The organism is Microbacterium meiriae (genome assembly GCF_032364335.1).
In the GTDB taxonomy this organism is placed as follows: domain Bacteria; phylum Actinomycetota; class Actinomycetes; order Actinomycetales; family Microbacteriaceae; genus Microbacterium; species Microbacterium meiriae.
Map to the genome: position 1 here is coordinate 1,864,923 of NZ_CP133984.1, position 113,181 is coordinate 1,978,103.

Annotated in this window: 105 protein-coding genes, 5 tRNA genes and 1 other RNA gene (1 of these 111 cut by a window edge); 52 read left to right on the forward strand and 59 right to left on the reverse strand. The window is 69.4% G+C overall.

What is annotated here, in order from left to right:
• Positions 1-147 precede the first annotated feature (147 nt).
• Entirely contained in the window at positions 148-738 is a 591-nt protein-coding gene (gene pdxT / locus RI211_RS08945) for a pyridoxal 5'-phosphate synthase glutaminase subunit PdxT (RefSeq protein WP_315637753.1), read from the reverse strand.
• Entirely contained in the window at positions 728-1,621 is an 894-nt protein-coding gene (gene pdxS, locus RI211_RS08950) for a pyridoxal 5'-phosphate synthase lyase subunit PdxS (protein WP_025103530.1), read from the reverse strand. The genes pdxT and pdxS overlap by 11 nt, the downstream gene beginning before the upstream one ends.
• Positions 1,622-1,710: 89 nt before the next feature.
• Here pdxS and RI211_RS08955 point away from each other — a divergent pair, with 89 nt between their 5' ends.
• Positions 1,711-3,018, forward strand: coding sequence for an aminotransferase class I/II-fold pyridoxal phosphate-dependent enzyme (locus RI211_RS08955; protein WP_315637752.1), 1,308 nt, complete (start codon positions 1,711-1,713; stop codon positions 3,016-3,018).
• A gap of 46 nt (positions 3,019-3,064) precedes the next feature.
• Positions 3,065-3,916: a pyridoxal kinase PdxY gene (gene pdxY / locus RI211_RS08960; RefSeq protein ID WP_315637751.1), complete on the forward strand. Its 852-nt coding sequence runs from the start codon at positions 3,065-3,067 to the stop codon at positions 3,914-3,916.
• Between the two features lie 144 nt (positions 3,917-4,060).
• On the opposite strand, the gene RI211_RS08965 is transcribed toward pdxY, so the two are convergent.
• From RI211_RS08965 to RI211_RS08975, 3 genes are all read right to left on the reverse strand, one after another.
• Complete coding sequence (locus tag RI211_RS08965) at positions 4,061-4,615, reverse strand: HIT family protein (RefSeq protein ID WP_187661532.1); 555 nt, start codon at positions 4,613-4,615, stop codon at positions 4,061-4,063.
• Positions 4,612-6,552, reverse strand: a complete 1,941-nt coding sequence (gene thrS / locus RI211_RS08970) for a threonine--tRNA ligase (RefSeq protein ID WP_315637772.1) — start codon at positions 6,550-6,552, stop codon at positions 4,612-4,614. Before thrS ends, RI211_RS08965 begins: the two co-directional genes overlap by 4 nt.
• A gap of 121 nt (positions 6,553-6,673) precedes the next feature.
• Positions 6,674-7,033, reverse strand: a complete 360-nt coding sequence (locus RI211_RS08975; protein ID WP_315637750.1) for a YnfA family protein — start codon at positions 7,031-7,033, stop codon at positions 6,674-6,676.
• Positions 7,034-7,083: 50 nt separating this feature from the next.
• On the opposite strand from RI211_RS08975, the gene RI211_RS08980 reads away from it, so the two are divergent.
• The 6 genes from RI211_RS08980 (at position 7,084) to RI211_RS09005 (ending at position 11,964) form a co-directional block, all read left to right on the forward strand.
• Complete coding sequence (locus RI211_RS08980; RefSeq protein ID WP_315637749.1) at positions 7,084-7,461, forward strand: DoxX family protein; 378 nt, start codon at positions 7,084-7,086, stop codon at positions 7,459-7,461.
• Complete coding sequence (locus RI211_RS08985) at positions 7,458-8,807, forward strand: cryptochrome/photolyase family protein (RefSeq protein WP_315637748.1); 1,350 nt, start codon at positions 7,458-7,460, stop codon at positions 8,805-8,807. Before RI211_RS08980 ends, RI211_RS08985 begins: the two co-directional genes overlap by 4 nt.
• Positions 8,808-8,856: 49 nt before the next feature.
• Positions 8,857-9,462, forward strand: a complete 606-nt coding sequence (locus RI211_RS08990) for a hypothetical protein (protein WP_315637747.1) — start codon at positions 8,857-8,859, stop codon at positions 9,460-9,462.
• Positions 9,463-9,572: 110 nt separating this feature from the next.
• Complete coding sequence (locus tag RI211_RS08995; RefSeq protein ID WP_315637746.1) at positions 9,573-10,193, forward strand: copper resistance CopC family protein; 621 nt, start codon at positions 9,573-9,575, stop codon at positions 10,191-10,193.
• A gap of 11 nt (positions 10,194-10,204) precedes the next feature.
• Entirely contained in the window at positions 10,205-10,738 is a 534-nt protein-coding gene (locus tag RI211_RS09000; RefSeq protein WP_315637745.1) for a copper chaperone PCu(A)C, read from the forward strand.
• On the forward strand, positions 10,738-11,964 hold the full coding sequence (locus RI211_RS09005) for a Dyp-type peroxidase (RefSeq protein WP_315637744.1): 1,227 nt from the start codon (positions 10,738-10,740) through the stop codon (positions 11,962-11,964). Before RI211_RS09000 ends, RI211_RS09005 begins: the two co-directional genes overlap by 1 nt.
• Before the next feature lie 5 nt (positions 11,965-11,969).
• On the opposite strand, the gene RI211_RS09010 is transcribed toward RI211_RS09005, so the two are convergent.
• Positions 11,970-12,722: an MBL fold metallo-hydrolase gene (locus RI211_RS09010; protein ID WP_315637743.1), complete on the reverse strand. Its 753-nt coding sequence runs from the start codon at positions 12,720-12,722 to the stop codon at positions 11,970-11,972.
• The gene (locus RI211_RS09015; protein WP_315637742.1) at positions 12,719-13,219 is read right to left on the reverse strand and encodes a DUF6098 family protein; all 501 of its coding nucleotides are present in this window, start codon (positions 13,217-13,219) and stop codon (positions 12,719-12,721) included. Before RI211_RS09015 ends, RI211_RS09010 begins: the two co-directional genes overlap by 4 nt.
• A 190-nt stretch (positions 13,220-13,409) precedes the next feature.
• On the opposite strand from RI211_RS09015, the gene RI211_RS09020 reads away from it, so the two are divergent.
• Positions 13,410-13,883, forward strand: a complete 474-nt coding sequence (locus tag RI211_RS09020; protein ID WP_259963067.1) for a DUF4383 domain-containing protein — start codon at positions 13,410-13,412, stop codon at positions 13,881-13,883.
• A 106-nt stretch (positions 13,884-13,989) separates the two neighbouring features.
• Here RI211_RS09020 and RI211_RS09025 read toward each other — a convergent pair whose 3' ends face one another.
• The 4 genes from RI211_RS09025 to RI211_RS09040 form a co-directional block, all read right to left on the reverse strand.
• Positions 13,990-14,310, reverse strand: a complete 321-nt coding sequence (locus RI211_RS09025; RefSeq protein ID WP_232089025.1) for a hypothetical protein — start codon at positions 14,308-14,310, stop codon at positions 13,990-13,992.
• 204 nt (positions 14,311-14,514) lie between these two features.
• Positions 14,515-14,589, reverse strand: a tRNA-Val gene (locus tag RI211_RS09030).
• Positions 14,590-14,616: 27 nt separating this feature from the next.
• Positions 14,617-14,687, reverse strand: a tRNA-Cys gene (locus tag RI211_RS09035).
• Between the two features lie 52 nt (positions 14,688-14,739).
• Positions 14,740-14,812 (reverse strand) — tRNA-Gly (locus tag RI211_RS09040).
• A 151-nt stretch (positions 14,813-14,963) separates the two neighbouring features.
• Between RI211_RS09040 and RI211_RS09045 the strand changes: the two genes are divergently transcribed.
• Positions 14,964-15,036, forward strand: a tRNA-Val gene (locus RI211_RS09045).
• Between the two features lie 53 nt (positions 15,037-15,089).
• Here the strand turns inward: RI211_RS09045 and RI211_RS09050 are convergent.
• Positions 15,090-16,754 carry an alpha-amylase family protein gene (locus RI211_RS09050; RefSeq protein ID WP_315637741.1) on the reverse strand — a complete coding sequence of 555 codons (1,665 nt, stop codon included), beginning with the start codon at positions 16,752-16,754 and terminating at the stop codon, positions 15,090-15,092.
• Positions 16,751-17,716 carry a TIGR03885 family FMN-dependent LLM class oxidoreductase gene (locus RI211_RS09055; protein ID WP_315637740.1) on the reverse strand — a complete coding sequence of 322 codons (966 nt, stop codon included), beginning with the start codon at positions 17,714-17,716 and terminating at the stop codon, positions 16,751-16,753. Before RI211_RS09055 ends, RI211_RS09050 begins: the two co-directional genes overlap by 4 nt.
• A 104-nt stretch (positions 17,717-17,820) precedes the next feature.
• On the opposite strand from RI211_RS09055, the gene RI211_RS09060 reads away from it, so the two are divergent.
• The gene (locus RI211_RS09060) at positions 17,821-18,246 is read left to right on the forward strand and encodes a GIY-YIG nuclease family protein (RefSeq protein ID WP_315637739.1); all 426 of its coding nucleotides are present in this window, start codon (positions 17,821-17,823) and stop codon (positions 18,244-18,246) included.
• A gap of 112 nt (positions 18,247-18,358) precedes the next feature.
• Positions 18,359-18,532, forward strand: a complete 174-nt coding sequence (locus tag RI211_RS09065) for a hypothetical protein (protein WP_268776275.1) — start codon at positions 18,359-18,361, stop codon at positions 18,530-18,532.
• A 60-nt stretch (positions 18,533-18,592) separates the two neighbouring features.
• Here RI211_RS09065 and RI211_RS09070 read toward each other — a convergent pair whose 3' ends face one another.
• The 4 genes from RI211_RS09070 to zapE form a co-directional block, all read right to left on the reverse strand.
• Positions 18,593-18,979 (reverse strand): SPW repeat domain-containing protein, encoded by a 387-nt coding sequence (locus RI211_RS09070; protein ID WP_315637738.1) that lies wholly within the window; start codon positions 18,977-18,979, stop codon positions 18,593-18,595.
• Positions 18,980-19,062: 83 nt separating this feature from the next.
• Positions 19,063-19,662 carry a type II toxin-antitoxin system PemK/MazF family toxin gene (locus RI211_RS09075; RefSeq protein WP_187661547.1) on the reverse strand — a complete coding sequence of 200 codons (600 nt, stop codon included), beginning with the start codon at positions 19,660-19,662 and terminating at the stop codon, positions 19,063-19,065.
• Between the two features lie 19 nt (positions 19,663-19,681).
• Complete coding sequence (locus tag RI211_RS09080; protein ID WP_025103552.1) at positions 19,682-20,920, reverse strand: ammonium transporter; 1,239 nt, start codon at positions 20,918-20,920, stop codon at positions 19,682-19,684.
• A gap of 134 nt (positions 20,921-21,054) precedes the next feature.
• Positions 21,055-22,092 (reverse strand): cell division protein ZapE, encoded by a 1,038-nt coding sequence (gene zapE, locus RI211_RS09085; protein ID WP_315637737.1) that lies wholly within the window; start codon positions 22,090-22,092, stop codon positions 21,055-21,057.
• A gap of 144 nt (positions 22,093-22,236) precedes the next feature.
• Between zapE and RI211_RS09090 the strand changes: the two genes are divergently transcribed.
• Together RI211_RS09090 and RI211_RS09095 are read left to right on the forward strand one after the other, a co-directional pair.
• Positions 22,237-23,130, forward strand: a complete 894-nt coding sequence (locus RI211_RS09090) for a sulfurtransferase (protein ID WP_315637736.1) — start codon at positions 22,237-22,239, stop codon at positions 23,128-23,130.
• An 18-nt stretch (positions 23,131-23,148) separates the two neighbouring features.
• The gene (locus tag RI211_RS09095) at positions 23,149-23,580 is read left to right on the forward strand and encodes a SufE family protein (protein WP_187661550.1); all 432 of its coding nucleotides are present in this window, start codon (positions 23,149-23,151) and stop codon (positions 23,578-23,580) included.
• On the opposite strand, the gene RI211_RS09100 is transcribed toward RI211_RS09095, so the two are convergent.
• The gene (locus RI211_RS09100; RefSeq protein ID WP_315637735.1) at positions 23,564-24,721 is read right to left on the reverse strand and encodes an alpha/beta hydrolase family protein; all 1,158 of its coding nucleotides are present in this window, start codon (positions 24,719-24,721) and stop codon (positions 23,564-23,566) included. The two genes, RI211_RS09095 and RI211_RS09100, sit on opposite strands and share 17 nt — an antisense overlap.
• A gap of 25 nt (positions 24,722-24,746) precedes the next feature.
• Here RI211_RS09100 and RI211_RS09105 point away from each other — a divergent pair, with 25 nt between their 5' ends.
• The 4 genes from RI211_RS09105 (at position 24,747) to RI211_RS09120 (ending at position 29,931) form a co-directional block, all read left to right on the forward strand.
• Positions 24,747-25,328 (forward strand): DUF3000 domain-containing protein, encoded by a 582-nt coding sequence (locus RI211_RS09105; RefSeq protein ID WP_315637734.1) that lies wholly within the window; start codon positions 24,747-24,749, stop codon positions 25,326-25,328.
• Positions 25,321-26,514, forward strand: coding sequence for a ribonuclease D (locus tag RI211_RS09110; RefSeq protein WP_268776272.1), 1,194 nt, complete (start codon positions 25,321-25,323; stop codon positions 26,512-26,514). Before RI211_RS09105 ends, RI211_RS09110 begins: the two co-directional genes overlap by 8 nt.
• A 73-nt stretch (positions 26,515-26,587) precedes the next feature.
• Positions 26,588-27,793, forward strand: a complete 1,206-nt coding sequence (locus RI211_RS09115) for a thiolase family protein (protein ID WP_315637733.1) — start codon at positions 26,588-26,590, stop codon at positions 27,791-27,793.
• Complete coding sequence (locus RI211_RS09120; RefSeq protein ID WP_259954894.1) at positions 27,790-29,931, forward strand: 3-hydroxyacyl-CoA dehydrogenase NAD-binding domain-containing protein; 2,142 nt, start codon at positions 27,790-27,792, stop codon at positions 29,929-29,931. Before RI211_RS09115 ends, RI211_RS09120 begins: the two co-directional genes overlap by 4 nt.
• On the opposite strand, the gene RI211_RS09125 is transcribed toward RI211_RS09120, so the two are convergent.
• Genes RI211_RS09125 through RI211_RS09135 form a run of 3 tightly spaced genes read right to left on the reverse strand, consistent with a single transcriptional unit; the run spans position 29,932 to position 34,133 of the window.
• Positions 29,932-31,596: a GMC oxidoreductase gene (locus RI211_RS09125; RefSeq protein WP_315637732.1), complete on the reverse strand. Its 1,665-nt coding sequence runs from the start codon at positions 31,594-31,596 to the stop codon at positions 29,932-29,934. It abuts the gene before it with no gap.
• Positions 31,586-32,500 carry a YegS/Rv2252/BmrU family lipid kinase gene (locus tag RI211_RS09130; protein ID WP_315637731.1) on the reverse strand — a complete coding sequence of 305 codons (915 nt, stop codon included), beginning with the start codon at positions 32,498-32,500 and terminating at the stop codon, positions 31,586-31,588. Before RI211_RS09130 ends, RI211_RS09125 begins: the two co-directional genes overlap by 11 nt.
• A 1-nt stretch (position 32,501) precedes the next feature.
• The gene (locus RI211_RS09135) at positions 32,502-34,133 is read right to left on the reverse strand and encodes an FAD-binding oxidoreductase (RefSeq protein ID WP_315637730.1); all 1,632 of its coding nucleotides are present in this window, start codon (positions 34,131-34,133) and stop codon (positions 32,502-32,504) included.
• A 20-nt stretch (positions 34,134-34,153) separates the two neighbouring features.
• Here RI211_RS09135 and RI211_RS09140 point away from each other — a divergent pair, with 20 nt between their 5' ends.
• Both RI211_RS09140 and RI211_RS09145 read left to right on the forward strand, forming a co-directional pair.
• Complete coding sequence (locus RI211_RS09140; protein ID WP_315637729.1) at positions 34,154-34,762, forward strand: TetR/AcrR family transcriptional regulator; 609 nt, start codon at positions 34,154-34,156, stop codon at positions 34,760-34,762.
• On the forward strand, positions 34,759-36,216 hold the full coding sequence (locus RI211_RS09145) for a glycerol-3-phosphate dehydrogenase/oxidase (protein WP_315637728.1): 1,458 nt from the start codon (positions 34,759-34,761) through the stop codon (positions 36,214-36,216). Before RI211_RS09140 ends, RI211_RS09145 begins: the two co-directional genes overlap by 4 nt.
• 30 nt (positions 36,217-36,246) lie before the next feature.
• Here the strand turns inward: RI211_RS09145 and dxs are convergent, their stop codons facing one another.
• The 8 genes from dxs to dut form a co-directional block, all read right to left on the reverse strand.
• A complete protein-coding gene (gene dxs, locus RI211_RS09150; protein ID WP_315637727.1) occupies positions 36,247-38,187 on the reverse strand; it encodes a 1-deoxy-D-xylulose-5-phosphate synthase in 1,941 nt (646 codons plus the stop codon).
• Between the two features lie 708 nt (positions 38,188-38,895).
• A complete protein-coding gene (locus RI211_RS09155) occupies positions 38,896-39,588 on the reverse strand; it encodes a hypothetical protein (protein WP_315647685.1) in 693 nt (230 codons plus the stop codon).
• A gap of 301 nt (positions 39,589-39,889) precedes the next feature.
• Positions 39,890-40,099 carry a nucleotide-binding domain-containing protein gene (locus RI211_RS17000; protein ID WP_396654912.1) on the reverse strand — a complete coding sequence of 70 codons (210 nt, stop codon included), beginning with the start codon at positions 40,097-40,099 and terminating at the stop codon, positions 39,890-39,892.
• A 20-nt stretch (positions 40,100-40,119) separates the two neighbouring features.
• Positions 40,120-42,864, reverse strand: a complete 2,745-nt coding sequence (locus RI211_RS09160; protein ID WP_315637725.1) for a TrlF family AAA-like ATPase — start codon at positions 42,862-42,864, stop codon at positions 40,120-40,122.
• 479 nt (positions 42,865-43,343) lie between these two features.
• Positions 43,344-46,229 carry an aconitate hydratase gene (locus tag RI211_RS09165; RefSeq protein WP_315637724.1) on the reverse strand — a complete coding sequence of 962 codons (2,886 nt, stop codon included), beginning with the start codon at positions 46,227-46,229 and terminating at the stop codon, positions 43,344-43,346.
• A gap of 108 nt (positions 46,230-46,337) precedes the next feature.
• On the reverse strand, positions 46,338-47,072 hold the full coding sequence (locus RI211_RS09170; RefSeq protein ID WP_315637723.1) for a DUF3159 domain-containing protein: 735 nt from the start codon (positions 47,070-47,072) through the stop codon (positions 46,338-46,340).
• The gene (locus RI211_RS09175) at positions 47,069-47,656 is read right to left on the reverse strand and encodes a DUF3710 domain-containing protein (protein WP_060921813.1); all 588 of its coding nucleotides are present in this window, start codon (positions 47,654-47,656) and stop codon (positions 47,069-47,071) included. Before RI211_RS09175 ends, RI211_RS09170 begins: the two co-directional genes overlap by 4 nt.
• On the reverse strand, positions 47,653-48,123 hold the full coding sequence (gene dut, locus RI211_RS09180) for a dUTP diphosphatase (protein ID WP_060921812.1): 471 nt from the start codon (positions 48,121-48,123) through the stop codon (positions 47,653-47,655). Before dut ends, RI211_RS09175 begins: the two co-directional genes overlap by 4 nt.
• 12 nt (positions 48,124-48,135) lie before the next feature.
• On the opposite strand from dut, the gene RI211_RS09185 reads away from it, so the two are divergent.
• A complete protein-coding gene (locus RI211_RS09185; protein WP_315637722.1) occupies positions 48,136-48,600 on the forward strand; it encodes a DUF3093 family protein in 465 nt (154 codons plus the stop codon).
• Between the two features lie 73 nt (positions 48,601-48,673).
• On the opposite strand, the gene RI211_RS09190 is transcribed toward RI211_RS09185, so the two are convergent.
• Positions 48,674-48,967, reverse strand: a complete 294-nt coding sequence (locus RI211_RS09190) for a DUF4193 domain-containing protein (RefSeq protein ID WP_060921810.1) — start codon at positions 48,965-48,967, stop codon at positions 48,674-48,676.
• A gap of 199 nt (positions 48,968-49,166) precedes the next feature.
• Here RI211_RS09190 and sepH point away from each other — a divergent pair, with 199 nt between their 5' ends.
• Positions 49,167-50,213, forward strand: coding sequence for a septation protein SepH (gene sepH, locus RI211_RS09195; protein ID WP_315637721.1), 1,047 nt, complete (start codon positions 49,167-49,169; stop codon positions 50,211-50,213).
• Between the two features lie 16 nt (positions 50,214-50,229).
• Here the strand turns inward: sepH and RI211_RS09200 are convergent, their stop codons facing one another.
• Positions 50,230-51,351, reverse strand: coding sequence for an alkaline phosphatase family protein (locus RI211_RS09200; RefSeq protein WP_315637720.1), 1,122 nt, complete (start codon positions 51,349-51,351; stop codon positions 50,230-50,232).
• Positions 51,352-51,395: 44 nt separating this feature from the next.
• On the opposite strand from RI211_RS09200, the gene RI211_RS09205 reads away from it, so the two are divergent.
• Positions 51,396-53,837 (forward strand): DNA gyrase/topoisomerase IV subunit A, encoded by a 2,442-nt coding sequence (locus RI211_RS09205; protein WP_315637719.1) that lies wholly within the window; start codon positions 51,396-51,398, stop codon positions 53,835-53,837.
• 60 nt (positions 53,838-53,897) lie between these two features.
• On the opposite strand, the gene RI211_RS09210 is transcribed toward RI211_RS09205, so the two are convergent.
• Positions 53,898-56,009 (reverse strand): DNA gyrase/topoisomerase IV subunit B, encoded by a 2,112-nt coding sequence (locus RI211_RS09210; RefSeq protein ID WP_396654911.1) that lies wholly within the window; start codon positions 56,007-56,009, stop codon positions 53,898-53,900.
• Between the two features lie 181 nt (positions 56,010-56,190).
• Here RI211_RS09210 and RI211_RS09215 point away from each other — a divergent pair, with 181 nt between their 5' ends.
• On the forward strand, positions 56,191-56,409 hold the full coding sequence (locus RI211_RS09215) for a DUF7455 domain-containing protein (RefSeq protein ID WP_187661569.1): 219 nt from the start codon (positions 56,191-56,193) through the stop codon (positions 56,407-56,409).
• 26 nt (positions 56,410-56,435) lie between these two features.
• Here RI211_RS09215 and RI211_RS09220 read toward each other — a convergent pair whose 3' ends face one another.
• A complete protein-coding gene (locus tag RI211_RS09220; RefSeq protein WP_315637718.1) occupies positions 56,436-57,473 on the reverse strand; it encodes an alanine racemase in 1,038 nt (345 codons plus the stop codon).
• Between the two features lie 11 nt (positions 57,474-57,484).
• On the reverse strand, positions 57,485-58,189 hold the full coding sequence (locus tag RI211_RS09225; RefSeq protein WP_315637717.1) for an alanine racemase: 705 nt from the start codon (positions 58,187-58,189) through the stop codon (positions 57,485-57,487).
• Between the two features lie 84 nt (positions 58,190-58,273).
• On the opposite strand from RI211_RS09225, the gene RI211_RS09230 reads away from it, so the two are divergent.
• Positions 58,274-59,290, forward strand: a complete 1,017-nt coding sequence (locus RI211_RS09230; protein WP_025103580.1) for a sugar-transfer associated ATP-grasp domain-containing protein — start codon at positions 58,274-58,276, stop codon at positions 59,288-59,290.
• 151 nt (positions 59,291-59,441) lie between these two features.
• Here RI211_RS09230 and RI211_RS09235 read toward each other — a convergent pair whose 3' ends face one another.
• The 3 genes from RI211_RS09235 to RI211_RS09245 form a co-directional block, all read right to left on the reverse strand.
• On the reverse strand, positions 59,442-60,134 hold the full coding sequence (locus RI211_RS09235; RefSeq protein WP_315637716.1) for a coenzyme F420-0:L-glutamate ligase: 693 nt from the start codon (positions 60,132-60,134) through the stop codon (positions 59,442-59,444).
• Positions 60,134-61,375 (reverse strand): RNA polymerase sigma factor, encoded by a 1,242-nt coding sequence (locus tag RI211_RS09240; protein ID WP_187661572.1) that lies wholly within the window; start codon positions 61,373-61,375, stop codon positions 60,134-60,136. Before RI211_RS09240 ends, RI211_RS09235 begins: the two co-directional genes overlap by 1 nt.
• Positions 61,376-61,542: 167 nt before the next feature.
• Positions 61,543-62,484, reverse strand: a complete 942-nt coding sequence (locus RI211_RS09245) for a proteasome assembly chaperone family protein (protein ID WP_315637715.1) — start codon at positions 62,482-62,484, stop codon at positions 61,543-61,545.
• A 114-nt stretch (positions 62,485-62,598) separates the two neighbouring features.
• Between RI211_RS09245 and RI211_RS09250 the strand changes: the two genes are divergently transcribed.
• The 3 genes from RI211_RS09250 (at position 62,599) to sucB (ending at position 67,298) form a co-directional block, all read left to right on the forward strand.
• The gene (locus tag RI211_RS09250) at positions 62,599-64,077 is read left to right on the forward strand and encodes a leucyl aminopeptidase (protein ID WP_315637714.1); all 1,479 of its coding nucleotides are present in this window, start codon (positions 62,599-62,601) and stop codon (positions 64,075-64,077) included.
• A 5-nt stretch (positions 64,078-64,082) separates the two neighbouring features.
• Entirely contained in the window at positions 64,083-65,456 is a 1,374-nt protein-coding gene (gene lpdA / locus RI211_RS09255; RefSeq protein ID WP_315637713.1) for a dihydrolipoyl dehydrogenase, read from the forward strand.
• Positions 65,457-65,522: 66 nt separating this feature from the next.
• Positions 65,523-67,298, forward strand: coding sequence for a 2-oxoglutarate dehydrogenase, E2 component, dihydrolipoamide succinyltransferase (gene sucB, locus RI211_RS09260; RefSeq protein WP_315637712.1), 1,776 nt, complete (start codon positions 65,523-65,525; stop codon positions 67,296-67,298).
• Between the two features lie 13 nt (positions 67,299-67,311).
• Here the strand turns inward: sucB and RI211_RS09265 are convergent, their stop codons facing one another.
• Positions 67,312-68,733, reverse strand: a complete 1,422-nt coding sequence (locus RI211_RS09265; protein ID WP_315637711.1) for a hypothetical protein — start codon at positions 68,731-68,733, stop codon at positions 67,312-67,314.
• A 162-nt stretch (positions 68,734-68,895) separates the two neighbouring features.
• Here RI211_RS09265 and RI211_RS09270 point away from each other — a divergent pair, with 162 nt between their 5' ends.
• Entirely contained in the window at positions 68,896-69,606 is a 711-nt protein-coding gene (locus tag RI211_RS09270) for a DUF4191 family protein (protein ID WP_187661578.1), read from the forward strand.
• 57 nt (positions 69,607-69,663) lie between these two features.
• On the opposite strand, the gene RI211_RS09275 is transcribed toward RI211_RS09270, so the two are convergent.
• Positions 69,664-70,851: a RimK family alpha-L-glutamate ligase gene (locus tag RI211_RS09275; RefSeq protein ID WP_060923121.1), complete on the reverse strand. Its 1,188-nt coding sequence runs from the start codon at positions 70,849-70,851 to the stop codon at positions 69,664-69,666.
• Between the two features lie 18 nt (positions 70,852-70,869).
• Here RI211_RS09275 and RI211_RS09280 point away from each other — a divergent pair, with 18 nt between their 5' ends.
• Positions 70,870-71,358 (forward strand): ATP-dependent zinc protease family protein, encoded by a 489-nt coding sequence (locus RI211_RS09280; protein ID WP_187661579.1) that lies wholly within the window; start codon positions 70,870-70,872, stop codon positions 71,356-71,358.
• 3 nt (positions 71,359-71,361) lie between these two features.
• On the opposite strand, the gene RI211_RS09285 is transcribed toward RI211_RS09280, so the two are convergent.
• A complete protein-coding gene (locus tag RI211_RS09285; RefSeq protein ID WP_232089029.1) occupies positions 71,362-71,757 on the reverse strand; it encodes an RDD family protein in 396 nt (131 codons plus the stop codon).
• Between the two features lie 147 nt (positions 71,758-71,904).
• Here RI211_RS09285 and glnA (RI211_RS09290) point away from each other — a divergent pair, with 147 nt between their 5' ends.
• From glnA (RI211_RS09290) to RI211_RS09315, 6 genes are all read left to right on the forward strand, one after another.
• On the forward strand, positions 71,905-73,329 hold the full coding sequence (glnA, locus tag RI211_RS09290) for a type I glutamate--ammonia ligase (protein WP_187661580.1): 1,425 nt from the start codon (positions 71,905-71,907) through the stop codon (positions 73,327-73,329).
• A 199-nt stretch (positions 73,330-73,528) separates the two neighbouring features.
• On the forward strand, positions 73,529-73,819 hold the full coding sequence (locus RI211_RS09295) for a hypothetical protein (protein WP_315637710.1): 291 nt from the start codon (positions 73,529-73,531) through the stop codon (positions 73,817-73,819).
• Positions 73,819-75,027 carry a putative T7SS-secreted protein gene (locus RI211_RS09300; RefSeq protein ID WP_315637709.1) on the forward strand — a complete coding sequence of 403 codons (1,209 nt, stop codon included), beginning with the start codon at positions 73,819-73,821 and terminating at the stop codon, positions 75,025-75,027. The genes RI211_RS09295 and RI211_RS09300 overlap by 1 nt, the downstream gene beginning before the upstream one ends.
• Positions 75,028-75,103: 76 nt before the next feature.
• Positions 75,104-75,601: a hypothetical protein gene (locus tag RI211_RS09305; protein ID WP_315637708.1), complete on the forward strand. Its 498-nt coding sequence runs from the start codon at positions 75,104-75,106 to the stop codon at positions 75,599-75,601.
• Between the two features lie 77 nt (positions 75,602-75,678).
• Positions 75,679-76,164, forward strand: a complete 486-nt coding sequence (locus RI211_RS09310; protein ID WP_315637707.1) for a hypothetical protein — start codon at positions 75,679-75,681, stop codon at positions 76,162-76,164.
• A complete protein-coding gene (locus RI211_RS09315; RefSeq protein ID WP_315637706.1) occupies positions 76,161-76,445 on the forward strand; it encodes a WXG100 family type VII secretion target in 285 nt (94 codons plus the stop codon). Before RI211_RS09310 ends, RI211_RS09315 begins: the two co-directional genes overlap by 4 nt.
• Before the next feature lie 23 nt (positions 76,446-76,468).
• Here the strand turns inward: RI211_RS09315 and RI211_RS09320 are convergent, their stop codons facing one another.
• Positions 76,469-76,861 carry a VOC family protein gene (locus tag RI211_RS09320; RefSeq protein ID WP_315637705.1) on the reverse strand — a complete coding sequence of 131 codons (393 nt, stop codon included), beginning with the start codon at positions 76,859-76,861 and terminating at the stop codon, positions 76,469-76,471.
• Positions 76,862-76,997: 136 nt separating this feature from the next.
• On the opposite strand from RI211_RS09320, the gene RI211_RS09325 reads away from it, so the two are divergent.
• The gene (locus RI211_RS09325; RefSeq protein ID WP_315637704.1) at positions 76,998-78,353 is read left to right on the forward strand and encodes a serine/threonine-protein kinase; all 1,356 of its coding nucleotides are present in this window, start codon (positions 76,998-77,000) and stop codon (positions 78,351-78,353) included.
• Positions 78,354-78,561: 208 nt separating this feature from the next.
• On the forward strand, positions 78,562-79,605 hold the full coding sequence (locus tag RI211_RS09330) for an AI-2E family transporter (protein ID WP_315637770.1): 1,044 nt from the start codon (positions 78,562-78,564) through the stop codon (positions 79,603-79,605).
• Here RI211_RS09330 and RI211_RS09335 read toward each other — a convergent pair whose 3' ends face one another.
• From RI211_RS09335 to RI211_RS09350, 4 genes are read right to left on the reverse strand one after another with little or no spacing between them, the layout of a single operon-like run.
• The gene (locus tag RI211_RS09335; protein ID WP_187661590.1) at positions 79,606-80,526 is read right to left on the reverse strand and encodes a diacylglycerol/lipid kinase family protein; all 921 of its coding nucleotides are present in this window, start codon (positions 80,524-80,526) and stop codon (positions 79,606-79,608) included.
• Positions 80,527-80,574: 48 nt separating this feature from the next.
• On the reverse strand, positions 80,575-83,550 hold the full coding sequence (locus tag RI211_RS09340) for a bifunctional [glutamine synthetase] adenylyltransferase/[glutamine synthetase]-adenylyl-L-tyrosine phosphorylase (protein ID WP_315637703.1): 2,976 nt from the start codon (positions 83,548-83,550) through the stop codon (positions 80,575-80,577).
• A 7-nt stretch (positions 83,551-83,557) separates the two neighbouring features.
• On the reverse strand, positions 83,558-84,895 hold the full coding sequence (gene glnA / locus RI211_RS09345; protein WP_071329447.1) for a type I glutamate--ammonia ligase: 1,338 nt from the start codon (positions 84,893-84,895) through the stop codon (positions 83,558-83,560).
• Between the two features lie 2 nt (positions 84,896-84,897).
• Positions 84,898-85,137: a hypothetical protein gene (locus RI211_RS09350; protein WP_101845512.1), complete on the reverse strand. Its 240-nt coding sequence runs from the start codon at positions 85,135-85,137 to the stop codon at positions 84,898-84,900.
• Positions 85,138-85,218: 81 nt separating this feature from the next.
• On the opposite strand from RI211_RS09350, the gene ppgK reads away from it, so the two are divergent.
• Positions 85,219-85,965: a polyphosphate--glucose phosphotransferase gene (gene ppgK, locus RI211_RS09355; protein WP_136052455.1), complete on the forward strand. Its 747-nt coding sequence runs from the start codon at positions 85,219-85,221 to the stop codon at positions 85,963-85,965.
• 130 nt (positions 85,966-86,095) lie between these two features.
• On the opposite strand, the gene rnpB is transcribed toward ppgK, so the two are convergent.
• The 4 genes from rnpB to RI211_RS09375 form a co-directional block, all read right to left on the reverse strand.
• An RNA gene (gene rnpB / locus RI211_RS09360) (RNase P RNA component class A) lies at positions 86,096-86,452 on the reverse strand.
• Positions 86,453-86,476: 24 nt separating this feature from the next.
• Complete coding sequence (locus RI211_RS09365; RefSeq protein ID WP_315637702.1) at positions 86,477-88,177, reverse strand: bifunctional 3'-5' exonuclease/DNA polymerase; 1,701 nt, start codon at positions 88,175-88,177, stop codon at positions 86,477-86,479.
• A 22-nt stretch (positions 88,178-88,199) separates the two neighbouring features.
• Positions 88,200-88,937, reverse strand: a complete 738-nt coding sequence (locus RI211_RS09370) for a zinc ribbon domain-containing protein (protein ID WP_259952445.1) — start codon at positions 88,935-88,937, stop codon at positions 88,200-88,202.
• Positions 88,938-88,974: 37 nt separating this feature from the next.
• Positions 88,975-89,358, reverse strand: a complete 384-nt coding sequence (locus tag RI211_RS09375; protein WP_315637701.1) for a YchJ family protein — start codon at positions 89,356-89,358, stop codon at positions 88,975-88,977.
• A 99-nt stretch (positions 89,359-89,457) separates the two neighbouring features.
• Here RI211_RS09375 and RI211_RS09380 point away from each other — a divergent pair, with 99 nt between their 5' ends.
• Complete coding sequence (locus tag RI211_RS09380) at positions 89,458-90,297, forward strand: aldo/keto reductase (RefSeq protein WP_315637700.1); 840 nt, start codon at positions 89,458-89,460, stop codon at positions 90,295-90,297.
• 11 nt (positions 90,298-90,308) lie between these two features.
• Here the strand turns inward: RI211_RS09380 and RI211_RS09385 are convergent, their stop codons facing one another.
• Positions 90,309-91,145 carry a helix-turn-helix transcriptional regulator gene (locus RI211_RS09385; protein WP_187661597.1) on the reverse strand — a complete coding sequence of 279 codons (837 nt, stop codon included), beginning with the start codon at positions 91,143-91,145 and terminating at the stop codon, positions 90,309-90,311.
• Positions 91,146-91,245: 100 nt separating this feature from the next.
• Here RI211_RS09385 and RI211_RS09390 point away from each other — a divergent pair, with 100 nt between their 5' ends.
• Positions 91,246-92,010, forward strand: coding sequence for an SDR family oxidoreductase (locus RI211_RS09390; RefSeq protein WP_315637699.1), 765 nt, complete (start codon positions 91,246-91,248; stop codon positions 92,008-92,010).
• A gap of 31 nt (positions 92,011-92,041) precedes the next feature.
• Here RI211_RS09390 and RI211_RS09395 read toward each other — a convergent pair whose 3' ends face one another.
• The 3 genes from RI211_RS09395 to RI211_RS09405 form a co-directional block, all read right to left on the reverse strand.
• The gene (locus RI211_RS09395; protein WP_187661599.1) at positions 92,042-92,995 is read right to left on the reverse strand and encodes an L-lactate dehydrogenase; all 954 of its coding nucleotides are present in this window, start codon (positions 92,993-92,995) and stop codon (positions 92,042-92,044) included.
• A gap of 64 nt (positions 92,996-93,059) precedes the next feature.
• A complete protein-coding gene (locus RI211_RS09400; RefSeq protein ID WP_315637698.1) occupies positions 93,060-93,947 on the reverse strand; it encodes a TIGR01777 family oxidoreductase in 888 nt (295 codons plus the stop codon).
• A gap of 28 nt (positions 93,948-93,975) precedes the next feature.
• A tRNA-Val gene (locus RI211_RS09405) sits at positions 93,976-94,048 on the reverse strand.
• Between the two features lie 153 nt (positions 94,049-94,201).
• Between RI211_RS09405 and aceE the strand changes: the two genes are divergently transcribed.
• From aceE to RI211_RS09435, 6 genes are all read left to right on the forward strand, one after another.
• Positions 94,202-96,928 carry a pyruvate dehydrogenase (acetyl-transferring), homodimeric type gene (gene aceE / locus RI211_RS09410; RefSeq protein ID WP_315637697.1) on the forward strand — a complete coding sequence of 909 codons (2,727 nt, stop codon included), beginning with the start codon at positions 94,202-94,204 and terminating at the stop codon, positions 96,926-96,928.
• 31 nt (positions 96,929-96,959) lie between these two features.
• Positions 96,960-98,156, forward strand: coding sequence for a PucR family transcriptional regulator (locus RI211_RS09415; RefSeq protein WP_187664166.1), 1,197 nt, complete (start codon positions 96,960-96,962; stop codon positions 98,154-98,156).
• A gap of 96 nt (positions 98,157-98,252) precedes the next feature.
• Positions 98,253-99,173 (forward strand): ACP S-malonyltransferase, encoded by a 921-nt coding sequence (locus RI211_RS09420; protein WP_315637696.1) that lies wholly within the window; start codon positions 98,253-98,255, stop codon positions 99,171-99,173.
• Entirely contained in the window at positions 99,170-100,171 is a 1,002-nt protein-coding gene (locus RI211_RS09425) for a beta-ketoacyl-ACP synthase III (protein WP_315637695.1), read from the forward strand. Before RI211_RS09420 ends, RI211_RS09425 begins: the two co-directional genes overlap by 4 nt.
• Before the next feature lie 69 nt (positions 100,172-100,240).
• Complete coding sequence (locus tag RI211_RS09430; RefSeq protein ID WP_017202249.1) at positions 100,241-100,489, forward strand: acyl carrier protein; 249 nt, start codon at positions 100,241-100,243, stop codon at positions 100,487-100,489.
• A 97-nt stretch (positions 100,490-100,586) separates the two neighbouring features.
• Entirely contained in the window at positions 100,587-101,825 is a 1,239-nt protein-coding gene (locus tag RI211_RS09435; RefSeq protein ID WP_187661604.1) for a beta-ketoacyl-[acyl-carrier-protein] synthase family protein, read from the forward strand.
• Between the two features lie 85 nt (positions 101,826-101,910).
• On the opposite strand, the gene yczE is transcribed toward RI211_RS09435, so the two are convergent.
• On the reverse strand, positions 101,911-102,588 hold the full coding sequence (gene yczE, locus RI211_RS09440; protein WP_259952293.1) for a membrane protein YczE: 678 nt from the start codon (positions 102,586-102,588) through the stop codon (positions 101,911-101,913).
• A gap of 94 nt (positions 102,589-102,682) precedes the next feature.
• On the opposite strand from yczE, the gene yczR reads away from it, so the two are divergent.
• The gene (gene yczR, locus RI211_RS09445) at positions 102,683-104,086 is read left to right on the forward strand and encodes a MocR-like transcription factor YczR (RefSeq protein ID WP_315637694.1); all 1,404 of its coding nucleotides are present in this window, start codon (positions 102,683-102,685) and stop codon (positions 104,084-104,086) included.
• A 139-nt stretch (positions 104,087-104,225) separates the two neighbouring features.
• Here the strand turns inward: yczR and RI211_RS09450 are convergent, their stop codons facing one another.
• Together RI211_RS09450 and RI211_RS09455 are read right to left on the reverse strand one after the other, a co-directional pair.
• Positions 104,226-104,729, reverse strand: a complete 504-nt coding sequence (locus RI211_RS09450) for a DUF3145 domain-containing protein (protein ID WP_187661607.1) — start codon at positions 104,727-104,729, stop codon at positions 104,226-104,228.
• Positions 104,730-104,968: 239 nt separating this feature from the next.
• Positions 104,969-105,742, reverse strand: a complete 774-nt coding sequence (locus RI211_RS09455) for a hypothetical protein (RefSeq protein ID WP_025103622.1) — start codon at positions 105,740-105,742, stop codon at positions 104,969-104,971.
• 176 nt (positions 105,743-105,918) lie between these two features.
• Between RI211_RS09455 and RI211_RS09460 the strand changes: the two genes are divergently transcribed.
• From RI211_RS09460 to RI211_RS09470, 3 genes are read left to right on the forward strand one after another with little or no spacing between them, the layout of a single operon-like run.
• Positions 105,919-107,922, forward strand: a complete 2,004-nt coding sequence (locus RI211_RS09460) for a DUF262 domain-containing protein (protein WP_315637693.1) — start codon at positions 105,919-105,921, stop codon at positions 107,920-107,922.
• Positions 107,919-109,175 (forward strand): alpha/beta fold hydrolase, encoded by a 1,257-nt coding sequence (locus RI211_RS09465; RefSeq protein ID WP_396654910.1) that lies wholly within the window; start codon positions 107,919-107,921, stop codon positions 109,173-109,175. The genes RI211_RS09460 and RI211_RS09465 overlap by 4 nt, the downstream gene beginning before the upstream one ends.
• 53 nt (positions 109,176-109,228) lie before the next feature.
• Complete coding sequence (locus RI211_RS09470) at positions 109,229-109,513, forward strand: hypothetical protein (RefSeq protein WP_187661610.1); 285 nt, start codon at positions 109,229-109,231, stop codon at positions 109,511-109,513.
• A 66-nt stretch (positions 109,514-109,579) separates the two neighbouring features.
• Here RI211_RS09470 and RI211_RS09475 read toward each other — a convergent pair whose 3' ends face one another.
• The 3 genes from RI211_RS09475 to glgA form a co-directional block, all read right to left on the reverse strand.
• Positions 109,580-109,834, reverse strand: a complete 255-nt coding sequence (locus tag RI211_RS09475; RefSeq protein WP_187661611.1) for a type B 50S ribosomal protein L31 — start codon at positions 109,832-109,834, stop codon at positions 109,580-109,582.
• A gap of 166 nt (positions 109,835-110,000) precedes the next feature.
• Complete coding sequence (locus tag RI211_RS09480) at positions 110,001-110,786, reverse strand: ABC transporter ATP-binding protein (protein ID WP_187661612.1); 786 nt, start codon at positions 110,784-110,786, stop codon at positions 110,001-110,003.
• A gap of 17 nt (positions 110,787-110,803) precedes the next feature.
• A complete protein-coding gene (glgA, locus tag RI211_RS09485) occupies positions 110,804-111,988 on the reverse strand; it encodes a glycogen synthase (protein ID WP_315637691.1) in 1,185 nt (394 codons plus the stop codon).
• A gap of 69 nt (positions 111,989-112,057) precedes the next feature.
• Between glgA and RI211_RS09490 the strand changes: the two genes are divergently transcribed.
• On the forward strand, positions 112,058-113,181 hold the 5' portion of the coding sequence (locus tag RI211_RS09490) for a glucose-1-phosphate adenylyltransferase (protein WP_062634342.1). The gene runs 118 nt beyond the window's last position; 1,124 of the gene's 1,242 nt are visible here — the first part of the coding sequence; it begins with the start codon at positions 112,058-112,060; its stop codon lies off the right edge, out of view.

Consider the following 113,181-nt stretch of genomic DNA (forward strand, 5'->3'; position numbering starts at 1 on the left):
GGAACGCCGCCCAGGGCGTCGTCCAGTCTATCGAAACGTGCCGCGGCACCGCTCCGGTTCCGCTGGCACAGGCGTTCGCGCGAGTTCAGGCATCTGCGCGCGGAGGCGCCTGTTCGCGCGCGCACGCCTGAACTCGCAGTCGCGAAGTCAACGGCGGGAGACCCGATCCAGGAAGCGCCGGTGGAACCGCGTCTCGTTCGAGATCTCCGGGTGGAAGCTCAGGCCGAGCAGCCCGTCCTGCTCCACGGCGACCACACGGCCGTCCGGCAGCGTCGCGAGCACCGAGGCCCGCGGCCCCACCGCCTCCACGACGGGTCCGCGGATGAAGGCTGCGGTCACCGGCTCGTGGAACGCGGGCACCGTCAGCTCCGCCTCGAACGACTCGGCCTGCCGTCCGAACGCGTTGCGCCGCACGACCGCATCGAGTCCGCCGAAGCTCTGCTGCCCGTCGATCGCGTCGATGACCTCATCGGCCAGCAAGATCAGCCCCGCGCAGGTGCCGAGCACCGGCATCCCGCCAGCGATCGCGTCGCGGATCGGCTGCTGCAGCCCGAACAGCCGCGACAGCTTGTCGATCACGGTCGATTCGCCGCCAGGGATCACGAGGCCGTCGACCCGGGCGAGTTCCTCGGGCCGACGGACCAGAGCGACGTCGGCGCCGAGTGCCTCGAGGAGCGCGGCATGCTCCCGCACGTCCCCCTGGAGCGCGAGGACGCCGACGCGCGGACTACCAGCCACGCTCGGCGAGGCGGTGCGGCGCGGGCAGGTCGCTCACGTTGATGCCGACCATTGCCTCGCCCAGGCCGCGGGAGACCTCGGCGATCACCTTCGGGTCGTCGAAGAACGTGGTGGCCTTGACGATGGCCTTCGCCCGCTCGGCGGGATTGCCGGACTTGAAGATGCCGGAGCCGACGAACACGCCGTCGGCGCCGAGCTGCATCATCATCGCCGCGTCGGCCGGGGTCGCGACCCCGCCGGCGACGAACAGGACCACGGGGAGCTTCCCGGTCTCGGCGATCTCCGCGACCAGCTCGTACGGCGCCTGCAGCTCCTTCGCCGCGACGAACAGTTCGTCCTTCGGCAGCGCGGTCAGCGCGGCGATCTCTCCCCGAATCTTCCGGATGTGCTTCATCGCCTCGGACACGTCACCCGTGCCGGCCTCGCCCTTGGAGCGGATCATCGCCGCGCCCTCGTTGATGCGGCGCAGCGCCTCCCCCAGGTTCGTGGCCCCACAGACGAACGGCACGGTGAAGCCGAACTTGTCGATGTGGTTCACGTAGTCGGCGGGCGAGAGCACCTCGGACTCGTCAATGTAGTCGACGCCGAGCTCCTGCAGCACCTGCGCCTCGACGAAGTGCCCGATCCGCGCCTTCGCCATGACGGGGATGGACACCGCGTCGATGATGCTGTCGATCATGTCCGGGTCGCTCATCCGCGAGACGCCGCCCTGCGCGCGGATGTCCGCGGGGACCCGCTCCAGTGCCATCACGGCGACGGCGCCGGCGTCCTCGGCGATCTTCGCCTGCTCGGCGGTGACGACGTCCATGATGACGCCGCCCTTGAGCATCTCGGCGAGACCGCGCTTCACGCGTGCGGATCCGGTGGTGGGCTGCTCGGTCATGGGGGTCTCCTGTCGGATGATCCGAAATTGTTTTTGATCTAGATCAAAGGTAGCACTGTCCGCTCCGCCTAGAATCTCGGAGGAGGATCATGAGCGAGCAGATCAGGGGAACCACCGCGGCCGAGATCGCGGACAGCGTGCGCGCCCTCCGGGACCGCGGCACGCTCCGCCCCGGCGAGGTCCTTCCTCCGGTGCGCGAGCTCGCGGCGACACTCGGTGTCAACCGGAACACCGCCGTCGCCGCCTACCGCCAGCTCGCGCAGGCGGGACTCGTGCATTCGCGAGGGCGCGCGGGCACCGTGCTCGCCGGCGTCGACATCGTGCCGCAGGAGGGCTACGCGCCGGACACCGTGCTCCGCGACATCGGCACGGGCAACCCCGACCCTTCTCGGATCCCCGACCCGTCGCAGGCGCTCGGCACGATCGGCCGCCGCCCCGTGCTCTACGGCGAGCCGGTTATCGACCGCGGTCTCGAAGCGTGGGCACGGGAGTGGATGGGCGCCGACCTTCCAGGGCAGGACTTCCGCGTCACCGTCACCAGCGGGGCCGTGGATGCCGTCGAACGGCTGCTCGCCCAGGCCCTGATGCGGGACGACGCGGTGGCCCTCGAGGACCCCTGCTTCCTCGCGAGCATCCATACCGTGCGGCTCGGCGGGTACCGGGCCGTCACGGTGCCGGTGGACGAGGAGGGGATGACGGTCGACGGCCTCCGTGCCGCTCTGGACGCGGGTGTCCGCGCCGTCATCTGCACCCCGCGGGCACAGAACCCGACGGGCGTGAGCCTCTCCCCCGCCCGGGCGAAGGCGCTGCGGGCCGTGCTCGCCGACCACCCGTACGTGCTCGTGATCGAGGACGACCACTTCTCTCTGCTCTCGCAGCGCCCGTACGAGTCGCTGATCGGCCCGGAGCACCGACGGTTCGCCCTGGTGCGCTCGGTGTCGAAGTTCCTGGGCCCTGACATGTGCCTGGCCCTCGCGGCGACCGACCCGGAGACCGCGGAACGCCTGGCGATGCGGCTCAGCCCCGGCACCACCTGGGTGAGCCACCTGCTGCAGCGCCTCACGCTCGCCCAGCTCACCGACCCCGCCGTGCGCGAGGAGATCGCGGAGGCAGGTCGGCACTATGCCGCGCGGAACGCCGCCTTCGCGGAACGCCTGCGCGCGGAGGGGATCGACGCCCCGGACCCGGACGGCCTGAGCCTGTGGGTCGGCTTCGCCAAGCCGGCGCGCGCCATCGCCGACCACCTCATGCGCCGGGGCTGGCTCGCGCGCACCGGCGACGACTTCGCGCTGGACGAGCGCGCCGAGCCTTCGCGCCACCTCCGCCTGACCGTGCACGACCTCTCCGAGGACGACACGGAGACCCTCATCGCCGACCTCGTCGCCGCCGGACGATGACCACCCGACGCGGGCTCCGGCCCGCCCAGAATGAAAGGGACCGGGTATGAAGATCCTGTCCATCCAGTCCGCCGTCGCATACGGTCACGTCGGCAATTCCGCGGCTGTCTTCCCGCTCCAGCGCATCGGCGTCGAGGTGCTGCCGGTCTACACCGTCACCTTCTCGAACCACACCGGGTATGGCGCCTGGCGCGGCCCGCTGATCGACCCCGTCGATGTGGGCGAGGTCATCACCGGCATCGAGGAGCGCGGCGTGTTCGGTTCCATCGACGCCGTGCTCAGCGGCTACCAGGGCAGCGAGGGCATCGGCGACGTCATCATCGACGCGGTCGCCAGGGTGAAGGCCGCGAACCCCACGGCGCTGTACGCGTGCGACCCGGTCATGGGCAACGCGAAGTCCGGCTGCTTCGTGGCTCCGGCCATCCCGATCCTGCTCCGCGAACGCGTGGTGCCGGTGGCCGACATCATCACGCCGAACCAGTTCGAGCTCGGCTTCCTCACCGAGACCGAGCCCGACACGCTCGAGTCCACCCTCGCGTCGGTCGACCTCGCGCGGGCGATGGGACCGCGCACGGTGCTCGTCACGAGCGTCGAGCGGCCGGACCGCGAAGAGGGCACGATCGAGATGCTCGCCGTGGACGACGCGGGCGCGTGGCTCGTGCAGACCCCGCACCTGCCGATGAAGGCGAACGGCTCCGGCGACGTGACGGCGGCGCTGTTCACCGCGCACTACGTCGCCACCGGCAGCGCGCAGACCGCTCTGGAGCGCACCGCCTCGAGCGTCTACGACCTGCTGCAGGCCACGCTCGACTCGGGCGAGCGCGAGCTGCAGCTCGTCGAAGCGCAGGAGTTCTACGCGAACCCGCGGATGCAGTTCACCGCACGCCAGGTGCGCTGAGTCCGCCCGGGTCTGGGTCCCTGAGCCTGTCGAAGGGCCCACACTGGGTCCCTGAGCCTGTCGAAGGGCCCACGGGCCGCGCTTCGACAGGCTCAGCGACCCACTCCTGGGCTCAGCGACACACTGCGAGCCCGACGCGACGGCTCAGCGGTCGGCGGGGGGCCACGCCTCGGCGACGGCCTCCCGCACCTCGCCGAGGAGCTGCGGGAGCGCCTTCGTCTTGGCGATGATCGGGAAGAAGTTCGCGTCCGAGCGCCACCGCGGCACCACGTGCTGGTGCAGATGCGCGTCCACGCCCGCTCCGGCCACCGCTCCCTGGTTCATGCCGAGGTTGAAGCCGTCGCAGCCGGAGACCTCGCGGAGCACGCGCATCGCGGTCTGGGTGAGAGCGCCGATCTCGGCGACCTCCTCGGCCGTCGCCTGGTCGTAGGTGGCGATGTGCCGGTACGGGCAGACGAGCAGGTGACCAGAGTTGTACGGGAAGAGGTTCAGCAGCACGTACGCGGTCTCCCCGCGCGCCACGATGAGCCGCTCGGCGTCCGGGTACTTCGGTGCCTCGCAAAACGGGCATTCCTCGCGCAGCGGCTCCGGCCCGGCCTGGATGTACGCCATCCGGTGCGGGGTCCACAGCCGCTGGAACTCGTCGGGCACCCCGACGAGACGGGAGGCGTCCTCGAGGTCCGCCTCACCGTCCGTCATGCGAGGTCTCCCGCCTTCAACACCAGCGCGTGCGAGGCGATGGCGGCGCTGATCCGGCGCACCGCGTCGGCGACCGGCACGCCGTTCTCCTGCGTGCCGTCGCGGAAGCGGAACGACACCGTCCCCGCGGCACGATCCTGCTCCCCCACGATGAGGATCAGCGGCACCTTCGCGGTGGTGTGATTCCGGATCTTCTTCTGCATCCGGTCGTCGGAGTGGTCGACGTCGGCCCGCACGCCCGCCGCCCGGAGCTGCGCGATGACGTCGTCCAGGTAGTCGCCGTACTGCTCGGCCACCGGCACTCCCACGACCTGGCTGGGCGCGAGCCAGAGCGGGAAGTCGCCGGCGTAGTGCTCGAGGAGGATCGCGAAGAAGCGCTCGACGGAGCCGAGGAGCGCCCGGTGGATCATCACAGGCCGGTGCTTCTGCCCGTCGGGACCGGTGTACTCCAGTTCGAACCTGTCGGGCTGGTTGAAGTCGAGCTGGATGGTCGACATCTGCCAGGTGCGGCCGATGGCGTCGCGGGCCTGCACCGAGATCTTCGGGCCGTAGAAGGCGGCGCCGCCCGGGTCGGCCACGAGCTCGAGACCGGACTCGATCGCGACCTCGCGCAGCGTGTCGATCGCCGTCGACCACTGCTCGGGCTCGCCGAGGAACTTCGGGTTGCCCTCCTCGTTCGTCGAGAGCTCGAGGTAGAAGTCGTTGAGGCCGTAGTCGCGGAGCAGGTCGAGCACGAGGTTCAGGTTGGTGGTGAGCTCCTCCTTCACCTGGTCCTGGGCGACGTAGATGTGCGCGTCGTCCTGGGTCAGACCGCGCACGCGGGTGAGCCCCGACAGCGTGCCGGACTTCTCGTAGCGGTAGACCGTGCCGAACTCGGCCAGACGCAGCGGCAGCTCCCGGTAGGAGCGCCCGCGCGAACGGAAGATGAGGTTGTGGAACGGGCAGTTCATCGGCTTCAGGTAGTAGTCCTGGCCCTGGCGGGTGACGTTGCCCTCGTCGTCGACGACCTCGTCGAGGTGCATCGGGGGGAACATGCCGTCCGCATAGGTCTGCAGGTGCCCGGACGTCATGAAGAGATCCTTCTTCGTGATGTGCGGGCTGTTGACGAGGTCGTAGCCGTTGCGCAGCAGGTGCTTGCGCAGGTTCTCCTCGATCTCGTAGCGGATGATGCCGCCCTTGGGATGGAACACAGCCAGTCCCGAGCCGATCTCGTCCGGGAACGAGAACAGGTCCATCTCGGCGCCGAGCTTGCGGTGGTCGCGACGCTCGGCCTCGGCGATGCGCTCCTGGTAGGCGCGCAGCTCGTCCTTCGTCGGCCATGCGGTGCCGTAGATGCGCTGGAGCTGCGGGTTCTTCTCGCTCCCCCGCCAGTACGCGGCGGCGATGCGGGTGAGGTCCCAGCCATTGCCGATCATGCGCGTGTTGGGCAGGTGCGGACCGCGGCAGAGGTCCTTCCAGACGACCTCGCCATCGCGGGTTGTGTTGTCGTAGATCGTGAGCTCACCCTCGCCCACCTCGACGGATGCTCCCTCGGCGATCTCGCCCGCGGAGGCCGTCGACGGGCCCTTGAGCCCGATGAGCTCGAGCTTGAACGGCTCGTCCGCGAGCTCCGCACGAGCCTCCTCGTCGGTCACGACACGACGGACGAAGCGCTGTCCCTCGCGGACGATGCGCTGCATCTCCTTCGAGATCGCCTTCATGTCCTCCGGCGTGAACGGGGTGTCGACGCCGAAGTCGTAGTAGAAACCGTCGGTGATGGGCGGGCCGATGCCGAGGTTCGCCTGCGGGTTGATCCGCTGCACCGCCTGCGCGAGCACATGTGCGGTCGAGTGACGCAGGATGTTCAGGCCGTCGGGGCTGTCGATCGTGACGGGCTCGACGTCGTCGGTGTCGGTGACCGTCGCAGCGAGGTCCTTCAGGACGCCGCCGACGCGCATGGCGACGACGTTTCGGTCAGAGAACAGGGCGAAGCCGTCGGTCGGCTGGGCGTTTTCAGGCACTGATCACTCCATCTGGGTCTGGATCTAGGCTACTCGTCCGCTCGCCGGTCGCCGACCGTCACGCGGCGGTCTCCGACAGCGGATCCGCGGCCGTCGGCGCGAAGATGATGATCGCCGCCCCGGCCAGCGCCACCACGGAGCCGATGACGTCCCACGAGGTGGGGCGGAATCCGTCGACGATGATGCCCCAGGCGAGGGAGCCTGCGATGAAGATCCCGCCGTAGGCGGCCAGGACGCGGCCGAAGTTCGCGTCCGGCTGCAGCGCCGCGATGAACCCGTAGGCACCGAGGGCCATCACCCCGAGGACGGCGAACAGCCACCCCCTGTCCTCCTTCACCGCCTGCCAGATGAGCCAGGCACCGCCGATCTCGGCGATGGCGGCGAGGAGGAAGAGGACGGTGATGCGCAGCACGGTCATCGCCTCAGTGTGACAGCCGCGGCGTCCGACGGGGACGGTAGCGTGGGCGCATGACACGGACGATCGCCCGCTGGCTCCTCGCTCTCGCCCTCGGCGCGATGGGCGTGCTGCACTTCACTCAGACACGCGGGTTCCGGGTCGTCGTGCCCGACTGGGCGACCCGCTTCACCCGGATGGACAAGGACACGATCGTTCTGGTGTCGGGTGCGGCCGAGGTCGCGCTCGCCGCGGGACTGGTGGCACTGCCGCGGGAACGCCGCAAGATGGGGTGGGCGACGGCGGGATTCTTCGCCGCGGTGTTCCCCGGCAACTGGCACCAGTGGCGCACCGGCCGATCGACCCCGGGTCTCGACACGGACCGGCGGCGGTTCGGCCGCCTGTTCCTGCAGCCCCTGCTGATCGCCTGGGCCCTGTGGGCGACCCGATGACCTCGCCCTCGATCGTCTGGTTCCGCGACGATCTCCGCCTGGCCGACAACCCCGCGCTGCGTGCCGCGGTCGACCGCGACGAACCGATCATCGCGCTCTTCGTCCTCGATGAGGAGTCCCCCGGCATCCGTCGGCTGGGCGGTGCCGCGCGTTGGTGGCTGCACCATTCGCTGTCCTCGCTCGCCGCGCGGCTGCAGGAGAAGGGGACGACGCTGGTGCTGCGGCGCGGGTCCGCCGACCGGATCGTGCGGGAGCTGGTCGCCGAGTCGGGTGCCGGAGCGGTCTTCTGGAACCGCCGCTATAGCGCCGCCGGGCGCGAGATCGATGCCGGGCTGAAGACGACGCTGCGCGACGAGGGGCTCCTGGTGCGATCATTCGCCGGGTCGCTCCTGCACGAGCCGTGGACGGTCACCACCGGGAGCGGCACGCACTATTCGGTCTTCACGCCGTTCTGGCGGGCCTGTCTGGCTCTTCCGGCCCCGCGCGCTCCGCTCCCCGAACCCCGCGAGCTTCGCGGCGCCGGGAAGCGGCTGCCCTCCGATGCGCTGGGCGACTGGGGGCTGCTACCGACCGCCCCGGACTGGGCGGGCGGGCTCCGCGAGACATGGGAGCCCGGGGAGCCCGCCGCGCGCCACCGGCTGCGGCACTTCCTCACCGACGACATCCGCACGTACGACCACGCTCGCGACGCCCCGGCTGCCGGTGCCACTTCCCGGCTGTCTCCGCGTCTGCGCTGGGGCGAGCTCAGCCCCTTCACCGTGTGGCACGAGGCGATCGACGTCGACGGGGCCGGCGGATTCCTCTCGGAGCTCGGCTGGCGCGAGTTCGCCTGGCACACGCTGTTCCACTTCCCCGACCTCGCGACGAAGAACCTGCGGCGGGAGTTCGACGCGTTCCCGTGGCCTCCGCTGGATCCCGCACGTCTGGAGCTCTGGCAGCACGGCGAAACCGGAGTTCCCCTCGTCGACGCGGGCATGCGCGAGCTCTGGCACACCGGGTACATGCACAACCGGGTGCGGATGGTCACGGCATCGTTCCTCGTCAAGAACCTCCTCATCGACTGGCGCCTCGGCGAGGAGTGGTTCTGGGACACGTTGGTGGACGCCGATGACGCGAGCAATCCGTTCAACTGGCAGTGGGTCGCGGGTTCCGGCGCCGACGCCGCCCCGTACTTCCGCGTGTTCAACCCGGAGCTGCAGGCCAGGAAGTTCGACGGCGAGGGGCACTACATCGGGCGCTGGGCTGCGGACGCCCCCACTGAGCCGATCGTCGACCTCGGCGAGACGCGCAAGGCTGCGCTCGCCGCCTACGACGTCGTGAAGCGCACCGGAGCACCACGGGGCTGACGCGCGCCCCGGCCCGTCACGGACTCCGGCACATGGCAGACTGGTGGCCGTGAGCCCGTCCCGCAAGCCCGCCGTCGTGCGGGGCTTCGCGACCTCGTCGCTCGCGATCTTCGTGGCTCTCGCAGGTCACGTGAGCGGCGGCGGAGAGATGCCGGGCCCCTTGGGCATCCTCGTGCCCTGGCTGTTCGCCTTCATGGTGAGCGTGCTGCTCGCCGGACGGAAGCTCTCCCTCACCCGGCTCACCCTCTCGGTGGCTGTGAGCCAGTTCCTCTTCCACGTGCTCTTCGTGCTCGGCACGGTCACTCCGTCCGGCGTGGCGATCCGGCACGTGCACGGCGCACCGCTCGTGCTCCCCGCAGCCGAAGGCGCTGCGGTCGTCGCGACTGCGGACGCCTCGATGCGGCTCGGGCACGCCCTCGCCGCCCTCCTCACGGTGACGGCGCTCCACCGCGGCGAGCGGCTGCTCCTCACCGTGCGCGATCTCGCCGTCCGATTGATCCGCTGGGTGCGTCGGCGCGCGGATGTGACGCTCGCCCCGCGCTCCGCCACCTCTCCGTTCCGCCTGGCCGGGGTCTTCCTCGTCCGGACGGCCCATGATCTTCGGCTCCTCACCCCGCTTCTCGGGCGCGCACCGCCCACTCTTCCCGCGCTCTGATCCGCACCCACGGCTTCGCGCCGTGCGGAGCGTCCTCGCGCTGTCCCGGTGACGCGCGTCCGAACGCAGGTACCCACGTCGCTCGGCGACGTCTGAAGAGAGGCTCTTCCATGTCCCCTGTCCGCAGATTCGCGGCCGGGGCGGTGCTGGCGGCTGTCGCGATCCTCGCGACGGCAGCGCCGGCGACCGCCCATGACCAACTCCTCGAGAGCGACCCCGGCGACGGGGAGCGTCTCGATGCTGCGCCCTCGAGCGTCACCATGACGTTCTCGGGCGAGCTCCTCGTCCTCGACGAGTCGACCGCCGGGGCCGTCGTCCTCGTCGTCGACGCGGAGGGCGAGGACTGGGCGACCGGCGAGGTGGAGGTGCGTGGCCGGAACGTCACGGCCGCTCTCAGGACGGACATGCCGGACGGCGGGTACCAGGTGCGCTGGCAGGTCGTCTCCGAGGACGGGCACCCGATCGCGGGGGTCATCCCCTTCGCCGTCGGCGACGCCGTCCCGCTGGAGTCGACAGAGAACCCTGAGCCGACCACCTCCGCCCCGGACGACTCGTCGACCGCATCGGATCAGAACGCAGACGAGACGGGCGACCCGATCCGGGTTCTGCTCGTCGGTGGGGCGGGCGCGGCACTCGCCGTCGCTGCTTTCACTCTCCTCCTCATCCTCCGCCGCCACCGCGCGGCCGCCGTGCCGCCGGAATCCGGCGACGACACGGCAGAGAACTCCTGAAAGGCATCATCATGAACACTCGCACTTCTCTTCCCCGCCTCGGCGCGGCGATCGTCCTCTCGCTCGTCGCGCTCACCGGGTGCACCGCGCCCACAGCCGAGACGCCGACCAGCGCCCCCGCCGGTGAGGTCCTCCGGATCGACGACGCCTGGGTCAAGTCGGCCGATGACGGCATGTCCGCGGGCTTCGGCGTACTCGTCAACGAGGGCGCGGCGGACGTGACGGTGACGTCGGTCACCTCCGCCGCCTCGCCGATGATCGAACTGCACGAGACCGTGGAGAACGAGGCCGGGGAGATGGTCATGCGGGAGATCGCCGGGGGCTTCGTCGTCCCCGCCGGCGGCACCCTCGCCCTCGAGCCCGGGGGGAATCACATCATGATGATGGACCTCCCCGAGCCTCTGAAAGCCGGTGACGAGGTCGCGTTCACCGTCACCCTGTCGGACGACTCCACGTTCGAGTTCGCCGCGCCGGTGAAGGACTACTCCGGCGCGAACGAGAACTACGACGGCGCCGACGACGACCACGAGGGCATGGACCACTGATGTCCGCGCGCGTCTCGGGCGCGCGCGCCGGCCGCACCGGCTCGACCCGGCGGCAGTTCCTCCTCGGAGGGGCTGTCGCCGGTGTCGGGGCCGCCGTCGCGGTCGGGGCGGATCTCGCCCTCACGCGAGCGGACACGGAGGCTCCCGCGGCCCCCGCACCGCTCAACGGCTCCCTCACTGTCCCGTTCCACGGCGTCCATCAGGCCGGGATCGACACCGCGGCGCAGGCGCACGGCTCGTTCGTGGCGCTCGATCTGCGCCCGGAGGTCGACCGCGACGCGCTCCGCCGGCTCCTACGGATCCTCACGGACGATGCGGCGAGGCTCGCCCAGGGACGGTCGGCGCTCGCGGACTCGGAGCCGGAGCTCGCCGTCGCCCCGGCCCGGTTGACGATCACATTCGGCTTCGGTCCGACGCTCGTGGCACGGGCCGGCGGCAGCACCCCCTCGTGGCTCGCGCCGCTTCCCGCCTTCCGGGTGGACCGCCTACAGCCGGAGTTCTCGGACGGAGACCTGCTCCTCCAGATCGCCGCTGACGACCCCCTGACCGTCGCGCACGCGCAGCGCATGCTCCTGAAGGACGCGCGCGGCTTCGCGACCGTCCGGTGGATCCAGCAGGGCTTCCGCCGCGCACACGGCACCGAGCGACCGGGGACGACCATGCGCAACCTCTTCGGTCAAGTCGATGGCACGAGCAACCCGCAGCCGGGCACTGAGGACTTCGAGCGCGTGGTCTGGAGTGACGACGGCTGGCTCGCCGCCGGCACGGGCATGGTCCTGCGCCGCATCCGCATGGACCTCGACGCCTGGGACCGCCTGGATCGCGGGGGCCGCGAGGCCTCGGTGGGGCGGACGCTCCGCGACGGTGCGCCGCTCACGGGGACGTCGGAGTTCGACGAGCCGGATTTCGACGCGACGACGGCCATCGGGTTCCCCGTCATCCCGGCCTTCGCGCATATCCGGCGGGCCCGCGGCGACGGCGCGGAGCGCATCTTCCGCCGGGCGTACAACTACGACGAACGGCCGGGCGGAAGCGGGGTCTCCGAATCAGGGCTCCTCTTCGCCGCGTTCCAGGCCGACGTCGCGCGGCAGTTCGTCCCCATGCAGCAACGGCTCGACGAGCTCGACCTGCTCAACGAGTGGACCGTCCCTGTCGGTTCCGCCGTGTTCGCCATCCCTCCGGGCTGTACGGAGAAGGGCTACATCGGCGAGACGCTGCTCGACTGAGACGGTCAGTGGGGTCCGCGGCGCCGTGCCGCAGCGACCGCGGGCCCCACGCCGTCGAGCACCGCGGCCCCGTGCCCCGTGAGGACGACGCGTGCGCCGGTCTCGTCGAGCGTGTCCAGGGACTCCATGGCCTCGGCGGTGTCGGCCGTCGCCGCCCGCGCCACGATCTGCGGGCCGGTCTCGCCGGTGTACGGGTCGAGCGTGACCAGGGCGTCGCCGGCGATGAGCACGCCGGCCTCTTCGAAGAAGTAGGCGCAGTGCCCCGCCGTGTGCCCCGGGGTCCACAGGGCGAGCGGCGTGCCCGGCGCATCGATCGGGTGTCCGTGCGTCACCCGCGGTTGCGCCTCGACGCCGCGGACGTTCAGCGCTCCGGCGAGAGCCATGCGCGTGATGGTCGGGATCCCCCGCGGATGCGTGAGCACGTAGGGGACGCGAGGTGAAGCCGGACGGTAACGGTACGGGTGCCGGGCGAGCTCCGCATCGCGCGGGTGGACGAACACCGAGACGCCCTCCTCGCGAAGTCCGCGGGCCACACCCACATGGTCGAAGTGACCGTGCGTCAGGACGACGGCGTCGATGTCGGCCGCCTCCGCTCCCAGATGGCCGAGCACGTCGAGGAGCACGCCCCTGCTGCGCGGCAGTCCCGCGTCGAACAGCGTGAGCCCGTCCGCGGTCTGCACGAGGTAGCAGTTCACGTCCGCCACACTGATGCCGAAGAAGCCGGGAACCACCTCCGTCCACTGCCGCCCTCTGCTCATTCCCGGTCCTCCTCGTCGTCGGCGGGTCCGCGCCCCGCATCGAAATTGCGCTCGTACCGTTCCCTGGCCTCGAGCAGGACGTGTTCGCCGATGACGGCGATGGGCTCCACCTCTCGCAGCAGCGGCTCGCAGTCGGGCCCCCGGCCGCAGTGCTCGCCACGGAGGATCCAGGCGATGCGCTGCGGGTCCTTCTCGGCGAGGTGTCGGTACTGACAGAGCTGGCGCGCGAGCCAGTCCTCCAGCGGACGCGTCCACCAGCGTTCGGCGTCCAGCGGGTTGACGGAGAGGCCGGGCAGCTCGAGGCCGCTCTCCGTATCGACGCTGGAACGACGGGCATCCGCGTCGGGACCTTCCGAGTAGCGGACGTGCAGATCCGGGCACGCGCGGACGACGGCGGCCAGTTGCGCCAGATGGTCGATGCGTCGCAATCCGGTCGCGGCGTCGCGATCGGATGTCGAGGCGAGGCCGCAGGTGCGGTCCAGAGCGGCATCGGTCATGGCCTGAGCGTACGAAGCGGTCCCCTCCTGCCGAGGGGGATTGACAATCCGCGGTTCTCGCCCACGTCGCAGCGGCGTCCGGGAACGGGCGCATGAAGTTACCGCGTGACTCCTGATGCGTCAATGCCCTCTCAGCGCGCGCACAGGAAGTCCTACGGTCGGGCAACCGCACCACACCCTGGAGGGGATCATGAGCGACACCACCCGCACCACCCGCTACGCCGGCACACCGATCCAGAAGACGGCGCTGATCATCGGCATCGTCTTCCTCATCGTGGGCATCGCCGGTTTCATCCCGGGCGTCACCCACTCGGCCGAGCACCTGCACGGCGCCGGAGCAGCGTCCGAGGCCCTGCTCCTCGGCGTGTTCCAGGTGTCCGTGCTGCACAACGTCGTGCACCTGCTGTTCGCGGTCGCGGGCATCGCGCTCGCCGCGTCGCCGCGCGCGTCCCGTCTCTACCTCATCATCGGCGGGCTCGCGTACCTCGTCGTCTGGCTGTACGGCCTCATCGCGGTCGGCAACGAGCAGCTGAACTTCCTGCCGGTGAACAACGCCGACAACTGGCTCCACCTCGGTCTCGCGATCGGCATGGTGCTGCTGGGCATCTTCGTCAGTCGAGAGCCGCGCGTCCCGCAGAACGGCGCGGGCACGGCGCGCGTCTGACGCTCACCCCACCCGGCCGGGACGTCCCCTCCTCGCATGACGGAGGGGGCGTCCCGTCTGTCGCGTCCGGCGTGCAGCCGGAGTGCGAGCGGTGTCCGCGGCCCGGTCACCCGTCCACGGGTTGCACGGCGTTCCCCCAGACCCAGCAGCGGTACGTGCGGTCACCGGCACGGAACTCGATGCCCGCTGCGAGCGGGGTGGAGCGGACGACCTTCGCCTCCACGCGGATCGCCTCCGGACCGAACCGCACCCACGCCCGCACCCGCCGCTGGAGCGCGTGCGGATAGACGGTGACGGCGGACTCCCGCAAGGCGAGCTCGCGATCGGACAGGGACTGCAGGGGGCCCCGGCGCGCGGCGGCCTCGATGGCCTGATGCTGCGACCGCATGTCGTTGTACGCAGAGAGCGCGCGACCCGAGTTCCCCACACCGGCTCCTTCCTCCGGCCACGTCCAGGATATCGATATTCGAACACATCTTCGAACTCGATCTCGACGGCACCGACACGCAGATTCGCACCGAGGTCGCGGAGCTCCGCGATCGGGCTGCGACCTCGCGCGGATATGCGACCTCGCGCGCAGGGAGGAGAGCTGGACGCAACAAAAAACCCCCGGCGAACCGGGGGTTTCAGGTGGTGCGCGATACTGGGATCGAACCAGTGACCTCTTCCGTGTCAGGGAAGCGCGCTACCGCTGCGCCAATCGCGCCCGTTGGGGCTATTCAGTTTTCCCGTGAGGTGGCGACGGGATTCGAACCCGTGTAAACGGCTTTGCAGGCCGGTGCCTAGCCGCTCGGCCACGCCACCGTGTGGATTGACCCCACGTGCCGCCGATCTTCGAGAAGATCTACTGCACTCGAGCGGATGACGAGACTCGAACTCGCGACCCCAACCTTGGCAAGGTTGTGCGCTACCAACTGCGCTACATCCGCATTTTGTTCCCGGTTGTCCCGGGCACTTATGAAACATTAGCCGATGATCGGCGCTCCGCCAAACCCGCAGCGAATCTCGCGCGTGTCTCCCGGACTGGTCATCGGAGCGCCTGACGGTCGGGTAGTATCGGTTGACGTACCCCACGGGTATGGGCGATTGGCGCAGTTGGTAGCGCGCTTCCTTCACACGGAAGAGGTCATCGGTTCGAGTCCGGTATCGCCCACCGAATCCCCTCCGAAGGCCCCGGTCATCCGGGGCCTTCGGCGTTTCCGCCCGTCACAGGATCCTGCCGTCTCCCGGGCGGGAGACCCGCAGCCACCGGTAGCCGTAGGCCGGAAGCTCCAGCTCCACCTCTCCGTCGTCGTCCAGGGGCACGCGCCGCGCGTCGAGAAGGTCGACCAGGGTCGTGCCCGCGGGCTCCTCCCCCAGGCGGAACCGCGTCGTCGCCGGACGTTCCGCGAAGTTGTGCACGGCGATCGTGCGCCCCACATCGGCCTCCAGGGAGTGCACCAGCAGGGCGTCCTGCGGCTGCTCGATGACGGTGAACGACCCCCACCCGAGCTCGGGCGATACCCGGTAGAGCGCGGTCAGTTCGCGGAGGAAGTGCAGCAGCGAGCCATGGTCCTCGAGCTGGGCGGCGGCATTCACGTGCGTGGGCGCATACCCGTCGGTCGGCGGCGGCGCGACGAGCCGAGAGGGGCGTGCGTCGGAGAAGCCCCCGTTGCGATCCGCCGACCACTGCATCGGCGTGCGCACGGCCTGCCGACCCTCGACGGCGATGTTCTCGCCCATTCCGATCTCTTCGCCGTAGAACAGAACGGGGGTGCCGGGGAGCGTGAAGAGCAGGCTGTACGCCATCCGGATCCTCCGCGGGTCGCCTTCCAGCATCGGCGGCAGGCGCCGCGTGATCCCGCGGCCGAACACGCGCTGCCGCTCGTCCGGCGCGAACGCCTCGAAGACCTCCTGACGCTCGGCGTCGGTCAGCTTGTCGAGGGTGAGCTCATCGTGGTTCCGGAGGAAGTTCGCCCATTGCACCTCCGGTCCGAGGACCGGGCGCGCGGAGAGTGCGGCGACGAGCGGCGCGGGATCACGACGGGCGAGGGACAGATACAGCGACTGCATCGCCACAAAGTCGAACTGCATGGTCAGCTCGTCGCCGTCGGTGCCGCCGAAGTACGCGCACTGTTCCTCGTACGGCAGATTGACCTCGCCGAGCAGGATCGCCTCGCTGGAACGACGCTGCAGGAAACGCCGCATGTCGCGCAGCAGCTCGTGCGGATCGGGGATGTCCGCCGTCTTCGGAACCTCGAGGAGGAACGGCACGGCATCCACCCGGAAGCCCGAGACGCCGAGCTGCAGCCAGAACCCGATGACCTTCGCGATCTCGTCCCGGACCACGGGGTTGGCGAGGTTGAGGTCGGGTTGGTGCTCGTAGAAGCTGTGCTGGTACCACTGCCCGGACTTCTCGTCCTTGGTCCAGATCCCGTCGGCCTGCCCGGGGAAGACCGGGTTCTTCTGTCCCTTCGGAGGCGCGTCGTCGCGCCACACGTAGTAATCGCGATAGGGCGAGTCGACGCTGCGGAGCGCCGCGCGGAACCACGGATGACGGTCCGAGGTGTGATTGACGACGAGGTCGACGATCACGCGGAGGCCGCGGTCACGGGCCGTGCGGATCACCTCCACGAGGTCGCCGTGGGTGCCGAGACGCGGGTCCACGCCGTAGAAGTCGCTGACGTCGTACCCGTCGTCGAGGTCCGGCGAAGGGTAGAAGGGCATGAGCCACAGGCACGTCACGCCCAGCTGTGAGAGGTAGTCGATCCGCTGCGCGAGGCCGCGGAGGTCGCCGACGCCGTCGCCATTCGAGTCCAGGAAGGTCTCCACATCGAGGCAGTAGACGACGGCCGTCTTCCACCAGAGGTCGCTCGTATCGGTGATCTTCATGTGCGCTCCCTCAGAGCGGGCAGGATCTCGGCGGCGGCCGCCTTCAGGAACCGGGTCTGCTCTCGTCCGACGTGATGCAGGTAGATCCGGTCGAAGCCGATGTCGACGAGCTCCGCCAACCGTCCCGCGAGCGACCGGGCGTCGTGGTCGACGAGGACGGCCGCGCGCAGCCTTGCTTCATCGACCTCGCCCACCGCGTCATCGAAGTCCTCCGGCTGCTCGATGTTCCACGCGAGCGGCGGCGTGACGACGCCCTGTCGCCACTGCTCCTTCGCGATCGCGTACGCCTCGGCGTCGTCGGCGCCCCAGCTCACGTGCGTCTGCAGGATGCACGGCCCTTCTCCCCCGGCCGAGCGGTAGGCCTCCACCACCCTCCGCAGCGCGGACGGCTCCTGGGCGACCGTCGCGAGGCCGTCCGCCCAGCCGGCCGCCCACTCCGCCGTCTCCGGACTGACGGCGGTGGCGAAGAGCGGCGGCGGCTGCGCCGGCCGGGTCCAGACGCGGGCGCGGTGCACGCGCACGAGACCGTCGTGATCGACCTCCTCGCCGGCGAGCAGCCGTCGGATCACATCCACGCTCTCGTGCAGCCGCGCGTTGCGGACGTCCTTGGCCGGCCAGACGTCGCCGGTCACGTGCTCGTTCATCGCCTCGCCGCTGCCGAGCGCGGCCCAGAACCGTCCGGGGAACATCTCCTCCAGCGTTCCGAAGGCCTGCGCGACGATCGCGGGGTGGTACCGCTGTCCTGGCGCGTTGACCATGCCGATGGGGAATCTCGTACGGGCCAGCGCCGCAGCGATCCAGCTGAACGCGAATCCCGACTCCCCCTGATCGGGGAGCCACGGGGCCAGGTGGTCGGAGCACATCGCTCCGTCGAAGCCGGCCCACTCCGCGCTGACGACCGCGTCCAGCAGCGCGCTGGGTGGGATCTGCTCATGGGAGGCGTGGAATCCGATGAAGACCATAGGCCGAGTCTGGCAAGGGACGACGCCCGGCGGCAGTGGTTGACAGGAGCGCCGAGTGCTGGCAGGTGGCGGCCGATGTCTGAGGGCGGACGTAGCCTGCCCGGGTGCCGAAACCCCGACTTCTCCCCGGACCCTGTCCCCTCTGCGGTGGTCTCGCTGGGCTGCGAACGGACGACGCGTGGCACTGCGCGCTCTGCGGCTGGCGCTACGGGGACTCCCCCGACCCCGATCTGCCGTTCCCGCGGATCGACGTCGTGTACTACCTCCGCTACGACAACCGCGTGAAGATCGGCACGAGCAGACAGCCGCGGCGCCGTCTCGCGAGCATCCGTCACGACGAGCTCCTCGCCTTCGAACGGGGCGACAGGGTGCGCGAGCAGCAGCGTCATCGCGAGTTCGCCTCCGCCCGCGAAGGCGGCGAGTGGTTCACCCTGACACCGGAGATCCGCGCCCACATCGCGGCGCTGCAGCGGCACGGCGACCCCTGGCATCAATACGCGCGCTGGCTCAGCGCCGCGCTCCGAGGGTGAACGCGCCTATCACTGCACACAGGATCGCACCAGGGGATCCCCCGCTGCGCCGGCAGGAGGCAGACTCGCCTGTGAACGGGCGCACCCGGCGCCCCGCGTGAGAGGACCGGACATGAACGGACGAGAGAACATCCCCGCCGACGACGTCAGCGCGCAGGATCCGCTCGCCGGAGACGGGAGCGGCGACCCGAACAGCGACCGCCAGTTCCTGCAGGACCTGCCTCCCGCACAGGTCGACACCGAGCAGCAGCAGGAGCATCAGGCCGAGTCCGACGACGAGGCCTAGTCCGCGCGGACGACGAGGGGCGACCGGATCGATATCCGGTCGCCCCTCGTCGTGTGCGGGTCAGGCGGTCGCAGCCCGTCCGCGGGTGCTCTGCGGCTGCGGCTGCGAGAACAGCACGACGACGATGACGGCAGCACCCACCACGACGTGCGGCAGCCAGACGTTCAGCGCCTCGCCTGCGAACCCGAACAGCCACGGCGACAGCGCGAGGAAGAGGCTGGCGACGATGCCGAAGACGAGGTGCACGGGCATGGGGATCAGACCGAACGGACCCCACTCGTACTTCGTGAAGAGGCTGTAGACGATGAGGCCCACGCCGAGCACGATCGGGATGACGACCGGGGCTCCGCCCATACCGGCGAAGCCGAACAGCCAGGGCGCGGCGATCAGAGCGATCCCGACGACGTAGTCGAGAATTCCGTGGACCTTGGTCGGGATGAAACGCATGATTCCTCCTTGGGTGCCGCCGGCGGCGACTCATCAGAAGGTTCGGAGCCCTGCGCCCATCGGATGGGAGTGCGGCTGCCGGGTCAGCTCTGCGCCCATCCGTACCGCCGCTGGAGCGCTGCCGCGACCCGTGCGTACCGGCCACGATCCAGGGCCGCCGCCTCACGGCGCAGACCACGCTCATGGACGCTGTAGAGCTGTTCGATGTCCACCCACGATTCGCGGCCCTGCCCGTCCCACTCGCCGCTCCCGATCGAGAGGTAGTCGCGCTCGCCGTCGTGGGGCCTGCTGGTCATCCGTACCGCGTAGACCCGCTCGGAGGACTGCCGCCCGATCACCAGCACCGGCCGGTCCTTGCCTCGGCCGTCGTTCTCCTCGTACGGCACCCAGGTCCAGACGACCTCGCCGGCGTCGGGAGCGCCGTCCCGGTGCGGCGCGTAGGCCACGCGGACGGCCGGCATACGCCCGGGGTCGAGCCGCACGGTCTCGGTACCGCGGACCTGCCCCGGCTCGACTCCGGCGTCCGGCGTTTTCGCGGATCGCCGCTCGCGCTCCTCGGCCGTCCGCAGACGCGCGTCCGGGCGCCGCGGACCGGGAGAGGTCCGCGGCGCCCGGGGGGAGCCCACTGCTCGGCGCAGCAGGTCCGCGAGTGCCTTCAGGATGCCGTTGCTGGTCGTGCCCACACGGTCACCCTAACCGTCGTCACGCGTTCGCGAGAGCGTAGCCCTCCTCGCCGTGCACGACCTGGTCGACACCGGCGATCTCGTCCTCGTTCGTGATGCGGAACCCGATCGTCTTCTGGATCACGAAGCCGATGACCCACGCGACCACGAAGGAGTAGATCAGCACGCCGGCGGCGGCGATCACCTGCACGGCGAGCTGACGGGCGTCGCCACCGACGAAGAGGCCGGTGCCGGTGGCGAAGAAGCCGAGGTACACGGTGCCGATGAGTCCGCCGACGAGGTGGATGCCGACCACGTCGAGCGAGTCGTCGAAGCCGAGGCGGAACTTCAGCTCCACCGCGAGGGCGCAGACGATGCCGGCCACCGCGCCGAGCAGGAGGGACCATCCGGGGGTGAGGTTGGCGCATGCAGGGGTGATCGCCACGAGACCCGCCACCGCGCCAGAGGCGGCGCCGACGGACGTGGGCTTGCCGTCCTTGATGCGCTCGATGAGGATCCAGCCGAGGATCGCGGCCGCGGTCGCACCGAGCGTGTTCAGGCCGATGAGGCCGACGCCGCCCATGTCCTCGGCGAGCCACTCCGCACCGGCGTTGAAGCCGAACCAGCCGAACCACAGCAGCGCGGCGCCGAGCAGCGTCAGCGGCACGTTGTGCGGCTTGAGGATGCCCTTCTGGAAGCCGATGCGCTTGCCGAGCACGAGGGCGAGGGCCAGTGCCGCGGCACCCGCGTTGATGTGCACCGCCGTGCCGCCCGCATAGTCGATCACGCCGATGCCGCTGTCCTCGCCGAACAGGGTCGTGCCGAGGTTCATGATCCAACCGCCGCCCCAGACCCAGGCCGCGACCGGGAAGTAGCCGACCGTGGCGAAGACGCCGGCGAAGATCAGCCAGCTGCCGAACTTCGCCCGATCGGCGATCGCCCCGGAGATCAGGGCGACGGTGATGATCGCGAAGGTGGCGCCGTACGCGACGCTGAGCAGGGCGACGTTCGAGCCCTCACCCGAGGCGAGGCTGGACAGGCCGATGTCCGCGAACGGGTTGCCCGCGAAGGCCGTGGGGCTGTCGACGGCGCTCATGGAGAAGCCGAAGAGAATCCACAGCACGGCGACGAGTCCGATCGAGCCGAAGCTCATCATCATCATGCTGACGACGCTCTTCGCCTTGACGAGACCGCCGTAGAAGAAGGCGACGCCGGGCGTCATGAGCAGCACCAGTGCCGTCGCGGTGATCGCCCACGAGATGTTGCCGGGAGCATCCATAGGAAAACCTCACATCCGAAGTAATTGAGAGCTTCAGTGTGACCATGGGCGATTTCGCCCATGCGTGAGGTTTGTTTCTCCGCTGTTACAGCACGACTCCGGGTGTGAACATCGCGTTACGCAGGCCTGCAGGCTTACGCAGAATGCGTGAGCGCGTTCAGCCGGGAGATGGCGCGCAGGTACTTCTTGCGGTAGCCGCCGGCGAGCATCTCGTCGGAGAACACGGCGTCGAGCCCGACACCCGTCGCGAGGATCGGGATCTGCGCGTCGTAGACCCGGTCGACGAAGGCCACGAACCGCAACGCCTCCGACTGGTCGGTGAGCTGGCGCACGCCGCGCAGCCCCACGCGGTGCAGCCCGTCGATGAGCCTGATGTAGCGCGAGGGGTGCACCTGGGCGAGATGCCGGATGAGGTCGTCGAACGCATCGTCCGACACAGCGCCGTCCGCTGAGGCCGCCTCGACCGCGGCCTCGTACGCCGCGTCCTCCAGCGCCACGGCGTGACCGTCGATCGCCCGCTGCCGGAAGTCGACGCCGTCGATGCGCAGCGTCTGGAAGCTGTCCGACATCGCGTGGATCTCGCGGAGGAAGTCCTGCGCGGCGAAGCGTCCCTCGCCGAGCGCGTTCGGCGGCGTGTTCGAGGTGGCCGCGAGCCGGGTGCCGGTGGGCACGAGTTCACCCAGAAGGCGCGTCATGACCATCGTGTCGCCCGGATCGTCGAGCTCGAACTCGTCGATACAGAGCAGATCGGCGCCTTTGAGGAGGTCCACGGTGTTCTTGTAGCCGAGTGCCCCCACCAGAGCGGTGTACTCGATGAACGAGCCGAAGTACTTCCGCCGGGCGGGCATCGCGTGATAGATCGACGCGAGCAGGTGGGTCTTGCCCACGCCGAAGCCGCCGTCGAGGTAGACCCCGGGCTTCAGTTCCGGCTCCTTCTTCGCCCGACTGAACAGACCGCCCCGCTTGACGGGAGCACCGCGTCCGGCGAAACGCAGCAACGTCTGCTTCGCCTCCTCCTGCGACGGGTAGGCGGGATCCGCCCGGTAGCTGTCGAACGTGGCGTCGTCGAACTGCGGCGGCGGCACCAGGCTCGCGAGCATCTCGGGTCCGCTGACCGTCGGCGTGCGCTCGGTGAGGTGGACGGTTCCGGTGCGGGTGGTCGGGTCGGTCATCACGGTCCTGAATCAGGCAAGGGCCTGTGTCGAAGTCTTACGGATCGGGTCCCGGGGGCGCGCGGAGGATCTATCGTCGAAGGGACGGATCCACACTACGCCGTCCGCACCGCCCGCTCGCCCGCTCACCGCTACGGAGACCCCATGGCCATCGAGTTCGACTCCTCCTCCCCCAAGTTCGCCGAGTACGCCGAGCCCGGCCGCCTGGTGACGACCGAGTGGCTCGCCGCCCACCTGGGAGAGCCCGGCCTCGTGGTCGTCGAGTCGGACGAGGACGTGCTCCTCTACGAGACGGGCCACATTCCCGGAGCGGTGAAGGTGGACTGGCACACGGAGCTCAACGACCCGGTCGTGCGGGACTACGTCGACGGCGAGGGCTTCGCCGAGCTGCTGAGCCGCAAGGGCGTCGCCCGCGACGACACGGTCGTGATCTACGGCGACAAGAACAACTGGTGGGCGGCGTACGCGCTGTGGGTGTTCTCGCTCTTCGGTCACGAGGACGTCCGCCTCCTCGACGGCGGCCGTGATCGCTGGATCGCGGAGGGCCGCGAGCTGACTCGCGAGGCGACGAACCGTCCCGCCACGGAGTACCCGGTGGTGGAGCGGGACGACACGGCCATCCGCGCGTACAAGGAGGACGTGCTCGCGCACCTCGGCAACCCGCTCATCGACGTCCGTTCCCCGGAGGAGTACAGCGGAGAGCGGACCACCGCTCCCGCCTACCCGGAGGAGGGGACTCTGCGAGCCGGCCACATCCCCACCGCGCAGAGCGTGCCGTGGGCGAAGGCGGTCGCCGAGGACGGCGGCTTCAAGAGCCGCGCCGATCTCGACGCCATCTACCGGGACGGCGCCGGGCTGCAGGACGGTGACGACGTCGTGGCCTACTGCCGCATCGGGGAGCGCTCGAGCCACACGTGGTTCGTGCTCAAGCACCTCCTCGGCTTCGAGAACGTCCGCAACTACGACGGCTCGTGGACGGAGTGGGGCAGCGCGGTGCGCGTCCCGATCGTCACGGGCACGGAGCCCGGCACCGTCTGAGGTGGGAGAATGGCGGGGATGAACGCCTCCGCCCTGCCCGAGACCCTCGCCGAGATCCGCGACGGATTCCTGGAGACCCCGGAATCGGACCGCCTGCTGCTGCTCCTGGAGTACGCCGACGAGCTGCCCGCCGTCTCCGATGAGGTCGCGGCGCATCCGGAGATGGGCGAGCGCGTCGCGGAATGCCAGTCGCCGGTCTACATCTACGTCGAGGTCCACGACGACGTCGTGACCATGCACGCCACGGCCCCTGAGGAGGCGCCGACGACCCGGGGCTTCGCGAGCATCCTCGTCCAGGGCCTCACCGGGCTGACAGCGGACGAGGTGCTGGCGATCCCCGAGGACTACCCGCAGTCGATCGGGCTCACCAAGGCCGTGTCACCGCTGCGGATCGGCGGCATGACCGGCATGCTGATGCGGGCCAAGAACCAGGTCAGGCAGAAGCGCTGAGCCCCTGTGCCGCGAGCCATTCCGAGATGGCCGTGGTCCAGCCCTTCTCGTCGTAGTTCCAGAGCTTGGTGTGCCGGGCGACGGTGAAGCGCGGCATGGTGACCAGGTCCGGCCGCGCCTCCTGCAGTGCGTGCGAGGCATCCGCCGGGACGAAGCCGTCGTCGTCGCTGTGCAGGATGAGAATCGGCGCCCGTAGCTCATCAGCCCGAGCAACCATGTCCAGACGGTCGAACAGGATGGGCTCGTCCGCACCGCTGAGCTTCGCCGTGAGCGGCAGCTGCAGCGCTCCCATCGCCAGCGCGGGCAGCGGTGCGCGCACCCGGGCGACCTGAGCCTGGAAACGGAGGACCGTGCGCCAGTCGACGACCGGCGACTCCAGGATGATGCCAGCGATGCGATCCCGATGGCCGGAGTTGACCGCAGCCTGCAAGGACACCGCCCCGCCCATGGACCAGCCCATCAGCACGATCCGCTCGGCGCCGTGACGCAGCGCATAGGCGATCCCGGCGTCGACATCGCGCCACTCGGATGCGCCGAGCGCATAGGCGCCCGCCTTGGTCCGCGGCGCCTCGCCGTCGTTGCGGTACGACACGACGAGCGTGGGCAGCCCCGCCGCGTGCATCACCGGCACAGCACGGAGGCACTCGGCGCGGGTTGTGCCGCGACCGTGCACCTGGATGACCCAGGTCGAGGAGTCCCCCGGGAAGAACCACGCGGGGCACGGCCCGGTCGGCGAGCCGATGAGCACGTTCTCCCATCGCAGGTGCAGCTCACTCGGCGACATGTAGTAGCTGCCGCTGAAGGACGCGCCGCGGTCCACCCTGGCACCGGGTTCGATCTTCGTGAGGAGCTTGCGCCGCACCGTCGTGCTGTCCGCGCTGAGAACCGCCCCGAGTTTGACGTAGCCGTACGTGCCCGTGGTGAAGAGGCCGTATCGCCCCGGCAGCTCGGTGTCGAGGGTGCGGCGGAGTTCGATGGTCTGCGCCCCGGTGTCGATCGCGAGGATCTCCGTGTCCTGGACGCGGCTTCGCAACGGGGTCACGACCCGGCGTGCCACCGCGATCACGAGGATCCCGACGGTGGCGCCCAGGGCGAGGAGCGCGGGGACAACGATCGCAACGGCGTGCCTGAGACTCTTCATCGCCTTCCGACTCTAGCCTGTTGCCGTGACCGCACACCCCGAGGCCGGGACGCCCTTCGACGCCGCCGTCGCCGAACTGCGCGCGACCGCGTTCCGCGACGACATCGCGGTCCGCGAGATCCCCACGCCGCAGAACCTCGCGCCCTTCGCGATCGCGCTCTCCGCCGACGTCCGCCCGGGTGAGGACGGCGACTCGATATACGGGACCGGACGGTTCATCCTGCTGCACGATCCGGAGGAACCGGATGCCTGGGGAGGCGCCTGGCGCATCGTGATCTTCGCCCAGGCTCCGCTGGAGACCGAGATCGGCACGGACCCGCTGCTCGCCGACGTCACCTGGTCGTGGCTCGTGGACGCCCTGGACTCCCGGGAGGCGATCTACCACTCGCCGTCCGGCACGTCGACGAAGACGCTGTCGAAGGGATTCGGCGGCCTCGCCGACGAGGGAGACGGCGCACAGATAGAATTGCGGGCGTCCTGGACTCCGGAGGGCCCGTTCCGACCGCACGTCGAAGCATGGGCCGAGCTGGTCGGAATGCTGGCGGGGCTTCCGCCGGGTTCCGAGGGCATCGCCGTGATCGGCGCGCGAAAGGCTGTACGTGACTGAATACTCCGTGATCTCCGAAACCGAGGAGTTCCGTGCAGCCTGTGCTGCGCTCGCGGCCGGCACCGGCCCGGTCGCCGTCGATGTCGAGCGGGCGTCCGGCTTCCGCTACTCGCAGCGGGCCTATCTGGTGCAGGTCTTCCGACGCGAGGCCGGGGTGTTCCTGTTCGACCCGCCCGCGATCGGCGACTTCGCCCCGCTGCAGGAGGCCATCGGCGACGTCGAGTGGGTGCTCCATGCCGCCAGCCAGGACCTGCCCTCTCTGCGCGAGCTGCACCTGGAGCCGAAGGAGATCTTCGACACCGAGCTCGCCTCCCGCCTGCTCGGTCATGACCGGGTGGGTCTGGCCGCCGTCGTCGAGGACACGCTCGGCATCACCCTGAAGAAGGAGCACTCGGCCGCCGACTGGTCGACCCGTCCGCTGCCCGACTCCTGGCTGGACTATGCCGCGCTCGACGTGCTGCACCTCGTCGACGTCCGCGACGCGCTCGTCGCCGAGCTCGAGGAACAGGGCAAGACCGCCTTCGCCGCTCAGGAGTTCGCCGCCACCCTGGCGCGCGCCCCGAAGGCCCCGCGCGAAGACCCCTGGCGGCGACTGAGCGGACTCCACCAGGTCCGTGGTGCCCGCAACCTCGCCGTCGCCCGCGCCCTGTGGGAGGCCCGCGAGATGTACGCGCAGCAGCAGGACATCTCCCCCGGGCGCCTCGTGCCCGACCGTTCCCTCGTCGCCGCGGTCCTCGCCAACCCCGCCTCCAAGCAGGCCCTCGCGGGAGTCAAGGAGTTCCAGGGCCGCGCGAGCCGCACCCAGCTCGACCGCTGGTGGCAGGCGATCGTCGACGGCCGTGCCGCGGAGACGCTGCCGCGCGAACGCGTGCCGAGCGATGCGCTCCCCCCGCCCCGCGCCTGGGGCGACCGCAACCCGGAGGCCGACGCCCGCCTGAAGGCCGCCCGTCCCGCCGTCGAGGCGGTCGCGGAGGAGCTGGGCATGCCCACCGAGAACCTCCTCACGCCCGAGTACCTGCGCCGGGTCGCGTGGGACGGCCCGGGCGCCACCGCGGAAGAGATCGGCGCCGCCCTCTCCGCACTCGGGGCACGCCCCTGGCAGGTTGAACAGACTGCACAGAAGATCGCCGACGCCTTTGTAGAGGCGACGCAATCGCCCGACACCACGTCCGCGACCGCTTCGTAGGTTCGATCCAACCGATTCCTCCCGGTTTCCGGCCGTTCATAGACTGAGGCCACCGCACTAACTTGGAGGCAGAGTGGCCGAGATCTCGGACGTCTTCTTCGTCGATGGAGTGCGCACCCCCTTCGGGCGCGCCGGCGAAAAGGGCATGTACTGGAACACCCGCGCGGATGACCTCGCCGTCAAGGCGACCATCGGCCTGATGGAGCGCAACGCGGCCGTGCCGGCGGACCGCATCGACGATGTCGCGATCGCCGCGACGAGCCAGACCGGCGACCAGGGGCTCACCCTCGGACGGTCGGTGGCGATCCTCGCCGGACTGCCTCAGACCGTCCCCGGACTCGCGGTCGAGCGCATGTGCGCCGGCGCGATGACGAGCGTGACCACCATGGGCGCTTCGATCGGCGTGGGCATGTACGACCTCGCCCTCGCGGGCGGCGTCGAGCACATGGGCCACCACCCGATCGGCGCGAACGCCGACCCCAACCCGCGCTTCGTGGCGGAGAAGATGGTCGACCCGGGCGCTCTCAACATGGGCGTCACCGCGGAGCGCATCTTCGACCGCTTCCCGCACCTCACCAAGGAGCGCTCCGACCGCTACGGAATGCGCAGCCAGCAGAAAGTGCAGGCCGCCTACGACGCCGGCAAGATCCAGCCGGACCTCGTGTCGGTCGCGATCAAGGGCGCCGACGGCGCCTGGGGTCTGGCCACCGAGGACGAGGGCCGCCGTCCGCAGACCACGATGGAGGACCTCGCCGGCCTCAAGACGCCGTTCCGTCCGCACGGTCGCGTGACCGCAGGGACGTCCTCGCCGCTCACCGACGGCGCGACGATGTCGCTGCTCGCCGGCGGCGGCGCCGTCAAGGAGCTCGGACTCGCGCCCAAGATGCGCATGGTCTCGTTCGCCTTCGCCGGCGTGCAGCCCGAGATCATGGGCATCGGCCCGATCCCGTCGACCGAGAAGGCGCTCAAGAAGGCCGGTCTCGACATCTCCGACATCGGACTCTTCGAGCTCAACGAGGCGTTCGCCATCCAGGTCATCTCCCTGCTCGACCACTTCGGCATCGACGACGAAGACCCCCGCGTGAACCCGTGGGGCGGCGCGATCGCCGTGGGCCACCCGCTGGCCGCATCCGGCGTCCGCCTCATGATCCAGCTCGCGGCGCAGTTCGCCGAGCGCCCCGACGTGCGCTACGGCCTGACGGCGATGTGCGTCGGTCTCGGCCAGGGCGGATCCGTCATCTGGGAGAACCCGCACTACGACGGAAAGAAGAAGAAGTGAGCTACGACGACGTCGACTTCTCGCCCATCCAGGCGCTCACCGAGGGAGAGGTCATCACGCACTCCCCCGTGCGTGACATCCGCCTCGCGTCGGGCAAGGTCCTCGCCCTGATCACGCTGGACAACGGTCGGGACCACACCCGCCCGAACACCCTCGGTCCGGCCACCCTCACCGAACTCGGCGCGACACTCGACGGCCTGAAGAGCCGCGCGGCGGCCGGCGAGATCCAGGCGGTCGGCATCACCGGCAAGCAGTACATCATGGCCGCCGGTGCCGACCTCTCGGACATCAGCAAGGTCGGCTCGCGGGACAACGCGCGTCTGATCGCCCAGCTCGGCCACAAGGTGCTCGGGAAGCTGAGCGAGCTCGGCGTGCCGTCGTTCGCGTTCGTGAACGGACTCGCACTGGGCGGTGGCCTGGAGATCGCGCTGAACTCCACGTACCGCACGGTCGACGCATCGGCGGCGGCCGTGGCGCTCCCCGAGGTCTTCCTCGGCATCATCCCCGGCTGGGGCGGGGCGTACCTGCTGCCGAACCTCATCGGCATCGAGAACGCCCTCGAGGTGGTCATCTCCAACCCGCTCAAGCAGAACCGCATGCTGAAGCCGCAGCAGGCCTTCGACCTCGGCATCTTCGACGCCATCTTCCCCGCCGCGAACTACCTCGAGAACTCGCTCGCGTGGGCCGACGCGGTCCTCGGCGGCAAGAAGGTCGTGCGCAAGAACGAGCCGGGCAAGATCGAGCGGCTCACCAAGTGGCCGATCGCCATCAAGATGGCGCGCGGCATGCTGGAGTCCAAGATCGGCACCGTGCCGAAGTCGCCCTACGCGGCTCTCGAGCTGCTCGACAAGGCGAAGAGCGGCACCAAGGCGGAGGGTTTCGCCCGCGAGGACGAGGCGCTGGCGGAACTGGTGACCGGGGACCAGTTCGCCGCGTCGATGTACGCCTTCGACCTCGTGCAGAAGCGTGCGAAGCGTCCGGTCGGCGCACCGGACAAGCAGCTCGCGAAGAAGGTCACCAAGGTCGGCATCATCGGCGCGGGTCTCATGGCCAGCCAGTTCGCGCTGCTGTTCGTGCGCAAGCTCCAGGTGCCGGTGCTGATCACCGACCTGGACCAGGCACGCGTGGACAAGGGCGTCGCCTACATCCACGAGGAGATCGGCAAGCTGGAGGCCAAGGGCCGCGTGGACGCGGACACCGCGAACAAGCTGCGTGGGCTCGTCACGGGCACCACCGACAAGGCTCTCTACGCGGACTGCGACTTCGTGATCGAGGCGGTCTTCGAGGAGGTCGGCGTCAAGCAGCAGGTCTTCGGTGAGATCGAGAAGATCATCGCGGAGGACGCGGTGCTCGCCACGAACACCTCGTCGCTGTCGGTCGAGGAGATCGGCGCGAAGCTCGCCCACCCCGAACGGCTCGTCGGCTTCCACTTCTTCAACCCGGTCGCGGTCATGCCGCTGATCGAGATCGTGAAGACGCCGACGACCGCGGACACCGCACTGTCCACCGCATTCGTCGTCGCCAAGAACCTGGGCAAGAACGCGGTGCTCACCGCCGACGCCCCGGGCTTCGTGGTGAACCGCCTGCTCGCGAAGGTCATGGGCGAGGCGGCGCGCGCCGTCTACGAGGGCACTCCGATCGCCGACGTCGAGAAGGCGTTCGCGCCGCTCGGCCTGCCAATGGGGCCCTTCCAGCTCATCGACCTCGTCGGCTGGAAGGTGGCCGCGCACGTGCAGGACACGATGGTGCGCGCATTCCCCGACCGGTTCTACGCCAACGAGAACTTCCACGCCCTCGCCGAGCTCGACCAGGTCGTCGAGAAGGACAAGGGCGGCCGTGTGGTCGGCTGGACGAAGCAGGCCGAGAAGGTCCTGGCGCCCGCCGTCGGCAAGAGCCCGGCATCGGCGGCCACGATCCTGCAGCGCGTGCAGGACGGGCTCGCGACCGAGATCAAGCTGATGCTCGACGAGGGCGTGGTCCCGGAGGTCGAGGACATCGACCTGTGCCTCATCCTCGGGGCAGGCTGGCCGTTCATCGACGGTGGGGCCTCGCCGTATCTCGATCGCGAGGGGGCGTCCGAGCGCGCGTTCGGCGGTTCCTTCCACACCCCGCAGATCCGCGGCATCGAAAGCCGCTGATCACGTCTCCGCAGGGGGTCGCGCCGTAGGCGTGGCCCCCTGCGTCGTCCCCGGTGCCGGACGGGCATCCGGCTCGCCGCGGCGCGGCCAGTGCGACAGGGCATGCTCCGCGAGCGCGGTGATGGTCAGGGACGGGTTCACGCCCGGATTGGCGGGTACAGCGGCCCCGTCGACGACGTGCAACCCCGGGTGTCCCCAGACGCGCTGGTACTCGTCCACGACACCCTCCTCCGGTGATCCGGAGATCACGGCTCCGCCGAGGAAGTGTGCCGTGAGCGGGATCCCGAAGACCTCCGGCCACGAACCGCGCGCCTCGGCGGGAACCTCGCCCTCGCGCTCCAGACGCGCGGCGATGGCACGGGCCGCGCGATGCGCCTCGGGGAGGTGGCTGGGGTTCGGCGCGCCGTGACCCTGCGCGCTCGTCAGTCTCGTCCGTCCGAAGCGGCGCCGCAGCGACAGCGTGAGCGAGTTGTCGGCGGTCTGCATGACGAGTGCGATGATCCCGCGCTCGCTCCACCGCCGGAGGGACGCGAGGCGCAGGGCCCGGGCGGGGCGGCGCAGCACCTGGCCCACGAGCGCGACCAGGCGGCCCGGAAGCACGCGGTCGCCCGGGACCAGCACGGTGGCGAGAGCGCCCATGAAGTTCGACCCCGGACCGTAGCGGACGTTCTCGACGTGGGTGCGGTCATCCACGTGGAACGATGTGGTGATCGCCACGCCCCGCGCCAGGTCCACCCGCTCGGGCACCCGGACGGCGACGGCGCCATCCAAGGCCTCCGAGTTGGTGCGGGTGAGCCGGCCCACGGCGTCGGAGACGTGCGGCAGCGCGCCGGCGGCCTTCATCCGATGGAGGAGCTGCTGGGTGCCCCAGGTGCCCGCCGCCAGGACGACCTCCCGTGCCGTGACGGTCTGAGGACGTCGTCGGAACCAGGCGCCGCTGCGGCGCGTCGTGACGGAGAATCCACCGTTCGGGAGCTCCCGCACCTCGGTCACGGTACGCAGCGGCTCGATGACCGCTCCGCGGCGCTCGGCGAGGGCGAGGTAGTTCTTCATCAGGGTGTTCTTGGCACCGACGCGGCAGCCGACCATGCAGTTGCCGCAGAGCGTACAGCCCGTGCGCTCGGGGCCCTCACCGCCGAAGAACGGGTCAGCGACTCGCTCACCGGGTACGCCGAACCACACGCCGACGGGTGCCCGGCGGAAGGTGGCGCCCACCCCGAGGTCCTCGGCGGCACCGGCCATGATCCGCTCGACGGGTCCGTCGTGAGGATAGTGCTCCACCACGCCGAGCATGCGCTTGGCCGTGGCGTAGTGCGGGGCCAGAGCCGCGCTCCAGTCCCGGATCGACGACCACTGCGGGTCGGCGAAGAACGCCGCGCCCGGCTCGTACAGCGTGTTCGCGTAGTTGAGCGACCCGCCGCCGACGCCCGCGCCGGCGAGGATCATCACGTGCGGAAGCCGATGGATGCGTTGCACTCCGAAGCACCGGAGCGCCGGGGCCCAGAGATAGCGACGCACGTCCCAGCTCGTCTTCGCGAAGTCCTCGTCGGCGAATCGTCGCCCGGCCTCGAACACGCGGACGCGGTAGCCCTTCTCGGTGAGCCGGAGGGCGGCGACGGAGCCGCCGAACCCCGACCCGACGATCACGACGTCCTCATCGAACATGTGCGTCCCCCCTCTCCGCGTCGGTCATGACGGTCAGCGCCGCCGCGCGGACCGAGATCGTGCAGGTCTCCTCCCCCACGCGCTCGCCGTCCGCGTAGGCCACGAGACCGGGCGCGGCGACGGTGACCGTGCGCGCCCGGAGGTGGTGCACCTCCGGGCGCGCGAGATGCGTCCCGCGCAGGAGCACGGGGAACAGGCGCACCAGGCGGAGGCGGCCCAGGGGCCCCACGGCGACGACGTCGAGGGTGCCGTCATCCGGAACGGCGCCCACGCAGACGGGCATCCCCCCGCCGTAGCTGGCCGTGTTCCCGACCGCCACCAGAGTGCCGCGGGCGGGGATCACCGGGCCGTCATCGGCGCGGATCGTGAAGTCGAGCGGACGCAGCCGGACGAGCTCGATGAGCAGCGCGAAGTAGTACCGCAGTGCGCCGGACGGCCAGCGGAGGCGATTGGTGCGATCGCTCACGCGGGCGTCGAACCCCAGCGCCGCCACGGTGAGGAACAGCGACGTGCCCGTCGACGTCCGCACCTCGCCGATGTCGATGGGGCGGGGCAGACCGGTCAGGGCGAGCTCGACAGCCGCCGCCACGTCCGTGCGCGGCAGCCCGAGCGCTCGCGCCAGGTCGTTCCCGGTGCCGGCGGGGACCACCGTGACCGGGACGCCTGCGGCGCACACCACGTCGAGGATGCCCGAGAGGGTGCCGTCACCGCCCACCAGGACGAGCCCGTCCGGTGCCGCGTCCAGCGCGAGCATCGCGAGCCGCCTCGTCTCCGCGGGCGACCCTCCGGCGTAGACACGGACATCCGCGCCCCGCTGTCGCAGGTGATCGAGCGCCTCCTCGGTGACCCGCTGCCCGCGGCCCTTGCCGGAGAGCGGATTAGACAGCACCGCGATGTGCCCCATCTCAGACGGTCGCCCTCGTCGGGACATCGACGAGCACGGCACCTGGATTCATGATGCCGCGAGGGTCCAGCTCCCGCTTGACGGCGGTGAGGATCCGCACGCCGGTCTCACCGATCTCCTGCGCGAGCCAGGGGGCGTGATCGCGACCCACGGCGTGATGATGGCTGATCGTCCCGCCGTTCGCGAGGATCGCGTCGTTTACCACGCCCTTCACCTCGGCCCACGCGCCCAACGGTTCGCGTCGCAGTCCGGCGAGCACCGTGAAGTAGAGGGAGGCGCCCGTCGGATACACGTGCGAGACGTGGCACATGACGTACGAACGCGCGTCGACCGCGTCGAAACCGTCCCGCAGCGCCCCCTCGACGGCCTCCTTCAGAGTGCGGAGGTTCGACCAGGTCGTCGCCGTCTCCAGCGTCTCGCAGAACACCCCGGCGTCGAGCAGCGCATCGCGCAGGTAGGGTCCGTCGAATCGTCCCGCCGCCCACTCCTCCGCATCGCCGGTGCCCGCAGAGCGACCGCCCGCCGCGGCGAGGATCGCCGCGGTCCGGTCCCGGCGCGCCGCGGCCTCGTCGCCCTCGAACACCGTCACGACGCTCGCCCCCTTCGCGAGGGCCTTCCCGATCCGGCCGACCTGGGCGAGGCTCACGGCGGTCTCGGCCTCGTCGGAGAGACGGATGACCGTGGGACCTGCCCCCTGCTGCACGACGCGGCGGAGCGCATCGGCACCGCCGGCGAAGTCGGGGAAGGTCCACGACTCGAAGATCCGCACCGTCGGCACCGGGTGCACGCGGACCCGGACCTCGGTGATGACGCCGAAGATCCCCTCGGAGCCGAGGAAGAGGCGGAGAAGATCGGGGCCGGCCGCCGACCCCGGCGCGCGTCCGAGGTCGAGGTCTCCCGTCGGTGTCGCGACCCGGATCCCCGTCACCATCGCCTCGAACCGCCCGTTGCCCGCGGAGTTCTGTCCGGACGACCGTGCAGCCGCGAACCCTCCGATCGTGGCGTAACGGAAGCTCTGCGGGAAGTGGCCCAACTCCAAGCCGTGTGCGGAGAGCTGCGCTTCGGCATCGGGTCCGGTCGTCCCCGCCGCAAGGGTCGCCTCGCCGCTGAGCGTGTCGAGGTGGAGCAGGCCGGAGAGCCGGCGCAGATCCAGGCTGAGCACGGCGCGATGCGGGCCGGGCTCCGGGTCCAGCGCCCCCACGACGCTCGTTCCCCCGCCGAAGGGGATCACGGCGAGCCCCCGCTCCCCCGCCAGAGCGAGACACGCACGGACGGCGTCATGGTCCGCAGGAGACACGACGGCATCGGGCGCATCCTGCTCGAGAGCCCGTCGACGCAGGAGATCGGGCGTGGAACGTCCTCCCGCATGCCGGAGCCGTCCCGCGGTCGAGACGTCGACCGCATCGGCGCCCACGGAATCTTCGAGTGCAGCGACATCGTCCGCCGTCAGCCGGGACGGCCGGATGCGCACGTCCTCCAGCGCGGGCGGCTGCGGAGGGCGCCGCACGCGGCCCAGCAGCAACGGCAGCAGCCCGCGGACGGCGAGCGGGAGATCCTTCGCCCGACTCGGGTCGCCCCACCCGTTCCAGCGCATCTCGGGTCTGTCGGCTCCGCTGCCGTTCCGCTGCTCCATGCGTTACAGTGTGACACATCATGGAAGAACGTCAATCTCCCACTCTTCCCTCCAACTCCCTCGCCCCGGCGTGGGACGCCACGCAGCGGCGCGTGCTCGACGCGGCCGATGACCTGCTCGTCCGCGGCGGCGTGCACGGGGTGACGATCGCCGCCCTCGCACGGCGTTCCGGCCTCAGCCGGCCCACCATCTACCGGACGTGGCGGGATGCCGACGACGTCGTCCGTTCCGCGCTCCTGCGGCGGGTCGCCGACCTCCTCGACGGGTTCCCCGAGCGAGCCAACTCGCGAGACGCTCTCGTCGAGGACGTGCTGCGGTTCACCTCGCTGTTCCGCGCCGACCCGGTGTACGCCCATCTCCTCGACGAGGAGCCCGAAGCGTTCACCCGCTACACGCTGCACCGCGTGGGCTCCAGCCAGCGGCTCATCCTGCGGTGGCTGTCCGACGCTATCGCAGCCGGCCAGGCCGACGGATCGGTGCGCGGGGGCGCCCCCGGCGAGATCGCCGTCATGCTGCTCCTGATCGCCCAGTCCGCTGTGCTGTCGCACGCGACGGTGGCCGACCTCATCGACGAGCGGGCCTGGGAGCGTGAGCTCCGCGCCGCGCTGGACGGTCACCTGCGGCCATGACCCCTGCCTCGACCGCCCTCCACGCGGGCCGCCGTCGGCGCGAACTCGACGCCGCGGCCGATGACATCTGCGACCTCCTCGTCGTCGGCGGAGGGATCACCGGAACGGGCGTGGCCCTGGACGCCGCATCGCGCGGACTCCGCGTGACCCTGATCGAGGCGGAGGATCTCGCGTTCGGGACGAGCCGGTTCAGCTCCAAACTCGTCCACGGCGGGCTGCGGTATCTCGCCACGGGGGACGTGGCGACAGCACGCGAGAGCGCACGCGAACGGCATCGGCTGATGACGGTGATCGCGCCCCACCTCATCCGTCCGCTCGGGCAGCTTCTCCCTTTCGCGCCCGGCGTCAGCGGCCGCCAGCGCGGGGCCGGAGCGGCGGGGATGGCCATGGGCGACCTCCTCCGCCTGCAAGCGCGCACGAGCGGGAAGGTGCTGCCGGGACCGCACGCCGTCGGGACGGCGAGGGCGCTGCGCCTGTTCCCCGCGCTCAACCCCTGGGGACTCCGCGGCGGCATGCTCACGTATGACGGCCAGCTGTCCGATGACGCCGCCCTCGTCGTGGCCGTCGCCCGGACGGCGGCCGGTCTCGGCGCGCGGATCCTGACCAGGGTGCGCGCCGAGCGGCTGCATGCCGACGGGGCCACGACGACGGACATGCTCACCGGGGAACGCATCGAGATCCGTGCACGGGCGGTCGTCAACGCCACCGGAGTCTGGGCGGCGACTCTGGACGACGGCCTCACGCTGCGCCCGAGCCGCGGCACCCACATCGTCCTCGACGCCGCCGACCTCGGGCATCCGACCGCTGCGCTCACCATCCCGCTCGAAGGCTCCATCAGCCGCTACGTGTTCGCCCTGCCGCAGCGTGGCGGCCGCATCATCGTCGGGCTCACCGATGTCGACGCGCCGGGACCGATCCCTGCAGTGGCGGAACCCACGGAAGGGGAGATCGCGTTCCTCTTGGAGACCCTGAACCGTCTGCTGGCAGTGCCACTGCAGCGGGACCGCGTCCGCGGGGCGTTCGCCGGACTCCGCCCACTGGTCGACACCGGAGCGGCCGAGACGGCGGACGTCTCCCGCCGGCATCTCGTCCGCACCTCCGAGTCCGGGGTCGTCTCCGTGCTCGGCGGCAAGCTCACGACCTACCGACGCATGGCGGAGGACGCGGTGGATCTGGCGGTGCGACAGCGCGGCCTTCGGGTCGGGCCCAGCGGCACCGCGACCCTGCGGCTGATCGACGATCCCGCCCCGGACAACGGCTCGCAGGACGCCGTTGCGGACGGCATCGCCCTCTCCCGACCGGTCGTCGAGCACGCTGTCCGGTCGCAGGGCGCTCTCACCGCGGCCGATGTGCTCGATCGTCGCACTCGGATCGGGCTGGTCCCCGACGAACGCGCCAGAGCTCTCCCGACCGTGGAACGGATCGTCGCCGAGACCCTCGCCGACATCCCCTGACCGACGGAAGCCCGCTCCAGGGAACGTCCGTCAGTGGCGCTCGTGGAGTGGGAGCTCGATCGCTCCGGTCTCCCCGGCGTGGCGGGCCTTCGGGATGCGCGTACCGAGCACCTGCGCCACGACGTCCTGAGCGATCTTGGAGGCGGTGAGACCGGCATCGGCCAGGATCTGGTCGCGCGACGCGTGATCGATGAACTCGTCGGGAAGCCCCAACTCGTCGACAGCCGTATCGATGCCCGCCTCGCGGAGCACCTGCCGCACCCGCGTGCCGATGCCACCCACGCGGATGCCGTCCTCCAGCGTGATCACCAGTCGATGCTGGGCTGCGAGCTCGACGACCGACGGCTGCACGGGGATCGCCCAGCGCGGGTCGATGACGGTGGCGCCGATGCCCTGGGCGCGCAGCCGATCGGCCACGTCGACGGCCAGTGCTGCGAACGGGCCGATCGCCACGATGAGGACGTCTTCGCCCTCGCCCCGTGCGAGCACGTCCACGCCGTCCTCGAGGCGCTCGAGCGCCGGGAGGTCAGCGGAGACATCGCCCTTCGGGAAGCGGATGACAGTCGGGGCGTCCTCCACGGCGACCGCTTCGTCCAGTGCCTCAGTCAGCCGCGCGCCGTCGCGGGGGGCTGCGATGCGGATGTGCGGGACGATCTGCAGCATCGCGAGATCCCACATGCCGTGGTGACTCGGTCCGTCCGGGCCGGTGACGCCGGCGCGATCGAGCACGAACGTGACGCCGGCGCGGTGCAGCGCGACGTCCATGAGCACCTGATCGAACGCGCGCCCCATGAACGTGGCGTAGACGGCGACGACCGGGTGCAGACCGCCGTAGGCGAGTCCGGCGGCCGAGGCCACCGCGTGCTGCTCGGCGATGCCGACGTCGTAGACCCGGTCGGGGAAGCGCTCCGCGAAGGGGGCGAGACCGGTGGGCCGGAGCATGGCGGCGGTGATGGCGATCACGTCCGGGCGTCGCTCCCCGACCTTCACGAGGGCGTCGGAGAAGACGTCCGTCCACCCGCGGCCGCCCGAGGAGAGGGTCTCCCCCGTCGTCGGGTCGATCTTCCCGACCGCATGGAACTGGTCGGCCTCGTCGTCGCGGGCCGGCTGGTAGCCGCGACCCTTCTCGGTGATCGCGTGCACGATGACCGGTGCACCGTAGGACTTCGCGAGCTCCAGCGTCTCCAGCAGCGCCGGCAGATCGTGACCGTCGACCGGGCCGAGGTACTTGATGTCGAGGTTGGAGTACAGCGCCTCGTTGTTCGTGAACCGCGAGAGGAAGCCGTGCGTGCCGCCGCGCACACCGCGGAACACTGCGCGTCCCACCGGCCCGAACGCACGGAAGAGGCGATCGGACTTGTGGTGGAGGTCCTTGTAGGCCGCGGCGGTGCGGACCCGGTTGAGGAAGCGCGACATGCCGCCGATGGTCGGCGCGTACGAGCGGCCGTTGTCGTTCACGACGATCACGAGGTTGCGGTCGTTGTCGTCGGAGATGTTGTTCAGCGCCTCCCAGGTCATACCGCCGGTCAGCGCGCCGTCGCCGACCACCGCGACCACGTGACGGTCTGCGCGGCCGGTGGCGGTGAGCGCCCGCGACACGCCATCGGCCCAGCTCAGCGAGCTGGAGGCGTGGGAAGACTCGACGACGTCGTGCGGGCTCTCCGCGCGCTGCGGGTAGCCGGCAAGCCCCTCCCGGACGCGCAGCTTCGAGAAGTCCTGGCGACCGGTGAGAATCTTGTGGACGTACGACTGGTGGCCGGTGTCGAAGATGAAGGGGTCGTCCGGAGAGGAGAACACGCGGTGCAGGGCGATCGTCAGCTCCACCACGCCGAGGTTCGGCCCGAGGTGACCGCCCGTCTGCGAGACGTTCTCGACGAGGAACGCGCGGATCTCCGAGGCGAGTTCTTCCAGTTGCTCCGGAGAGAGCCGATCAAGATCGCGCGGTCCAGAGATGCTCGGAAGAATGGGCATCTGCGCCTCCTCACAGGCCTCGACGGAGCGTCCGAACGGGTGCGGACGCCTTCCCGATCCTACCGCTCGGAGCCGGGAATCCCCCGAGGACGAGACGCCCTTGACACGCCGAAGGGGCCCGTGTCGGTGGACACGAGCCCCTTCGTCGATGCGTCTCAGACCAGCGAGCGCAGTACGTACTGTGACATGCCTCCGCATGCGTTAGTTCGAGCCCTTGGGCACTTCGAAATCAAGCTTACCTGGACGAAACCCCTGGTCAGGAGGGGACTCAATCGCTCCATGCAACTGCCGTCAACGCAGCATGTCACGGAGTTTGTCCGGGGAGGGCAACGTGCTGCCTTTCCTCTTTAAGCAACGCAGGTGGACAGGAGCGACTGACGAGCGCCATAGCGTCGTGGTTCATCTCAGAGTCCAGGGAGCGTCTCAGCGTTCGCCTTCCAAGGGCATTCACCTCCGTGATTCCCCCAGTCACACGCGTGTGGTCCTGCGTGGTGTGCCAGCCGACTATCTTGTCGTCCTCCGATGCATGCTCGCAACGAAGGTACCTAGAGGATCTCTCGTGTCCAGCGTGCACGAGCGCCGCGAGTTCCGCCTGGTCAAGTGCTTGATTCATGATCAGTATGCTTCCTTGCTCATCGCCCACACGCTGCAGCATCCCGGCGATTGCGCTGCGCCCATTTCCCTCCGGAAACAAACGCGAGCGGGAAGTCAGTTGAACTGAAAATCCCGGTATGACGACCGGACATTGAAGCGTCGCCCTTCCTTGCGTCGCTGCAAGAAACCGGCGATCGTGTCGACGTCTTCTCCGCGCATTCCGAGTGCACGGCACTTCGCGCGAACCTGCTCGACGGTGACCGGAGCCCAGCGATCGGGCCGATGCATCATGTCAGCCTTGAGCTTGTCCTCTTCGTTCCACTTCAGACCTGAAGAATATCCCGCCGCCATCGACGCGATGTGCTCAAGGATGCCGTCTACTCCGTTTGGCAACGCTTCTAGAGTCGGCTCGGGATCCGTCGAAGGCTCAATCGTCCGGCCAGGATACAACTGAACCGGGTTCATGTCCTCGATCCACTCGGCCGTCTCTTCGAGGCCCCATTCGATGACCGCGATCGCATCAGCCTCTACTCGCCACACCTCGTTAAGACGCTTGTGATCAGGCCACGCATAGAGCACCCGCTGACCTTCGAAGTAGCCGCCTACGAACCCGCGCCAAGCGTGGTGCTGCACGCTCGGAAGCGAGATCAGTCGATTGATGCTCGCGCTCTCCACAACTCGTCGCGGCGTCACGACGACCACGGAACCGCCTGGCTGCTCAAGAAGCCATTTCACAGCTCGAGCATTCTGCGCCTCGCGAGAATCACCCTCGCCAAGCCTTGACACAGCCGCACGCACATCTGACATACCAATATCCCCTCGATCTTGTCGCCGCTCCCACGCTAGTGACGAGGTCGGACATTGCGGAGGGCCTTCAACCCGAACGATGGAGTGTGCTTCGCGATCCTGACACAGAGGGTGGCGAACGACAGGCTGTCGCTGATCTGTTCGCCGGTGGTATCGGTGCTTACACGAGCCCGGCGGGTCGCCGCACCGTTCGGTTCGACGACGCGGTGGAGGCTGCTTAGGTGATCCAGCTCGCGGATCTGCTCCTCCGCAGCGGGCAGCGGGCAGGTAGCAGCTGATCGGATCAATCCGTAAGATGAGTTCACGTACCCACAGATGCTGCCATGACTGGCTTCGCGCTAATCGGTACGTCGATCAGGCCTCTCGCGACGACGATGCCCTCACGCGCGATGTAGCACTCATGAGCTCCACGGAGCTCGGTGCGCTCGTGTCCGCCGCTCGTGCCGTTCGACTGGGCGATCTGCCCGCGGATCTTGTTCCGACGCTCGGCCTCGCCACTCGGATCGAGCACCTTCCAATGGATGACACGGGCTAGACGAGAGAACCAACCAATCGCTGATATCGGGTCTTGATTGCGTCCTCGCCGCCCTCAAGGATCTCGCAGACGTTGTCTTTCACCGCCGCCTGCTGAAGAGTTCCCGCCGCCTCGATGCCGGGTATTGCATCGCCATGCTGAACCACCACAACGTTCTCTGCCCCAGAAGTCACCACAACGTTCGCGTTATGGGTCGAGACGATGAGCTGGCGTTTGCGCTTAATAGTCTTTAGCGTCTCCACCGCTAGATGCCGGATCAGCTTGTTCTCCAGATCATCCTCAGGCTGATCCAGGAGAAGCGGGTCCGTACCCATCTGGAGGATGACGGTCAACAGTGCCGCGGTCTTCTGGCCTGGCGATCCCCTATCAACCGGAATGAAATTGCCTGTCTCCTGGGTTCGATACCGGACTGAGACCAGGTCGTCCGGGAACCACAGCATGATATCGGTGACAATGTCGAACGTGTCTGCTCTGTCCAGTCGGCTGTAGAAGCGCGCGTCGACGGGGACAGCGCCCCCGATCTCGGAGGAGCTACCTTCTTCAGCCAACTCGATCAGCTTCGTCTTGAAAGCGACGACTCGGTCCGGGAACTTCGGGTCCTTGGGCTCGCCGTTGAGGAAAGAAGCGAAGCCGTCCCTCGCGAATGCCGATTCGAATGACTCGGGGAACTTCAGTAGCTCGCGGAGCGCACCGCCGAGGCTGCCAACATCGCCTTGATGGAAGACCTCGACCTTCGTGAGGGAGCCATCTGAGTCGCTGAGGCTCTTGACGAACGACTGCCGACGCACGAAGAGTTCGCGACGTTTCTCCACGATGGCTTCGAGGATGCCGTCGATCACGCTTTGTTGCGCGGCACGCCGCTCATCCGAGTTTTCGACCGTCCGGAGTTCAGTCTGCAGTTCGGTCTCACGCTCTCGGTCCTGGACCGTCTTGTCAGGCGCTACCCGGGATGAGCCGCCCTGCTCGCCCAGCCATGCGTTGAGCTCTGACACACGCGTCTGCCACTGCTGGCGGGTTTGACCCGACTCCCACTGGGTTCGAGACTTACCGAGCAACGCAGAAGCCTCTTCGAGCAATCCAGCGGCGCGTTCCAGCTCCGCAGAGCGATCGGCATAGCCTTCCACCTTCAGGGCATCGGTCGTCAGTTCGCGCAGAGTACGTGCTTGGTCGGTCGTGAGGCTCTCGATCTCGGTCGCCCGCTCGTCTGCCACAGCTGACTGCCTGAGCCGGTCCTCAAGGGTCTCGAGTTCCTTGTACTCGTCACTTGCTCGCAGTTCCTGGAGGTGACGGAGCCGGCCCTGCACCTGTTCCAGCTCACCTCGGATCCGGTCTGCCTTTTCAGATTCCGCCAACAGCTGGCGCAGCTTGTTCCGCTCCGCTTTGAACTGGAGGTGGAGAGAATCAATCTCCTCATCCCACTCGGCCCGGCGAATCTCGGGCATGTCATCAAGGATGGTCAGGAAGCTCTGCGTCCGTGATGCCAGTTCGTAGATTTGCTTCTGGCTGAAGACCCGGACAGGAGTTCGGTCGAACGCTTTCCCCGCTTGCTCTTCCCACTCGGAACCATCCCAAACTTCGATCGTTGAGCGTCCCGGTTCGGAGCCAAGCCAGGTGACTCTGAGCGGCCGCCCGTCCCGTGTGTACTGCACGGTGATCCGGGTGTGCTCGTCCCACCACCGCTCGTTGGAGTCGCCGATAGGCATGAACCTGGCCAAGTCCCGCGTAACACCAGGCGGCAGTTCGTCTGTGCGTCCTAGGGCAAGCCGGAGCAGTTCGATGACCGTCGACTTGCCGACCCCGCGGCCTCCGATAAGGCAGTTCATCCATGGACCGAAGCGGAACGTCTCCGTGGCACCTCTGTGGAAAATCTCGATCGAATCGATGTGTCCATGGTCAACCCCGTTCGGGTCCACATAGCCCGTCACGCAGCGCTGTATGGACTCCGTTGCATCCGATATCGCGAGTCGGAGGCCATGTAGGTCAAGCGTCTCAGCTTTGACGAGGGTGACATGCGTACCAGGAGCCTTAGCCGGACCCGATCCTGTGTGCGAGTCGGCGCTGAGATGGTGGGCGTCGGATCCGAGAAGGGCGACCCAGCCCCTGCGCTCGGCCTGCTCGACGCTGGCGTCGTCGATGACCTCGACGGCGTGGATAATCGTGTTGTCCTTGAGCGCGAGCAGGTCCCGCTCGTCGATGGAGAACACACCGTGCGGGCCGTCGGCGTGCGCGGGGACGAAAAGACCGCCCTTCTCGTGAACGATCGCCGCCGCATCGCTCAACGTTATGTTTGCGGTTTCGTTGCTGGCACCTCTCATTCCGGTGTACTTGCACAGCGTAAGCACCTGATTAACGATCTCAGCGGGACAAGCCGGATCGAAGATGGCAAGAACGTGAGTCCCGCCCGTCACCGTCAGCTCGACACCCGGAAAGATCACGAACGGCGGAAGATCGGGATCCCCTGTCCTGAGTTTGCTGAGCGCCTCACGCGCCTGATCGATACCCTCGTGCGTGTTGTGGTCGGTGATTACGATGCCATCTACGCCAGCATCGAGATACGCCTGGATCCATTCCCGGTATGTAGGCTTCGGCCCCTTGCTCGCTGTGTCGGGCAGGCCCCCGTAGTCGAATGACGCCGGCGAGTGAGCGTGAATGTCGAGGCTCCACCAACGCGCACCAGGAGCGGAGGTCGGCGGAGCAGGGGGTCCGTGTTCGCCGGGGGCAACAGCGTCAGATTCAGCCATACCTCCTGTCTACAGGTCGGGCGTCTTCGGAGGGGGCACACACGCTGCGCTGTCGCCACAATCGCCGAACGACGGTTACGGGGAGGGTGAATCCTCCCTCGTCGATGCGACTCGAATTGGCTCGGCGACGCGGGCACCGGCTCGTAGCTGTGACAGAAGGCCGTACCCGGGGACTGCTGCACGATGGCCGTCGGCCCACCGTTCACGAGCGGTTTGATCTACGTAGCGCAGCCTACTGTGCGCGACGCCGAGCCGACGACTCCAATCGATGCCCTGCTCAAGACACAGATGCCTGGCGCTCGGCGTCCCGACGTCGCCCTCTGACGCTGGAGACCCCGGCGCTCTCGTCGTGAGCCAGCCGCGTACACAAGTGTGCGCCACCGAACCTACGTTCGGCGACGCACACACGTGAGACCCTGGAACCGTTAGCGAAGCAGCGTGCTACCGCGTCTCAGGCCGCCTCCTTCACGAGCCGAAACTCAACTACCGGCAAGTCCGCGCAGCACGTACTGCAGGATGCCGCCGTTGCGGTAGTAGTCCGCCTCACCGGGGGTGTCGATGCGGACGACCGCGTCGAACTCGACCGGCTGCTTGCCCTCGGGCGAGTGCTCGCTCGGGGTGGCGGTGACCTTGACCGTCTTCGGGGTGACGCCGTTGTTGAGCTCCTCGAGCCCCGTGATCGAGACGATCTCGGTGCCGTCGAGGCCCAGCGACTCCCAGCTCTCGCCGGCGGGGAACTGCAGCGGGACGACGCCCATGCCGATGAGGTTGGAGCGGTGGATGCGCTCGAAGCTCTCCGTGATCACGGCCTTGACGCCCAGGAGGCTCGTGCCCTTGGCCGCCCAGTCGCGCGACGAGCCGGAGCCGTACTCCTTGCCGCCGAACACGACGAGCGGGGTGCCCTGCTCGGCGTAGTTCATGCACGCGTCGTAGATGTACGACTGCGGGCCGCCCGGCTGGGTGAAGTCGCGGGTGTAACCGCCCTCGACGACCTGTCCGTCGTTCACGGCCGAGACCATGAGGTTCTTCAGGCGGATGTTCGCGAAGGTGCCGCGGATCATCACCTCGTGGTTGCCGCGACGCGAGCCGAAGGAGTTGAAGTCCTTGCGGTCGACGCCGTGCTCCGTGAGGTACTGGGCCGCGGGGGTGCCCGGCTTGATGTTTCCGGCGGGCGAGATGTGGTCGGTGGTGACCGAGTCGCCGAGCGTCGCCATGACGCGCGCACCCTCGATGTCCTTCACCGGGGTGAGCTCCATCGTCATGCCGTCGAAGTACGGGGCCTTGCGCACGTAGGTCGAGTCCTCGTCCCACTGGAACGTGTCGTCGTCCGGCGTGGGCAGGTTGCGCCAGCGCTCGTCACCGTCGAACACGGTGGCGTACTGCTTGATGAACTGGTCGCGCGAGATCGACGAGTCGACGATCTCCTGCACCTCGTCCGGCGAGGGCCAGATGTCCTTGAGGAACACGTCGTTGCCCTCCGCGTCCGTGCCGAGCGCGTCGGTCTCGAAGTCGAAGTGCATCGAGCCGGCGAGGGCGTACGCGATGACCAGCGGCGGGCTCGCCAGGTAGTTCATCTTCACGTCCGGGCTGATGCGGCCCTCGAAGTTGCGGTTGCCCGAGAGGACGGCCGTCACGGCGAGGTCGTGCGAGTTGATCGCCTCGGAGACCTCTTCGATCAGCGGACCGGAGTTTCCGATGCAGATGGTGCAGCCGTAGCCGACCGTGTAGAAGCCGAGGCCCTCGAGGTCCTTGTCCAGGCCGGACTTCTCGTAGTAGTCCGTGACGACCTTCGACCCGGGGCCGAGCGTGGTCTTCACCCATGGCTTCTGCTTGAGGCCCTTCTGCCGCGCCTTGCGGGCGAGGAGACCGGCGGCGATCATGACCGACGGGTTGGACGTGTTGGTGCACGACGTGATGGCGGCCAGCGTGACGGCGCCGTTGTCGAGGGTGTACTGCTCGCCCTCGGGAGTCGTGACCGGCACGGGGTTCGACACGTTGGCCGGCGCACCGCTGCTGATGTGCACCGGACGCGTGGTCGGCTCCTCCTCCCCCGGGACCTGTCCGGGGTCGGACGCCGGGAAGGAGTGCTTGGACTCGAGGTCGACGATGTCGTCGCTGGTCGAGGCCGTGGCGTAGTTCAGGATGTCCTGCTCGAACTGCGTCTTCGCCTCGGAGAGGAGGATGCGGTCCTGCGGGCGCTTCGGACCGGCGATGGACGGGACGACCGTGCTGAGGTCGAGCTCCATGTACTCGCTGAAGACGGGCTCGTGAGAAGCGTCGTGCCAGAGCTTCTGCTCCTTGGCGTAGGCCTCGACGAGCGCGACGGCCTCGTCGCTGCGGCCGGTGAGACGCAGGTAGTCGAGGGTGACGTCGTCGATCGGGAAGATCGCGGCGGTCGAGCCGAATTCGGGCGACATGTTGCCGATCGTCGCGCGGTTCGCGAGCGGCACGGAGGCGACGCCCTCGCCGTAGAACTCGACGAACTTGCCGACGACGCCGTGCTTGCGCAGCATGTCGGTGATGGTGAGCACGACGTCGGTCGCCGTCACACCGGCGGGGATCTCACCGGAGAGCTTGAAGCCGACGACACGCGGGATGAGCATCGACACGGGCTGGCCGAGCATCGCGGCCTCGGCCTCGATGCCGCCGACGCCCCAGCCGAGCACGCCCAGGCCGTTGACCATCGTGGTGTGCGAGTCGGTGCCGACGCAGGTGTCGGGGTAGGCCTGGAGGACGCCGCCGTTGGTGCGGTCGTAGATGACCTTCGCGAGGTGCTCGATGTTCACCTGGTGGACGATGCCGGTGCCGGGGGGCACGACCTTGAAGTCCTGGAACGCGGTCTGGCCCCAGCGGAGGAACTGGTACCGCTCGCCGTTGCGCTCGTACTCGATCTCGACGTTGCGCTCGAGCGCGTTCTCGGTGCCGAACAGGTCGGCGATGACGGAGTGGTCGATGACCATCTCGGCCGGCGAGAGCGGGTTGATCTTGTTCGGGTCTCCCCCGAGCGCCGTCACGGCCTCGCGCATGGTGGCGAGGTCGACGATGCAGGGCACACCGGTGAAGTCCTGCATGACCACGCGCGCCGGCGTGAACTGGATTTCGGTGTTGGGCTCCGCGTTGGCGTCCCACGACCCGAGCGCCTCGATCTGCGCCTTCGTGACGTTCGCGCCGTCCTCGGTGCGAAGCAGGTTCTCCAGGAGGACCTTGAGGCTGAAGGGGAGCTTGTCGAAACCGGGCACCGTGTCGATGCGGAAGATCTCGTAGTCGGTGCTGCCGACCGTCAGGGTGCTCTTGGCACCGAAGCTGTTCACCGTGGACACGAATCCGTCTCCTTCTATTCGGATGGGAGCGACAGGCGCCTCCATCTTGCTCGCCGGTGCGGCCGCGCGGCTAGCAAGGGGGACCTAACCAGTTTGCTCCGCGCAGGTCACCGGCGAAAGCCCGTGATTTATCTTGATGTCGAGATAAATCTATCACGCCGCCGCGGGGTCGTCGTGCGACGACGCGCGGGGATAGAGCGCACGGACGACCAGCCAGGTCACGGCGATCAGCGGCGCGAACAACGGCAGTCCCATCACGAGCTTGAGGGTTCCGAGCGCCGTCGTCTGCTCGGCGAGGTACAACGGGAGCTGCACCGCGAGACGGGCGAAAAACAAGGCGGCCCAAGCAATTGCGAGCCAGAAGAACGCGCGGCGCTTCCGCCTGTCTGCGCGCCATGCCGTCCCCTCCCCCATGAGGAATCCGACGGCAAGACCGATCAAAGACCAGCCGATGAGCGCAGACACGAGGATCGCAGTGCCGTAGGCAGCGTTCGTTATCAAGCCGGGCACGAAGTTGTCCTGTGCGCGCCCGGTCCAAAGCGCGAGACCGGCGGCGGCCACGGCGGCGATCAGTCCGCCGAGGGCGGCCGACGGCGGCGACTTCTGCACCAGCCGGACGACGGTGAACACGGCGGCCAGACCGACGGACACTCCGAGGGGCAGCAGCAGGGGTTCCGGCCGGAGGGTGAACAGGATCACGAACGCGAGGCTCGGCAGCACCGACTCCAGGATCCCGCGCCAGCCGCCCATGGCCGACCAGACGACCTTGTGCGTCTGCGCGTTCTCGGACGGATCGAGCCCAGCCTTGCGCGCCGCACCGCCGAGGGCTGCTCCGAGGATCTCCGACGCGCTCTGCGTGCGCGGCTCCTCGGGGTCCGGCGTGGTCACGCGGAGCCCGGCGTCGCCGGCATCTTCAGCGGGATGAGGTCGCGCGGCGGCATCGGCGCTCCCCCGCGCACGACGACGATCGAGCGGAACAGGTCCTCGACCTTCGCCGCGGCCTCGGGGTCGGACGCCGCCGCGCCGCCGATCACGCCGCGCAGGAACCAACGGGGACCGTCGATGCCGATGAAGCGCGCGAGACGCAGGCCGGAGCCCTCGCTGGCCGTCGCGGGGACCTCGGCGAGGAGCTCCTTGCCGAGCGGTCCCTCCCGCTCCTCGACGCGACCGCCCTGCGCCTTGACCTGGTCGCGCAGCTGGACCCGCGTCTCATCCCAGAGACCGCCGCTGCGCGGAGCCGCGAACGGCTGCACCTGGAGAGAGGACTCGGCGTAGTCGAGCCCGACCGCCACGATGCGCTTGCTCTGCTCCTCCACCTCGAGCCGCAGGTTCAGGCCCTCGCGCGGCAGGATCTTGATCCCGCCGAGGTCGATGTAGGGGCGGACGGGGTTCGCCTCGGAGTCGTCGAACGGGCCCTCGGTGGCGCGGTTCTCCGGCGCCGACTTGGAGGGGGTGTCGTTGCTGTCGGTCATTTCGCCTGTCCTGCTTCGTTCTCGGGGGTCTGTGCCTGATAGCCGGTCGATCCGAACCCGCCGGCGCCGCGAACGCTGTCCGGCAGCTCGTCCACCGGAAGGAACCGGGCCCGAGTGACGGGCATCACGATGAGCTGCGCGATGCGATCGCCGACGGCGACATCGTACGCGCTGTGGATGTCCGTGTTGATCAGGCTCACCTTGATCTCTCCCCGGTAGCCGGCGTCGACGGTGCCGGGCGAGTTCACGATCGAGATGCCGTGCTTCGCCGCGAGACCGCTGCGGGGCACCACGAAGGCCGCATAGCCGTCGGGCAGCGCGATGCGCACGCCCGTGGGCACGAGAGCCCGCTCCCCCGGCTCCAACCGCACGGCCTCGGCGGCGACGAGATCGGCTCCGGCGTCGCCCGGATGCGCATAGCCGGGGACCACTGCGGCGATAATGGGGACATCAACGGAATCGGTCACCCCATGAGGCTAATGCAGAACCCCGCAACGGACGCACGTCCCCGCTACCACGAACGACTGGCCCCCAGCCTGTGGCTGCTGGTCACGATCGCCCTGGCGGGACCGATGGTGTCCCTGATCTTCGTGCCGGTCGGCTCGACCTTCGCGCTGCTCCTCGGAGCGGCGGTCTCGGCGCTCCTCGTGGTGGCGGCCCTCGCCCTCGCTCCGGTGGTGTCGGTGCAGGACGGCGTCCTCCGAGCCGGACGCGCCCACATCGACGTGCGCTATCTCGGCGAGCCGACGGCACTGACCGGCGAGGATGCGCGCAGCGCCAGAGGACCCGAGCTCCCGGCTCGCGGGTGGCACCTCATCCGCGGCGGCATCGACGGAGTCGTCGTGGTGCCGAACATCGATGAGGCCGACCCCGTCGTGGCCTGGACGATCTCGACCCGCACCCCCGACCGCCTCGCCGCGGCCATCCGCGCCGCACGGGACTGACCGCCCCCGCAGACGACAGCGCGCCCCTGACCGGGATGGTCGGGGGCGCGTGGGGCGTCGCTCGGAGGGCTGCTCAGGCAGCGCACTCCTTGCAGATGGGGCCGTCGGGTCCCTCGTGGTCGAGCTGCGAGCGGTGCTTCACGAGGAAGCAGCTCATGCAGGTGAACTCGTCCTGCTGCGCGGGCAGCACGACGACATCCAGCTCGAGGTCGGAGAGGTCCGCGCCAGGGAGGTCGAAGCTCGACGGGTTATCGGAGTCCTCGTCTCCGGTCGTGCCGGACAGCTTGTCCGGCACACGCTCCTTGAGGGCTTCGATCGACTCGGAGTCGTCTTCACTCTTTCGGGGAGCGTCGTAATCGGTTGCCATGCGGTGAATCTCCACTTTCATGGTGCGAGTGGGCGGGTGCGCCGTCGGGTAATCGGCGGCCATAGTTTGCATGACCGGCGGGCGTTTCGCAAATGCCCTCCCATGCGACAGGGCAAACTCACGGCACGCCCGCCGTATTCCCTGTCCCGGCCCGTCCGGCGTGACACCATGAACGCACACCCATCAGAGGGGCATTCGCATGGAAAACGTCACCATCGTCGGCACAGAAGCAGGAGTGCTCGTCCTCGCGACCGAGGCGGGCGAGCGGTTCGCGCTGCCCATCGACGCGGTGCTGCAGCGGGAGATCCGCCGCGCGACCCGCCAGGCCGAGCCGGCCGCACAGAAACTCGCCGCGAGCCCGCGGGATATCCAGGCGCAGATCCGCGCCGGTCTCACCGCCGCGGAGGTCGCCGAGCTCCTCGGGATCAGCGTCGACGACGTCGCCCGGTTCGAGGGCCCGGTCCTCGCCGAGCGCGAGCACATCATCGGCCAGGCCCTCGCCGTGCCCGTCCTCATCGGCAGCGAGGTCGAGCCGGACGCGCAGCCCACCTTCGGAGCTGCGGTCCGCGCCAAGCTCGCCGAGGTGTCCGCATCGTCCGAGCGCTGGGCCAGCTGGAAGGAGGAGTCCGGCTGGATCATCAAGCTCGAGTTCTCCGCCAACGACGTCGAGCACGACGCGCGCTGGAGCTTCGACCCGCGACGCAGCGCCCTCTCGCCCCTGAACGCCGATGCCACGCAGCTCTCCCGCCAGGGTTCGCTCCCGGAGGGACTCATCCCCCGCCTGCGCGCGGTGGAGGCCGACCGTGCCACCTCGCCCTACAAGGACGACAGCCGTTTCGATTCGGGTGCCTTCGGTCCCCGCCTCGTGCCGACGCCCGCCGCGGAGGCGGAGGAGCCGGCGCAGCCCGAGCGTTCGGCGCCGGCGGTCCAGGACGCGGCGATCAACCGCGCTCCCGACTCCGCCTCGACGAGCCCGGAGACCGCGGACCTCCTCGAGGCCCTGCGCCGTCGACGCGGACAGCGGGAGCCGTCGCCGATCGAGCACGAGGTCGAGGAGATCCAGGAGGATTCCGACCCGATCGCCCTGTTCGCCGCGCTCGAGGAGCCGGACGACGAGCCCGAGGCTCCGGAACCCGCGCCGCGTCAGCCCGGGTCGGGCGACAGCGAGGGCAGCGGACGCCGACGGCGCCGCAACGCGATGCCGTCGTGGGACGAGATCGTCTTCGGAGCGCGCACCGACGAGTGATCGTTCCGGCGCCCCGTCAGGAGGCGAAGGCCCCGAACCGCAGGAACGGTACCCGGGTCTCGTCAGGCGTGAGCGCTCCGTGCTGTCCCACCATCCCTCGGTTGCGCTGGTCCTCGGCGGTGCCGTCGTAGAGCGCGCGCACTCCGGTGGCGATGACCAACACGTCGCCGATGCGATCGAGGACCTCATCGCGCACGACCGGACCGAAGAGGCCCGCCCGGACCGCCTCCTCTCGGGTGACGACATCGGCCGCGCCCTCGAGATCGCTGCGCAGACGCGTCGTCACCAGCGCCGCATCGGCGTCCGGCTCGCGGTAGAGGTGCAGCATGCGGGGTTCCCCACCGACATGACGGATGCCCCCGAGATGCTGCTCCTCGAGCACCACCTGCCGGTGGAACGGGACGTCGACCATGCCGTGGTCAGAGGTCACGACCACGCCGACCCGCGGGGGGACGCGAAGCGACAGCGCGTCGTCGATCCGCTCCAGCGCCGCCACCCACTCGGCAGAGGCGACACCGTGCTTGTGCCCCGCCTTGTCGACCTCGGGGAGGTAGCAGTAGACGAGCGATCCCGGATGCTCCTCGGCCAGCGTGTACGCGACCTCGACGCGTTCCTCCGGCGTCGCAGCGGGCACGAACGTCGCCCCCCTCAGCGTGGCGCGGGTGAAGCCGCTGTGCGCGTAGGTCGCGAGTCCGACCGCGAAGGTCTCCCGCCCGGCGACTGCCGCGCGCTCGAAGACGGTGGGCGCCGCCTGCCAGGTGAGCGGGTCGAGGCCGTCCGTCTCCCACCCGCTGAGCTGGTTCACGAGGACATCCCGTTTCGGGTCCCTGACCCGGTACCCGACGAGGCCGTGTTCTCCCGGCCACACGCCGGTGGTGAGGCTCGTCAGCGCGGCGGCCGTCGTCGTCGGGAAGACCGTTTGCGCGATGTCCTTCTTCGTCATCGACGCGGTCAGCGACCGCGCGTGACCGGCATGCCCGCGGAGGCTGATCGCACCGAGGCCGTCGATCACGACCAGCACCACCGCGTCGGCGCGGGGCAGCGTGGCGGATTCGCCGCGGAGAGCGGCGCACAGGTCGTCCGCCACCCCGACGACGCTCCGGGCGCCCGGCGGCGCGGACGGTAGCATGAAGGACATCCGAGCCAGTCTGACACAGGCTCCCGTACGCCCTCAGGAAGTCCATGCCGAAAACCCCGCCGCCCGAGCCTGTCGAGGAACGCATCCAGGACATCGATCTCTCCCACGAGATGCAGGGCTCCTTCCTCGAGTACGCGTATTCCGTCATCTACTCGCGTGCGCTCCCCGATGCCAGGGACGGCCTGAAGCCGGTGCAGCGCCGCATCCTCTTCCAGATGGCGGAGATGGGATTGCGACCGGACCGCGGCCACGTCAAGAGCGCCCGCGTCGTGGGCGAGGTCATGGGGAAGCTGCATCCGCACGGCGACTCCGCGATCTACGATGCCCTCGTCCGCCTCGCCCAGGAGTGGGCGCTGCGGGTGCCGCTCGTCGACGGTCACGGCAACTTCGGATCCCTGGACGACGGTCCGGCTGCCGCGCGATACACGGAGGCGCGCCTCGCCGCCCCCGCGCTGTCGCTCACCGAGAACCTCGACGAGGACGTCGTCGACTTCATCCCGAACTACGACGGACAGTTCCAGCAGCCCGCAGTGCTGCCTGCGGCCTTCCCGAACCTGCTCGTCAACGGCGCCAGCGGCATCGCCGTGGGCATGGCGACCAACATGGCGCCGCACAACCTCATCGAGGTCGTCGCCGCGGCGACCCACCTCCTCGAGCACCCGGACGCCACCACCGAGGACCTCATGGAGTACGTCCCCGGCCCCGACTTCCCGTCGGGCGGGATCCTCATGGGACTCGACGGCGTCAAGGACGCCTACACGACCGGTCGCGGCGCCCTCAAGGTCCGCGGACGCACGTCGATCGAGCCGCTGGGTCCCCGACGCACGGGCATCATCGTCTCCGAGCTCCCGTACATGGTCGGCCCGGAGCGTCTGATCGAGAAGATCCGCGACGCGGTGCAGGCGAAGAAGCTCCAGGGCATCAGCGACGTCACCGACCTCACCGACCGCAACCATGGCCTCCGCGTCGCCATCGGCATCAAGACCGGATTCGACCCCAACGCCGTCCTGGAGCAGCTCTACCGGCTCACGCCGCTGGAGGATTCCTTCAGCATCAACAACGTCGCGCTCGTCGACGGCCAGCCCCGAACGCTCGGCCTCAAGGAGATGCTCAGCGTCTACGTCGGCCACCGCATCGAGGTCATCACGCGCCGCAGCCGGTACCGTCTCGCCCGTCGGGAGGAGCGCCTGCACCTGGTGGAGGGGCTTCTCATCGCGATCCTCGACATCGACGAGGTCATCCAGGTCATCCGGTCGTCCGACGACACCGAGCAGGCACGCACCCGGCTCCGGTCCGTGTTCGACCTCAGCGAGCCGCAGGCCGAGTACATCCTCGAGCTGCGGCTGCGCCGCCTGACGAAGTTCTCGCGCATCGAGCTCGAGGCGGAGCGGGACGCCCTCCTCGCGGAGATCGCGTCGCTACGGGAGCTGCTCGCCAGCCCGGCGCTGCTGCGTGCCGCCGTCGCCCAGGAGCTGGACGCCGTGGCCGAGGCCTACGGGACGCCGCGTCGCACCCTGCTGATGAACGCGGCCCCGCCGAAGCCCCGCGCGACGAAGGGCGCGGTGGATCTGCAGATCGCCGACGCTCCGACCACCGTGGTCCTCTCGACGACGGGGCGCGCCGTGCGCGTGGACCTCGGCGAAGGACAGGAGCTCACCGCCCCTGCCCGGCGGAGCAAGCACGACGCCATCCTCGCGACCGTCGAGACGACGGTCCGCGGTGAGGTCGGTGCGCTCACGAGCACGGGACGGGTCGTCCGCTTCTCCCCCGTCGATCTGCCCTCGGTGCCCGGCACCTCCGTACAGCTCGCCGCGGGGACTCCGCTGCGCGACTACCTGGGGGGCACGACCAAGGGCGAGCGCATCGTCGGGTTCATCCGATTCGACAGCGACACCCCGGTCGCCCTCGGCACCGCGCAGGGCATCGTCAAGCGGATCGTGCCGTCGACCCTGCCGGTGCGTCCGGACCTGGAGGTCATCGGCCTCAAGAGCGGAGACTCGGTCGTCGGTGCGGCCGACGCGGCGGACGACGCCGACCTCGTGTTCCTGACGACCGACGCCCAGCTTCTGCGGTTCGCGGCCTCGGCGGTCCGCCCGCAAGGAGCACCCGCCGGCGGGATGGCGGGCATCAAGCTCGGCTCCGGCGCCGCGGTCCTCTTCTTCGGTGCCGTCAGCCCGGACACCGACGCCGTCGTCGCCACGGTCTCCGGCGCGGAGAGCATCCTGCCCGGCACCGATCCGGGCCGCGCGAAGGTCTCGGCGTTCACCGAGTACCCGTCCAAAGGCCGCGCGACCGGTGGCGTCCGCGCCCACGCCTTCCTGAAGGGCGAGGACCGCCTCACGGTCGCCTGGGTCGGCCCCCGCCCGGCTCTGGCCGTAGACCCCACCGGCGCGGTGCGCAAGCTCCCCGAGCCCGGAGCGCGCCGCGATGCCTCCGGCCAGCCGATCGACGGCGTCATCGGCAGCATCGGCCGGACCCTCGTCTGACCCGTCCGCCAAGAAAGGGGACCCGGCCTCGCCGGGTCCCCTTCTTCGTCCCCGCCGCCCTCAGGCGTCGATGGCTTCGCGCGAGAGCTGGTCCGCGGAGTCGATGATGAACTCCCGCCGCGGGGCGACCTCGTTGCCCATGAGCAGCTCGAAGACGCGGCCCGCGGCCTCGGCATCCTCCATCCGTACCCGGCGGAGCAGGCGACCGGAACGGTCCATCGTCGTGTTCGCGAGCTGCTCCGCGTCCATCTCCCCGAGACCCTTGTACCGCTGGATCGGCTCGTGCCAGCGCTTGCCGGCCTTGCGGAGCTTGGCGAGCAGGGCGTGCAGCTCCTGCTCGCTGTAGGTGTAGATGGTCTCGTTCGGCTTCGAGCCAGGGTTGATGACGATGATCCGGTGCAGTGGCGGCACGGCGGCGAACACGCGTCCATGCTCGATGAGCGGCCGCATGTAGCGGAAGAACAGCGTGAGCAGGAGCGTGCGGATGTGCGCTCCGTCGACATCGGCGTCGCTCATGAGGATGATCTTCCCGTAGCGCGCCGCGTCGATGTCGAAGGTCCGCCCGGAGCCCGCGCCGATCACCTGGATGATGGACGCACACTCGGCGTTGGACAGCATGTCGCCGACCGACGCCTTCTGCACGTTGAGGATCTTCCCGCGGATGGGCAGCAGCGCCTGGAACTCGCTGTTGCGGGCGTTCTTGGCCGTGCCCAGCGCCGAGTCGCCCTCGACGATGAAGAGCTCGCTGCGCTCCACGTCGTTCGTCCTGCAGTCGACGAGCTTGGTCGGCAGGGTGGACGATTCGAGCGCGTTCTTGCGGCGCTGCGTCTCCTTGTGGGCCCGTGCGGACACACGCGCCTTCATCTCGGAGACGATCTTGTCGAGGAGCTGCGTCGCCTGGCTCTTGTCGTCGCGTTTGGTGGAGGTGAAGCGCTGCTGCAGGTCCTTCCGGATCACCTGCGCGACGATCTGGCGGACCGCGGGCGTGCCGAGCACCTCCTTCGTCTGACCCTCGAACTGCGGCTCCGGCACGTTGACCGTGAGGACGGCGGTGAGGCCGGCGAGGACGTCGTCCTTCTCGAGCTTGTCGTTGCCGACCTTGAGCCGACGCGCGTTCTGCTCGACCTGGCTGCGGAGCACCTTCAGCAGCTCCTGCTCGAAGCCCTGCTGATGCGTGCCGCCCTTCGGCGTGGAGATGATGTTCACGAACGAGCGGATGCGGGTGTCATAGCCGGTGCCCCAGCGCAGGGCGATGTCGACGGCGCATACGCGCTCGACCTCGGTCGCCACCATGTGCCCGTCGGGCTGCAGGACCGGGACGGTCTCGGTGAACGTGCCCTCTCCCTGGATGCGCCAGGTGTCGGTCACCGGCGGGTCGACCGCCAGGTACTCCACGAACTCGGAGATGCCGCCCTCGTAGAGGTACGAGGTCTCCACGGGGCCGGTCGGGGTGCCGTCCTCCCCCACCACTGCGCTCGCGGCGCGCTCGTCGCGGACCACGATCTCGAGGCCGGGGACCAGGAAGGCGGTCTGCCGCGCGCGGGTCTCGAGCTCGGCGAGCTGGAAGGCGGCGTCCTTGGTGAAGATCTGACGGTCGGCCCAGTAGCGCACACGCGTACCGGTGACCCCGCGCGGCGCCTTGCCGACGACGCGCAGCTCACTGTTCTCCTCGAACGGGGTGAAGGGCGCATCGGGCCGCTTCTCCCCCAAGTCCTGGAAGATGCCGGGCTCGCCGCGGTGGAAGGACATCGCGTAGGTCTTGCCGCCGCGGTCGACCTCGACGTCGAGGCGCTCGGAGAGCGCGTTCACCACCGAGGCGCCGACGCCGTGGAGACCGCCCGACGCCGCGTAGGAGCCGCCGCCGAACTTCCCTCCGGCATGCAGCTTGGTGTAGACGACCTCGACGCCGGTCAGACCGGTCCGGGGCTCCACGTCGACGGGGATGCCGCGACCGCGGTCGTGCACCTCGACGCTGCCGTCATCGTGGAGGATGACGTCGATGCGGGAGCCGTTGCCGGCGACCGCCTCGTCGACGGAGTTGTCGATGATCTCCCAGAGGCAGTGCATGAGCCCGGGCGAACCGTTCGAGCCGATGTACATGCCGGGGCGCTTGCGGACCGCTTCGAGTCCTTCGAGCACCTGGAGATGATGGGCGGAGTACTCGGCATTCACAATCTCCGAGTCTATTCGCGGGACCGTCCCGCCCCCCGCAGACACTCCCCGCGGCACCGCCTTCGCGCGTGTGCGCGTACGCGCTGAGCGAAACACGCCGTCGACCGGGCATGCCCCCAGGTGCAGCGTGGTTGTATTGAGCACGACCAACAAGGACGCCGACACCCGAGGAGGCCCCGAGATGAATGCAACGACCGAACGTGAGACCTCCGCTGTCGAGTACCGCCTGACTGCGATGGACCGCTGTGACTCGTGTGGAGCGCAGGCCTACATCGCCGCCGAGGTCAACGGCTCCGAGCTGCTCTTCTGCGCCCACCACGGCCGCAAGTACGAAGAGAAGCTGCGCAGCGTGGCCACGAGCTGGCACGACGAGACCGCTCGTCTCGTCGAGACGGTCTGATCAGCGCCTGAACCGGCCGAGCCGGTTCACTCCACGACCCTCCGCCGAATCCGCGGACCGAGGCGGGTGAGGATCTCCTCGCCCACCGTCTCGATCCGCTCGGCGAGGGTCGTCGCTGTCTCCTCCCCCTGCGCGCCCGGCCCGAAGATCGTCACCTCGTCGCCGACAGCCATCCCCGGCCAGCCCTCGACGGTCGTCGTCGCCAGGTCGATCTCGGGCGCCACGCGGGGGCCGGCCGGGGTACCGACCGTCATGCCGGCCAGCGTCGAGGGCAGGCCGTCGAGACTGCCGACGGCCACGACCGCGGCGTCGCCATCGACCCGGACGACCGGGGCCACGAGACGTGCCGCCGGCTGCACACCGTCGAGATCCGGGCCGTCCGCCGAACGGATGCCGTAGCAGAACGCCCCGATCCGTGACACCGTGCCGCGCAGTTCCGGACGCCACCAGGATGCCGCCGACGCCGTGAGGTGCAGGGCCGCCGGCACAGCTCCGGACAGGCCGGTGTGCTGCACGGCATCGAGGAACACGGACTGAGCCTCGTCGTCCTCGGCGTCGCTCGCCTCCGCGATGTGACTCCACACGCCCACGAGCGCGAGGGTGCCCGCGCTCTCGGCCGCCCTCGCCTCGGCAACGGCCGCCGCCCAGTCCTCCGGACGCACGCCATTGCGATGGAGGCCGGTGTCGATCTTGAGATGCACCCGGGCACGCACACCGAGCACGTCGGCCCGCGTGACGATGCGGCGCAGGTACTCGATCGTGCCGACGCCGAGCTCGATGTCCTGCAGGAGCGCCTCGTCGATCTCCTCGTCGGTCGAGGTCGCCCAGGCGAACACGGACGCGGTCCCGCCTGCGAGGCGCCGTACGTCGAGGCCCCCGCGCACGTCGTAGCTGCCGAACGTCGTCACCCCCGCCTCGAGCGCGGTCTCCACCGCCCACCGGAGTCCGTGGCCGTACGCGTCGTCCTTGAGCACCAGCATCAACGTGGAGTCGCCCAGTCGGTCGCGCACGGCCGCGATGTTCGCGCGGAAGACGGCGCTGTCCAAGCGGAGTTCGGGTCGCATCGGCCCACCCATCATGCCTCCCATCCGCGCACGGCGTGAGCACCGGGGACGGCCACGAGCTCCGCGGGCGTCATCCCGGTGACCTCGGCCCAGCGGGCGATCGCGTCGGATGCGGGGCCGGTCCCGCCGAAGAACGTCACCGTGTCTCCCACCTCGGCCGCGGCACCCTGGAGGTCGATCACACAGACGTCCATGGCGACTCGTCCGACGATGGGACGCAGCGCGCCGGCGATCTCCACGTCGGCGTGATTGCCGAGAGAGCGGACGACACCCTGCGCGTAGCCGCCCGTCACGAGCGCGACCTCCGTGTCCGCTGCGGCCCGGAAGGTGTAGCCGTAGGAGACAGCCTCCCCCGCGCGCAGGCGCTTGGTGGACATGACCCGGCCGACCAGGCGCATGACCGGAGGTGTCGCCGGGATTCCCTCCGCGGACGGCAGCCCGTAGAGGAGGACGGGGTCGACGTCGGGCGTACCGACGATCGTGGCGCTGATGCCTTCGAGGCGCAGGGCCTCGACTTCGCCTGGCGAGTCCACGAGGACCTCCTCGACGCCCGCGGCTGTCACCGCGTGGGCCACGGCGAGCAGTCCATGCCCCCATGCGTCGCGGCGGAGATCGGCACGGCTGCCCCCGGCCCGGATCGCCGCGGACGCGCCGGCAGCAAGGGCCGAACGCGAGATCATCGCCTGCGGAAGCGCACTCGAACTCGTGTCACACACGTCCTCCAGCCTAGCTTCCGCGCTCCCAGGAGCCTGGGGGCTCCCCGCGTAGACTGGGACGTCGATCCCTAGACCCGGAGCTCCATGTCTCGTCTTTCTCTCGCGCCCCGCATCCGCTATCTCCTCGGCCGTGCCCGCCGCATCGACGTCGGTTCGGTGTTCGAACGGGCGAAGGAGGCCTCGGCACAGCACCACCGTCCCGTTCCCACGATCGTCGCCGACATGCTCTGGTCGGCGGCCCGCCACAACGTGGGCTTCCAGGACTACATCGACTACGACTTCGCGATGCTCAACCGTGCCGAGCGCGAGACGTACATGACGCACCCGGTGTCCAACCAGCTCTCGCAGAAGTACGACCACCCCGACTTCCGCTGGATCTTCCAGGACAAGATCGAGTTCAACCGGAAGTTCTCCGCACATCTGCATCGCGAGTGGATGGTGGTCGAGGAGGGCAACGCCGACGAGGTCCGTGCCCTCACGGAGCGCCTCGGAACGATCGTCACGAAGGAGCCGGTCGGCCAGGCCGGGACCGGCGTGCACCGATATCACGCCGCCGACATCACGGACTGGACCGAGTTCCACCGCGGTCTCCTCGACCGCGGCGAGCTGCTGATCGAAGAGGTCATCCGCCAGCATGACGACCTGGCGGCCGTGTGCCCCGGGACCGTGAACACCACCCGCATCACCGCCTTCTTCGACGGGGAGAAGGCGCACATCCTCGCAATGGCGCAGAAGTTCGGCCGCGGCGCGGTGAGCGATCAGATGACCTTCGGCGGCTTCTACACGATGCTCGACGAGAACGGGCACGCCGTGGGGGCCGGCTATGACTCGCACGGGCACGTGCACGAGACCCACCCGGACTCGGGCTTCCGCATCGCCGACTTCCAGCTGCCCTACATGGACGAGGTGCGCGCTTTCATCGATCAGGTCGCCCGGGTCGTGCCGCAGGTGCAGTACGTCGGATGGGACGTCGTCGTGACCCCGGACGGCCCCGTGCTCGTCGAGGGGAACTGGGGGGCGGGCGTCTACGAGAACAAGCCCAGCGTCACCGGCATCCGTACCGGGCACAAGCCGCGCTACCGCGAGGTCATCGGCTTCTGACCTTTCGACAGCTCACCCTTCGACAGGCTCAGGGACCCCGCATGGGTCGCTGAGCCCGTCGAAGCGCCGGGCCACCCCTTTACATGCGAACCGGCCCCTTGCGTTCACACGCAAGGGGCCGGTTCGGTCGTGAAGGGGTGGCTCGAGCTGTTCAGACCGCGCGGACGATGCCGAGCGGCGTGGACTCGAGGCCCTGACCGAGCGGGTTGTCACCGAGGATCTTCACCAGCCGCAGCTCCCCCGCCTTGTCGAGCGTGGAGCCGAGGATGTTGCCGCCGAGATCGTTGATGTCGACCACCGCCACCTCGGCCTGGCCTCCGATCAGCTTCTTCAGGTGCGCCGCGACGCGGTCCGGGTCCTTCGGGCCGAGCACCACAGCCTCGTTGTACGGCGGGATGGTGTGCTTCGTCGGTCCGTCGATCGCGCGGGCCTTGTCCCCCGCGATGCGGTAGAAGTCGCCCTTGCGCCCGAAGGCCTTGGTGACCGCCGAGACGGCGGCAGCGAAGAGGATGCGCGGCGTACCGCACTCCCGCAACGCCATCTCCATCGTCTCGGGCATGCCGAGACCGATGCCGTACGGCGTGCGGGTGACGTACTTCGACAGGAACAGCGCGAGCTTCCGCGGCTGGATCTCGTCCAAGCGGTACGACCGACCCTGGGTGATCGCGACGATCTTCTCGGTCACGAAGAGCAGGTCGCCCGGCTGGACGGCATCCTTCGCGTACTCCGTGATGATGGCGTCGAGGTCGTCATCCGGCATCACGACGCGGGTGCGCAGCGGGATCCGCGCGTAGCTCTTTCCGTCGACGCTCGTCTCGAGCGCCTTGCCCTCGTTCGCCTGCATCACTCGAGGTAGTCCCGCAGCGACTGCGAGCGGCTCGGGTGGCGCAGCTTGGCCATCGTCTTGGACTCGATCTGACGGATGCGCTCGCGCGTCACGCCGAACGTGTCACCGATCTGGTCGAGCGTCTTCGGCTGACCGTCGCCCAGACCGAAGCGCATGCGGATCACGCCGGCTTCGCGCTCGGAGAGGGAGTCGAGGAGCTGCTCGAGCTGACGCTGCAGCATCGTGAAGCCCACGGCGTCGGCGGGGACCACGGCCTCGGTGTCCTCGATGAGGTCACCGAACTCGCTGTCTCCGTCTTCGCCGAGCGGGGTGTGCAGGGAGATCGGCTCGCGACCGTACTTCTGCACCTCGACGACCTTCTCCGGAGTCATGTCGAGCTCGCGGCTCAGCTCTTCCGGGGTGGGTTCGCGACCGAGGTCCTGCAGCATCTGCCGCTGCACGCGGGCGAGCTTGTTGATGACCTCGACCATGTGCACCGGGATGCGGATGGTGCGGGCCTGGTCGGCCATGGCGCGGGTGATGGCCTGACGGATCCACCAGGTCGCGTAGGTCGAGAACTTGAAGCCCTTGGTGTAGTCGAACTTCTCCACCGCGCGGATGAGACCGAGGTTGCCCTCCTGGATCAGATCCAGGAACTGCATGCCGCGACCGGTATAGCGCTTGGCGAGGGAGACGACGAGACGGAGGTTCGCGCCGAGGAGGTGGCTCTTCGCGCGCTGGCCGTCACGGGCGACCCACTGCAGGTCGAGTCCGAGCTGGCTCGTCTTCTCGGCGGGGGACATCGCGGAGAGCTTCTCCTCCGCGAACAGACCCGCCTCGATGCGCATCGCGAGCTCGACCTCTTCGGCCGCGTTCAGCAGCGCGACCTTTCCGATCTGCTTCAGGTAGTCCTTGACCGGGTCGGCCGTGGCACCGGTGATCTGGGTCGAGTAGACCGGGACCTCTTCGTCGTCCTTGGAGGAGATGACGATAGCGCCGGTCGGCAGCGGCTCGGTGAAGGCCGGCTTCGCGTCGTCCTCCTCCTCGTCGCCCGCGGCGTCCTCGGAGCCCTCGGCTGCGGCGGCGTCGTCTTCCTCGACGACGTCATCCGACTTCTTCTTCTTCGCGGGGGCGCGCTTGGCCGCGGCGCGCTTGGGCGCAGGAGCCGCTTCGGTCGTTTCGACGTCCTCGACCTCGGGATCCGCGGTGATCTGATCGGCCTTCTTCGTCCGCGTGTTCTTCGTCGTGGCAGGAGTCACGTTTCGCCTTTCACGGGGCCGCTGGGAGACCCCGGGACATTTCGGACACTAGTAAGACCCTTGTCAAGTCCAGTGCTCGAAAACACTGATTGACAACGGGTCGGACTCCTAGTATCGCACACGTATGGCGATGAGGACGCATTCCCGCCCGATCCGCTGCGAGAGATTCAGCCGCGTCCCGGCTTGTCCTCGTCACCCGACGGCCGAGATGCGAGGTAGCGCTCGAGCTCGGCCGCGAGTTCGTCGGCGCTGGGCAGGTCGCGTTCGCTGAATCCGCCCTCGTCGTACGAATCGTCCTCGGGGTCACGACCGGCCATGTAGGCGTCGTACCGGCGCTCGAGGTTGTGCACCATCTGCTGCAGTTCGTCGTTCGCTGCGACCTGCTCGTCGACTCGGGCGAGGTAGTCCTCACGGCGCTCCTGGACTGCGTCGAGCATGAGCACGAGGCCGGTCGAGGCCATGAGCTTCTCCGCCGCTGCACTGACCGCCTCCGGATTCTCCGTCTCCGCGAGGTAGTGCGGCACGAGGAGCACGAAGCCGACGACGCGCTCCCCGCGCTCCGCGAACCGGTACTCGAGCAGGTGACCCGCGGTCGCCGGGACCTGCGTGCGCGGACGCCACACGGAGTGCGACACGACGAGGTCGCGCCGGTTCCCGCTCACCGTCGTCCCGATGGGGCGCGTGTGCGGCACGGGCATCGCGATCGAGTGGACCCAGTGCAGTCCCGAGGCCTCGAACTCCGCAGCGAGATCCATGACGGTCTCCGCGAAGGCGTTCCACGCGAAGTCGGGCTCGTAGCCCGTGAGCAGCAGGAACGGGCGTCCCAGCGCGTCCGTGGCGAGGGAGAGCTCCAGACGGGGCGGGCGGAACTCGGCAAGGTGGTCCTGGTCGAAGGAGATGACCGGGCGGCGTGCGCGGTAGTCCAGGAGCACATCGTTGTCGAAGACCGCGAGCGGCTGCGGCGACGTCGTCTCCCGCAGATGATCGATGAGCCCCGACACCGCACTGCCCGCGTCGGTGAAACCGGTGAGCAGCATCACGAGAGGCAGGCCGTGGGGCACCGTGGGGGCGTTCGCGACGCGTTCGTGGATCTCTCCGGAGAAGGGCATGTCTCCATGCTACGAGCCGCACCCGGAGCCGGGCTCTGACGTGTCTCGCTGAGAGCGAACACACCCCGGCCGGCGGACCGACGACCCCGGGGCGGAGATCCTAGGATGGAGAGCATGACGCTTCCCGTGCTCTCGCACACCACCGATCAGTTCCCCGGAAGCGCTGCCGGTGCCGCAGTGCTCGTCGTCCCCGATCTCTCCGAGTCGGCCGAGTCGCTGGCGGCTCACCCCGGTCTCGCCGACGCTCTGGCGGGCATCGGCTTCACCGGCGCCGCCGGTGCGTTCGCTCGGGTCTACGCCCCCGAGGTGACGCCACTCCCGTTCGCCGTCGTCGGCGTCGGCTCCACCGTCGACGACGCCTCCGTACGGAGCGCAGCCGGCGCGGCTCTCCGCTCCCTGACCGGCTTCGACACCGTCGCGCTCGGCCTCGCCGCCGGTCTCGAGGAGCACGCCGCCGCGGCCGCGGAGGGTGCCGTCCTCGGCGGCTACCGCTTCGACGACTACCGCGCCGAGAACGGCAGGAAGAAGCGGGCGACGGCGGTCGTCGTCCACGCCCCGCTCGACGACGAGACGATCGCCCGCGCTCACGCCACGGGCGAGGCCGTCGCTCTCATCAAGGACCTCGTGAACGTGCCCGCCGAGTGGCAGAGCCCCGCGCAGCTGGCGCAGAGCGCCGCCGACAGCGTCGCGGACCTCGACGTCACCGTGGAGATCCTCGACGAGGGTGCTCTCGCGGAACAGGGTTTCGGTGGCATCCTCGGCGTCGGCCAGGGATCCGACCGGCCGCCGCGCCTCGTCCGCCTCGACTACGCGCCGGCTGACGCGCAGCGCCACATCGCCCTCGTCGGCAAGGGCATCACCTTCGACACCGGCGGCCTCTCCCTGAAGCCGGCGGCTTCGATGGTCGGCATGAAGTTCGACATGGCCGGTGCGGCGACCTCCCTCGCCGCCCTCCGCGCCATCGCCGCCCTCCGCCTCCCCGTGCACGTGACCGCCTGGCTCTGCATCACCGACAACATGCCGTCCGGCCGCGCCCTCCGCCCGGGAGACGTCATCCGCATCCTCGACGGCACCACCGTCGAGGTGCTGAACACCGACGCGGAGGGGCGCCTGGTCCTCGCCGACGGTCTGGTCGCCGCGAGCCGGGAGAATCCCGACGTCATCATCGACGTCGCGACCCTGACCGGCGCGATCGTCGCGGCCCTCGGCCACCGCCACACCGGCGTCTTCGGCGACGACGAGACGGTCGCGGAGTTCCTCGCCGCCGCCGCCCGCACGGGAGAGCCCGCCTGGCACATGCCGCTGCCCGCGTACATGGAGGAGACGCTCGACTCCCCCATCGCCGACATGATCAACGCCAACATGGGAGATCGGATGGGCGGCGCGTCCTTCGCCGGCCTCTTCCTCCGGCGCTTCGTCGGCCGCACTTCGGACGCGGACGACGCGCCGCGCATCCCCTGGGTGCACCTCGACATCGCGGGATCCGGTGAACACGCCGGCGCCCCCTACGGCTTCACAGAGAAGGGCCCCACGGGGGCGATGGTCCGATCGATCATCGCCTTCGCCGAAGCAGCATCCCACCCGGAGGCATGACACCCATGACAACCCACACCTTCGACATCGTCGTCCTGGGCGGCGGCAGCGGCGGGTACGCCGCGGCACTGCGAGCCAGCGAGCTCGGCAAATCCGTCGCACTGATCGAGAAGGACAAGGTGGGAGGCACGTGCCTCCACCGCGGGTGCATCCCGACGAAGGCGCTGCTGCACGCCGCCGAGGTGGCCGACCACGTGCGCGATGCCGCCTCCGTCGGAGTCACGGCTTCGTTCGGCGGGATCGACCCGGCGGGCGTGCGCACGTACCGCGAGGGCATCGTCGCGAAGAAATACAAGGGCCTCGAGGGGCTCGTCAAGGCGCGCGGGATCACCACGGTCGCCGGCCTCGGCCGCCTGAACGCGGACCGGAGCGTCACCGTCGGCGACGACGTGTATGTCGGCGCCGACGTCATCCTCGCCACCGGCTCGTACAGCCGCTCCCTGCCTGGTCTGGAGATCGGCGGACGGATCCTGACCAGCGAGCAGGCGCTCGCCCTGGACGTGATCCCGGAGCGGGTGCTCATCCTGGGCGGCGGCGTGATCGGCGTCGAGTTCGCGAGCGTGTGGCGCTCCTTCGGAGCCGAGGTGACGATCGTGGAGGCGCTGCCCCACCTCGTCCCGAACGAGGACATAGCGATGAGCAAGGGCCTCGAGCGTGCGTTCCGCCGCCGCGGCATCCAGTACTCCCTGGGCGTGCGCTTCCAGACCGCCACCCAGGACGACTCGTCCGTCACGGTCACGCTGGAGGACGGCAAGGAATTCACCGCCGATTACCTCCTCGTCGCCGTCGGCCGCGGCCCCGCCACCGCCGACCTGGGATTCGAGGAAGCCGGCGTGCGCCTGGACCGCGGGTTCGTGACGGTGGACGGCGACCTCCGCACCGATGTCCCCGGCGTGTGGGCGGTCGGCGACATCGTCCCCGGCCTCCAGCTCGCCCACCGCGGGTTCCAGCAGGGCATCGCGGTCGCCGAGCGCATCGCGGGCCTCTCCCCCGTGAACGTCCCGGACGTGCAGATCCCGAAGGTCACCTACTCCAGCCCGGAGGTCGCCTCGGTCGGTCTCACGGAGGAGGCGGCGGTCACCGCGCACGGCGCCGACGCGATCCACTCCTACGAGTACAACCTCGCGGGGAACGGCAAGAGCGAGATCATCGGAACCGGCGGCCTGGTCAAGGTCGTCCGCCTCAAGGACGGGCCCGTCCTCGGTGTCCATCTCCTCGGCGATCGTGTCGGCGAGCTCATCACCGAGGGCCAGCTCGCGGTCGCGTGGGAGGCCCATCCCGAGGACATCGCGCCGCTCATCCATGCCCACCCGACCCAGAGCGAGGCCCTCGGCGAAGCCTTCCTCGCGCTGGCCGGAAAGCCCCTGCACGCCCTCTGAGCACCAACCGGTGCCCGAGTCACTAAGCTAGACAAGCGTCATACAACTTCTGAAGGAGACTCAGTCATGAGCACATCCGTGGTCCTCCCCGCTCTCGGTGAGAGCGTCACAGAGGGTACGGTCACCCGCTGGCTCAAGCAGGTGGGAGACACCGTCCAGGCGGACGAGGGCCTGCTCGAGATCTCGACCGACAAGGTCGACACCGAGATCCCCTCCCCCGTCACCGGCGTGATCGAGGAGATCCTCGTGGCCGAGGACGAGACCGTCGAGGTCGGTGCTCTGCTGGCCCGCATCGGCGACGGCAGCGGTGCGGCACCGGCCGACGATGCCCCTGCTGCGGCTGAGGCCGCCCCGGCTGAGGCCGCCGCCCCCGCCGCTCCGGAGCCCGCCGCGGCTCCCGCGGCCGAGCAGCAGGCACCCGCCGACTCCGCTCCCGCCGAGTCCGCGCCTGCGGCTCCCTCCGGCGACGCCACCGACATCGTGCTCCCCGAGCTCGGTGAGAGCGTCACCGAGGGCACGGTCACCCGCTGGCTCAAGCAGGTCGGCGACTCGGTCGAGGTCGACGAGGCGCTCCTCGAGATCTCCACCGACAAGGTCGACACCGAGATCCCGTCGCCGGTCGCCGGGGTGCTGCAGGAGATCGTCGCCGGCGAGGACGAGACCGTCGAGGTCGGCGCCGTGCTGGCACGCGTCGGATCCGGTGCTGCTCCCGCAGCCCAGCCCGAGGCTCCCGCTGCTCCGCAGGCCGAAGCTCCTGCCGCTCCGCAGGCCGAGGCGCCCGCCGCTCCGGCTCCGCAGGCCGAGGCTCCGGCTGCACAGCCCGAGGCTCCCGCTGCTCCCGCTCCGCAGGCCGAGGCCCCCGCAGCGCCCGCGCAGGCCGCTGCTCCGGCACAGCCCGCGCAGGCGGAGGCCCCCAAGCTGTCGCTGCCGACCGAGAGCGACAACCTCTACGTGACCCCGCTCGTGCGCCGTCTGGCTGCGCAGCAGGGTGTGGACCTGGCCACGGTCAAGGGCACCGGCGTCGGAGGCCGAATCCGCAAGGAGGACGTCCTCAAGGCCGCTGAGACCGCCACCGCCGCACCGGCAGCCGCTGCAACGCCGGCTCCGGCCCCCCTGGAGGTGTCGCCGCTGCGCGGGACCACCCAGCCGATGTCGCGCCTGCGCAAGGTCCTCGCCAAGCGTGCGGTCGAGTCGATGCAGCAGACGGCCCAGCTCACCACGGTGGTCGAGGTGGACGTCACCGCTCTCGCCGAGTACCGCGACAGCGTCAAGGCGTCGTTCCTCGAGAAGACCGGCGACAAGCTGTCCTTCCTGCCGTTCTTCGCCCTCGCCGCGGCGGAGGCGCTGCAGGCCTTCCCGATCATCAACGCGACGGTCGACGGCGAGCAGATCGTCTACCCGGCGTCCGAGAACGTCTCGATCGCGGTCGACACCGAGCGCGGTCTGCTCACGCCGGTGCTCCGCGACGCTGCGTCGAAGAACATCGCCGAGATCGCCCACGAGATCGCCGATCTCGCGGCGCGCACCCGCGACAACAAGCTGAAGCCCGACGAGCTCGCCGGCGGCACGTTCACGCTGACCAACACCGGTTCGCGCGGCGCGCTGTTCGACACGCCCGTGGTGTTCCTGCCGCAGTCGGCGATCCTCGGCACGGGCACGGTCGTCAAGCGCCCGGGTCTGGTCAAGGTCGGCGGCACGGACGCGATCGCGGTCCGCTCCTACGTGTACCTGGCTCTGTCGTACGACCACCGCATCATCGACGGTGCCGACGCGGCACGCTTCCTCGGTGCGGTGAAGGCTCGCCTCGAGGCTGCGCAGTTCAGCGGCCAGCTCGGCGCCTGACCGACGGCTCGCCTCACTTCGGCTGGTCCGCGACGCGATATGCGTCGCGGACCAGCCATTTTTCATCTGTCCACACCAGCACGAGGATGGCTGCCTCCTCGGTCTTCGCTTCGCCGCTCTCGGGCGATGACGGCAGCTCCATCACGGCCATGTCTCCATAGCGATCCACGAGAACCGCATCCTTCCGACCGGCCATCTCGGCAGCGACGGGCGTGATCCCCGCGGAACCGGCCGCGACGGCAGCGGCGCACACCGCGTCGTCGCGTGCCTCGCACTCGACGATCTGCGCGAGGAGTGCCGGGAGAGCGCCTGTCGGATCGTCGGCCTTCGGCGGCGCCGCGGACGCGGACGGTGAAGGAGCAGGTGTCGGCGCAGTCCGCCTGGCAGGGCCCGCTCCCTCAGGACGGTCAGCGGACGGAGGAGTGCTCCCCGCTGCCCCGACCGCGGGATCGTCTCCGTCGCTCGGCCACAGCAGCCCCGCGAGGAGCACCGCCGCCGCGCACGCGCCGGCCACGATGAGAACCCGCCTGCGCCGGGAACCCGTCTCCCCTCCGCCCGCCGGCGGCCGTACCCTGATGGTCCGCCGATCGAGGAGAGGTCGCGCCCCGCTGACGACTCGATCGCGGAGGGTGAGCAGGCCGGCGAACGCCCGTACCGAGCCCCCTTTGACCGGACTCTCTTCCCGCATCCGACGCTCCCGCAGCCGTGTGCGGGTGACGGGTTCGGTGCGGACTCGTCGCACCGCACCGGAGATACCTGCTTCCGTGGGCGCCGCCCGGTCCTCGGCAGCCTCTTCCAGTGGTCGTGGTGCTGCGATCTCCAAGAGGTCGCTCTCTGCGTCCTCGAGCAATCGCCGGGGCACCCGGCGCTGTGCTGCGGCCGAGCGAACGCGATCGCGGGTGCGGTCGAGGACCCGGGCCATCGTCTTGTCGGTGCACTCCGCGCGTAGCCGGTCCACGATCACCAGGACGGCGGTCGACGCGTCCTGACCGGGCCCCAGCACGAAGACCGGCCGGCCCCCATCGGTGAGCCACCATGTCCCGTGCATGTCCACCGCCGACGCGGGCCCCAGCTCCGCCAGTCCACGCAGAAGACTCACGACCACCGTGCTGACCTCCCCCGATGGCAACCCGCCCCGCCGGAGCCGCCGATCCACGTAGGCCTCCAGGCGCTCGGTGCACCAGGGCAGAAGGACGTCGTGTCCGTCCGCGCGGCGGATCATGTCCACCGGCGCGGCGATGTGCTGGGTGCCCGCATATCGGCAGCCCGCCCAACCAGCGAGGCTCTCGGCCTCGACGCGCACGACCGGACCGTCCGGCGAGGTGACGAGCGCACCGCGAAAGGGCCCCTCAGCAGAGTCGAGGAGTCGGATCGTACGGTGTGCCTGGGGAAGCACGGCCTGCTCGCGGGGGGCACTCTCACGCGCTGGTGTCATGCGATCCATCCCACCCGACCCGCGGGACGCTCCGTCCGAACTCGTTGCTCGGGGACGAGATCCCGTGGCGGGTCGGATTGTGCAGGAGAGATCGCGCACACGCTCTCCGCTGCACGCGAACGGCGGCATCGCACGGCCTTCGGACTCGGTAGGCTGGTCTCCATGGCAAAGCGTGCTCCTGAACCCGAGAAGCGTCCTGGGTTCTTCTCCCAGATCAAGTCCCTCTTCCGGTTCACGCGCGAGGCCTATGCCTGGCTCCCCTGGGCGCAGGCCGCGATTCTCATCGGCGGCGTGCTGCTCGGCCTCCTGGCCGGCTACCTGATTCCGCCGTTCCAGGTGTGGACGCTCGTCCTCTGGGCCATCACGGGCTTGATGCTCGGCGTCCTCGGCGCGCTGTTCCTCATGACCCGGCTGTCGACCTCGGCCATGTACACGAAGATCGACGGCATGCCCGGTGCGACCGGCCACGTGCTCAGCACAAGCCTCGGTCGTCGGTGGCAGGCCTCCGAGACCCCGGTGGGCATCAACCCGAAGACGCAGGAGGCGGTGTACCGGACGGTCGGCCGCGGCGGCATCGTCGTCGTCGGCGAGGGCGCCCGCGGACGCCTCACGCGACTCGTGAACGAGGAGCGCAGCCGTGCGCAGCGCGTCGCCCACGGCGTGCCGATCACGGTGCTCTATGTCGGGCACGGCGAGGACGAGGTGCCCATCGCCGACCTCGCGAAGACCATCAAGAAGCTCCCGAAGGCCATCGACAAGGCCACGATGGCGGCCGTCATCCGCCGCATCGACTCGGTCTCGCAGTCGCTGTCGTCGCTTCCCATCCCGAAGGGGATCGACCCGACGAAGGTGCGGGCGCAGCGTCCGCGCTGACCCGCTGCCCTGGATCGCGAAGCGCGGCCGCCCTGACCGAGGGCGGCCGCGCTTCTCTCATTCCGAGAGCGGCTGCTTGGGCAGGCGGCGCACCTTCGCGCGGCGGCGACGACGTTCGGGGATCATCGAGCGCATCTCATCGAGCTTGCCGAAGCAGAACAGGCGGTCGTCGGGCTCGAGCACCACATGCTTGCGAGGGTTCGGGATGACACTGACCCCCCGGTGCAGGGTGAGCACCGTGATGTCGCGCTCCCACAGGCCCGCCTCCCCCAGCGTCTTGCCGACCAGGTCGGCGGCGCCGTGGACCATGAGTTCGGCGACGCCGTAGCCGGTGGAGACGGTGAGGCGCTGCCGCACGTCGATCTCCGGGAAGGCGACCTGACCGGCGATGTAGTCGATGATCGCCCCGGCGACGTCGAGCTTGGTCGCGGTCTCGATGCCCTGCAGGCCCGGCGAGGAGTTGACCTCCATCACGAGGGGTCCCTCGTCCCCCTCCAGCATGTCGACGCCGGCGACACGGAGCCCCATGATCTGGGCCGACCGCACCGCCGCCCGCTCGTAGACCGGGTCGAGTTCGATGGCCTCGACCGAGCCGCCGCGGTGCACGTTGGAGCGGAACTCATCCCCAGCCGCCGATCGGCGCATCGCGGCGACCACGCGGTCGCCGACGACGAGCGCGCGGATGTCGCGGCCCCGGCTCTCGGCGATGAACTTCTGGATGAGCACGTTCTGCTTGGTCGAGTGGAGCGTCTCGATGATGGCCTCAGCCACCTTCACCTGAGGCGCGAGGATGACGCCGATGCCCTGGGTGCCCTCGAGCAGCTTGATCACCACGGGAGCGCCGCCGACGCGCTCGATCGCCGGCCGCACGTCGGCGCGATTGCGGACGAAGGCCGTCGGCGGCATCGCGATGTTGTGCCGGGAGAGGATCTGGTTCGCCCGGAGCTTGTCGCGCGCGCTGGAGATGCCGTTCGCCGTGTTCGGCGTGTAGACGTCCATCTGCTCGAACTGTCGCACCACGGCGGTGCCGAAGTACGTGATCGAGTTGCCGATGCGCGGCAGGATCGCGTCGTAGTCGCTGAGCTGCCGACCACGGTAGTGCAGGTCGGGCTCGTCCGAGGTCAGGTCGATCGCGAAGCGCAGGGTATTCAGCACCTTCACGTTGTGCCCTCGCTGCAGTGCGGCCGCGCGGAGGCGTTGGGTGGAGTACGCCTGCGGCGCACGGGACAGCACTGCGATCTTCACGGGGGATTTCCTGCCAGGATGTATCAGGTGAGTAGGTCTACCCATTCAAACACCCTTACGGGGTGGCGCGAGTGGGTGAGCCTGCCCGATCTCGGAGTCGACTGGATCAAAGCCAAGATCGACACCGGCGCCCGCACTTCGTCCCTGCACGCGTTCGATATCCAGGAGTTCGAGCGCGATGACGAGCCCTGGGTGCGGTTCCGTGTGAAGCCCTGGCAGGACAGCCAGGAGGATGCCGTCGTCGTCGAGTCTCCCATCCACGACCGGCGGGCCGTCCGGAGCTCCTCCGGCCACGCGCAGGAACGTCTCGTCGTGCAGCTGATGATCCGTCTCGTCGACCGAGAGGTGCTCGCCGAGGTCACGCTGAGCAACCGGGACGAGATGGGTTTCCGGATGCTGATCGGCCGCGAAGCGTTGCGTCGCGGGTACGTCGTCGACCCCGCGCGCTCGTTCCTCGGCGGCAGAGCACCCCGCGAAGCACGCCGTCGCAACCGCGGCCGCGACTGAGCCTCAGGCGCGGATGAGGACCGTGCCCACAGCCTTGTCGTGGAGACCGCGCTGATCCGGGTCCCACACGACGGCCGGGATCACGACGAGGAGAAGCAGCGTGCGCACGATCGGGCGCCACAGACCGACCCATCCGCCGTCGAGACGGACGACGCGCATGCCGAGGATGCGGTGCCCTGGGCTGCCGCCGGCGGTCGGGATGAAGAGGATCTGCACGACGCCGAAGATGAGCAGCGTGGCGAACGGGTCGTACTGGAAGAACGCGACGGAGAGGATGACGGCTGCCGTCCAGTCGATCGCGAGGGCCCCGATCCGACGTCCAGGGCGACCGATGCTCCCCGGTCCGGACTCCGGGAGTCCGAGTCGCTCACCGGGGTACGTGTTCACAGCATCCGTCACCCCTCCAGCCTACCGAGGCTGTGGATGCCCTCCGATCCTGCTCACGCTGTAACACGGACGAAACAAAGCGGATACCGTGGAGAAATCCCCCGTCCGTACTGTGCAAAGTGGCCCCGAAGCCATCGATCCGCATCACAGGAGTCGTACATGTTCAAAGATTCGTCCGAGGTACTGGCCTACATCAAGGAGAACGACGTCAAATTCCTTGACATCCGTTTCACCGACCTCCCTGGTGTGCAGCAGCACTTCAACATCCCTGCGGCGACGGTCGACGAGGCCTTCTTCACGGACGGACAGCTGTTCGACGGCTCCTCCATCCGTGGCTTCGCCAGCATCCACGAGTCGGACATGCAGCTGATCCCGGATGTGACGACGGCGTACATCGACCCCTTCCGCGAGGCGAGCACCCTCGTGATGATCTTCGACATCTACAACCCGCGCACCGGCGAGATCTACTCGAAGGACCCGCGTCAGGTCGCGAAGAAGGCGGAGAAGTACCTCACCTCCACCGGCATCGCCGACACCGCGTTCTTCGCCCCCGAGGCCGAGTTCTACATCTTCGACGACGTGCGCTACTCCGTCACTGCCGGCGAGAGCTTCTACAAGGTCGACTCCGAGGAGGCCGCGTGGAACACCGGCCGCGAGGAGGAGGGCGGGAACCTCGCCAACAAGACCCCGTACAAGGGCGGCTACTTCCCCGTCAGCCCGGTCGACAAGACGGCCGACCTGCGCGACGACATCACCCTCAAGCTCATCGATGCGGGCTTCATCCTCGAGCGCTCCCACCACGAGGTGGGAACGGCCGGCCAGCAGGAGATCAACTACCGCTTCGACACCATGGTGCACGCGGCCGACGACATCCTGAAGTTCAAGTACATCGTCAAGAACACCGCCGAGGAGTGGGGCAAGGTCGCCACCTTCATGCCGAAGCCGCTGTACGGCGACAACGGCTCGGGCATGCACACCCACCAGTCGCTGTGGAGCGACGGCAAGCCGCTCTTCTACGACGAGGCCGGCTACGGTCAGCTCAGCGACATCGCGCGGTGGTACATCGGCGGCATCCTGGCCCACGCGCCGGCGCTGCTCGCCTTCACCAACCCGACGCTGAACAGCTACCACCGTCTGGTCAAGGGCTTCGAGGCTCCGGTCAACCTGGTCTACTCGGCCGGCAACCGCTCCGCCGCGATCCGCATCCCGATCACGGGCTCGAACCCGAAGGCCAAGCGCATCGAGTTCCGCGCCCCCGACGCCTCGGGCAACCCGTACCTTGCCTTCGCTGCGCAGCTCATGGCGGGCCTCGACGGCATCAAGAACCGCATCGAGCCGCACGAGCCCGTCGACAAGGACCTCTACGAGCTTCCGCCTGAGGAGGCCAAGAACATCCCGCAGGTGCCGAACTCCCTGCTGGACTCGCTCGAGGCGCTCCGCGCCGACCACCAGTTCCTCCTCGAGGGCGGCGTGTTCACCGAGGAGCTCATCGAGACCTGGATCTCCTACAAGTACGAGAACGAGATCCTGCCGATCGCTCAGCGCCCGCACCCGTTCGAGTACGAGCTGTACTTCGGAGTCTGAGCCGAACGCAGATCGCGCAAGAGTCCGTCCCCATCCGGGGGCGGGCTCTTTCGCTGCATGGGAACCTTGCGGCTACGGCAGCCCTACCCCCCAACGTACTCATTTGGGGTTACTTCCTACGCATATTCAGACATCCTCTGACCCTGTCTTGACCTATGCTCGATCCCGCAGCCGGGGGGGCTCGCAGGAAGAGGGCGGCATGTCGCAGAATTATGAGGTCGACACGGATGTGTTGCGGGCGATGGCGGCGAAGACGCGGCGCATCATCGCAGACGTCGGGGCGACCGACCTCACCCCGCCGACGAGCGCCGGCCACGAGTGGGTGGTCGCAGCCTCTGAGCGGTTCGCCGAAACCTGGTCTGCGGGCCTCGCAGCGCGGGTGACGGACTCCGACGATTTCACTGAACGTCTGGCGACGACGGCCCGGGTCTTCGATGAGGGGACGGATGCCGCGAAGGCCGAGGTCGACGCGATGATCTGGGAAGAGTGATGGAGCTCGGGCAGACCCGCTCCGCCACCGCCCTCATCCCTGGCTCCCCCGGCGCGGTCAGGCAGACAGCCGAGGGGTGGAAGGCACACGGCACGACTGCAGCACGGGTGCACGACCAGCTCGCGACGCTCGACGATGAGGGCACCTGGACGGGCGAGGCCTGCGACGCCTACCTGACGCGCTTCGACCGTCAGTTGCTGCACTGGTCGAACGCCGGCGACGGGCTCCGCGAGGGCGCTCACGCCCTGTTCACCTGGGCGGATGCGCTGGAGTGGGCGCAGGAGGAAGCCGCGCGCGCCATCACCCTGTGGGACGAGGCCGAGCAGCAGGCCGCCACGGCACTGGCCGCGCACCGCGCTTACGTCCGCGAGCTTCGGGTCGGGCAGGGCCTTCGACACCCGGAGGTGGAGGTGCCCTTCGTCGACCCGTCCGGTCCCGCGCATGAACAGGCCAGAGAGGTGCTGTTCAACGCCCGGGCGACGCTGGATGTCTTCGCCCGAGACTGCGCAGTCCGGTTGGACCAGGCCGCAGAGGCCGCGCGCATGCCGCTCACCGAGGCTGAGGCCGCGACCGCAGCCCAGCACGCGATCACCGAGGCGGTGTTCACTCTCGCTGTCGTGCAGCCGTTCCAGGCCACGATGGACATGCTCGCCGTCTCCGCTAAGACGCTGTGGGAGCACCCGGACATCATCCTCGAACTCCTCGGCGGTGCCGCCCTGGTCATCGGCGGCGGGGCCATGATGGGCGGCGGCGGCGCCCTCGCGGTAACCGGCGTCGGTGCGGTCCCTGGGGGTGGCCTGGCCTGGGCTGGCGCCGGCGTAGCCGCTGCCGGCCTGACCGCAGCCGGACACGCTGCCGGCAGGTGGGCGAACGAGTCCGCCCAGAACGCTCCTGAGCGTCCCGCACCACACCCGAGCACGGCGGACGGAACGTGCTCGGCCAGTACAACGGCGACGGCCAACGCCCCTGGGTCGACACCGAGAAGATCGGACTCGATCGTGTCGCCGAGGACACCGGCAAGGACGTTATCCGCAACAAGATCCGCGCGACCATCCAGGGGTATCACCACAATCCCCAAGCGACCTCAGACCAAGTTCGCTATTACGATGGCTTCATCGAGAACGCCGACGGGACGTACACCGGCATCGAGATCAAGGGCGGCACGGGCAGCCGCGATGCAGCCCAACGTGGCTTCGATGCCACCGTGAGCCCCGAACGACCAGCGACCGCCACCCTGAATGGGGAGAGAATCACAATCACTCGAGTAATTCTGGAGACCGTGAAATGAGTCAACCGACACATATCCGTCAGATCAATGACGATACTCGCGGCGCACTGGTCGATTACTTCCGGCCGTACCAGGAACAGATCCAGTTCTCGCTGCGTCAGCTCAACGGGTCCTCAACATGGGCATGGAGCCTGTGGCGCGCCCCGGAGGGCGCGGACCTTCTGGACAGCATCCCCTTCAGCGAGGAGTACATCCAGTGTGCCGGGACAGCGGAAGCCCTTGTGATCGAGGTCCGCTATGTCGACCCGGACGGCACCGCGCATCAGTATGTCGTCGGGCGTCCGGGCGCGGACATGTCCGGCGAGCCCACCGAGGTCATCCACTGGGATGACGGACGCCATTCCACCACCGTGTATCCCAACGAGGTGTTCACGGCAGACGAAGCAGCGGTGATCTTCTACACCTACTTCCTCACCGACAAAGTCGCCCAGCCCTACACGCTCCGCGAGATTGACATGAGCGTCTCCGAACCCACCGAGGACGACGCGGCATGAGAGTCGCGGTCCGTCACGACGCGATCGCCGACACGGTCGCACAGCTCGCTGCGTTCTCGGGGAGAGAGGAGACTGCGGTGACCTCAAGCAGGACGCACGGCCAGCAGTTCACGAGCGGTCAGATGGGGTGGATCACAGAGAACAGGCGCCCCGTCGCAGATCACTTGCGCCGCATGCTCGGCCGCTTGGACGGCGTGAGCGAGTTCACGTACAGCATCTGGCGTGGCGCGGACCCGTCTAGCATCATCGGATTCCAGAAGCCTCTGACCGACTCCTTCATCCAGGCGGCCGGTTCAGCCGATCAGATGACCGTGGAAGTGCGCCTCGCCGCGCCTGACGGCGAGACCCACCTGTACACGGTAGGGCGTCCCGAGCCTGCCGACGGGACGACGACGCTGATCCCGATCAGTCAGACCCGTGCGGTGCGCGTCTTCTCGGACGAGATGTTCACCGCTGACGAGGCCGCGGTCATCTTCTACACGTACTACCTCACCGACGCCGTCGCTCAGCCGTACGTCCTCCGCGAGCTCGACCTCAGCCAGGAGCTGTCGGAGCAACGATGAGAGTCGCGGTCCGTCACGACGCCATCGCCGACACGGTCGCGCGTCTCGCCCTCACCGTCCGGCAGTTCCAGGAGCAGCTCGACACCCTCGACGCGGAGGCCGCTCGACTTCGATCCTCATGGTCCGGTGAGGCGCAGACGGCATACGACCGCGCCCACCACGACTGGGACACCGCCATCCGCCGCATGAAGGCCGCCCTCGCCGAAGCCAACCGCCGACTCATCACCGCCAACGCCATCTCCATGGAGACCGCCAGCACCGCCGCCCGCCTCTGGCGGTAACGGCGCTCCGGGCATGACCCCCGTCAGGGCTCGTCGGCGACGATCTCGGCCTTGAACCCCGCGGAGTTCTCCAGCCATCCGGCGTAGTGATCGGGCCCACCGGCGTGCGGGTAGCGCTCCGGGTACAAAGGCCGCCAGCCGTGCTCGGGTGCCGCCGCGATGATCGCGTCCACTCGGCTCGGCGGGCCCGCAGCGAAGGCGAGATGGTTCACGCCCGGGGCGCGACGATCGTGTGCGCTGCCGCTGAGGTTCGGGGATATCGTGAGGGTGACATACGCGCCACCCGCCTCCCAGGACTCGCCCTCGGGCCATGCGCCGGCCCGGACGAAACCCACCGCACCGAGCAGCCACCCCCACTCCGCTCGCGACGACGCGAGGTCGGCGACCCAGATCTCCACGTGGTGAATCCCTGCCATCCGTCCAGTCTCCCAGCTCCCCATGGATCCCCCGTTGCAGGTGTCGGCCTCCACGTCAACCCCAACGCAGCGTTTTCTCTGCGCGGATACGGTGAAGACATCGTCGGGATACCCGGTCCCGCCAGTGGAGGACGCCGTGATCACCCAGGAAGCCCCGCCGACCGCCGCGCTTCTGGACGGTCGCTACCGTCTGGCAGAGGTCGTCGGTATGGGCGGGATGGCGACCGTGTACCGCGCGGAGGACATCGCCCTCGAACGCACCGTCGCGGTGAAGATGTTCCGCGAGTCCGACGACGCCGTCGTGCCGGTGGAGCGGGTGCACTCGGAGAAGGCGCTCCTCGCGGGTCTCAACCACCCTGGCCTGGTCACCCTCCTCGACGCGCACCTCGAGCCCGGACGACCGAAGTACCTCGTGATGGAGTACGTGCCCGGACCGACTCTGAGCAAGCGCATGGCACGCGCGACGGTCCCAGCGCGCGAGATCGCCATGATCGGGGCGGACATCGCCTCCGCCCTCCACGCCGTGCACAGCGCCGGCATCGTGCACCGCGACATCAAGCCCTCGAACGTCCTGCTCACCCCGCCTCTCGACACGAACGGCCGGTGGAGCGCGAAACTCGCCGACTTCGGGATCGCCTGCGCCATCGACATGTCGCGTGTCACCACTCCCGGCATCGTCCTCGGGACACTGACCTACATGGCACCGGAGCAGTTGCGCAACGGCGACATCCGTCCCGCGGTCGACGTCTACGCGCTCGGGCTCGTCCTGTTGGAGGCGCTCACCGGCAAGCCCGGCTTCGCTCCCACCCTCAGCGTCGAATCCGCCCTCGCCCGCCTCCACATCGCCCCCGAGATCCCCGCGGAGCTGGGGTCGGAGTGGGTCGGCCTGCTCACCGCGATGACGGCGATCGACCCCGAAGCGCGGCCGCACGCTCTGGAGGTCGAGGGCGAGCTGCGCCGGCTCGTCGATCTGCCTTCGACCGGAGAGGTCGCCACGGACGTCACCGTACCGCTTCCGGCGCCGACGGCAGGCGCCCTCCCCCGCACCCGCGCCGAGGCCCGTGCCCGTCGTCGCGTCGTGTCCGCGCACCCCGCGGCGTCCCCGGCCCGGCGCACGCGCCGTCGTCGCGAGTCTCTCCTCATCGCCGCCGTGGTCGTGCTCGGCGCGGTGACCACCGCCTCCGCAGCACTGGTCGGACACGGCGAGCAGGCCCTCGCCAGCTCGGGTGCCGTCTCCGACGGCGCGTCGAGGATCGTCGAGGACGTCGTGCCTTTCGAACCGGCTCCCACCGACACCGCCCCCGACCTGGCGCCGGCAGAGACCGTCGCGGTGGAGCCGGTGGCCGCGACCCCGGTGGCACCGGCGTCATCGGTCACCGAGTCGGCGCCGGATACGCGCCTGCCCGAGAACGCCGCACCTCAGGCGCAGGAGAACCGAGGCAAGAGCCCTGGCCGCGACGGCAACAACGGCAAGGGCAACAGCAGCCACTGACCCGACGCCCCCGACGCCCGCCGAGCCGGCGGGTGTCGCTGAGCAGCGCACGGGACCTGGTGGAGGATGATCGAGTGTCGAGTATCGGCAGAGGGAGGGGACCATGCGTCGCAGGAAGTTGATCGTACCGCCGGATCAGGCACCCAGCGTGTCCGCGCAGCGGCGGTCGCCGTCGAGCGTGGTCGCCGGGGCCAGGGCGAACCCCTTCATGTTCGGGCTCCTCGGTGCTCTCGGGGTGCTCGTCGCGCTGATGATCGGCGGCATCGTCGGCCAGCTCGCCACCGTGCTCGTCTACATCGGCGTCGCCCTGTTCCTCGCGCTCGGCCTCGATCCGATCGTGCGGTTCATCGAGCGCAAGCTTCCGCGTCCGGCGGCGGTCGCCGTGGTCGTGATCGGCGTGCTCCTCGCCTTCGCCGGGATCATCCTGGCCATCGTCCCCACCCTGGTGGAGCAGATCGGGAACCTCATCAAAGACGGTCCGGAGATGATCAAGGAGTTCACGAAGAGCGCCTGGTTCCACGACGTCAGCGGACAGTTCGGCAGCACGATCCAGGATGCGGTCGACGGCGTGCTCGGCTTCGTGCAGAACCCGGACAACTTCCTCGACATCGGTGGCGGCGTCTTCGCCGTCGGCGCAGGGATCGCCGGCGGCCTGACGGGCGTCACGATCGTGCTCATCCTCACCCTCTACTTCATGGCATCGCTGCGCAGCATGAAGCGGGTGGCCGCGCGGTTCGTCCCCGCCTACCAGCGCGACACCTTCAGCGAGCTCCTGGAGGACGTCTCGAGCGCCGTCGGGCGCTACGTCATCGGCCAGGCGAGCCTCGCGGTCACCAACGGCATCCTGAGCCTCATCTTCCTCACCATCATCGGAGCGCCGGTGCCGGCGCTGCTCGCACTGATCGCGTTCATCGGCTCGATGATCCCGCTCGTCGGAACGCTCTCGGCATCGATCATCATCTCGCTCATCTGCCTGTTCGTCTCCCCGACGACCGCGCTGATCGCGATCATCTACTACCTGATCTACATGCAGATCGAGGCGTACGTGCTCTCCCCGCGGATCATGAACAAGGCCGTCGACGTCCCCGGCGCACTGGTGGTCATCGCCGCGGTGGCCGGTGGAGCGCTCGGCGGAATCCTCGGCGCTCTCGTCGCCATCCCGGTGGCCGCGAGCATCATCATCATCGTGCAGAAGGTCGTCTTCCCCAATCAGGACAGGAAGAGAACGCCGCCGGCGGTGACCGTCGCCTGATCAGCGGACCAGCACGGCGCCCGGCTGCACCCGCACGGTGAACGCGTCGATCTCGCCGATCTCCTCGCCGTCGATCTCGAACATCTGCGGCGCGGAGAGCTGCACGCGGATCCGCTCCGCCGAGACGTGGGTGGTGGAGTCCGTGCTGACCGCCTGATCGACGTTCCCGATCATGCGACGGATGCCGTTGTCCCAGACGACCGAGCGGACGGTGTCGAGCCACTGCAGCGCGCCGTCGGAGCTGATGAGCAACATGTCGAGGAGCCCGTCGTCGAGGACGGCATCGGGCAGCAGACGGATGCCACCCTGGAGCATGCCGCAGTTGCCGACGAGCAGCGTGTGACCGCGCACCTCCTCCGGCTCGTGGTCGTCGAGCTGCAGCGTGATGTCCGTCATCTCGGTACCGGCCAGTGCGCGCCCCATCGCCTCGACGTAGGCGAGCCATCCGGCGCGATCCTTGAGATCGTCGTTGGTCTCCACGAGCATCTGCGCGTCGACCCCGAAGCCGACCATGACGGAGAAGGCATGCTCCTCGCCGTCGAACTCCACCCAGCCGAGGTCGATGCGGTGCGGCTCGGAATCGCGGATGTGCTCGAGCGCCGGTAGCACGCCCTCGAGCGGCACGCCGAGGTTGCGCGCGAGCAGATTGCCTGTGCCCTGCGGGACGATCCCGAGAGCGACATCGGTGCCGACCAGAGCCTCCGCGACCGCGCGGATCGTGCCGTCACCGCCGACCGCGATGACGAGGGCACAGCCCTCCTCCACCGCCTTCGCCGCGACGCCACGGCCGGGGTCGTCCGGAGTCGTCTCGCCCCAGCGCACGTCGGCTTCCTCACCGAAGGCGATGGTGACGGCCTCACCGAGAACATCCCGGTCGGACTTCGTCGGGTTCCAGATCACGCCGATGCGAGGAGAGGTCATACGCTCACTCTGAGCGACGGACGACGATCGTGCAACTCGACCGGCCGTCTACCCGTAGAAGAGCTGCTCGAAGGTTCTCCGGGCACGCCGGGTGACAGCCAGGTAGTCCTCCTCCAGCGGTGTCGCCGACCGGGGCGGGTAGCCGAGCAGACGGGCCAGGGCATCCAACTGACGACGGTCAGCGGGCAGCACGTCGCTCGTCTGACCCGTGAGCAGCGTGATGCCTGAACGGAGTCGGCTCGACAGCAGCCACGCCGCCCGGAGGCGCTCCGCGTCGTCCTCCTCGACGAGCCCGGCGCCGACCGCGGCGTCGAGTGCCTGCAGAGTCGACGTGGTGCGCAGGCCGGGGACATCGGTCGCGTGCTGCAGCTGGATAAGCTGCACGAGCCACTCCACGTCGCTGAGAGTCCCCGGTCCGAGCTTGAGATGACGACGCGGGTCGGTCCCCTGCGGCAGCCGCTCCCCCTCGACCCTGGCCTTGATCCGCTTGATCTCCCGGAGCCCTTGGAGATCGACCGCCTCCGGGTACCGGATGTTGTCCGCGAGTTCCATGAACCGCCCGATGAGCTTCGCGCTGCCCGCGACACCACGCGCCCGCAGCAGCGCCTGAGCCTCCCACGACAGCGACCAGCGACGGTAGTAGGCCGCGTAGGCGTCGATGGACCGGACGATCGGCCCGTTGCGTCCCTCCGGCCGCAGGCCCGCATCGAGGTCGAGCGGGAGGCGGTGGTCGGTCAGATGCTCGCGGAGACCCGCCACGATCCTCGTCGCGAGCTTCTCTGCCCTGCCAGGGTCGACACCGTTCGCGTCGTACACGTACAGGACATCCGCGTCGGACCCGAAGCCGAGCTCCGCACCGCCGAACCTCCCCATGCCGATGACCGCGAAGTCGAGCGCTGCGTCCTCCGGCGGGACGACCTCTCGGAGAACGGCGCGGAGGCCGGCCTGGATCGTCGCATCCGTGATGTCGGTGAGCGCGGTGGCCACCTCTTCGATGGTGACGACGTCGAGCACCGCGGCCATGGCGGTGCGCAGGAGCTCGCGACGCCGCAGGGCGCGGACGGCCCGTAGCGCGTCGGCCACCGTCTCATGACGCGTCTGGATCGCCCGCGCCTCCTCGTCCAGCGCCTGCGCGCTCCGCGGACGCAGCCGCTCGGCGCTGTCCAGCCAGGCCACCGACTCCGGGATCCACTCCAGCAGCTCGCCGATGTAGCGCGACGACGACAGCAGCCGGGTGAGGCTCTCTGCGGCGCCGGACGAATCCCGCAGCATGCGCAGGAACCACGATGTGTCGCCCAGCCGCTCGCTGATGCGGCGGAAGGCCAGGAGACCGTAGTCGGGGTCGCTGCCATCGGCGAACCAGCGCACCATCACGGGCATCAGGTGCCGCTGGATCGTCGCCTTGCGACTGATCCCGCGCGTCAGTGCCCCGATGTGCCGGAGGGCTCCGGCGGGATCGCGGAAGCCGATCGCGGCGAGCCGGTCATGGGCCTGCTCCGCGGAAAGGGTGCGCTCTTCCTCGGGCAGCCCCGCCACCGCGCTCAGCAGCGGGCGGTAGAAGAGGCGGGTGTGGATGTCGCGCACCTCGCGCCGGACACTCTCCCACCGAGCCCAGACGCCCTCCCCCGTGTCCGCCAGCTTCGTGCTGCGCGCCAGGATGCGCAGACCAGCGGGCGTCTTCGGCATGAGGTGGGTGCGGCTGAGATCACGCAGCTGGAGACGGTGTTCCATGAGCCGCAGCACGCGGTAGTCGTGCGCGAAGGCGCCCGCATCCGCACGGCCGATGTAGCCGCCCGCGACCAGCGCGTCCAGGCTCTCGAGTGTGCCGCGGGTGCGGAGGGACGCATCGGTGAGACCGTGCACGAGCTGCAGGAGCTGCACTGTGAACTCGATGTCGCGCAGCCCGCCCGCCCCGAGCTTGAGCTGATACGGGTCATCCTCCGGGTCGATGTGCTCCATGACCCGCTCGCGCATCCGCTGGACGCTCTCGACGAACTCCTCCCTGGCGGCGCTCGACCACACGCGCGGCTGCACGGCATCGATGTAGGCGGCGCCCAGTGCAGGATCGCCGGCGAGGAGACGAGCCTTCAGCAGCGCCTGGAACTCCCAGCTCTTCGCCCATCGGTCGTAGTACGCGACGTGGGAGGCGAGGGAGCGCACGAGCGCTCCCTGCTTGCCCTCGGGGCGCAGTGCCGCGTCGACCTCCCAGAGTGGCGGTTCGACCTCGATGGCGCTGAGGAAGCGCATGGTGTCCCTGGCCAGACGCGTCGCGATGTCGATCGCCTGCGGCTCGGACAGCGTCTCCTCGTCGGACGTGCCCCCGACGAAGATGACATCGACATCGCTGACGTAGTTGAGCTCCCTGGCACCCGCCTTGCCCATGCCGATCACAGCCAGCTGTGTCGTGGCGACGGCATCGCGACCTGACGACGGTGCCTGGCGCGTGCGGGCGATCGCGAGCGACGCCTCGAGGGCGGCGCCGGCGAGGTCCGCGAGGGAGGCGGCGACCTCGGCGACGACGTCTTCGGGTCGCGGGTGGCCGAGGTCGAACGCCGCGATCTCCGCGAGGTTCCGCCGATACGCGACGCGGAGGGCCACGATCGTCTGGTCCTCCGCCGAGTCGGCGAATCCGTCCTCGGCCCCGACGGCGGCGAGCAGCCGATCGCGCCAGACGTCCGCGGCGGGCAACGCGTCGACGCGTGCCGCAAGCACGTCGAGCTCCTCAGGATGGCGCAGGAAGAACTCGGCCAGCCCCACGGAGGCACCGAAGACGCGCCAGACACGTTGGCGCGTCTCCTCGTCGGTGACAAGGGCCCGCAGCGGGGACGACTCGCGTCGCGCCACCCGCAGCATCCCACGGACAGCCGCGTCGGGATCTGCAGCGACAGACGCCTCGAGCAGCATCGCCCGCGGTACGTCGAGCAGGCTCTCCAGCTCTGCCAGTGACGCCGCGGCCTCGCTCAGCTCGGCGAATCCGAGTCGAGCGAGGGCCGAAAGGGAGACGGAGGCGTCGGGGCGAGCCATGCCGTGCTCAGAGGAGCTCGAGGTTGTTCTTCAGCTCCAGCGGCGTGACCTGACCGCGATACGCCTCCCACTCCTTGCGCTTGTTGAGGAGCACGTAGTTGAAGACCTGTTCCCCGAGCGTCTCCGCGACCAGCTCGGAGGCCTCCATGTACTCCAGGGCGTGGTCGAGGCTGGCCGGAAGCGCCGAGTATCCCAGCGCCCGACGCTCGGCGTCGCTCAGCGCCCAGACATTGTCCTCCGCCTCCGGCGGAAGCTCGTAGCCCTCCTCGATGCCCTTGAGGCCGGCGGCGAGCATGAGCGCGTAAGCGAGGTAAGGATTCGCCGCGGAGTCGAGGGCGCGGTACTCGACGCGCGAGGACTGGCCCTTGTTGGGCTTGTACATCGGGACGCGGACGAGCGCGGAGCGGTTGTTGTGGCCCCAGGTGATGAAGCTCGGGGCCTCGTCGCCGCCCCAGAGCCGCTTGTAGGAGTTGACGAACTGGTTCGTCACCGCGGAGATCTCATTGGCGTGCTTGAGCAGACCCGCGATGAAGTGCCGACCGGTCTTGGAGAGCTGGTACTTCGCACCCTCCTCGTAGAAGGCGTTCTGGTCGCCCTCGAACAGCGACATATGCGTGTGCATGCCGCTGCCGGGCTGACCGCTGAGCGGCTTCGGCATGAACGTGGCGTACACGCCCTGCTCGATCGCGACCTCCTTGATGACCGTCCGGAAGGTCATCACGTTGTCCGCGGTGGTGAGGGCGTCGGCGTAGCGCAGGTCGATCTCGTTCTGGCCGGGGCCGCCTTCGTGGTGGCTGAACTCCACGGAGATGCCGAGGTCCTCCAGCATGCGGACGGAGCGCCGACGGAAGTCGTGCGCGGTGCCGCCGGGGACATTGTCGAAGTAGCCCGCGGAGTCGACGGGCACAGGCCCCTCGGGGCCGAAGGACGACGACTTGAGCAGATAGAACTCGATCTCGGGGTGCGTGTAGAACGTGAAGCCCGCATCGGCGGCCTTCGCGAGCGTGCGCTTGAGCACGTGACGGGGGTCGGCCACCGCGGGCTGGCCGTCGGGCGTGGTGAGGTCGCAGAACATGCGGGCGGTCGGGTCGATCTCCCCGCGCCACGGCAGCGTCTGGAAGGTCGTCGGGTCGGGCTGGGCGAGCAGATCGGACTCGTAGGTGCGGGTCAGCCCCTCGATGGCGGAGCCGTCGAACCCGATGCCCTCGGCGAAGGCACCCTCGACCTCGGCCGGCGCGATGGCGACGGACTTGAGTGTGCCGATCACGTCGGTGAACCACAGGCGCACGAACTTGACGCCGCGCTCCTCGATCGTCCGGAGGACGAAGTCCCTCTGCTTGTCCATGGCTACTCTGCGCCCTGGCCCTTCTCCGCACCGAAGCCGCTGGAGGGCTTCGCGTCCCAGCCCTGCTCCGCGGCCTCTTCCTCGGCCCAGGCGCGCGACCGCTCCTTGAGCACCTCGGGGGCGCGGTGCGCCTCGGCCTCCGTGTCGAACGGACCGATGCGGTCGATGGACGGCGAGAGCATGCCGAACTCGACCTCGCCCGTGGCGGAGTTGTACCAGTACTTGTGATCGCCGTCGGTCATGGCTGCTCCTTCTTCCCGCGAGCGGTTGGGGTGATGTCATCGATCCTACTGGCGTGCACCGTGGTCGCTAAGCTATCGGCCATGGCAAAAGCGATCGGCGTCGACATCGGCGGCACGGGCATCAAAGCGGGAATCGTCGACCTCGAACACGGCACCATGGCCTCGGATCGGGTGCGGGTACCCACTCCGGCCGGCGCGGCGCCGGAAGACGTCCTGGTCGCGGTCCAGACCGTCCTGAAGACGCTGGACGTGCACGAGTCGACCCTTCCGCTCGGCGTGGCGTTCCCCGCGATCGTCAAGCGCGGGAAGACGCTCTCCGCCGCCAACGTCTCGAAGGAGTGGATCGACTTCGATGCCGAGCGCTTCTTCCGCGACGGTCTCGGCCGGAACATCGTCTTCGTGAATGACGCGGACGCCGCCGGCGTCGCGGAGGCCCGCCACGGAGCCGCCCGCGACGTGCTCGGCTTCACGCTGCTGACCACGCTCGGCACCGGGATCGGCTCCGCGTTCCTGTATGACGGCGTCCTGCTGCCGAACACGGAGCTCGGGCACCTGAACTTCCGCGAGTACGAGTCCGTCGAGACGTATGCGGCCACCTCGGCGCGCGAGCGCGAGGGCCTGAGCTGGGCGGAGTGGGCCGAGCGCCTGCAGGCGTTCTACTCCCACATCGAGTTCCTCTTCAGCCCCGACCTGTTCGTGGTCGGCGGCGGCGTGTCGAAGAACGCGGGCGACTTCCTGCCGCTGCTCGACCTGAAGACGCCGATCGTCCCCGCGATCCACCGCAACAACTCCGGCATCATCGGCGCGGCCTCGCTCGCCGGCGACTGACCCTTCGACGGGCTCAGGGCCCTTCGACGGGCTCAGGGACCCAACGGGACTCAGGGCCCTTCGACGGGCTCAGGGACCCAACGGGGAAGGCCCCGATGACGTGAGTCATCGGGGCCTTTCTCGTTCGGGGCGAATGGGCCGACCTGTACGCCGGGTTCTGTTCCGGGGTTCTTCGCCCCTTCGACGGCCATCTCTCTCGGCGACACGTTGCCGTGCCGCTCCAGCGGTCTACCCGAGGACTCGGCGAGCCGCGTCATCATCCTCTGTCTGACCTTGCTCCGGGCGAGGTTTACCTGGCGGGCCGTGTCACCACGGCCCCCGGTGGTCTCTTACACCACCCTTTCACCCTTACCCCTCGCGGGGCGGTCTGCTCTCTGTGGCACTATCTCGCGGATCACTCCGGGTGGGTGTTACCCACCGCCCTGCCCTGTGGAGCCCGGACGTTCCTCGGTGCGGTTGCCCGCCACGCGACCGTCCAGTCGACCCATTCGCCCCTCCAGTCTACGGGGCCTCACTTCTCCGCGGAGTCCGCGATGCGCAGGTCGAGGGGCACGTCGATCGGGAAGGTGCCGAACAGGCGGGTCGTCGCGACGGCGGCGGCCTCGCGGACGGCGTCGGCGGCGGCCTCCGCATACTCCTGCGGCGTATGCAGGATCACCTCGTCGTGCAGGAAGAACGCCAGGTGCGGTTCCCGGGCGAACGGCCCTGACGCCTCCGCGGCGCCGAAGACCTCGGGGAGCTGCGCCAGGCGGTGGCGGATCTCGGCGAGCCAGATCAGCGACCACTCGGCCGCGGTGCCCTGGACGATGAAGTTCCGGGTGAAGCGCCCCCACTCCCGCGCGCGGCGGCGGGCGAGGGAGACCACGGCGGGGTCGGCATCGGCGCCGGTGGCGTCGGCCTGCAGCCGCATCCACTCCGTGGACGGCCGCGGCGAGGAGCGACCGAGCCAGGTCGAGACGATGCCGCCGTCCTCCCCCACGCGCGCCGCGTCGTCGACGAGCGCCATCGCGCGCGGATAGACCTTCCGCAGCCGCGGCACCAGCCGCCCGCTGTCGCCGCTGGTGGCGCCGTACATCGCTCCCAGCACCGCGTACTTCGCCTCCTCGCGCGTCGCGACGGCACCGGACGCGACGACGCCGGCGTAGAGGTCGCCGCCACGCGCCGCGTCCGCCATTGCCTCATCGGACGCCATGGCCGCGAGCATCCGCGGCTCGAGCTGGGCGACGTCCGCGACGACGAGTGCCCAGCCCGGATCCGCGCGTACGGCGGGGCGGAGGTTGCGCGGCAGCTGCAGCGCACCGCCGCCGGCCGACGCCCACCGTCCGGTGACGACGCCCCCGGGGATGTACACCGGACGGAAGCGGCCGTCCTGGACCCATTCCGACAACCAGGTCCAGCCGTTCGCGCTGAGCAGGCGAGACAGCTTCTTGTAGGCGAGGAGCGGTTCGATCACCGGGTGCTCGTGGGCGGACAGCTCCCACTTGCTCGTGGACTCCACCGACACGCCGACACGGTGCAGGGCCCGCAGCAACTTCGGCTGACTGTCCAGATGCAGCGTGGGGTCGTCGAGCAGGGCCCGCACCTCGTCGCCGCGTTCCACCATCCGTCGGGGCAGCCCGCCCGCTGCCGGACGCGCACCCAGCGTCTCGGTGAGGATCGCGTCATGCACCCGCGCGTCCCAGGGCAGCCCCGCGACGCGCATCTCCTCGGCGATCAGGCCGCCGGCCGACTCCGCAGCGCAGAGCAACGTCAGGCGGCCGTCCGTGGCCTCCGCCATCACGTTCCGCTGCGCGCGGTACTGCTCGAGCGCGGCCGTGATCGCGTCCTCGCCCGACTCCTCATCGAGGACGTCGAACAGGGAGGGGGTGGTGTCGACCGGGTCGCGACGCTCCCAGCCCGCGGCCGGGGGCAGCGGGGTGTTCACCATGGCGGTGTCGCGCAGGATCGCATGGCAGAGGACGAGGTCGTGGCTGCGCGTGATCCGGACCCCGGCGTTCAGCAGCAGCGCGTAGATCTCCGCCGCACTGCGGATGATCCATCGCGGCGTGTCGGCGGCTTCGACCTCAGCCACCCAGCCGGCGAGCTCGGACGCGGGGAGGAGGGTGCGCTGCTGCTCCTCGTCATGCTCGTCCAGCTCGATCGCGGCGTACTCCCCCGCACCGAGGCCGATCAGCGCGAGACGTCGCTCCGGGCCCGACGCCGGCACCGTCACGGGCGGTGCGCGCCGGATGCGCTCACGACGAGAGTCCCGACTCCTCAGTGCGCACGAGGATGCAGCCGCACTCGGGGCACGAGACCACCTCGTCCTCGGGCGCGCGACGGATGTCGTTGAGATCGGTGCCGGGGAGCATCATCCGGCACCCCTCGCACGTACCGCGGGTGAGGAGCGCGGCTCCGGCGCTGTTCACGGCGCGGCGATCATACTCCGCGAGCAGGGGCGCGGGAACCGTGGCGGCGACGGCCTCCCGGTCGCGCGCGAGCTGGGCGCCGAGCTCGGTCGCCGCAGCGACGTCGGCCTTGCCCTGGGCGGTGAGGGCGCTGCCCTCCGCGGTCGTCGCGTCCAACAGGGCCTGCTGCGCGGCCACGGCGGCGTCGGCCTCCTCGACCCGGCCCATGATGTCGAGCTCGGCGTCCTCGAGGTCGCTCAGGCGCTTGGCGAGGCTGGCGAGCTCGTGCTCCAGGGCCTGCGCCTCCTTCGGATTGGTGGCTGCCGCGAGGCGCTGGGCATCGCGGTCGCGGCGCTGCTCGGCGAGCGCGACATCGGACTCCAGCCGCGAAAGCTCGGTGCGGGCGTCATCCCTGGCACCGGTCAGAACCGTGAGCTCACGGAGCTGCTCCTGCCGGATGGCGACGAGTTCGGCGATCCGGCCCGCCTGGCTCGGCCGGGTGCGGGCTCGTTCCGCCTGCGCGATGCGCCGGTCGAGGTCCGCGATGTCGAGCAGGGTGCGCTGGTTCTCCGGGGTGGCGTTCACGCTCTCAAATCTAGTCGCTGCCGGGCCGAGCGCCGCATCACCGGATGTCGCCGTCCACGTAGAACCACGTCCGGTCCTCGCGGACGAAGCGGCTGCGCTCGTGCAGCGATCCGCGCGTGCCGCCCTGACGCCAGAAGGCCTCGAACTCGACCACGCCCACAGTGTCGAAAGGGCCGCCCGCCACGCGATCCACGATCACCAGCCGCCGCCATTCCAGGTCGGTGTCGAAGCCGATCGTCTCCGGTCGCGTATCCGGGTGCCAGGTGCGAAGGAGGTATGGGGCGTCCTCCCTTACGAACGCCGTGTACCGCGAGCGCATCAGCCGCTCGGCGGTCGGCGCAGCAGCCCCATCGAGGAGCGGTCCGCAGCAGGCGGCGAAGATGTCCCCGGAGGCACAGGGGCAGCGGGCGGACTCCGTCATGAGAGCGCGACGATCAGGGTCATGCCTGCCAGCATCGTGCAGAGGGCCGCGACCCTCCAACTCGCTCTACGCTGGAGGCACGCCAACGGAGGAGCAACGATGACCACTGTCCCCACCTTCCGCGCCCACAACGGCTTCACCCTGCCGGCTCTCGGCCTCGGGACGTACCGCCTGAACGGCGACGCCGGAGCGGATGCCGTCGCCCAGGCCCTCCGTGCCGGATACCGGCTCGTTGACTCGGCCTTCAACTACGAGAACGAGGGGTCCGTCGGCCGTGGCGTCGCATCCTCGGGCGTCCCCCGCTCCGAGGTCATCGTGACGACGAAGCTCCCTGGTCGCCACCATGCCCGCGCGACGGCGACCGCCAGCATCGAGGAGAGCCGCTCACGCCTCGGCATCGATGCCACCGACCTGCACCTCATCCACTGGCCGAACCCGAGCCAGGACGAGTACGTCGAGGCATGGACGGCTCTCGTGGACGCTCAGGCGCGCGGCGTCGTCCGCCAGATCGGCGTCTCGAACTTCCTCCCTGAGCATCTCGAGCGCATCGAGCGGGAGACAGGGGTCCGACCGGTCGTGAATCAGATCGAGGTGCACCCGTACTTCCCGCAGGAGGAGCAGCTGGCGTATCACCGCGAACGCGGCATCCTCACCGAGGCCTGGAGCCCGCTGGGTCGAGCGCAGGCTCTCCTCGACGAGGACGTCGTCCGCGAGGTGGCCGCCGCTCACGACATCACCCCGGCGCAGGCCGTCCTCGCCTGGCACGTGGCCAGAGAAACCGTCGCGATTCCGAAGGCATCCTCCGCGGCGCATCAGGCCGCGAATCTCGCCGCGGCCGCCGTGGTGCTCGATGACGCGGAGGTCGCTGCGATCACGGCGCTCGGACGCGCAGACGGGCGCCTGTTCGACGGTGACCCCGCCGTGCACGAGGAATCCTGAGTCACGACCGCTCAGACGCTCTGCGTGCCGAGGACGCGCAGGAACTCCAGCTTTCCGGCGGCCTCGCTGCCCGGCTGCGCTGTCAGGACGATGAGCGCCTGTGACTCGTCCTCCGTGAACAGCGCCTGACAGTCCACCTCGATCTCCCCCAGCTCCGGGTGGACGATCACCTTGTGCTGCTCGAAGCGACGGGCGACCTCGTGGGCCGCCCAGAGCTGCACGAACTCGGGGCTGCGCTCCGACAGGTCGGCCACGATCTCCCCGGCCCGCGACCGCGCGCCCATCGTTCCGTACGCCGCGCGCAGCGCCGCCACCAGTGCCCGGGACTGCCGGGGGTGATCGACCTCCCGGTACCGGCGTCGCTCCTCGTCCGGTCGCGCGAACCAGCGATGGATGCCGCTCCGGTCGAGGCCGGTCAGGGCGCTCGCGTCACCGATCAACGCCCGCGAGGCGTCGTTCTGCACCAGCACCTCGTCGAGAGGCGAGACCACGAACGCCGGGGTGTCGTGCAGACGATCGAGCACGCGGAGGATGCCGGGTCGGACGTAATCGGTGACCACCGTCCGATCGGGTGCGCTGAGCCCGCTCAGTCGATACAGGTAGTCGCGCTCGTCGGATGACAGACGCAGGGCACGAGCGAGGGCGGCGAGGATCTGCGCGCTCGGCTGCGGGCCCCGACGCTGCTCGAGACGTGTGTAGTAGTCCGTCGACATGGTCGCCAGCTGCGCGACCTCCTCCCGCCGCAGTCCCGCCGTCCGCCGACGCGGCCCCTCAGGCAGCCCCACATCGGCGGGACGGAGCGCCTCCCGACGGCGCAGGAGGAAGTCGGCCAGGGCATCGCGATCCATCCGTGCAGTATCCCCCGGACACCGGACGGGATCCAGGGACCGCCGATCCCCCGATCAGCCGTCTCTGGAACGGCGCCGGTGCAGCGCCGAGGCTGAGGTCATGGACATCACCGGAAACACCATCTTCATCCCCGGCGCGACGAGCGGGATCGGTCTGGCGCTGGCACTCCGACTGCAGGAGCGCGGCAACACCGTGATCGTGGGAGGGCGACGAGAGGACCGGCTGGCCGCGATCGCCGCCGAGCATCCCGGACTCCGCACCGTGCGCATCGACACCACGGACCCGGGAAGCATCGACGAGGCCGCGGCCGCGGTCCTCATCGCGCACCCGACGCTGAACGTGCTCATCACGATGGCGGGCATCATGCGCGCGGAGGACTGGACCACGCCGGCCGGCTTCCTGTCCACCGCCGAGGAGACCGTCACGACGAACATCCTCGGCCCGATCCGTCTCATCGCCGCCTTCATCGAGCACCTGCGAGCCCAGCCCGCGGCGACCATCATGACCGTCTCCTCCGGTCTCGCCTTCGCGCCCCTGAAGGTCACGCCCACGTACAACGCGAGCAAGGCAGCGATCCACATGCTCAGCGAGTCGCTCCGGCTCCAGCTCGCGGGGACGACCGTCGCGGTGCAGGAGCTCGAACCGCCGGCGGTGCGCACGGATCTCATGCCCGGGCACGCGGAGAACGATGCTGCTCTGCCCCTCGACGCGTTCATCGACGAGGTCATGTCCCTCATCGAGACCCAGCCCGACGCGACCGAGATCCAGGTCGAGCGGGTGAAGTTCCTCCGCTACGGCGAGGCTCGTGGCGACTACGACGAGGTCGTCGCGGTGCTCAACCGCACCGATCCGCACGGTCGGTGAACGCGGTGGATGGCCGGCCGCCCCACCGCCGTCACGCCTGCAGGGACGCGGCGACCGCGGTGAGCGCGTCGGCGGACTCCCGCAGCAGTCCGAGCTCCCGATCCGAGAACGCGGTCGTGCGGATCGGCACGGCGCCGGCGGCGCTGACGATCGACGGAACGGACAGGGCGACGCCGTCGATCCCGTGGAAGTCGTGGAGCACTGTGCTCACCGGCATCACCGCATGCTCGTCCCGGAGGATCGCCTCCACGATGCGCGCGCTGGAGAGTCCGATCGCATAGTTCGTGGCGCCCTTCCCCTGGATCACCTTGTAGGCGGCGTCGCGGACGTCGACGGCGATCTCGTCCAGCTCCTCCAGGGTGAAGCGCGGGTGGTCCGGGGTCTCCCAGTCGAGGATCGGGACCGTGCCGATCGTCGCCCGCGACCAGAGCGGGAACTCGGTGTCGCCGTGCTCTCCGATGATGTGGGCGTGCACGCTCGCCGTGGACACTCCCGCCCGCTCCCCCAGCTTCCAGCGCAGCCGAGACGTGTCGAGCACGGTGCCCGACGCGAAGATGCGCTCCGGCGGCAGTCCAGTCTCCTGCTGCGCGATGACCGTGAGCACGTCGCACGGGTTCGTGACGATGACGTAGACGGCGTTCGGCGCGACGGCGAGCAGCTCCGGCATCATGCGCCGGATGATGCCGGCGTTCACCCCGGCGAGCTCGGTGCGCGTCTGTCCAGGGTTCTGTTTCGCTCCCGCGGTGATGACCACGACATGGGAACCTGCGGCCACGGAGATGTCACTTCCGCCGATGATGTCGCTGCTGCCCGTGAACTGCGTGCCGTGCGCGAGGTCCAGCACCTCGGCCTCGACCTTCTCGGTCGCGATGTCGTACAGGGCGACGTGGCGTGCCGAGCCACGGATGAGCGCGGCGTAGGCGACGCTGGACCCCACGCTTCCCGCGCCGACGACGGTGAGCTTCGAGTTCTCGATGATCTCCATGCGCCCATCCTGACAGCGCGGGCGCTGTGACGGCAGGGGTCTCGCCGGGAGAATCGCAGCGTCATCACACCGCCGCGGCGACCGCCTCTGCTGCGGTCCGATGGGTGAACCGGAAGCCGGACTGCTCCAGCACTTCCGGCCGCACATCGGCGTCGGGGAGCAGCAACGACTCGGCGGCGTCGCCGAGGGCGAGGCGCAACGCCCACCGGGGAGCGGGCAGCCAGAACGGCCGGTGCATCCGCTGCGCGAGCGCGCGGCCGATCTCATTGGCTGATGCCCTCGTGGGTCCGGCGAGATTGACGGGCCCCGCGAGCTTCTCATCGAGGACATGGCGGATGCCGCGCACCTCGTCCTCCAAGGAGATCCACGGCCAGATCTGCGTGCCCGTCCCCAGAGGGCCGGCGACGCCGAGCTTCGTGAGCGTGATCATCGGACGGAGCACACCCCGGCGATGGATCACCGGTGCCGTCCGCAGCAGGGCGACCCGCGTGTGGTCCTCGGCGCGCCGCGCCGCGGTCTCCCACCGCACGGTGAGGTCGGCGAGGAAGGTGCTGCCGGGGCCGGAGTGCTCGGTGAGCACCTCGCCCGGCGCCGATCCGTAGTACCCCACGGCCGAGGCGGAGACGAAGGCAGGTGCGTCGGTGCGCAGGGCGCGCAGCGCGGTGGTGAGGGTGTTCGTCGCGTCGAGCCGCGATTCGACGAGTTGACGTCGATACCCGCGCGTCCACGGCAGGCGTCCGACGCTCGCACCGCCGAGGGCCACGACGGCCTCGGCGCCGGCGAGAACATCAGGGTCGAGGGCTGCGTCGCCCGGCGCCCACTCGACCTCGCCCTCCGCCTGCGGGGCCCGTCGCACCAAGGTGCTCACGTCGATCCCGTCGGCGCGGAGCGCGGCGGTGAGCGCGGATCCGATGAGGCCCGATGCCCCACTGATGACGATGCGTCGCTCCATTGCCGCTCCCCGCTGCAAACGATACGGGTGGGCCCTGCCGGGATCGAACCGACGACATCCACGGTGTAAACGTGGCGCTCTACCAGCTGAGCTAAAGGCCCTGGTGCGCTCAGTCTATCCGGGCGCGGATGCGCACCCGTGTCGTGGAAGAGGGCTAGGCTGAGGTCGGCGCGCGTTGTGCACGGCCGACAAGGCTGCCCGTGTCGCTTCCCGTTTCCTTGGCATGACCTGCCAGCTTGACGAAAGGTTCCCCCGTGACCGTCCACGACCAGGATCCGTACTCTCAGGGCCCCCTCGACAGCGATCCGGAAGAGACCGGTGAGTGGCAGCAGTCGCTCGACGAGCTGGTGGACGCCAAGGGCCACGGCCGCGGGCGCGAGATCATGCTCAGCCTGCTCAAGCGCTCCAAGGAACTGCACCTGAACGTGCCGATGGTTCCGACCACCGACTACATCAACACCATCGCCCCGGAGAACGAGCCCGAGTTCCCCGGCGACGAGGAGATCGAGCGCCGCTACCGCGCCTGGATCCGCTGGAACGCCGCCATCACGGTGCACCGCGCCCAGCGCCCCGGCATCGGCGTCGGCGGTCACATCTCGACCTACGCGTCCTCCGCGGCGCTCTACGAAGTGGGCTTCAACCACTTCTTCAAGGGCGCGGACCACCCCGGTGGTGCCGACCAGATCTTCATCCAGGGCCACGCCTCCCCCGGCACCTATGCCCGCTCGTTCCTCGAGGGTCGCCTGACCGAGGACCAGCTCGACGGCTTCCGCCAGGAGAAGTCGCACGCGCCGAACGGCATCCCTTCGTACCCGCACCCGCGCCTCATGCCGGAGTACTGGCAGTTCCCGACGGTGTCGATGGGTCTCGGCCCGATCAACGCCATCTACCAGGCGATGTCGAACAAGTACCTCGAGAACCGCGGCATCAAGGACACCTCGCAGTCGCACGTCTGGGCCTTCCTCGGCGACGGCGAGATGGACGAGGTCGAGAGCCGGGGTCAGCTCCAGGTCGCCGCGAACGAGGGTCTCGACAACCTCACCTTCGTCGTCAACTGCAACCTGCAGCGCCTCGACGGCCCGGTGCGCGGCAACGGCAAGATCGTCCAGGAGCTCGAGTCGTTCTTCCGCGGCGCGGGCTGGAACGTCATCAAGGTCGTCTGGGGCCGGGAGTGGGACGACCTGCTCGCCCGCGACACCGAGGGCGCGCTGCTCAACCTCATGAACGTCACCCCCGACGGGGACTACCAGACGTACAAGGCCGAGTCCGGCGCCTACATCCGTGAGCACTTCTTCGGCCGCGACGAGCGCACCGCCGCCCTGGTCAAGGACTACTCCGACGACGACATCTGGAACCTGAAGCGCGGTGGCCACGACTACCGCAAGGTCTACGCCGCCTTCAAGGCCGCGACCGAGCACAAGGGCAAGCCGACCGTCATCCTCGCGAAGACCGTCAAGGGCTACGGGCTCGGCCCGCAGTTCGAGGGCCGCAACGCGACCCACCAGATGAAGAAGATGACGCTGGACAACCTCAAGACCTTCCGCGACGCGATGCACATCCCGATCACGGACGCGCAGCTCGAGGAGAACCCGTACCTGCCCCCGTACTACAACCCGGGACCGCAGGACGAGACGATCCAGTACATGCTCGAGCGCCGTAAGGCCCTCGGCGGCTTCCTCCCGGAGCGCCGTTCGACCCACGTGGGCCTCTCCCTGCCCGAGGACAACGCCTACGCGCTGCCGAAGAAGGGCTCCGGCACGCAGGAGATCGCCACGACCATGGCGTTCGTCCGCCTGCTGAAGGACCTGCTGCGCTCGAAGGAGTTCGGCCACCGGATCGTGCCGATCATCCCCGACGAGGCGCGCACGTTCGGCATGGACGCGTACTTCCCGACCGCGAAGATCTACAACCCCAACGGCCAGCACTACACCTCGGTCGACCGGGAGCTGCTGCTCGCCTACAAGGAGAGCCCGCAGGGCCAGATCGTCCACGTCGGCATCAACGAGGCCGGCGCCGTCGCGGCGTTCACCGCAGCGGGCACCTCGTACGCCACGCACGGCGAGCCGCTGATCCCGATCTACATCTTCTACTCGATGTTCGGTTTCCAGCGCACCGGCGACGCCCAGTGGGCGGCCGGCGACCAGATGGCCCGCGGTTTCATCATCGGCGCCACCGCCGGACGCACGACCCTGACGGGTGAGGGCCTCCAGCACGCCGACGGCCACTCGCACCTGCTCTCCTCCACCAACCCGGCGACGGTCTCCTACGACCCCGCGTACGGCTACGAGATCGCACACATCATGCGTTCCGGTCTCGAGCGGATGTACGGCGGGCAGCACGAGGACCCGAACGTCATGTACTACCTCACGGTGTACAACGAGCCGATGGTGCAGCCCGCCGAGCCGGCCGACGTGGACGTGGACGGCATCGTCCGCGGTATCCACCGCGTCACCGTCGGCGAGGGCGACGGCCCCCGCGCGCAGCTCTTCGCATCCGGCGTCGGTCTGCCGTGGGCGCTCGAGGCGCAGGAGCTGCTGAAGAAGGACTGGGGCGTCGTCGCCGACGTGTGGTCGGTCACCTCGTGGACCGAGCTGCGCCGCGACGGCCTCGCCGCCGACGAGCACAACTTCCTCCACCCGGAGCAGGAGCCGCGCACCGCGTACCTCACGCAGAAGCTCCAGGGCGCCGAGGGTCCCGTCGTCGCGGTCAGCGACTTCATGCACGCCGTGCAGGACCAGATCCGCCCGTGGGTTCCGAACCGCTTCGCCACGCTCGGCGCCGACGGCTTCGGGTTCTCGGACACCCGTGCCGCGGCACGCCGCTTCTTCAAGATCGACGGACCGTCGATCGTCGTGCGCACGCTGCAGGCACTGGCCGAGGAGGGCAAGGTCGACCGCGGCCTCTCCGCTCAGGCCATCGAGAAGTACCGCCTGCACGACGTGAACGCCGGCACGAGCGGCAACGCAGGCGGCGAAAGCTGAGCCCTCGGTGACAGCTGCCTCCGCCGCCGGCATGGACAAGGCCGCCACGCTCACCTGGCTCCGCCGGATCTCCGGTGACATCGCCACGGTGACGATCAAGCGGCTGGAGGACACCCTCCCCTGGTACGCCGACATGCCACCGGCCCGCCGCTCCGCGGTCGGGCTGGTGGCGCAGGCGGGCATCACGTCATTCATCCAGTGGTACGACGACCCCACGTCCACCCCATGGATCGCCGCGGACATCTTCGCCGCCGCTCCCCGTGAACTGCTGCGGAGTGTGAGTCTGCAGCAGACGCTCCAGCTCATCCGCGTCACCGTCGAGGTGACCGAGGAGCGGGTCGCGGGCAAGGGCGCGGATCTCCGAGAGGCCATCCTGCTCTACTCGCGGGACGTGGCGTTCGCGGCGGCCGACGTCTACGCCCGCGCCGCCGAGGCCCGCGGCCTCTGGGACGCACGGCTCGAAGCGCTCGTCGTCGACTCGATCCTCACCGGCGAGGCCGACGAGGAGCTGCCCAGCCGGATCGCCGCGCTCGGGTGGCACGGTCACGGGGAGGTCGCTGTCCTCGTCGGGACCACGCCCCCGCAGTTCGACGTCGATCTGGTTCGCCGCACCGCGCGCAAGCTCGCGGTCGACGTGCTCATCGGGGTCCAGGGCTCGCGACTCGTCCTCGTGCTCGGACGCGCGCGCGTCGAGGGTCAGGAGGGCGAGGACGAGGAGCTCGGGTTCCAGGAGATCGCCACGCGTCTGGAGCCCTCGTTCGGCCCGGGCTTCGTCGTGCTGGGCCCGGCGGTCGCCGCCCTCGTCGACGCCAGCCAGAGTGCTCGTGCGGCCCTGGCCGGATTCGCCGTCGCCCGTGCCTGGCGCGGCGCACCGCGGCCGGTCGAGGCCGACGACCTGCTGCCCGAGCGCGCCCTCGCCGGCGATCCGCTCGCGAAGCAGACCCTCATCGAGCGCATCTACCGCCCGTTGCAGGCGCACTCGACCGACCTCGTCACGACGCTCTGGAGCTACCTGGACAACGGCCGGTCCCTCGAGGCGACGGCCCGCGAGCTCTTCGTGCATCCCAATACCGTGCGCTACCGCCTCAAGCGGGTGAGCGAGGTCATCGGGTGGGACGCGACCGGGCCCCGCGAGGCGCTCATCCTGCAGACCGCACTCATCCTCGGCTCCATCGGAGCCGCGGAGCAGGTCCGGCGCCGTTCGCCTCTGCGTCGCCCTCCGCGCTGACCGAGACGGCGAACCTGTGCGCCACACACAAGGGTTCCGCGCAATCTTGTGATGGATCATCCACCGTTCTGCCGCGATCGTTGGCAGACTGGGTGGGTGATTGTCGTCGTCTGCCCTGGACAGGGCTCGCAGACCCCCGGATTCCTCGCCCCCTGGCTCGAGCTCGACGGAGTGGAGGAGCGTCTCGCCGCCTACTCCGAGGCCGCGCAGGTCGATCTCCGCGCGCACGGCACCGAGTCGGACGCGGACACCATCCGCGACACCCGCGTCGCCCAGCCGCTGATCGTGGCCGCCTCCCTCGTCGCCGGTGACGCTCTCGTGGCCGCCGCCGGTCGCCGCGCGGACGGCATCGCCGGGCACTCCGTCGGGGAGATCGCCGCTCTCGTCGGCAGCGGTGTCCTGGACGCCACGACCGGCATGCGCCTCGTCGGCATCCGTGGGCGGGCGATGGCGGATGCCGCGGCCCAGACCCCGACCGGGATGAGCGCGGTCCTCGGCGGTGACGAGGAGACGCTCCTCGCCCGACTCGCCGAGCTCGGCCTCGCGCCGGCGAACTTCAACGGCGGCGGGCAGATCGTCGTCGCCGGCCCTCTTCCGGCCCTGGCGGCCCTCGCCGAGGAGCCGGTCAAGGGCACGCGCGTGGTGCCGCTCCAGGTCGCCGGCGCGTTCCACACCGACTACATGTCATCCGCCGTCTCGGTTCTTCGCGACGCCGTGGCCGACGTCCAGCCGGCCGACCCCGAGATCACGCTCTGGACCAACCGCGACGGCTCCGTCGTGACCGACGGAGCGACGGCGCTGGACTACCTCGTCGATCAGGTCTCCTCCCCCGTGCGGTGGGACCTCTGCATGACCTCCTTCGCCGACGCCGGCGTGACCGGCGTCATCGAGCTCGCCCCCGCGGGCGCCCTGGTCGGTCTCGCCAAGCGCGGCCTGCGCGGCGTGCCGACGGTCGCCGTGAAGACCCCCGAAGACCTCGAAGCCGCCGTCGCGCTGCTGAACGGAGAAGCCGCATGACCGCCTCCCTCGCCCAGATCGCCGGGCCCGCCTACACCCGCATCTACGCCTTCGGCGCGGCTCGCGGCGAGAACGCGGTGCCCAACGAAGACCTCATCGGGCCCATCGACTCGAGTGACGAGTGGATCCGGCAGCGCACCGGCATCATCACGCGCGTCCGGGCCGACAAGGGGACGGACGCCATCGACCTCGCGACCGAGGCGGCGGCCGAGGCCATCGAGAAGTCGGGTGTGCCGGCCGACCAGGTAGACCTCGTCATCGTCGCGACCATCAGCAACCCGAAGCAGACGCCGTCGGTCTCCGCGATCGTGGCGGACCGCGTCGGCGCCAACCCGGCTGCGGCGTACGACATCAACGCGGCCTGCGCCGGCTACGCGTACGCGGTGGCGCAGGCCGACGCGCTCATCAAGGCCGGTGCCGCCCGCCACGCCCTCGTGATCGGCACGGAGAAGCTGTCCGACGTCGTCGACCCCGCGGACCGCAGCATCTCGTTCCTCCTCGGCGACGGCGCCGGCGCGGCTCTCATCGGCCCGAGCGACACGCCGGGCATCGCCCCTGCCGTCTGGGGCAGCGACGGCTCCAAGGCCGACGCCGTCGGCATGAACGGCACCCTCACCGACTTCCGCGACGGCGTGGTGCCGTGGCCGACGCTCCGCCAGGAAGGTCCGACGGTCTTCCGCTGGGCGGTCTGGGAGATGGCGAAGGTCGCCCGCGAGGCGCTGGAGAAGGCCGGGATCGAGGCCTCCGACCTCGCCGCCTTCATCCCGCACCAGGCGAACATGCGCATCATCGACGAGTTCGCCAAGCAGCTCGGCCTTCCGGAGACCACCGTCATCGCCCGTGACATCGAGACCACCGGCAACACGTCGGCCGCCTCGATCCCCCTCGCCAGCCACCGCCTCATGGCCGAGCACCCGGAGCTCTCCGGCGGCCTCGCCCTGCAGATCGGCTTCGGCGCCGGCCTCGTCTTCGCGGCCCAGGTCGTCGTCCTCCCCTGAAGACGCGCCGACCTTCCCTAGACTGTTCCACGGTTCCGAATACAACCCGTAAGAAAGAGGAAGACCACCATGGCTTTCACCAACGATGAGGTCCTCGCCGGCCTCGCAGAGCTGATCACCGACGAGACCGGCATCAACGCCAGCGAGGTCGCCCTGGAGAAGTCGTTCACGGACGACCTCGACATCGACTCGATCTCGATGATGACGATCGTCGTCAACGCCGAGGAGAAGTTCGGCGTCACCATCCCCGACGACGAGGTCAAGAACCTGAAGACCGTCGGCGACGCCGTCAACTTCATCGTCGCGGGCCAGGAGTAATCCCGGCAGGATGCCACCCTCGCCCCGCGCGAGGCGTGGCATCCTCCGGCCCTGCCCATCCCCCGCACGAACTCGTTTCGACAAGGAACCACACCTCATGACCAAGCGCATCGTCGTCACCGGCATCGGCGCCACCTCCGCCATCGGCGGGACGGCCCCGGAGAACTGGGACAATCTCCTCGCCGGTGCCTCCGGCGCCCGCACGATCGAGCACGACTGGGTGCAGGAGTACGACCTCCCCGTCACGTTCGCCGCCTCTGCGAGCGTCCGTCCGGAAGAGGTGCTGCCCCGCCACGAGGCGAAGCGTCTCGACCCGTCTTCGCAGTTCGCCCTGATCGCGGCGCGCGAGGCCTGGGCGGACGCGGGCTCGCCAGAGGTCGCTCCCGAGCGCCTCGGCGTCGACTTCGCGACGGGCATCGGCGGCCTGTGGACGCTGCTGGACGCCTGGGACACGTTGCGTGAGAAGGGCCCGCGCCGGGTCATGCCGCTGACCGTGCCGATGCTGATGCCGAACGCGGCCGCCGGCAACCTGTCGCTGCAGTTCGAAGCCCGGGCCTACGCGCAGACCGTGGTCAGTGCCTGCGCCTCCAGCACCGAGTCGATCATCCACGCGTTCCACCACCTTCAGGAGGGCCTGGCCGACGTCGTCATCGCCGGTGGCACCGAGTCGGCGATCCACCCGATCACGATGGCCGCCTTCGCCTCCGCGCAGGCGCTGTCGCGTCGTAACGACGACCCGGCCCACGCCTCGCGACCCGGCGCGATCGACCGCGACGGCTTCGTGATGGGCGAGGGTGCCGCCGCCCTCATCCTCGAGACCGAGGAGCACGCCAAGGCCCGCGGCGCGAAGATCTACGGCTACATCCTCGGAGGCGGTGTGACCGCCGACGCCTACCACATCACCGGCAACGACCCCGAGGGCAAGGGTGCGGCGCGTGCCGTCGTCCAGGCACTCGAGGAGGCCGGCATCACCCCCGACCAGGTGACGCACATCAACGCCCACGCGACCTCGACCCCGGTCGGGGACCCCAACGAGTACGTCGCGCTGAAGAACGTCTTCGGCGACCGGATCGACGAGATCCCGGTGTCGGCCACCAAGGCGTCGACCGGACACCTGCTGGGCGGCACAGGAGCGCTGGAGGCGATCTTCTCCCTCCTCGCGCTGCGGGACCGCGTGGCCCCGCCGACGATCAACATGACCGAGCCGGACCCGGAGGTCCCCTTCCGTCTGTCCGGAGAGGCGGCTCCGCTCGGTGACGGCCCGCAGATCGCCATCAGCAACTCGTTCGGCTTCGGCGGACACAACGCCGTGCTCGTGCTGGGCGGCGTCGACTGACCGCTTCCGCATGCACGACGAAGGCCCCCGGGATGTGAACCGGGGGCCTTCGTCGTGCGCGGTCCGCTCTGGCCCTTCGACAGGCTCAGGGACCCAGGGGCGCGCTCGCCCGGACGGCAAGGCGCTGCGAACGCTCCCGACGTCGGCGCTCGATGCGTGGGAGGAACCAGCCGATCAGCGGACCGACGCCGAATGCGAACAGCACGGTGCCGACGCCGACGGGGCCGCCGAGCAGGAAGCCGACCAGCAGCACGGAGCCCTCGATGACCGTCCGGGCCAGCCAGACCGGCCACCTGGTCACTCGGACGAGCCCCGTCATGAGTCCGTCGCGCGGTCCGGGACCGAAGTCCGCCGCGATGTAGAGACCGGTGGCGAACGCGAGCAGCACGAGTCCGAAGACGAACATGGGCGCCCCCACCCATACGGACGGCGGCGCGGGCAGCACGAGGAGCGTGAGGTCGGCGAACGGTCCGATGAGCAGGGCGTTCAGCAGAGTGCCGAGGCCCACCCGTTGACGGAGCGGGATCCACAGCAGCAGGACGACGATCGAGATGAGCACCGTGACGACCCCGTACCCGAGTCCCGTCCAGCCCGCGACGCCCAGCGACAGGACGTCCCAGGGCGCGACGCCGATGCCGCCCCGCACCATGAAGCCGAGGGCGACGCCGTAGAGGAAGAGCCCGCCCACGAGCTGCGCGAGCCGCTCGACCAGGTCCCGACGGCTGGTCGCGGTGAAAGGCAGGAAGACGGCACGGAAGAGCATCTCTCCATCGTGGCCCGTGCGAAGACCTCCGAGGACGACCACCGAGCGAAAAGTGGCCTGCACATGGAAGGCCACTTTGCGGCAGTCTGGAGGCATGGCATCCCGTCTCGTCACGCAGCTCGGCATCCAGGACCTCGACGACACCTCGGCGTCCGGTCTCGCCGACCGCATCAGAGCGCTCATCCTCGACGGTCGCCTCACCGTCGGCGAGCGACTGCCGAGCGAGCGCGCCCTCGCGACCGAGCTGCGACGGTCCCGGTCGACCATCACCCGCGCTTACGGCGTGCTGGAGGCCGCCGGCTACGTGTCCCGGCATCACGGCGGCAGCACCCGCGTCGCGCTCCCGCACGGCCCGTCGATAGCCACCCCCAGCCGGGACGACGAGGCGATCGACCTCTCGATCGCCTCCATGGACTCGACCCCCGGTCTGTACGACGCCACCGTGCGCTCACTCCCCCGACTCGCGGCTCTGCGCGGTACGAGCGGCTACTCGCTGCAGGGTCTTCCCGAGCTGCGTGAGGCCGTGGCCCGCCGGTTCACCGAACGCGGCGCGGTCACCACGCCGGACGAGATCATGATCACCTCCGGCGCCCTGAACGCCGTCAACCTCATCCTCACGGCGATCGGCGGCCGAGGCGAACGCGCCCTCGTGGAGCAGCCGACCTTTCCACACGCGCTCGAGGCGCTGCACCGCCACGGCTACCGTCTGGTCCCCACACCGGTCGACACCGACGGCTGGGACACCCGGCACCTCACCGACACGCTGCTGACCGCTCGGCCGCACGTCGCCTACCTCATCCCGGACTTCCACAACCCCACCGGCGCGACGCTGCCGCAGGAGGAGCGGTCCCGGATCGCCACGACGGCCCGGAATACGGGCACCCATCTGATCGTGGACGAGACGACGGCGGAACTCGACATCGACCGCGGATGGGCTCCGGTGCCGATGGCGGCCGAGGGGCCGAACGTCATCACGGTCGGGTCGATGTCGAAGATCGCCTGGGGAGGCATGCGCATCGGCTGGGTGCGCGCCGAGCGCTCGGTCATCGCCCGACTGCTGGCCGTCCGGCCGTCGTTCGAACTCGGCACAGCGCTCCTGGAGCAGTGCATCGCCGTGGAGCTTCTCGACGACGTCCCGGCGCTCACCCATCATGTCCGACGCCGCCTCACGGCGGGGCGGGACGCGGTGGCTGCGGGGATCGCGGATATCCCGGGGATGCGCATGCCGGAGACGCCCGGCGGCCTCTCCGCCTGGATCGACCTCGGTGCCCCCTTGTCGACCACGCTCTCCCTCGCCGCACGGGAACGGGATCTCATCCTCCCACCCGGGCCGCGCTTCACGACCGGTGGCGTGCTGGAGCGCCGCCTCCGAGTCCCGATCACGCTTCCCCCCGAGCGGACGGCGGAGGCGATGACGCGCCTGGCGCAGGCCTGGGCGGACGTGCGCGGCGGTGGAGTGGACGCCACCGCCGACCTTGCTCACGCCGCAGTGATCTGACCGGCACAGACGAGGACCCCGCCCGGTCACCCGGGGCGGGGTCCTCGTCGAGCGGAGCGGGGATTCGTCTTCTCAGCGTCCGGGATCACTCACCGGCATCCGATACTCACGCCTCCGCGCTCCTGGTCTCAGCGGCCGGTCAGCCGACCTTGTGGAGCCAGACGACGCGCGCGTCGTCGCTGGCGTGACGGAAGGGTTCCAGCTCCTCGTCCCAGGCGGAGCCCAGGGCGACGTCGAGCTCGCGCTGCAGCTCGACGGCGTTTCCCGCGGCGATCTCCATCGCGTAGCGGATGCGGTCCTCGCCGATGACGATGTTGCCGGCGGCGTCGGTCTGGGCGTAGTGGATCCCGAGGTCTGGGGTGTGCAGCCACCGACCGCCGTCACTGCGCGGAGTGGGATCCTCGGTCACTTCGAACCGGAGGTGCTCCCAGCCGCGGATCGCGGTCGCGAGGGCAGCGCCGGTTCCGACGGGGCCGTCCCAGTAGAACTCGGCGCGGCGGGCGCCGGTCAGCACGGGCTGCTCGGTCCAATCGAAGTTCACCGCACGCCCGATAGCGCGACCCACCGCCCATTCCAGGTGCGGGCAGAGCGCGCGAGGCGCCGAGTGGATGAACACCACTCCGCGTGCGTAAGCCGTCGCCATGATCTCTCCGTTTCATCAGGTGCGTCTTCCCCTACGACCTGAACCACGAAGTGGCGAGAGTATGCGGTTGTGCGCCCATTCTCGCCGAGTTCCCGCGAAATCACAAGCGTGTGATTCGACGACGAAGACCCCGGTCCGCGGACCGGGGCCTTCGGGCGCTTCGACGAGCTCAGCGACCCACCGTGGGGACGCTCAGCGACCCACTGTGGGGGACGCTCAGCGACCCAGTGTGCGGAGGCTCACGCCTCGCTCATGGCCTGCTTGACCTGCTGGCCCTTGGCGGCGTAATAGGCCGCGCGGGCGGCGTCCTTGCGGGCCTGCTCGGCATAGCCGAACTCGAGCACGTCCTGCGGGACCTCGACGTTCGGGACGTCGTCGGTGCCGTGGTACTTCTCGATGTACGCGTCGAGCTCGGGACCGGACGTCCACGAGGTGATGAGGCAGTAGCGCGGGTCGGTGCCGTTGTGCGTGGCCGCGTGCCACAGGCGCTGGGTGTCGACGATGAGCTGCGCACCGGCCGGCAGGGCGATGCGGTACTCGATGCTGGGGTCCGTGCGGTTCTCGCGCAGGACGAAGTAGCTGTCCTTGTCGTCGGTCAGGTTGAAGAACCCGCGCACGACCCAGCCGGTGCCGTCCGGGTTCAGACGGTTGTTGTCGTCCTGGTGGAGGTTGTAGAGGCAGTCGCCGTACGGGGTCGGCTGCAGCTCGATGACGCGGCAGCGACCGACGTTCGCGCCCGGCTCCTGCGCGCGACGCGTGAGGTTCGGGGCCTTGGCGGTCTGCTCGTCGATCCAGACGCCGTCCTTGTCGGTGCGCGGCGGCTTGTGGTTCCAGAAGCCGTTGCACTCGATGTCACCGAAGGCGCTGGCGAGGGGCGCGAACCGGGTGTCGCCCGAGGACTTCCAGTCGACGTACTCGATGTCGAGCCACTCCTTGGGGTCGGCCTCCTGGTCGTAGCTGTCGAGGACGACGAAGCCCTTCTCCTCCAGCGCTGCGGACTTGATGTATCCCATGATCGAGTCATGTTCCTTTCATCGGGGGCCAGCACGTTTTAACAGGCCCTGATAAGGCAAGGCTAACAGCGGGACCTGGCGCTCCCCCGGAGGGTCACCGTGGATAAGCGAATAGACTGGGCGGGGCACCCGGCGCGTCCGTGGCGCCTGTCGCTACGGGAGGACGAGACACCAGCATGAGCACCGCGACCAACGTCGAGGCGACGGCAGTCAACACGATCGAATGGCTCGCGGCGGGACGCACGACCATCGTCGTCCCCGTCTACCAGCGGCAGTATCGCTGGGACATCGGCGGATGCGAGCGCCTCCTCTCCGACGTCAGGGCGGTGGCCGCCGAAGACGGCGCACATCGCCACTTCATCGGCTCGATCCTCTCCGCCGAGGACGGCTCCGGCCCGGACGCCGACCTCATCCTCATCGACGGACAGCAACGCCTCACCACGCTCATGCTCCTCGTCGCCGCGCTGCATCACTCGGTGCGCGACCGGGATCCTGAGCTCGCCGCCGACCTCGCCCGCGTGCTGGTCCGCCCGGACGACCCCGAGCGCACGAAGCTGCGGCCGCACGAGGCCTGGGCCGATCTCTACGAGTCGGTCGTGCTCGACCGCCGTGACGACCTCGATCGCGAGTCGCGCTTCGACGACAACTACGCCTTCTTCCGCAGCCAGATCCATGCCGACGAGGTGGCGCTCATCTGGCAGGGACTGCAGCGACTCGAACACGTGTCGATCACGCTCGGCGCTCAGGCCAACGCGCAGCAGATCTTCGAGAGCCTGAACTCCACCGGTGAGCCGCTGCGAGACCACGAGCTGATCCACAACTACATCCTCATGGGCCTGAACCACGCCGAGCAGATGGACGTGGAAGCGCGGTTCTGGCTGCCGATCGAGCAGCACACGGGCGAGGCGATCGGGGCGTTCTGGCGCCACTACCTCGTGCTCGTCACGGGGCGAGAGGTGGCGGCGAACGGGGAGCACGGCGTATACAGCGCGTTCCGCCAGTCGTTCCCGCGGGTCGACGTCGCCCATCTCCAGGCCGACGCCGAGACCTGGCGGCACTACGCGGAGATCTACGGCCTCCTCCTCGATCCGACGAAGGAACCGGACCCCGAGATCGCGCGTCAGCTGCGGCACGTGAACACGTTCGGACGTTCCTCGTACCCGCTCGTCATGAGCGCGTACAGCGATTACGCACGCGGGCTCATCGACCGGGCCCAGCTCCTCGAGACGCTCGAGTGGCTGCAGGCGATGTTCCTTCGTCGCGCGCTGGTGAACCTTCCCGCCGAGCGGCTCATCGCCCGTCTCTGCCGTGCGCGTCGCGACGGACAGGACGCCCTGGCCCGCGCCATCGCGCGCATCACCCCGTCGGACGAGCGGGTCAGTGCGGTGCTCAAGTACAGCGAGCTGCCGTATCCGGCCTACGTGCTCGGCCGGCTCGAAGGCGTCGATGACGTGGACGGCTACGACGTCGAGCACATCGTGCCCGCCGTGCCCGGCGACGCCTGGTCCGGCGACGGCGTGCGCCCGTGGAGCGAGTATTCGGAAGACGAGCAGAACAGCCACCGCGCCCTCGCGCCGACCCTCGGCAACCTCACACTGCTGGAGCAGGGGCTGACAGAACGGGTGTTCGGTGCCTCGTTCCCGGTCAAGCGCGATGAGGCCTATGCACGCAGCACCGTGCCGGCGACCCGCGCCCTCGCCGCACACGATTCCTGGGGCACGGCGGCCATCACCGCACGGACGGTGGCCCTGACGGCCGGTCTCGTCCGCGTCTGGGCGCGGCCGGCACTGCCGGAGATCGATGACGACGGACTCACCCCGATCCTCGACGCGGTCCGACGCCGCGGCTGGCCGGCGGGGTGGGAGCGCGAGTTCGATTACGTCGAGTACCGGGGCGAGCGGTGGGAGGTCTATGACGTCAAGCACCTGTTCAACCGCGTGTTCCGCCGCGCCTGGACCGACACCACGGAGGCCGCTCTGGAGTACTGCGCGACGCACGGCGGCCCGATCTATCGCGACAAGGCGTGGAAGGGGCACTGGGATGACCTCGACGACACGCACTACCTCTACATGGGCTGGGACTCGAACTACATGATGACGGCCGTCCAGGGGGTCCTCGACGAGTCCGGCATCGCCGCCGAGGTCTTCGTGAAGTACTCCTACATCGGGAATGTGATGTGACCATGACCACTGTCATCCGCCGCCGCCTGCTCGACCTCGCCGTCGAGGAGCACACGCTCACGGTTCCCCTCGTCTGGGACGACCCGACGGACACCCGCACGATCGACGTGTTCGCCCGCGTGGTGACACGCGACGGGGGCGAGACGCTCCCCTATCTGGTGTTCCTGCAGGGCGGGCCCGGCTACGAAGCCCCGCGTCCCTTCCACTCCTCCACAGCGCCCGCGTGGCTGGACCAGGCCCTCGCGCACTACCGGCTCGTCCTCCTGGACCAGCGTGGCACCGGGCTCTCGTCCCCCGTCGGCGACGGCGACCTCGCGCGGGGCGCAGAGACCGTCGCCGAGCACCTGACGCACCTGCGCGCCGACGCCATCGTGCGCGACTGCGAAGCGCTGCGGGAGCACCTGGGCGCGTCGACGTGGAGTGTCCTCGGGCAGTCCTTCGGCGGGTTCACGACACTCGCCTACGTGTCGACCCACGCGGGCTCCCTCGCCGACGTCTTCATCACGGGCGGACTGAGCACGGTCGAGCGCGACCCGGACGAGGTCTACGCCCTCTGCTACGACAAGATGCGCACGGCGTCCGAGCGGTACTACCGGCGCTTCCCGGAGCACCGCGACGTCATGCGACGCCTGATTGATCTCGCGGACGCCGGTGAACTCGTCCTCCCCGACGGCGAGGTCGTATCGCGTTCCCGCCTCCGCTCGGTGGGCTCCGCTCTCGGCACCGACGACGGTTGGCAGACGATCTGGTCCCTCCTCGAGCGCGATCCCTCTTCCAACGCCTTCCGCTACGACCTCCAGCACGCCATGCCCTTCGGTGCACGCAATCCGCTGTACTACGCGTTCCACGAGTCGAGCTACGCGAGCGGACACACGACGCGGTGGTCGGCGGAGCGCGTCGAGCCTGACGACTTCCGCGACGACCCCACGCTGTTCACGGGCGAGCATATCCGTCGCGAATGGGCGGACACCGTCCCCGGGCTGCAGCCGTGGCGCGAGGTCACGTCGATCCTGGCGGAGCACCCCTGGCCGCGGATCTACGACACCGTCGCTCTCGCCGACTCCGGAGCCACGGGAGCGGCCGCGGTGTACGTGAACGACGTGTACGTGCCGCTGGAGTTCTCGCTGGAGACCGCCCGCCTGCTCCCCGGTGTGACGCCGTGGGTGACGAGTGAGCACGAGCACAACGGCCTGCGGAGCGGCCCTGTGCTGGCGCGCCTGATCGACCTGGCCCACGGACGCCGCGTCCGCTGACATCCGCCGCGCGACGGATACCGTCGACGCGGTCGGCGATCTATCCTGGGCGCATGGAGCATCTGCTCGGATGGACCACGATCGCCCTCGTACTCGGTGCGGGGCCGGTGCTCTTCTTCGTCGGCATCCGGCACTCCCTCTCCCGTCGCCCGGTGGAGGAGAAGTACGAGCAGGCCGGATCCGGAGGGCTCGTCGGCGTCTTCGATGCCGTGTGGTCCCCCACCGCGCACGAGGCGGGGCAGGAGCGCGACCGGCAGACCAGACGCACCGCCCCGGCGCCGAGCCCCGGCGACCCGCCGGGCCGCATCCAGCACGGACGCATCGTCATCGACGTGTGAGCACCCCACCCGGGCATGACGAAGGCCCCGCACTCCGAGGAGGGCGGGGCCTTCGTGGAGCGGTCCTTACTTGGAGCCGCCGAAGCCCTTGAAGCGCTGGTTGAACTTCTCGACGCGACCGGCCGAGTCCATGATGCGCTGCTTGCCCGTGTAGAAGGGGTGGGAGGCCGAAGAGATCTCGACGTCGATCACCGGGTACTCCACGCCGTCCAGCTCGATCGTCTTGTCGCTCGTGACGGTGGAGCGGGTGAGGAAGGTCTCGCCCGAACCCAGGTCGCGGAACACGACAGCCTTGTACTCGGGGTGAATGTCAGTCTTCATGGGATTCCTTTGTTGCTGCCCTGGATTGTGCCAGGGACGAGGGAAGTCTGTGGTGCCGAACGCACCAAGGATTGATTCTACCAGTACTTCGACGAGCTCAGTAACCCATCGGGGCCGAGCTCAGTAACCCATCGGGGCCGAGCTCAGTAACCCATCGGAACCGAGCTCAGGAGGCGGCGCGGGCGGAGTAGCGTCCGTCCTCGCTGCTGAGCGCGATCGGCATGCCGAAGGTCTCGCCGAGGGCATCGGCGGTGAGCGTCTCGGCGATCGGGCCCGCCGCCACCACGGCCCCGTCGCGGATCAGCAGCACGTGCGTGAACCCGACCGGGATCTCCTCGACGTGATGGGTCACCATGAGCATCGCGGGCGTCGTCGGAGCAGAGGCGTAACCGCCCAGCAGCGCCAGCAGCTCCTCGCGCGATCCGAGGTCGAGCGAGGCCGTCGGCTCGTCGAGCAGCAGCAGCTCTGGGTCGGTCATGACCGCGCGGGCGATCTGCACGCGCTTCTGCTCGCCGTCGCTCAGGGTCCCGAACGTGCGGTCGGCGAGGTGCGCGAGGCGCCAGTCCCCCAGCACCCGCAGTGCGCGCCGCTCATCGATGTCCTCGTAGCTCTCGTTCCAGCGGCCGAGCACGGAGTACGCCGCCGTGAGGACCGTGTTGAGAACCGTCTCGTCGCGCGGGATGCGCTTGGCCATGGCCGTCGAGGCGAACCCGATCCGGGGTCGGATCTCGAAGACGTCCGCGCGTCCGAGCGTCTCGCCGAGGACGGTCACGGTGCCCGACGTGGGGTGCATCAGCGTGTCGGCGAGCTGCAGGAGGGTCGTCTTGCCGGCGCCGTTCGGACCGAGGATCACCCATCGCTGATCATCCGAGACCTGCCAGGTCACGTGATCGATGATGTTGCGCCCCTCTCGGCGCACGACGACGTCGGTGAACTCCAGAGCGATCGGCATACCGAAAGCCTATCGGCTCAGGCGGACAGCTCTGCGTAGAGCGCGCGGGTCTCGTCGGCGATCGCACCCCAGCTGAACTGCGCGCGGGCGCGCTCCCGACCGGCTTCCCCGTACTCCCGAGCCTGCGCGGGATCCGAGGTGACCTCGGTCAGGACTGCGGCGAGATCGGCGACGAAGCGGTCAGGATCGGTAGGTGTGCCCGTGCCGTCCTGTACCTGCTCGATCGGGACCAGCCGGCCGGTCACGCCGTCGTCTACGACCTCCGGGATTCCGCCGGTCGCGGTCCCGACGACGGCCGCTCCGCACGCCATCGCCTCGAGGTTCACGATCCCGAGGGGCTCGTAGACGGACGGGCAGACGAACGTGGTCGCCGCGGCCAGGATCGCCGACAACTCATCGCGCGGCAGCATCCGCTCGATCCACACCACACCCTCGCGGGTCTGCTGCAGCAGCCGCACCCCCTCCTGCACCTCCGCCATGATCTCCGGGGTGTCCGGCGCTCCGGCGCACAGGATCAGCTGGACCTCGGGCGGCAGCATCCGGGCCGCCTGCAGGAGGTATGGCAGCCCCTTCTGCCGCGTGATGCGTCCGACGAAGACCACCGAAGGGCGGTCAGGGTCCATGCCGATCGAGGAGAGGAAGGCGGGATCCTGCACAGGACGCCACCGCTCCACGTCGATGCCGTTGTGGATCACGCGGACCCGTGCGGGATCGACCTGCGGGTAGCTGCGCAGGATGTCGGCGCGCATGCCGGCGCTCACCGCGATCACCGCGGCGGCGTTCTCGTAGGCGAGCTTCTCGATCCCGCTCGACACGGCATAGCCGCCACCGAGCTGTTCGGCCTTCCACGGCCGGAGCGGCTCGAGGCTGTGCGCCGTGAGCACGTGCGGGATGCCATGGAGCTGGGAGGCGAGATGGCCGGCGAAGTTCGCGTACCAGGTGTGGCTGTGCACGACGTCGGCGCCGGCGATGGCCGACACGATCTCCAGGTCCGTGCCGAGGGTCTGCAGAGCCGGGTTGGCGGCGGCGAGGCTCTCAGGGGCGCGGTAGGCGAAGGTGCCGTCCTCATCGCGGGGCGCACCGAACGCGCGCACCGTCACGTCGATGTCACGACGCAGCGCGGAGACGAGCTCGGCGACGTGTACACCCGCGCCTCCGTAGATCTCCGGCGGATACTCCTTGGTGATCATCTCGACTCGCATGCCTAGACGCTATCGAGCGGGTTGTCCAGATGCTAGTTCCCCGCGCCGAACCGCATCTATGGTGGAGCCATGTCCGCTCCAAAGAAGGTCTTCGGGATCATCCTCGCCGGCGGCGAGGGCAAGCGACTCATGCCGCTGACGGCCGACCGCGCGAAACCTGCCGTCCCGTTCGGCGGGCAGTACCGCCTGATCGACTTCGCCATCTCGAACCTCATCAACTCCGGGCTGAGACAGATCGTCGTGCTGACCCAGTACAAGTCGCACAGTCTCGACCGGCACATCTCGCAGACGTGGCGGATGTCGGCCCTCCTCGACTCCTACGTCGCGTCCGTCCCCGCCCAGCAGCGCCTCGGCAAGCGGTGGTTCTCCGGCTCCGCCGACGCGATCCTGCAGAGCATGAACCTCATCAACGACGAGAAGCCGGACATCGTCGTCGTCATCGGCGCCGACCACGTCTATCGGATGGACTTCCGTCAGATGCTCGAGGCGCACATCGAGTCCGGCGCGAAGGCGACGGTGGCGGGCATCCGCCAGCCCCTCGCCCTGGCGTCGCAGTTCGGGGTCATCGACGCGGACCCCGAGTCCGGGCGCATCCGGCAGTTCCTGGAGAAGCCGACCGACGCCACGGGTCTTGCGGACTCCCCGCACGAAGTCCTGGCCTCCATGGGCAACTACATCTTCGACACGGACGCCCTCATCGCGGCGGTCGAGGCGGATGGAGAGCTGCCGACGTCGAGCCACGACATGGGTGGCGACATCGTCCCCTACTTCGTCGACCGCGGCGAGGCCGGCTACTACGATATGAAGCAGAACGAGGTCCCTGGCTCGTCGCCACGCGACCGCTCGTACTGGCGCGACGTGGGAACAATCGACTCGTTCTTCGACGCCCACCGGGACCTGATCTCGACCCTCCCGATCTTCAACCTCTACAACATGGAGTGGCCGATCCACTCGCAGGCGGTCAACTCCCCGCCGGCGAAGTTCGTCCGCGACTCCGTGGGACGGATCGGGAACGCGATCGACTCGATCGTGTCGCTGGGGTCGGTGCTCTCCGGCACGCACCTCGAGCGCAGCGTCGTGGGCCCGTGGACGCTCGCCGGCGGCGGGTCGACCATCACGGACTCCGTGGTGTTCGATCACGTCCACGTCGGCCAGGGCGCACGCGTGCATCGGGCGATCCTCGACAAGAACGT

Coding starts and splice junctions, on each gene's coding strand:
- pdxS (WP_025103530.1), bottom strand. CDS start 1,621: ATGACCGAGCAGCCCACCACCGGATCCGCACGCGTGAAGCGCGGTCTC.
- RI211_RS08955 (WP_315637752.1), top strand. CDS start 1,711: ATGAGCGAGCAGATCAGGGGAACCACCGCGGCCGAGATCGCGGACAGC.
- pdxY (WP_315637751.1), top strand. CDS start 3,065: ATGAAGATCCTGTCCATCCAGTCCGCCGTCGCATACGGTCACGTCGGC.
- RI211_RS08965 (WP_187661532.1), bottom strand. CDS start 4,615: ATGACGGACGGTGAGGCGGACCTCGAGGACGCCTCCCGTCTCGTCGGG.
- thrS (WP_315637772.1), bottom strand. CDS start 6,552: ATGCGCGTCGGCGGCGTCCTGAAGGACCTCGCTGCGACGGTCACCGAC.
- RI211_RS08975 (WP_315637750.1), bottom strand. CDS start 7,033: ATGACCGTGCTGCGCATCACCGTCCTCTTCCTCCTCGCCGCCATCGCC.
- RI211_RS08980 (WP_315637749.1), top strand. CDS start 7,084: ATGACACGGACGATCGCCCGCTGGCTCCTCGCTCTCGCCCTCGGCGCG.
- RI211_RS08985 (WP_315637748.1), top strand. CDS start 7,458: ATGACCTCGCCCTCGATCGTCTGGTTCCGCGACGATCTCCGCCTGGCC.
- RI211_RS08995 (WP_315637746.1), top strand. CDS start 9,573: ATGTCCCCTGTCCGCAGATTCGCGGCCGGGGCGGTGCTGGCGGCTGTC.
- RI211_RS09000 (WP_315637745.1), top strand. CDS start 10,205: ATGAACACTCGCACTTCTCTTCCCCGCCTCGGCGCGGCGATCGTCCTC.
- RI211_RS09005 (WP_315637744.1), top strand. CDS start 10,738: ATGTCCGCGCGCGTCTCGGGCGCGCGCGCCGGCCGCACCGGCTCGACC.
- RI211_RS09010 (WP_315637743.1), bottom strand. CDS start 12,722: ATGAGCAGAGGGCGGCAGTGGACGGAGGTGGTTCCCGGCTTCTTCGGC.
- RI211_RS09015 (WP_315637742.1), bottom strand. CDS start 13,219: ATGACCGATGCCGCTCTGGACCGCACCTGCGGCCTCGCCTCGACATCC.
- RI211_RS09020 (WP_259963067.1), top strand. CDS start 13,410: ATGAGCGACACCACCCGCACCACCCGCTACGCCGGCACACCGATCCAG.
- RI211_RS09050 (WP_315637741.1), bottom strand. CDS start 16,754: ATGAAGATCACCGATACGAGCGACCTCTGGTGGAAGACGGCCGTCGTC.
- RI211_RS09055 (WP_315637740.1), bottom strand. CDS start 17,716: ATGGTCTTCATCGGATTCCACGCCTCCCATGAGCAGATCCCACCCAGC.
- RI211_RS09065 (WP_268776275.1), top strand. CDS start 18,359: ATGAACGGACGAGAGAACATCCCCGCCGACGACGTCAGCGCGCAGGAT.
- RI211_RS09070 (WP_315637738.1), bottom strand. CDS start 18,979: ATGCGTTTCATCCCGACCAAGGTCCACGGAATTCTCGACTACGTCGTC.
- RI211_RS09080 (WP_025103552.1), bottom strand. CDS start 20,920: ATGGATGCTCCCGGCAACATCTCGTGGGCGATCACCGCGACGGCACTG.
- zapE (WP_315637737.1), bottom strand. CDS start 22,092: ATGACCGACCCGACCACCCGCACCGGAACCGTCCACCTCACCGAGCGC.
- RI211_RS09090 (WP_315637736.1), top strand. CDS start 22,237: ATGGCCATCGAGTTCGACTCCTCCTCCCCCAAGTTCGCCGAGTACGCC.
- RI211_RS09095 (WP_187661550.1), top strand. CDS start 23,149: ATGAACGCCTCCGCCCTGCCCGAGACCCTCGCCGAGATCCGCGACGGA.
- RI211_RS09100 (WP_315637735.1), bottom strand. CDS start 24,721: ATGAAGAGTCTCAGGCACGCCGTTGCGATCGTTGTCCCCGCGCTCCTC.
- RI211_RS09125 (WP_315637732.1), bottom strand. CDS start 31,596: ATGTTCGATGAGGACGTCGTGATCGTCGGGTCGGGGTTCGGCGGCTCC.
- RI211_RS09130 (WP_315637731.1), bottom strand. CDS start 32,500: ATGGGGCACATCGCGGTGCTGTCTAATCCGCTCTCCGGCAAGGGCCGC.
- RI211_RS09135 (WP_315637730.1), bottom strand. CDS start 34,133: ATGGAGCAGCGGAACGGCAGCGGAGCCGACAGACCCGAGATGCGCTGG.
- RI211_RS09140 (WP_315637729.1), top strand. CDS start 34,154: ATGGAAGAACGTCAATCTCCCACTCTTCCCTCCAACTCCCTCGCCCCG.
- RI211_RS09145 (WP_315637728.1), top strand. CDS start 34,759: ATGACCCCTGCCTCGACCGCCCTCCACGCGGGCCGCCGTCGGCGCGAA.
- dxs (WP_315637727.1), bottom strand. CDS start 38,187: ATGCCCATTCTTCCGAGCATCTCTGGACCGCGCGATCTTGATCGGCTC.
- RI211_RS09155 (WP_315647685.1), bottom strand. CDS start 39,588: ATGTCAGATGTGCGTGCGGCTGTGTCAAGGCTTGGCGAGGGTGATTCT.
- RI211_RS09160 (WP_315637725.1), bottom strand. CDS start 42,864: ATGGCTGAATCTGACGCTGTTGCCCCCGGCGAACACGGACCCCCTGCT.
- RI211_RS09165 (WP_315637724.1), bottom strand. CDS start 46,229: ATGGAGGCGCCTGTCGCTCCCATCCGAATAGAAGGAGACGGATTCGTG.
- RI211_RS09175 (WP_060921813.1), bottom strand. CDS start 47,656: ATGACCGACAGCAACGACACCCCCTCCAAGTCGGCGCCGGAGAACCGC.
- RI211_RS09185 (WP_315637722.1), top strand. CDS start 48,136: ATGCAGAACCCCGCAACGGACGCACGTCCCCGCTACCACGAACGACTG.
- RI211_RS09190 (WP_060921810.1), bottom strand. CDS start 48,967: ATGGCAACCGATTACGACGCTCCCCGAAAGAGTGAAGACGACTCCGAG.
- sepH (WP_315637721.1), top strand. CDS start 49,167: ATGGAAAACGTCACCATCGTCGGCACAGAAGCAGGAGTGCTCGTCCTC.
- RI211_RS09200 (WP_315637720.1), bottom strand. CDS start 51,351: ATGTCCTTCATGCTACCGTCCGCGCCGCCGGGCGCCCGGAGCGTCGTC.
- RI211_RS09205 (WP_315637719.1), top strand. CDS start 51,396: ATGCCGAAAACCCCGCCGCCCGAGCCTGTCGAGGAACGCATCCAGGAC.
- RI211_RS09215 (WP_187661569.1), top strand. CDS start 56,191: ATGAATGCAACGACCGAACGTGAGACCTCCGCTGTCGAGTACCGCCTG.
- RI211_RS09220 (WP_315637718.1), bottom strand. CDS start 57,473: ATGCGACCCGAACTCCGCTTGGACAGCGCCGTCTTCCGCGCGAACATC.
- RI211_RS09230 (WP_025103580.1), top strand. CDS start 58,274: ATGTCTCGTCTTTCTCTCGCGCCCCGCATCCGCTATCTCCTCGGCCGT.
- RI211_RS09235 (WP_315637716.1), bottom strand. CDS start 60,134: ATGCAGGCGAACGAGGGCAAGGCGCTCGAGACGAGCGTCGACGGAAAG.
- RI211_RS09245 (WP_315637715.1), bottom strand. CDS start 62,484: ATGCCCTTCTCCGGAGAGATCCACGAACGCGTCGCGAACGCCCCCACG.
- RI211_RS09250 (WP_315637714.1), top strand. CDS start 62,599: ATGACGCTTCCCGTGCTCTCGCACACCACCGATCAGTTCCCCGGAAGC.
- lpdA (WP_315637713.1), top strand. CDS start 64,083: ATGACAACCCACACCTTCGACATCGTCGTCCTGGGCGGCGGCAGCGGC.
- sucB (WP_315637712.1), top strand. CDS start 65,523: ATGAGCACATCCGTGGTCCTCCCCGCTCTCGGTGAGAGCGTCACAGAG.
- RI211_RS09265 (WP_315637711.1), bottom strand. CDS start 68,733: ATGACACCAGCGCGTGAGAGTGCCCCCCGCGAGCAGGCCGTGCTTCCC.
- RI211_RS09270 (WP_187661578.1), top strand. CDS start 68,896: ATGGCAAAGCGTGCTCCTGAACCCGAGAAGCGTCCTGGGTTCTTCTCC.
- RI211_RS09280 (WP_187661579.1), top strand. CDS start 70,870: ATGTATCAGGTGAGTAGGTCTACCCATTCAAACACCCTTACGGGGTGG.
- glnA (WP_187661580.1), top strand. CDS start 71,905: ATGTTCAAAGATTCGTCCGAGGTACTGGCCTACATCAAGGAGAACGAC.
- RI211_RS09295 (WP_315637710.1), top strand. CDS start 73,529: ATGTCGCAGAATTATGAGGTCGACACGGATGTGTTGCGGGCGATGGCG.
- RI211_RS09300 (WP_315637709.1), top strand. CDS start 73,819: ATGGAGCTCGGGCAGACCCGCTCCGCCACCGCCCTCATCCCTGGCTCC.
- RI211_RS09305 (WP_315637708.1), top strand. CDS start 75,104: ATGAGTCAACCGACACATATCCGTCAGATCAATGACGATACTCGCGGC.
- RI211_RS09315 (WP_315637706.1), top strand. CDS start 76,161: ATGAGAGTCGCGGTCCGTCACGACGCCATCGCCGACACGGTCGCGCGT.
- RI211_RS09320 (WP_315637705.1), bottom strand. CDS start 76,861: ATGGCAGGGATTCACCACGTGGAGATCTGGGTCGCCGACCTCGCGTCG.
- RI211_RS09330 (WP_315637770.1), top strand. CDS start 78,562: ATGTTCGGGCTCCTCGGTGCTCTCGGGGTGCTCGTCGCGCTGATGATC.
- RI211_RS09335 (WP_187661590.1), bottom strand. CDS start 80,526: ATGACCTCTCCTCGCATCGGCGTGATCTGGAACCCGACGAAGTCCGAC.
- RI211_RS09340 (WP_315637703.1), bottom strand. CDS start 83,550: ATGGCTCGCCCCGACGCCTCCGTCTCCCTTTCGGCCCTCGCTCGACTC.
- glnA (WP_071329447.1), bottom strand. CDS start 84,895: ATGGACAAGCAGAGGGACTTCGTCCTCCGGACGATCGAGGAGCGCGGC.
- RI211_RS09350 (WP_101845512.1), bottom strand. CDS start 85,137: ATGACCGACGGCGATCACAAGTACTGGTACAACTCCGCCACGGGCGAG.
- ppgK (WP_136052455.1), top strand. CDS start 85,219: ATGGCAAAAGCGATCGGCGTCGACATCGGCGGCACGGGCATCAAAGCG.
- RI211_RS09375 (WP_315637701.1), bottom strand. CDS start 89,358: ATGACGGAGTCCGCCCGCTGCCCCTGTGCCTCCGGGGACATCTTCGCC.
- RI211_RS09380 (WP_315637700.1), top strand. CDS start 89,458: ATGACCACTGTCCCCACCTTCCGCGCCCACAACGGCTTCACCCTGCCG.
- RI211_RS09385 (WP_187661597.1), bottom strand. CDS start 91,145: ATGGATCGCGATGCCCTGGCCGACTTCCTCCTGCGCCGTCGGGAGGCG.
- RI211_RS09390 (WP_315637699.1), top strand. CDS start 91,246: ATGGACATCACCGGAAACACCATCTTCATCCCCGGCGCGACGAGCGGG.
- RI211_RS09395 (WP_187661599.1), bottom strand. CDS start 92,995: ATGGAGATCATCGAGAACTCGAAGCTCACCGTCGTCGGCGCGGGAAGC.
- RI211_RS09400 (WP_315637698.1), bottom strand. CDS start 93,947: ATGGAGCGACGCATCGTCATCAGTGGGGCATCGGGCCTCATCGGATCC.
- RI211_RS09415 (WP_187664166.1), top strand. CDS start 96,960: ATGGACAAGGCCGCCACGCTCACCTGGCTCCGCCGGATCTCCGGTGAC.
- RI211_RS09425 (WP_315637695.1), top strand. CDS start 99,170: ATGACCGCCTCCCTCGCCCAGATCGCCGGGCCCGCCTACACCCGCATC.
- RI211_RS09430 (WP_017202249.1), top strand. CDS start 100,241: ATGGCTTTCACCAACGATGAGGTCCTCGCCGGCCTCGCAGAGCTGATC.
- RI211_RS09435 (WP_187661604.1), top strand. CDS start 100,587: ATGACCAAGCGCATCGTCGTCACCGGCATCGGCGCCACCTCCGCCATC.
- yczE (WP_259952293.1), bottom strand. CDS start 102,588: ATGCTCTTCCGTGCCGTCTTCCTGCCTTTCACCGCGACCAGCCGTCGG.
- yczR (WP_315637694.1), top strand. CDS start 102,683: ATGGCATCCCGTCTCGTCACGCAGCTCGGCATCCAGGACCTCGACGAC.
- RI211_RS09450 (WP_187661607.1), bottom strand. CDS start 104,729: ATGGCGACGGCTTACGCACGCGGAGTGGTGTTCATCCACTCGGCGCCT.
- RI211_RS09455 (WP_025103622.1), bottom strand. CDS start 105,742: ATGGGATACATCAAGTCCGCAGCGCTGGAGGAGAAGGGCTTCGTCGTC.
- RI211_RS09460 (WP_315637693.1), top strand. CDS start 105,919: ATGAGCACCGCGACCAACGTCGAGGCGACGGCAGTCAACACGATCGAA.
- RI211_RS09470 (WP_187661610.1), top strand. CDS start 109,229: ATGGAGCATCTGCTCGGATGGACCACGATCGCCCTCGTACTCGGTGCG.
- RI211_RS09475 (WP_187661611.1), bottom strand. CDS start 109,834: ATGAAGACTGACATTCACCCCGAGTACAAGGCTGTCGTGTTCCGCGAC.
- RI211_RS09480 (WP_187661612.1), bottom strand. CDS start 110,786: ATGCCGATCGCTCTGGAGTTCACCGACGTCGTCGTGCGCCGAGAGGGG.
- glgA (WP_315637691.1), bottom strand. CDS start 111,988: ATGCGAGTCGAGATGATCACCAAGGAGTATCCGCCGGAGATCTACGGA.